General features: G+C 73.5%; 90 protein-coding genes, 1 pseudogene and 1 riboswitch (1 of these 92 only partly in view). Of the genes and pseudogenes, 41 read left to right on the top strand and 50 right to left on the bottom strand.

The features are described from left to right. Both ACZ6RC_RS18595 and ACZ6RC_RS18590 read right to left on the bottom strand, forming a co-directional pair. On the bottom strand, window positions 1-506 hold the 5' portion of the coding sequence (locus ACZ6RC_RS18595) for a DinB family protein (protein ID WP_469584291.1). The gene continues 46 nt to the left of window position 1, outside the view; the window shows 506 of its 552 coding nt (coding positions 1-506); its start codon is at window positions 504-506; the stop codon falls past the left edge of the window. Window positions 507-695: 189 nt separating this feature from the next. Continuing rightward, entirely contained in the window at window positions 696-1169 is a 474-nt protein-coding gene (locus ACZ6RC_RS18590) for a hypothetical protein (protein WP_469584288.1), read from the bottom strand. 382 nt (window positions 1170-1551) lie between these two features. Between ACZ6RC_RS18590 and ACZ6RC_RS18585 the strand changes: the two genes are divergently transcribed. Next, on the top strand, window positions 1552-2703 hold the full coding sequence (locus ACZ6RC_RS18585; protein WP_469584402.1) for an alginate lyase family protein: 1152 nt from the start codon (window positions 1552-1554) through the stop codon (window positions 2701-2703). Between the two features lie 85 nt (window positions 2704-2788). Here the strand turns inward: ACZ6RC_RS18585 and ACZ6RC_RS18580 are convergent, their stop codons facing one another. From ACZ6RC_RS18580 to ACZ6RC_RS18560, 5 genes are all read right to left on the bottom strand, one after another. After that, window positions 2789-3724: an ABC transporter ATP-binding protein gene (locus tag ACZ6RC_RS18580; protein ID WP_469584399.1), complete on the bottom strand. Its 936-nt coding sequence runs from the start codon at window positions 3722-3724 to the stop codon at window positions 2789-2791. 122 nt (window positions 3725-3846) lie between these two features. Beyond that, on the bottom strand, window positions 3847-4857 hold the full coding sequence (locus tag ACZ6RC_RS18575; protein WP_469584285.1) for an ABC transporter ATP-binding protein: 1011 nt from the start codon (window positions 4855-4857) through the stop codon (window positions 3847-3849). Further along, window positions 4857-5843 carry an ABC transporter permease gene (locus ACZ6RC_RS18570; protein WP_391136698.1) on the bottom strand — a complete coding sequence of 329 codons (987 nt, stop codon included), beginning with the start codon at window positions 5841-5843 and terminating at the stop codon, window positions 4857-4859. Before ACZ6RC_RS18570 ends, ACZ6RC_RS18575 begins: the two co-directional genes overlap by 1 nt. Further along, window positions 5840-6802: an ABC transporter permease gene (locus ACZ6RC_RS18565; RefSeq protein WP_469584281.1), complete on the bottom strand. Its 963-nt coding sequence runs from the start codon at window positions 6800-6802 to the stop codon at window positions 5840-5842. Before ACZ6RC_RS18565 ends, ACZ6RC_RS18570 begins: the two co-directional genes overlap by 4 nt. Window positions 6803-6824: 22 nt before the next feature. Then, window positions 6825-8564, bottom strand: coding sequence for an ABC transporter substrate-binding protein (locus tag ACZ6RC_RS18560; RefSeq protein ID WP_469584278.1), 1740 nt, complete (start codon window positions 8562-8564; stop codon window positions 6825-6827). 169 nt (window positions 8565-8733) lie between these two features. On the opposite strand from ACZ6RC_RS18560, the gene ACZ6RC_RS18555 reads away from it, so the two are divergent. Beyond that, window positions 8734-9357: a DUF1707 SHOCT-like domain-containing protein gene (locus ACZ6RC_RS18555; RefSeq protein WP_469584275.1), complete on the top strand. Its 624-nt coding sequence runs from the start codon at window positions 8734-8736 to the stop codon at window positions 9355-9357. 10 nt (window positions 9358-9367) lie between these two features. Here ACZ6RC_RS18555 and ACZ6RC_RS18550 read toward each other — a convergent pair whose 3' ends face one another. The 8 genes from ACZ6RC_RS18550 to ACZ6RC_RS18515 form a co-directional block, all read right to left on the bottom strand. After that, entirely contained in the window at window positions 9368-10078 is a 711-nt protein-coding gene (locus ACZ6RC_RS18550) for a GntR family transcriptional regulator (protein WP_453616564.1), read from the bottom strand. A gap of 46 nt (window positions 10079-10124) precedes the next feature. Beyond that, entirely contained in the window at window positions 10125-11234 is a 1110-nt protein-coding gene (locus tag ACZ6RC_RS18545) for a proline racemase family protein (RefSeq protein ID WP_469584271.1), read from the bottom strand. Beyond that, the gene (locus tag ACZ6RC_RS18540; RefSeq protein WP_469584268.1) at window positions 11231-12235 is read right to left on the bottom strand and encodes a proline racemase family protein; all 1005 of its coding nucleotides are present in this window, start codon (window positions 12233-12235) and stop codon (window positions 11231-11233) included. The genes ACZ6RC_RS18545 and ACZ6RC_RS18540 overlap by 4 nt, the downstream gene beginning before the upstream one ends. Window positions 12236-12255: 20 nt before the next feature. Further along, window positions 12256-13122: a dihydrodipicolinate synthase family protein gene (locus tag ACZ6RC_RS18535; protein WP_469584395.1), complete on the bottom strand. Its 867-nt coding sequence runs from the start codon at window positions 13120-13122 to the stop codon at window positions 12256-12258. 201 nt (window positions 13123-13323) lie between these two features. Beyond that, window positions 13324-14943: an FAD/NAD(P)-dependent oxidoreductase gene (locus ACZ6RC_RS18530; RefSeq protein ID WP_469584265.1), complete on the bottom strand. Its 1620-nt coding sequence runs from the start codon at window positions 14941-14943 to the stop codon at window positions 13324-13326. After that, window positions 14924-15295, bottom strand: a complete 372-nt coding sequence (locus ACZ6RC_RS18525) for a (2Fe-2S)-binding protein (protein WP_469584262.1) — start codon at window positions 15293-15295, stop codon at window positions 14924-14926. The genes ACZ6RC_RS18530 and ACZ6RC_RS18525 overlap by 20 nt, the downstream gene beginning before the upstream one ends. A 76-nt stretch (window positions 15296-15371) precedes the next feature. After that, window positions 15372-16505, bottom strand: a complete 1134-nt coding sequence (locus ACZ6RC_RS18520) for an NAD(P)/FAD-dependent oxidoreductase (RefSeq protein WP_469584259.1) — start codon at window positions 16503-16505, stop codon at window positions 15372-15374. A 168-nt stretch (window positions 16506-16673) separates the two neighbouring features. Further along, on the bottom strand, window positions 16674-19106 hold the full coding sequence (locus tag ACZ6RC_RS18515) for a collagenase (protein WP_469584256.1): 2433 nt from the start codon (window positions 19104-19106) through the stop codon (window positions 16674-16676). 192 nt (window positions 19107-19298) lie between these two features. Between ACZ6RC_RS18515 and ACZ6RC_RS18510 the strand changes: the two genes are divergently transcribed. Beyond that, window positions 19299-20669: an aminopeptidase P family protein gene (locus ACZ6RC_RS18510; RefSeq protein ID WP_469584253.1), complete on the top strand. Its 1371-nt coding sequence runs from the start codon at window positions 19299-19301 to the stop codon at window positions 20667-20669. Between the two features lie 69 nt (window positions 20670-20738). On the opposite strand, the gene ACZ6RC_RS18505 is transcribed toward ACZ6RC_RS18510, so the two are convergent. After that, window positions 20739-21506, bottom strand: coding sequence for a DUF6215 domain-containing protein (locus ACZ6RC_RS18505; RefSeq protein WP_469584250.1), 768 nt, complete (start codon window positions 21504-21506; stop codon window positions 20739-20741). Between the two features lie 290 nt (window positions 21507-21796). Between ACZ6RC_RS18505 and ACZ6RC_RS18500 the strand changes: the two genes are divergently transcribed. Both ACZ6RC_RS18500 and ACZ6RC_RS18495 read left to right on the top strand, forming a co-directional pair. Beyond that, entirely contained in the window at window positions 21797-22282 is a 486-nt protein-coding gene (locus ACZ6RC_RS18500; protein WP_453616587.1) for a cation:proton antiporter regulatory subunit, read from the top strand. A gap of 4 nt (window positions 22283-22286) precedes the next feature. After that, window positions 22287-23597, top strand: a complete 1311-nt coding sequence (locus tag ACZ6RC_RS18495) for a cation:proton antiporter (RefSeq protein WP_391136739.1) — start codon at window positions 22287-22289, stop codon at window positions 23595-23597. Between the two features lie 144 nt (window positions 23598-23741). Here ACZ6RC_RS18495 and ACZ6RC_RS18490 read toward each other — a convergent pair whose 3' ends face one another. The 3 genes from ACZ6RC_RS18490 to ACZ6RC_RS18480 all read right to left on the bottom strand — a co-directional run bounded on the left by ACZ6RC_RS18490 (window position 23742) and on the right by ACZ6RC_RS18480 (window position 26418). After that, a complete protein-coding gene (locus tag ACZ6RC_RS18490; RefSeq protein ID WP_453616588.1) occupies window positions 23742-24212 on the bottom strand; it encodes a hypothetical protein in 471 nt (156 codons plus the stop codon). Between the two features lie 88 nt (window positions 24213-24300). After that, window positions 24301-25620 carry a hypothetical protein gene (locus ACZ6RC_RS18485; RefSeq protein WP_469584245.1) on the bottom strand — a complete coding sequence of 440 codons (1320 nt, stop codon included), beginning with the start codon at window positions 25618-25620 and terminating at the stop codon, window positions 24301-24303. Between the two features lie 159 nt (window positions 25621-25779). Beyond that, complete coding sequence (locus tag ACZ6RC_RS18480) at window positions 25780-26418, bottom strand: class I SAM-dependent methyltransferase (protein WP_469584241.1); 639 nt, start codon at window positions 26416-26418, stop codon at window positions 25780-25782. 145 nt (window positions 26419-26563) lie between these two features. Further along, window positions 26564-26745, top strand: a riboswitch (cobalamin riboswitch). 30 nt (window positions 26746-26775) lie between these two features. Between ACZ6RC_RS18480 and ACZ6RC_RS18475 the strand changes: the two genes are divergently transcribed. The 3 genes from ACZ6RC_RS18475 to ACZ6RC_RS18465 are packed head-to-tail and all read left to right on the top strand — an operon-like array spanning window position 26776 to window position 29770. After that, window positions 26776-27828: an ABC transporter substrate-binding protein gene (locus tag ACZ6RC_RS18475; RefSeq protein ID WP_469584238.1), complete on the top strand. Its 1053-nt coding sequence runs from the start codon at window positions 26776-26778 to the stop codon at window positions 27826-27828. Window positions 27829-27845: 17 nt separating this feature from the next. Then, window positions 27846-28955, top strand: coding sequence for a FecCD family ABC transporter permease (locus ACZ6RC_RS18470; RefSeq protein WP_469584235.1), 1110 nt, complete (start codon window positions 27846-27848; stop codon window positions 28953-28955). Continuing rightward, window positions 28952-29770, top strand: coding sequence for an ABC transporter ATP-binding protein (locus ACZ6RC_RS18465; protein ID WP_453616599.1), 819 nt, complete (start codon window positions 28952-28954; stop codon window positions 29768-29770). The genes ACZ6RC_RS18470 and ACZ6RC_RS18465 overlap by 4 nt, the downstream gene beginning before the upstream one ends. 81 nt (window positions 29771-29851) lie before the next feature. Here the strand turns inward: ACZ6RC_RS18465 and ACZ6RC_RS18460 are convergent, their stop codons facing one another. Next, the gene (locus tag ACZ6RC_RS18460) at window positions 29852-32191 is read right to left on the bottom strand and encodes a hypothetical protein (protein WP_469584231.1); all 2340 of its coding nucleotides are present in this window, start codon (window positions 32189-32191) and stop codon (window positions 29852-29854) included. A 149-nt stretch (window positions 32192-32340) separates the two neighbouring features. Here ACZ6RC_RS18460 and ACZ6RC_RS18455 point away from each other — a divergent pair, with 149 nt between their 5' ends. Next, window positions 32341-33060: a DUF6333 family protein gene (locus ACZ6RC_RS18455; protein WP_469584228.1), complete on the top strand. Its 720-nt coding sequence runs from the start codon at window positions 32341-32343 to the stop codon at window positions 33058-33060. A gap of 31 nt (window positions 33061-33091) precedes the next feature. Here ACZ6RC_RS18455 and ACZ6RC_RS18450 read toward each other — a convergent pair whose 3' ends face one another. Then, on the bottom strand, window positions 33092-33997 hold the full coding sequence (locus ACZ6RC_RS18450; protein WP_469584225.1) for a 5'-nucleotidase C-terminal domain-containing protein: 906 nt from the start codon (window positions 33995-33997) through the stop codon (window positions 33092-33094). A gap of 172 nt (window positions 33998-34169) precedes the next feature. Next, entirely contained in the window at window positions 34170-34757 is a 588-nt protein-coding gene (locus ACZ6RC_RS18445) for a TetR/AcrR family transcriptional regulator (RefSeq protein ID WP_469584221.1), read from the bottom strand. A 163-nt stretch (window positions 34758-34920) separates the two neighbouring features. On the opposite strand from ACZ6RC_RS18445, the gene ACZ6RC_RS18440 reads away from it, so the two are divergent. Continuing rightward, a complete protein-coding gene (locus tag ACZ6RC_RS18440) occupies window positions 34921-35367 on the top strand; it encodes a hypothetical protein (RefSeq protein ID WP_469584218.1) in 447 nt (148 codons plus the stop codon). Window positions 35368-35400: 33 nt separating this feature from the next. Here ACZ6RC_RS18440 and ACZ6RC_RS18435 read toward each other — a convergent pair whose 3' ends face one another. Both ACZ6RC_RS18435 and ACZ6RC_RS18430 read right to left on the bottom strand, forming a co-directional pair. Next, window positions 35401-36303, bottom strand: coding sequence for an RNA polymerase sigma-70 factor (locus tag ACZ6RC_RS18435; RefSeq protein WP_469584216.1), 903 nt, complete (start codon window positions 36301-36303; stop codon window positions 35401-35403). A 125-nt stretch (window positions 36304-36428) separates the two neighbouring features. Beyond that, entirely contained in the window at window positions 36429-37079 is a 651-nt protein-coding gene (locus ACZ6RC_RS18430) for a DUF7691 family protein (protein ID WP_391136773.1), read from the bottom strand. A 196-nt stretch (window positions 37080-37275) separates the two neighbouring features. Here ACZ6RC_RS18430 and ACZ6RC_RS18425 point away from each other — a divergent pair, with 196 nt between their 5' ends. From ACZ6RC_RS18425 to ACZ6RC_RS18415, 3 genes are all read left to right on the top strand, one after another. Further along, window positions 37276-37698, top strand: coding sequence for an SsgA family sporulation/cell division regulator (locus ACZ6RC_RS18425; RefSeq protein ID WP_391136776.1), 423 nt, complete (start codon window positions 37276-37278; stop codon window positions 37696-37698). A gap of 209 nt (window positions 37699-37907) precedes the next feature. Beyond that, a complete protein-coding gene (locus ACZ6RC_RS18420) occupies window positions 37908-44084 on the top strand; it encodes a DNRLRE domain-containing protein (RefSeq protein ID WP_469584212.1) in 6177 nt (2058 codons plus the stop codon). A gap of 124 nt (window positions 44085-44208) precedes the next feature. After that, a complete protein-coding gene (locus ACZ6RC_RS18415) occupies window positions 44209-44595 on the top strand; it encodes a hypothetical protein (RefSeq protein WP_469584209.1) in 387 nt (128 codons plus the stop codon). A 10-nt stretch (window positions 44596-44605) separates the two neighbouring features. On the opposite strand, the gene ACZ6RC_RS18410 is transcribed toward ACZ6RC_RS18415, so the two are convergent. Further along, a complete protein-coding gene (locus ACZ6RC_RS18410) occupies window positions 44606-47041 on the bottom strand; it encodes a SpoIIE family protein phosphatase (RefSeq protein ID WP_469584206.1) in 2436 nt (811 codons plus the stop codon). 239 nt (window positions 47042-47280) lie between these two features. On the opposite strand from ACZ6RC_RS18410, the gene ACZ6RC_RS18405 reads away from it, so the two are divergent. From ACZ6RC_RS18405 to ACZ6RC_RS18395, 3 genes are all read left to right on the top strand, one after another. Next, on the top strand, window positions 47281-47580 hold the full coding sequence (locus ACZ6RC_RS18405) for a hypothetical protein (RefSeq protein ID WP_391136789.1): 300 nt from the start codon (window positions 47281-47283) through the stop codon (window positions 47578-47580). A gap of 217 nt (window positions 47581-47797) precedes the next feature. After that, window positions 47798-48121 carry a hypothetical protein gene (locus ACZ6RC_RS18400; protein ID WP_453616619.1) on the top strand — a complete coding sequence of 108 codons (324 nt, stop codon included), beginning with the start codon at window positions 47798-47800 and terminating at the stop codon, window positions 48119-48121. Then, window positions 48118-48402: a hypothetical protein gene (locus tag ACZ6RC_RS18395; RefSeq protein WP_453616622.1), complete on the top strand. Its 285-nt coding sequence runs from the start codon at window positions 48118-48120 to the stop codon at window positions 48400-48402. Before ACZ6RC_RS18400 ends, ACZ6RC_RS18395 begins: the two co-directional genes overlap by 4 nt. 49 nt (window positions 48403-48451) lie before the next feature. Here the strand turns inward: ACZ6RC_RS18395 and ACZ6RC_RS18390 are convergent, their stop codons facing one another. Then, window positions 48452-49909, bottom strand: a complete 1458-nt coding sequence (locus ACZ6RC_RS18390; protein ID WP_469584391.1) for a helix-turn-helix domain-containing protein — start codon at window positions 49907-49909, stop codon at window positions 48452-48454. A gap of 262 nt (window positions 49910-50171) precedes the next feature. Here ACZ6RC_RS18390 and ACZ6RC_RS18385 point away from each other — a divergent pair, with 262 nt between their 5' ends. Beyond that, on the top strand, window positions 50172-50900 hold the full coding sequence (locus tag ACZ6RC_RS18385) for a DUF4232 domain-containing protein (protein ID WP_469584201.1): 729 nt from the start codon (window positions 50172-50174) through the stop codon (window positions 50898-50900). A 47-nt stretch (window positions 50901-50947) separates the two neighbouring features. Here ACZ6RC_RS18385 and ACZ6RC_RS18380 read toward each other — a convergent pair whose 3' ends face one another. After that, window positions 50948-51520, bottom strand: a complete 573-nt coding sequence (locus tag ACZ6RC_RS18380) for an antibiotic biosynthesis monooxygenase (protein ID WP_391136800.1) — start codon at window positions 51518-51520, stop codon at window positions 50948-50950. Between the two features lie 247 nt (window positions 51521-51767). Here ACZ6RC_RS18380 and ACZ6RC_RS18375 point away from each other — a divergent pair, with 247 nt between their 5' ends. Continuing rightward, entirely contained in the window at window positions 51768-52700 is a 933-nt protein-coding gene (locus tag ACZ6RC_RS18375) for a GNAT family N-acetyltransferase (RefSeq protein ID WP_391136803.1), read from the top strand. Window positions 52701-52826: 126 nt separating this feature from the next. Here ACZ6RC_RS18375 and ACZ6RC_RS18370 read toward each other — a convergent pair whose 3' ends face one another. Beyond that, entirely contained in the window at window positions 52827-54389 is a 1563-nt protein-coding gene (locus ACZ6RC_RS18370; protein WP_469584197.1) for a pectate lyase family protein, read from the bottom strand. Window positions 54390-54813: 424 nt separating this feature from the next. Further along, window positions 54814-55146 (bottom strand): nuclear transport factor 2 family protein, encoded by a 333-nt coding sequence (locus ACZ6RC_RS18365; protein ID WP_391136809.1) that lies wholly within the window; start codon window positions 55144-55146, stop codon window positions 54814-54816. Window positions 55147-55411: 265 nt separating this feature from the next. On the opposite strand from ACZ6RC_RS18365, the gene ACZ6RC_RS18360 reads away from it, so the two are divergent. After that, window positions 55412-58939, top strand: a complete 3528-nt coding sequence (locus ACZ6RC_RS18360) for an AfsR/SARP family transcriptional regulator (RefSeq protein ID WP_469584193.1) — start codon at window positions 55412-55414, stop codon at window positions 58937-58939. Between the two features lie 137 nt (window positions 58940-59076). Here ACZ6RC_RS18360 and ACZ6RC_RS18355 read toward each other — a convergent pair whose 3' ends face one another. Then, the gene (locus ACZ6RC_RS18355; protein WP_391136815.1) at window positions 59077-59262 is read right to left on the bottom strand and encodes a hypothetical protein; all 186 of its coding nucleotides are present in this window, start codon (window positions 59260-59262) and stop codon (window positions 59077-59079) included. Between the two features lie 308 nt (window positions 59263-59570). Here ACZ6RC_RS18355 and ACZ6RC_RS18350 point away from each other — a divergent pair, with 308 nt between their 5' ends. From ACZ6RC_RS18350 to ACZ6RC_RS18280, 15 genes are all read left to right on the top strand, one after another. After that, window positions 59571-61070, top strand: coding sequence for a helix-turn-helix domain-containing protein (locus tag ACZ6RC_RS18350; protein ID WP_469584189.1), 1500 nt, complete (start codon window positions 59571-59573; stop codon window positions 61068-61070). 298 nt (window positions 61071-61368) lie between these two features. Next, the gene (locus ACZ6RC_RS18345; protein ID WP_469584185.1) at window positions 61369-67821 is read left to right on the top strand and encodes an amino acid adenylation domain-containing protein; all 6453 of its coding nucleotides are present in this window, start codon (window positions 61369-61371) and stop codon (window positions 67819-67821) included. Then, window positions 67818-68645 carry a thioesterase II family protein gene (locus ACZ6RC_RS18340; protein WP_469584182.1) on the top strand — a complete coding sequence of 276 codons (828 nt, stop codon included), beginning with the start codon at window positions 67818-67820 and terminating at the stop codon, window positions 68643-68645. Before ACZ6RC_RS18345 ends, ACZ6RC_RS18340 begins: the two co-directional genes overlap by 4 nt. A 193-nt stretch (window positions 68646-68838) precedes the next feature. Beyond that, window positions 68839-69873, top strand: a complete 1035-nt coding sequence (locus ACZ6RC_RS18335) for a TauD/TfdA family dioxygenase (RefSeq protein ID WP_469584179.1) — start codon at window positions 68839-68841, stop codon at window positions 69871-69873. Then, a complete protein-coding gene (locus ACZ6RC_RS18330; RefSeq protein ID WP_469584177.1) occupies window positions 69870-71846 on the top strand; it encodes a non-ribosomal peptide synthetase in 1977 nt (658 codons plus the stop codon). The genes ACZ6RC_RS18335 and ACZ6RC_RS18330 overlap by 4 nt, the downstream gene beginning before the upstream one ends. 10 nt (window positions 71847-71856) lie before the next feature. Further along, window positions 71857-77301: a condensation domain-containing protein gene (locus ACZ6RC_RS18325; RefSeq protein ID WP_469584174.1), complete on the top strand. Its 5445-nt coding sequence runs from the start codon at window positions 71857-71859 to the stop codon at window positions 77299-77301. Window positions 77302-77705: 404 nt separating this feature from the next. Further along, on the top strand, window positions 77706-83831 hold the full coding sequence (locus ACZ6RC_RS18320) for an amino acid adenylation domain-containing protein (protein ID WP_469584171.1): 6126 nt from the start codon (window positions 77706-77708) through the stop codon (window positions 83829-83831). Beyond that, window positions 83828-84034, top strand: coding sequence for an MbtH family protein (locus tag ACZ6RC_RS18315; protein WP_453616652.1), 207 nt, complete (start codon window positions 83828-83830; stop codon window positions 84032-84034). The genes ACZ6RC_RS18320 and ACZ6RC_RS18315 overlap by 4 nt, the downstream gene beginning before the upstream one ends. Before the next feature lie 194 nt (window positions 84035-84228). Further along, complete coding sequence (locus ACZ6RC_RS18310; RefSeq protein ID WP_469584167.1) at window positions 84229-84774, top strand: cobalamin B12-binding domain-containing protein; 546 nt, start codon at window positions 84229-84231, stop codon at window positions 84772-84774. Between the two features lie 65 nt (window positions 84775-84839). After that, window positions 84840-86186 (top strand): methylaspartate mutase, encoded by a 1347-nt coding sequence (locus ACZ6RC_RS18305; protein ID WP_469584388.1) that lies wholly within the window; start codon window positions 84840-84842, stop codon window positions 86184-86186. A 136-nt stretch (window positions 86187-86322) separates the two neighbouring features. Next, window positions 86323-87321: an asparagine synthetase A gene (locus ACZ6RC_RS18300; RefSeq protein WP_469584164.1), complete on the top strand. Its 999-nt coding sequence runs from the start codon at window positions 86323-86325 to the stop codon at window positions 87319-87321. Then, window positions 87318-88637, top strand: a complete 1320-nt coding sequence (locus tag ACZ6RC_RS18295; RefSeq protein ID WP_469584163.1) for a glutamate synthase-related protein — start codon at window positions 87318-87320, stop codon at window positions 88635-88637. The genes ACZ6RC_RS18300 and ACZ6RC_RS18295 overlap by 4 nt, the downstream gene beginning before the upstream one ends. Window positions 88638-88846: 209 nt before the next feature. Continuing rightward, a complete protein-coding gene (locus ACZ6RC_RS18290) occupies window positions 88847-89077 on the top strand; it encodes a hypothetical protein (RefSeq protein ID WP_469584161.1) in 231 nt (76 codons plus the stop codon). Further along, complete coding sequence (locus tag ACZ6RC_RS18285) at window positions 89074-90354, top strand: MFS transporter (protein ID WP_469584158.1); 1281 nt, start codon at window positions 89074-89076, stop codon at window positions 90352-90354. The genes ACZ6RC_RS18290 and ACZ6RC_RS18285 overlap by 4 nt, the downstream gene beginning before the upstream one ends. 29 nt (window positions 90355-90383) lie before the next feature. Further along, complete coding sequence (locus tag ACZ6RC_RS18280) at window positions 90384-91133, top strand: 4'-phosphopantetheinyl transferase family protein (protein ID WP_469584156.1); 750 nt, start codon at window positions 90384-90386, stop codon at window positions 91131-91133. 330 nt (window positions 91134-91463) lie between these two features. Here ACZ6RC_RS18280 and ACZ6RC_RS18275 read toward each other — a convergent pair whose 3' ends face one another. From ACZ6RC_RS18275 to ACZ6RC_RS18245, 7 genes are all read right to left on the bottom strand, one after another. Next, a complete protein-coding gene (locus ACZ6RC_RS18275) occupies window positions 91464-91910 on the bottom strand; it encodes a hypothetical protein (RefSeq protein ID WP_469584153.1) in 447 nt (148 codons plus the stop codon). A 164-nt stretch (window positions 91911-92074) separates the two neighbouring features. After that, window positions 92075-92296: a hypothetical protein gene (locus ACZ6RC_RS18270; protein WP_469584151.1), complete on the bottom strand. Its 222-nt coding sequence runs from the start codon at window positions 92294-92296 to the stop codon at window positions 92075-92077. A gap of 237 nt (window positions 92297-92533) precedes the next feature. After that, entirely contained in the window at window positions 92534-93478 is a 945-nt protein-coding gene (gene ppk2, locus ACZ6RC_RS18265) for a polyphosphate kinase 2 (RefSeq protein WP_391138515.1), read from the bottom strand. A gap of 245 nt (window positions 93479-93723) precedes the next feature. Continuing rightward, entirely contained in the window at window positions 93724-94596 is an 873-nt protein-coding gene (locus ACZ6RC_RS18260) for a restriction endonuclease (RefSeq protein ID WP_469584148.1), read from the bottom strand. Window positions 94597-94896: 300 nt separating this feature from the next. After that, on the bottom strand, window positions 94897-95391 hold the full coding sequence (locus ACZ6RC_RS18255; RefSeq protein ID WP_469584145.1) for a hypothetical protein: 495 nt from the start codon (window positions 95389-95391) through the stop codon (window positions 94897-94899). Between the two features lie 70 nt (window positions 95392-95461). Further along, window positions 95462-95611, bottom strand: coding sequence for a hypothetical protein (locus ACZ6RC_RS18250; protein ID WP_391136874.1), 150 nt, complete (start codon window positions 95609-95611; stop codon window positions 95462-95464). A 76-nt stretch (window positions 95612-95687) separates the two neighbouring features. Beyond that, window positions 95688-95855, bottom strand: a complete 168-nt coding sequence (locus ACZ6RC_RS18245) for a hypothetical protein (RefSeq protein WP_391136877.1) — start codon at window positions 95853-95855, stop codon at window positions 95688-95690. A gap of 202 nt (window positions 95856-96057) precedes the next feature. Here ACZ6RC_RS18245 and ACZ6RC_RS18240 point away from each other — a divergent pair, with 202 nt between their 5' ends. Next, window positions 96058-97869: an NlpC/P60 family protein gene (locus tag ACZ6RC_RS18240; protein WP_469584142.1), complete on the top strand. Its 1812-nt coding sequence runs from the start codon at window positions 96058-96060 to the stop codon at window positions 97867-97869. 43 nt (window positions 97870-97912) lie between these two features. Here ACZ6RC_RS18240 and ACZ6RC_RS18235 read toward each other — a convergent pair whose 3' ends face one another. The 3 genes from ACZ6RC_RS18235 to ACZ6RC_RS18225 all read right to left on the bottom strand — a co-directional run bounded on the left by ACZ6RC_RS18235 (window position 97913) and on the right by ACZ6RC_RS18225 (window position 100241). Further along, window positions 97913-99223 (bottom strand): mannosyltransferase family protein, encoded by a 1311-nt coding sequence (locus ACZ6RC_RS18235; protein ID WP_469584139.1) that lies wholly within the window; start codon window positions 99221-99223, stop codon window positions 97913-97915. Between the two features lie 132 nt (window positions 99224-99355). After that, window positions 99356-99751: a hypothetical protein gene (locus ACZ6RC_RS18230; RefSeq protein WP_391136886.1), complete on the bottom strand. Its 396-nt coding sequence runs from the start codon at window positions 99749-99751 to the stop codon at window positions 99356-99358. Next, a complete protein-coding gene (locus tag ACZ6RC_RS18225) occupies window positions 99744-100241 on the bottom strand; it encodes a SigE family RNA polymerase sigma factor (protein WP_391136889.1) in 498 nt (165 codons plus the stop codon). The genes ACZ6RC_RS18230 and ACZ6RC_RS18225 overlap by 8 nt, the downstream gene beginning before the upstream one ends. Window positions 100242-100505: 264 nt before the next feature. On the opposite strand from ACZ6RC_RS18225, the gene ACZ6RC_RS18220 reads away from it, so the two are divergent. Beyond that, window positions 100506-101516 (top strand): glutathione S-transferase family protein, encoded by a 1011-nt coding sequence (locus ACZ6RC_RS18220; RefSeq protein ID WP_469584135.1) that lies wholly within the window; start codon window positions 100506-100508, stop codon window positions 101514-101516. A gap of 98 nt (window positions 101517-101614) precedes the next feature. On the opposite strand, the gene ACZ6RC_RS18215 is transcribed toward ACZ6RC_RS18220, so the two are convergent. The 4 genes from ACZ6RC_RS18215 to ACZ6RC_RS18200 all read right to left on the bottom strand — a co-directional run bounded on the left by ACZ6RC_RS18215 (window position 101615) and on the right by ACZ6RC_RS18200 (window position 104518). Further along, window positions 101615-102730 (bottom strand): AI-2E family transporter, encoded by a 1116-nt coding sequence (locus ACZ6RC_RS18215; RefSeq protein ID WP_469584132.1) that lies wholly within the window; start codon window positions 102728-102730, stop codon window positions 101615-101617. 81 nt (window positions 102731-102811) lie between these two features. Beyond that, on the bottom strand, window positions 102812-103033 hold the full coding sequence (locus ACZ6RC_RS18210; protein WP_469584129.1) for a helix-turn-helix domain-containing protein: 222 nt from the start codon (window positions 103031-103033) through the stop codon (window positions 102812-102814). Continuing rightward, window positions 103033-103530, bottom strand: coding sequence for a DUF2975 domain-containing protein (locus ACZ6RC_RS18205; protein ID WP_469584126.1), 498 nt, complete (start codon window positions 103528-103530; stop codon window positions 103033-103035). The genes ACZ6RC_RS18210 and ACZ6RC_RS18205 overlap by 1 nt, the downstream gene beginning before the upstream one ends. A gap of 145 nt (window positions 103531-103675) precedes the next feature. Further along, the gene (locus ACZ6RC_RS18200) at window positions 103676-104518 is read right to left on the bottom strand and encodes a glycosyltransferase family 8 protein (RefSeq protein ID WP_469584123.1); all 843 of its coding nucleotides are present in this window, start codon (window positions 104516-104518) and stop codon (window positions 103676-103678) included. Between the two features lie 163 nt (window positions 104519-104681). Between ACZ6RC_RS18200 and ACZ6RC_RS18195 the strand changes: the two genes are divergently transcribed. After that, a complete protein-coding gene (locus ACZ6RC_RS18195; protein ID WP_469584120.1) occupies window positions 104682-105251 on the top strand; it encodes a PadR family transcriptional regulator in 570 nt (189 codons plus the stop codon). Window positions 105252-105340: 89 nt separating this feature from the next. Further along, entirely contained in the window at window positions 105341-107062 is a 1722-nt protein-coding gene (locus tag ACZ6RC_RS18190; protein ID WP_469584117.1) for an acyl-CoA dehydrogenase family protein, read from the top strand. Between the two features lie 113 nt (window positions 107063-107175). On the opposite strand, the gene ACZ6RC_RS18185 is transcribed toward ACZ6RC_RS18190, so the two are convergent. The 5 genes from ACZ6RC_RS18185 to ACZ6RC_RS18165 form a co-directional block, all read right to left on the bottom strand. Beyond that, a complete protein-coding gene (locus tag ACZ6RC_RS18185; protein WP_469584114.1) occupies window positions 107176-108279 on the bottom strand; it encodes a phospholipase D-like domain-containing protein in 1104 nt (367 codons plus the stop codon). A gap of 238 nt (window positions 108280-108517) precedes the next feature. Then, window positions 108518-108784 carry a DUF4235 domain-containing protein gene (locus ACZ6RC_RS18180; RefSeq protein WP_391136917.1) on the bottom strand — a complete coding sequence of 89 codons (267 nt, stop codon included), beginning with the start codon at window positions 108782-108784 and terminating at the stop codon, window positions 108518-108520. Then, a complete protein-coding gene (locus ACZ6RC_RS18175; RefSeq protein ID WP_469584110.1) occupies window positions 108781-109398 on the bottom strand; it encodes a DUF3618 domain-containing protein in 618 nt (205 codons plus the stop codon). The genes ACZ6RC_RS18180 and ACZ6RC_RS18175 overlap by 4 nt, the downstream gene beginning before the upstream one ends. Continuing rightward, a complete protein-coding gene (locus ACZ6RC_RS18170) occupies window positions 109395-109814 on the bottom strand; it encodes a phage holin family protein (protein ID WP_391136922.1) in 420 nt (139 codons plus the stop codon). Before ACZ6RC_RS18170 ends, ACZ6RC_RS18175 begins: the two co-directional genes overlap by 4 nt. A 157-nt stretch (window positions 109815-109971) precedes the next feature. Further along, window positions 109972-111075 carry a YihY/virulence factor BrkB family protein gene (locus tag ACZ6RC_RS18165; protein WP_469584107.1) on the bottom strand — a complete coding sequence of 368 codons (1104 nt, stop codon included), beginning with the start codon at window positions 111073-111075 and terminating at the stop codon, window positions 109972-109974. 129 nt (window positions 111076-111204) lie between these two features. On the opposite strand from ACZ6RC_RS18165, the gene ACZ6RC_RS18160 reads away from it, so the two are divergent. Together ACZ6RC_RS18160 and ACZ6RC_RS18155 are read left to right on the top strand one after the other, a co-directional pair. Then, on the top strand, window positions 111205-111627 hold the full coding sequence (locus ACZ6RC_RS18160; protein ID WP_391136928.1) for a VOC family protein: 423 nt from the start codon (window positions 111205-111207) through the stop codon (window positions 111625-111627). Between the two features lie 158 nt (window positions 111628-111785). Continuing rightward, window positions 111786-113303, top strand: coding sequence for an MFS transporter (locus ACZ6RC_RS18155; RefSeq protein ID WP_469584102.1), 1518 nt, complete (start codon window positions 111786-111788; stop codon window positions 113301-113303). Window positions 113304-113364: 61 nt separating this feature from the next. On the opposite strand, the gene ACZ6RC_RS18150 is transcribed toward ACZ6RC_RS18155, so the two are convergent. Then, on the bottom strand, window positions 113365-114216 hold the full coding sequence (locus tag ACZ6RC_RS18150; RefSeq protein ID WP_453616705.1) for a class II glutamine amidotransferase: 852 nt from the start codon (window positions 114214-114216) through the stop codon (window positions 113365-113367). Between ACZ6RC_RS18150 and ACZ6RC_RS18145 the strand changes: the two are divergent. Next, window positions 114215-114481 (top strand): annotated as a pseudogene (locus ACZ6RC_RS18145) (glycosyltransferase); the annotation flags it as partial. The gene ACZ6RC_RS18150 and the pseudogene ACZ6RC_RS18145 sit on opposite strands and share 2 nt — an antisense overlap. Window positions 114482-115021 lie beyond the last annotated feature (540 nt).

The following is a 115021-nucleotide window of genomic DNA, read 5'->3' as shown; positions in this document are numbered from 1 at the left end:
TGCATCTCATGTTCGGGGCGCATCCCGGTTCGGCCGTCGAGGCCTTCGCGCAGGATGTCGGCGTGCCCGGCATGCCGGTTGGTCTCGCCGAGGACGTGGACCATGACGGCGAACAAATTCGTGTTGGAATAGGGATCCGGCCACCAGGGCACGTGGCCGGGGGCATCGAGGGGAAGCTCGTTGATCGTCGCGTCCGAGTGTTCCCATGTGCGCCGGTAGAACTCGACGATCTGATCGCGCGTCTCGCCCTCAGCCGCCCACAGATCGCTGCCGTCGTGGTCCTGCCACCGGGGCAGCGGTTCCGGGAAAGGGTGGTCGAAGACCTCGCCAAAGTACCTGGCCTCGACGCTGGCCACGTGTTTGACCAGGCCGAGGAGGTTGCTCCCGGTCACTGTCAATGGTCGGCGGGCGTCGTATTCGGACAAGCCGTCGAGCTTCCAAAGCAGCGCCTCGCGGTCCCGCCGCAGTCTCCCGTGCAGGTTGTCCTTCGCGAATTCATCGATCATGCGGCATGAGCCTGTCATGGGCTACTCGCGGCCTCAAGATCCCGTGGGTGGACTGCAACGACCGGAAGAGCCGAAGTCTGGCCATGGCCAGTGCACTGAGCTGCCACAAGAGCCGAGGAACTTGCCACGTGAGACTACGTCTTAGGGTTAGCGCCGAGGTAGGCCCGAAAGTCGCAACCGAGGGTGGAGTTACCGGAGCGGTCCCCGCTCGTCCACGTACACGGTGGGCTCCGACAGGAACACATCGGCGTCCACGGGGCCGTAGGCGATGTTGAAGGTGTCCATCCAGTACGACCAGTCCCGTACCCCTGCCGCGCTGCTGAAACGGTAGTTGAGCTGCCAGCGGACCCACTGTCCGGGTGCCAGGCGAACAGCCGGAGGCCGTCGCGGCCGCGGGGGTATGCCAAACAAGGGCTGCACTCGGGGTTGCACCCTCAGCCGGCCGTCGGCTTCACGCAGCTGGACATCGACCTTGCGCAGGTCTTCCTGCACGCCACAGGGCGCGAAGCCGTCTCCCTCACGCATGCGGACCACGTGCGCGAACCGGGGCGGCAAAGCTGGGACCGGGAAGCCGACCGGAGCCGCGTTCCTGCGGGCGGCAGCCTCTCCGCCTCGGGACTGCTTCGTCCAAGATGTACGTATCCACTGAACGGTGATTTCCACGGCCACCCCTGCTAACCCGACGAAAGCCCCCATTCTAGGTACAGCTCGACCTTGGTGCGGTCCTCCAGCGGCCGACCGCTCGCGGCACTGGCCGTGCCCGCTTCTTCGCTCCCGTCCGCCTCTTCCTGCGGTCCGTGCGGACCGTGGCGCAGCGGCCGGGATCGAGGGCCACCGAACGGAGGCCACCCAGCACCCGCACCCCCACCCGGCCACGTACGTGAACGACCGGCGCGAGACGTTGACGACACTGGTCCAGACCTCTAAGTTCCGGGTCAGCGACACACCCAGTGTTCATACATGTGAAGAAGGAGCTTCTGTGCTTCTCTCTCAGCACCCCCCACACCTCCTCCGCCGCCGAGCCTCCCTCATAGCCGTGCCCGCGCTGCTCCTGGCCCTGCTCGTCACCCTCGGCGGCGGCCCCTCCGGTCGCGCCGAGGCCGCGCCCGTGACGTTCGTCCATCCCGGAGTGCTCGTCTCCCGGGGGCAGTTGGACTTCACGCGGGCACAGGTCCAGGCCGGTGCCCAGCCGTGGAAGGGCGCGTTCGACCGGATGATGGGCAGCGCGTACGCCTCGCTGACGCGGGTGCCGAAGCCGAGGGCCGTCGTCGAGTGCGGCTCGTACTCCAACCCCAACCACGGCTGCACCGACGAGCGTCAGGACGCCCTCGCCGCGTACACGCTCTCCCTCGCCTGGTACGTCACCCGGGACGAGCGGTACGCCCGGAAGGCGATCGAGATCATGGACGCCTGGTCCGGCACCATCCGGGATCACACCAACTCCAACGCCCCGCTGCAGACCGGCTGGGCCGGGTCCACCTGGCCGCGGGCCGCCGAGATCATCCGTTACACCTCCACGGCCTGGGCTCCCGACCGGGTCGAGCGATTCGAGACCATGCTGCGCACCGTGTACCTGCCGGAGGTGGCGGGCGGCTCCCACTCCAACGGCAACTGGGAGCTCAGCATGACCGAGGCCGCGATCGGCATCGCCGTCTTCCTGGAGGACCGCACCGCCTACGACAAGGCCGTGTCGAAGTTCCGCGGCCGGGTGCCGGCCTACCTCTACCTCCGGAGCGACGGCGCTCTGCCGAGGACCGCGCCGGGCAGCGGCCTGGACACCCGGGACGAGATCGTCCGCTACTGGCAGGGGCAGACCACCTTCGTCGACGGGTTGAGCCAGGAGACCTGCCGGGATCTCACCCACACCGGTTACGGCCTCTCCGCCATCCCCCACATCGCCGAGACCAGCCGCATCCAGGGCCAGGACCTCTACCCCGAGATCGCCGACCGGCTGCGGCACGCGCTGGGCCTGCACGCGAAGTACGAGCTCGGCGAGCCCGTCCCCGGGTCGCTGTGCGGCGGCACCCTCAAGGACCACCTCGGTCCCGTCACCGAAGTCGGGTACAACGCGCTGAGCGGCCGGATGGGGTACGCCATGACCAACACCGGGACGCTGACCGAGCGCAAGCGTCCGGCCGGCACCGACAACCTCTTCGTGGCGTGGGAGACCCTGACCCACGCGGGGAACCCGCGCTGAGGAGTCCGCCCTGAGGAGTCCGCGCCGGGTGCCCCGGAGCCGACGCGTCCGGCTCCGGGGCCCCTCGGCCCTCCCGGGGTCCCCGTCAGTCGCCCGGGAAGTGACAGGCCACCTCGCGGGAGGCGGCGATCCGCAGGACCGGCCGCTCCGTCCGGCAGATCTCCGCCGCCTTCGGGCAGCGCGGATGGAAGGCGCAGCCCGGCGGCGGGGCGGCCGGACTCGGCGGGTCCCCGAGCAGCACGATCCGCTCCCGCCGCCGCTCGGCGGCCGGGTCGGGCAGCGGTACGGCCGACAACAGCGCCCGGGTGTAGGGGTGCTGCGGGTCCGCGTACAGGGCGCGCTTCTCCCCGATCTCGACGATCCGGCCGAGGTACATCACGGCGACCCGGTCGCTCACCCGCTTGACGACGGACAGGTCGTGCGCAATGAAGACGTACGCGAGCCCCAGTTCGGCGCGCAGCCGCTCCAGCAGGTTGACGATCTGGGCCTGGACGGAGACGTCGAGGGCGGAGACCGGTTCGTCCGCCACGATCAGCCGGGGGCCGGTCGCGAGCGAGCGGGCGATGCCGATGCGCTGGGCCTGACCGCCGGAGAACTCGTGCGGATAGCGGTCGATGTGCTCGGGGAGCAGCCCGACCAGCTCCATCAGCTCGGCCGCCCTGCGGCGGGCGTCCCGCGCGGGCCTGCCCTGCACCAGCAGGGGGTCGGAGATGATCCGGGCCACCGTCTGGCGGGGGTTGAGGGAGGAGTGCGGGTCCTGGAACACCATCTGGAGGCGGCCGCGCAGCGGACGCAGTGCCCGCGCGGAGAGCCGGCTGATGTCCCGCCCCTCGAACGTGACGCCGCCCGCGGTGGGTTGGAGCAGCCGGACCAGCATCCGGCCCGTGGTGGATTTGCCGCAGCCCGACTCCCCGACCAGGCCGAGGGTCTCCCCCGCCGCGAGGTCGAAGGAGACCCCGTCGACCGCGCGCACGGGCGCCCCCGGGCGCCCGGTCGCCGACCGCCGGCCGGGGAACGTCATGGTGAGGTCGCGTACGGACAGCAGCGTGTCGCCGCCACCGGCCGCGCCTCGGTCGGTGGCCGGATCCGTGCCGGTGGCGGGACCGGGGCCCCGGACGGGCCGGTTCACCGGGGTCAGGGGGGTCATCGGACCACCTCCGGGTGTGTACGGTCGCCGGCGAAGTGGCAGGCCACGTGCCGGCCGGGCTGTTCCCCGTACGTCTCCCACGACGGTCGCAGGTCCCCGCAGGGCGCGGCGGCCTTCGGGCAGCGGGGGGCGAAGGCGCAGCCCGTGGCGGGGGCGAGGAGGGAGGGCGGGGCGCCGGGGATGGCCCGCAGGGGCTCGTCGTCGGCATCGTCGAGCCGGGGCAGCGAGTCGAGCAGGCCCCGGGTGTAGGGGTGGGCGGGAGTGGCGAACAGGGCGTCGACGGCGGCCTGTTCGGCGGCTCGTCCGCCGTACAACACCAGCACCTCGTGGGCGACGCGGGCGACCACTCCGAGGTCGTGGGTGATCATGACGACGCCGAGGCCGCGCTCCTGCTGGAGGCGGGCGATGAGTTCCAGGATCTGCGCCTGCACGGTCACGTCCAGGGCGGTGGTGGGTTCGTCGGCGATCAGCAGCTCGGGTTCGCAGGCCAGCGCCATGGCGATCATCGCGCGCTGGCGCATGCCGCCGGAGAACTGGTGCGGGTACTCCCCCGCCCTGCGGGACGGTTCCGGGATGCCGACCTCGCCCAGCATCTCGACGGCCCGCCGGCGCGCGGCGCCCCGGCCGGTACGGAAATGGACCCGGTGGTGTTCGGCGATCTGTTCGCCGACGGTGTAGTAGGGGTGGAGGCTGGAGAGGGGATCCTGGAAGATCATGGCCATCTTCCGGCCGCGCAGCCGTGAGAGTTCCCTCTCCGGCAGGCCGGTGAGTTCGCGTCCGTCGAGGGTGATGGAGCCGGTGACCTCGGCGCCCCGGTGCAGGCCCATGACGGCGAGGGAGGTGACCGACTTCCCGGAGCCCGACTCCCCGACGATGCCGAGGGTGCGCCCGGCCTCGACGGTGAAGCCGAGCGAGTCGACGGCCCGTACGATGCCGCGCGGGGTGGTGAAGGTGACGCCCAGGTCTCGTACGCGGAGCAGAGCGGGCTCGTGGTGTGGTGCGGCCATCAGTACCTCACCCTCGGGTCGACGACGGCGTACAGGAGGTCGACCGCGAGGTTCGCGACGACGATGAAGAAGGCGGCGAGGAGGGTGACGCCGAGGACGACCGGCTGGTCGGAGCTGACCAGCGCGCCGTAGAACAACCTCCCGATGCCGGGGAGTCCGAAGATGGACTCGGTGATGACGGCGCCGGCGAGCAGCCCGCCGAGGTCCATGCCGAAGAGGGTCAGGATCGGTGTCATGCCGGAGCGCAGGCCGTGCTTGACGACGACGGTCCGTTCGGGCAGGCCTTTGGCGCGGGCGGTGCGGATGTACGGCTCCGCCATCGCCTCGATCATGGAGCCGCGGCTCTGGCGGGCGTACATGGCGGCGTACAGCAGGGCGAGCGCGGTCCAGGGCAGCAGCAGGTTGCCGGCCCAGGCGAGCGGGTCGGCGCTGAACGCCTGGTAGGTGGGGTAGGGCAGCAGGCCCGCCACGCGGATCAGTCCGTAGATGAGCAGGACCGAGGTGAAGTAGACCGGCAGGGAGGCCGCGGCGACGGCGCCGACCATGAGCACCTTGTCGGTGACGGTGTCCTTGCGCAGGGCCGCGGTGACTCCGGCGCCGAGGCCGAGGGCGAGCCACAGCACGGCGGCGCCGACGGCGAGCGAGGCGGAGACCGGCAGGCGGTCCATCAGCAGGTCCCATACGGGCAGGGAGTTCTCGTAGGAGTAGCCCAGGCAGGGGAAGTCGCAGGGGACGGCGTAGGGCCCGCTGCCCAGGGTGCGGCCGGTGAAGATGCCGGTCAGGAAGTCGAGGAACTGGCGCCACACCGGCTGGTCCAGGCCCAGATACGTCCGTACGTCGGCCAGGCGCTCGGCGCTGCACGTCTTGCCGCAGGCGGCCGCGGCCGGGTCGGAGGGCAGGACGTAGAAGATCACGAAGGTGACGGCGGCGATGGCGAGGAGGACGCCCGTGAGGGCGAGCAGCCGGCGCAGGAGGTAGAGGATCACGTGCGGCCGCCCCTCGGGTCGAGGATGTCGCGGAGGGCGTCTCCGAGGAGGGTGAAGGCGAGCACGGCGAGGAAGAGGAAGGTGCTCGGGATGAGGAAGTACAGGGGGTCGGTCTCGTAGAAGGCGACCGACTCGGCGATCATCTGGCCCCAGGAGGGTGTCGGTGGGCGGACGCCCACGCCGAGGTAGCTGAGGGCGGCCTCGGTGCTGATCATGCCGGGGATCAGCAGGGTGGTGTACGCGATGACCGGGCCGGAGACGCCCGGCAGGATGTCGCGGGTCAGGATCCGCCAGGGGCCGGCGCCGCTGACGCGCGCGGCGTCGACGTACTCCCGGTGTCGCAGGGAGAGGGTCTGGCCGCGGACCACCCGGGCGATGCCGGGCCAGCCGAAGAGGCCGATGACGGTGGTCATGAGGACGATGCGGTTGACGTCCTTGGCGACCGAGAGCATCGCGATCATGAAGATGAGCGAGGGGAAGGACATGGTGAGGTCCATCAGCCGGGAGAGGACCGCGTCGGTGCGGCCGCCGAAGTAGCCGGCGGCGATCCCGGCGGCGGTGCCGGCGAGCACGACGATCGCGGTGGCGGCGAAGGCGATGAGGAGGGAGACCTGTGCGCCGTGCACGACACGGGCGAACAGGTCGCGGCCGGTGACGGGTTCGACGCCGAGCCAGTGGTCGGTGCTGATCCCGCCGAGGGGGCCGAGCGGGAGGCCGCCGAGGTAGGGGTCGACGGCGGTCTTGTCGTACTCCTCGGGGGACCAGCCGCCGAGCGCGGAGAGCCAGGGCGCGGTGAGGGCCATGAGGACGAAGAGGAGGACGACGCAGAGGCTGACGCGGACGGCGGGTCTGCGGCGCAGTGCGCGCCGGGCGAGCTGCCAGGGGCTGCTGCCCGGGGGGAGGCTCGTCGTCCCGGGCTCCGCCGCGGGTGCGGCGGGCGGGGGCTGGGTGGCGGTCATGGCGTGGTCTGCCAGTCCCTGCTCAGCCCTGGCTCTTCGCGGGGTCCTTGAGGCCGACGGTGGCGTAGTCGATGGTGCCGGTCCAGACGGGGTGGCCGAACGCGCCCGCGATGTTGGGTCCGACGAGCAGCGGCTTGCGCTCCAGGAGGACGGGGATGGACGGGGACTTCCGCATGAGGGCGGCGTCGAGGTCGATCCAGGCCTGACGGGCCTGACCGGCGTCGGTCATGGCGTTGATCTCGTCGATCCGCTTGCTGGTGGCCGCGTCGCGGAACTGGCTGTAGTTGCCCTGGTTGCCCTTGTCCTTGATGGTGCGTCCGTCGAAGACGAAGGGGATCCAGGTGGCGCCGGAGGGGTAGTCGGGGCACCAGCCGGCGAGGGTCATGTCGGGGGTGGTGGAGAGGTCGCCGATGACGTCGTAGTAGGCGCCGGGGTCGATGGTGTCGATGACGACCTGGACGCCGGCGCGGGCGAGGCCCTGCTGGACGGCTTCGGCCTTGCCCTTGTCGCCGGTGGAGACGGCGAGTGAGACCTTCAGGGTCGGCTTGCCCGCGGCCTTGAGGAGTTCCCGGGCCTTGGCGGGGTCGCCGGCGGGGGCGATCTTCAGGGTGTCGGCCTGCTTGCCGCCGGTGAGGGCGGGGGGCAGGTAGGCGGTGGCGACCTCGTTGAGGGCCGGGCCGCCGCCGGCGGTGATGACGGCTTCCTTGTCGAGGGCGTACTGCATGGCCTCGCGGACCCGGGGGTCGTCGAAGGGGGCGCGGGAGTTGTTCAGGTGGAGCATCTCGGTGCAGCCCTGGGACTCGGCGAGGAGGCGTGCCTTGACTCCCGGCCGGGGCAGCACCTTGGGGGCGCTCTCGGGTCGCATGTCGCTGTACTGGACGGCGGAGGCGTCGGCTCCCTCGCCGGCGATGATCCGGTCGTCGATCTGGCCGCCCTTGAGACCCATGACGACCACGAACCTGTCGGGGTACGCCCTTCTGACGGGGTCGGTGGTGGCGTCCCAGTGCGTGTTGCGGACGAGGACGAGCTTCTTGTCGCGGTCGTACGACTCGATCTTGTACGGGCCCGAGGAGAAGGGCCGGGCGTCATACTGCGTGCCCTTCTCCCGGGCGGGCGGGACGGGCGCGAAGGTGGGGAGGGTGGCGGTGGCCGAGAACTCGGCTACGGGGCGCTTGAGTTCGAAGATCAGGGTGCGGTCGTCGGGCGTCTTCACGGAGTCGAGGTGCTTGCCCTGGAGGGGGCCTTTGTAGCCGTCGGTCCGGGCGAGGTACTGGGCGGCGTAGTCGGGTCCGCCGGTGAGGTCGGGGGCGAAGGAGCGCTCGACGTTGTACTTGATGTCCTGGGCCCTCACGGGCGATCCGTCCTCGTACTTCACGCCCTCCTTGAGGGTGAAGGTCCAGGTGCGGCCGCCGTTGGAGGGGGTGCCGAGGTCGGTGGCGAGGTCGGGGACCAGTTCGGAGCCGGCCTTGCCGGGCGCGGCCTTGAAGGTGACGAGGGTGCGGTAGAGGAGCCGGGTGCCGAAGTCCATGGTCGGCATGACCCAGTTGCGGGCGGGGTCGAGGTGGGCGAAGTCCTGGTTCGAGAGGACCGTGAGGGTGCCGCCCCTGGCCGGTGTGCCGCCGAGGACCTTCCCGTCGTTGCCGGCGGCGGGGTTGGCGCCGCGTCCGCCGGAGCCCTTCTGGGGGTCGGAGCAGCCCGCGGCGCCGAGTGCGAGAGCGACCACCAGTGCGGTGGCGAGGGCGAGTGGGGTGCGCTTGGTCATGGGTCACTCCAGGGAAGGGCCGTGCTCTGGGATGTGACCGGTAACATAGTAATGTGAAATTGTACTGACAACCCTTCGGTGCGACCGTTATCCAGCCGTGTCGAAGTACGGCGCGCAAGCGGGGAGTTGACACGTGCGGCACTTCCTTCGGCCGCCTATCCTTGCCGCCATGACTGCCCAGCTCCCGGATCCCTCTTCGCGCCCTGCCCCGTCAGGTGAGTTGCGCGCCTCGCACGACGAACGGGACGCGGTGGTGGAGCGGTTGCGCGATGCGGCGGCCGAGGGGCGCATCGACCTCGGCGAGCTGGACGCGCGCGTGGAGCGGGCGCTGACGTCCAGGACGCACGCCGAACTGGACGCCCTGACAGCCGACTTGCCGAGCTCCGACTCCTCGGCGAGCCCACTGCCGCTGGTGCTCAAGGGCGGCGTGTTCGGCGCGTCCCGGGGCCCCGGGCGGTGGGACGTTCCCGGGCACGTGACCGCTCACGGAGGAGTGGGGGGTGTGACGCTGGACTTCACCCGCGTGGAGTGCCGTCTCACCGAGGTCGCGGTGGAGGCGTACGGGGAGACGTCCGGCGTCACGATCGTCATCCCCGACTCCTGGGCCGCCGACACCGGCGGCATGGACCCCGGCGTCGGCGGCCTCACGGACACCACCACGCCCGACCGGCTCCCCGGCACTCCGCTGATCCGGCTCACCGGAACCGGCGGCGCGGGAGGAGTGGTCATCCGCCACCCCAACCACCGGGAGCGGCGCAAGCTGCACGGCAACCCGGCGCGGGGCAGGGAGTGACGAACGGAGCCTAGAGCCCCGCGCCGAGGCCGCCCTGGGGGCGGCCCACCGGTTCGTCGCGGCCCTGGGCCCACAGGGAACGGACGTGGCCGAGGTGGCGGAGCATGCAGGCTTCCGCGGCCTCCGCGTCGCCGCTGAGCATCAGGTCGAGGAGTTCGAGGTGCTCCTCCGCCGAGGAGACGAGCTTGCCGGCCTCGTCCAGGCCGGTCAGGCCGTAGAGGCGGGAGCGCTTGCGCAGGTCGCCGACGGTCTCGACCAGACGGTCGTTGCCCGCGAGGGCCAGCAGAGAGAGGTGGAAGCGGCGGTCCGCCTCCAGATAACCGATGAGGTCGTGCTCGCGGGCGCTGGTGACGATCTCCTCCGCGATGGGGCGCAGCGCCTCCAGTTGCGCGGCGTCGGCGATCTTCGTGACCCGGCCGATGGTGGGCACCTCGATCATCGTGCGCAGTTCCGTGTACTGGTCCAGATCGCGTTCGCTGACCTCGGTGATCCGGAAGCCCTTGTTGCGGACGGGCTCGACCAGGCCCTCGCGGGCGAGGTCGAGCATCGCCTCGCGCACCGGCGTGGCCGAGACGCCGAGTTCGCCGGCGAGACCGGGCGCGGAGTAGACGCGGCCGGGGCGCAGTTCTCCCGCTATGAGCGCGGCGCGAAGGGCGTGGCCGACCTGGTCGCGCAGCCGTTCCTGGGCCTTGATGAGACTGTGCTGCTTCAGGTCACCCATTGCTTTTTCCTCCGAGCCTCGCAGAGGAACAGCGTACAATGTCACGTTACGCATCCGGCACCGGTGTTGAGCCTCCTCTCCACGACGCGAGACCGGGACCGAGGGCGTCTCCCGGGTCGCGGACGAAGAGGTGCTCACCGGTGCGGTGGGCCGCGCCGGTGACCTCCGTGACGAGGTCTCCGGAGGCGGCCACGGCCCGCCCGGTGAAGACCGTGCCGCTCACCGACTCGTGCACCAGGTCGTCTCCGGGGCCGAGTCGTCCCTCCTCCGCCAGCAGGGCCAGCCGGGCCGAGGTCCCGGTGGCGCAGGGCGAGCGGGTGACCTGTCCGCCGGAGAGCAGGGTGACACTGCGCTGACGCGGCCCGAAGGGGGTGTCCGGCAGCTCCTCGTAGAGGATGACGCCGTACAGGCCCGAGAGCAGCGGCCCGCCGGGGTGCCAGGTTCCCGGATGGGTCGCCAGCGCGGCCCGTATCTCCCGGCCGGCGCGGACCAGCCCGGGCAGCGCGTCCGGGGAGACCCCGAGGCCCAGGTCCCGCGCGCGTACGGCGGCGTAGCAGGCTCCGGCGTGGGCGAGGTCCGCCTCCGCGAGGCCGAGGGTGGTGGCCACCGGCACCTTGCGGGCGGTCACCCGCGCCGGTGCGGTGCGGAGGGTGACCCCGGTGGTGCGGCCGCGGGTGCGGTGCACGGTGGTGGCCACCCGCCCCGCGGGCGTGTCGATCCGTACCCGCGCGTCTCCGTCGTCCGGGGCGGCAACCCGGCCCGTGTCCACGGCCCACGCGCCGAGCGCCATCGCGCCGTGACCGCAGGCGGTGGCGTAGCCGTCCTTGTGCCAGAACAGCGCGCCGAGGTGGGCCCCGTCGTCGTCCGGTGGGACGACGAAGCCGCCGAACATCCCGGGGTGGCCGCGGGGTTCGCGCACGAGCAGTCGCCGCACGTCGTCCAGCGGGCCCGGGCGGGGCGACGTGCCGGAGCCGCCGGGTCCGACGGCGGTGGCGCAGCGTTCGGCGACGGTGTCGCCCGGCACGGGAGGCAGACCGCTCCGGGCGCCGTCGACGATCCGGAAGGGGTCGCCCGCGGTGTGGTAGTCGACCGTGCGGACGCCGGTCGCCGCGGAGGGCGCCCGGCTCGCGCGGAGGGGAGGCGTCGCGGGTCTCACAGGAGGAAGCCTCCGGGGAAGGGGTCGGTCGGGTCGAGGAAGTACTGGGCGGTGCCGGTGAGCCAGGCCCGCCCGGTGACCGTCGGCACGACGGCGGGGAGGCCGCCGACGGTGGTCCGCTCGACCAGCCGGCCGGTGAACCGCGTGCCGATGAAGGACTCGTTGACGAAGTCGGTGTCGAGGTCCAGCAGGCCGCGGGCGTGCAGCTGCGCCATGCGGGCGCTGGTGCCCGTGCCGCAGGGCGAGCGGTCGAACCAGCCGGGGTGGATCGCCATGGCGTGCCGCGAGTGGCGGGCGTCGGAGCCGGGGGCGGCGAGGTAGACGTGTTTGACGCCGGCGATCGACGGGTTCTCGGGGTGGACGGGCCGGTCGGCCGAGGCGTTGACGGCGTTTATGACGGCGAGGCCAGCGGCGAGCAGGTCGTCCTTGCGGGCGCGGTCGAAGGGCAGCCCGAGCGCGTCGAGTTCGACGAAGGCGTAGAAGTTGCCGCCGTAGGCGAGGTCGTAGGTGACCGTGCCGTATCCGGGGACGTCCGCCTTCAGGTCGAGTCCGGCGCAGAAGGCGGGGACGTTGGTGAGGGTGACGGCGGTGGCCGCCCCGTCCTCGACGCGGACGTCGACGCTCACGAGTCCGGCGGGGGTGTCGAGCCGGACGGTGGTGACCGGCTCGACGACGGGCACCATGCCGGTCTCCACCAGGACGGTGGCCACCCCGATGGTGCCGTGCCCGCACATGGGGAGGAGCCCGGAGACCTCGATGTAGAGCACGCCGAAGTCGGCGTCGGGCCGGGTGGGCGGCTGGAGGACGGCGCCGCTCATGGCGGAGTGGCCGCGCGGCTCGTACATGAGCAGGGTCCGGACGGCGTCCATGTGCGCGAGGAAGTGGAGCCGCTTGTCGGCCATGGTGGCGCCGGGGATCACCCCGACTCCCCCGGTGATCACCCGGGTCGGCATGCCCTCGGTATGCGAGTCGACGGCGTGGTAGATGTGACGCGTGCGCATGGGTGGCCCCTCCGGGTCGGTTAGTGGTGCCCCTCGGCGAGGGCCTTCTCGGTCGCGGCGCGGACGGCGGCCTCGGTCTCCCCGGTGAGGGGGAAGCGGGGCGGGCGGGTGGCGCCCCCGGTGCGGCCGGCGAGGTCCATGGACACCTTGATGGCCTGGACGAACTCGGTCTTGGAGTCCCAGCGGAGCAGGGAGTGCAGGGACTTGTAGAGCGGGAGCGCGGTGGCGAGGTCTCCGGCGACGGCCGCGTGGTAGAGGGTGGTGCAGGAGCGCGGCAGCGCGTTGGGGTAGCCGGCGATCCAGCCGACCGCGCCGGCGAGGGCGAGTTCCAGCAGGACGTCGTCGGCTCCGATGAGGAGGTCGAGACCCGGGGCGAGTTCGGCGATCTCGTAGGCGCGGCGGACGTCTCCGCTGAACTCCTTGACGGCGACGACGGATCCTTCGGCGTGGAGCCGGGCGAGCAGCGGTGGGGTGAGGTCGACCTTGGTGTCGAGGGGGTTGTTGTAGGCGACGACGGGCAGCCCGGCGCGGGCGACCTCGGCGTAATGGGCGCGTACTGCGGGCTCGTCGGCGCGGTAGGCGTTGGGCGGCAGCAGGAGGACGGACCCGGCTCCGGCCTCGGCGGCCTGGTCGGCCCAGCGGCGGGCCTCGGCGCTGCCGTAGGCGGCGACGCCGGGCATGACGCGGTCGCCGTCTCCGCCGGCCGCGTCGACGGCCGTGCGGACGACGCGGGCTCGTTCCTCGTCGGTGAGGGTCTGGTACTCGCCGAGGGAGCCGTTGGGGACCACGCCGTCGCAGCCGTTGGCGATCAGCCAGGCCACGTGCTCGGCGTAGGCGTCGTAGTCGATGGACAGGTCCGCGCGCATCGGGAGGGCGGTGGCGACCATGATTCCGTGCCAGGGGCGGCTGCGGGGCGCGGGGCCGCCGGGGGCCGCGAGCGGGCCGGGTCCGGTCGTGGTGCCGGGGGCGGGGTCGGGGGTCGAGGGGTGCGCGGGGGTGTGCGCCTGGGTCATCAAGAACTCCCTTGAGTGGTGTGTGACATTTTACTAGGAGGCGGGTGGCGGCCCGCAAGGGCCTGAGACGGCGAATCAGCCCTCGACGGAGGGCAGTTCGGCGAGGTGGCGCAGCGGGACCGGGCAGGAGAGGGGACGCCGGTCGACGACGGGCGCGTCTCCGGCGAGGTCCGCGACGGCGGGCCCGCACATGCGTCCCTGGCACCAGCCCATGCCGGCGCGGGTGAGGAGTTTGACGGTACGGGCGTCCCGCGCGCCGAGTGCGGTGACCGCCTCGCGGATCCGGCAGGCCGGCACCTCCTCGCAGCGGCACACCTCGGTGTCGTCGCGCAGCCACTCCCGCCAGCCGGAGCCGGGGCGGTGGGCGGCGGCCATGGCGTCGGCGAAGGCGCGCAGCCGCCGACGGAGGCGCAGCAGGGCGGCGGGGGCGGACGTACCGGCGATCGCGTGCGCCGCGATCTCGCCCTCGACGAGGGCCAGTCGGGCTCCCCCGACGCCGCCGGTCTCTCCGGCGGACCAGATGCCGGGGACGGACGTACGCTGCCGGGCGTCCACCTCCAGGGCGACGGTCCCGTCGGCGCCCGGCCTTGTGGCGCAGCCGAGGCCGGTGGCCAGCTCCAGCTGGGGGACGAGCCCGTGGCCGACGGCGAGCGCGTCGCAGGGGATCGTGCGGGCCGTGCCGGGCAGAGGGCGCCAGTCCCGGTCGAGACGGGCGACCGTGACCGCCTCGACGCGGTCGGTGCCGTGGGCCTCGACGACGGCGTGCCGGGTGAGGAGGCGGATGCCGTGGCGGAGCAGGGCGCCGCCGAACACGGCGCCCTCGGCGAGCTTGCCGGGGTTGCGGAGCAGGTCGGGCGCGCGGCCGGCGTAACCGGTGTAGGCGGCGGCCTCCACGACGGCGGGCACGCGGGCCCCGGCGGCGGCGAGCGAGCCGGCGACGGCGAGCAGCAGCGGCCCGCTTCCGGCGACGACGACCCGCCGGCCCGGCAGGACGAGGCCGCTCTTGAGCATGGCCTGCGCTCCGCCGGCCCCGACCACTCCGGGAAGGGTCCAGCCGGGGAAGGGCAGTTGCCGCTCGTAGGCCCCGGTGGCCAGCAGCACGGCCCGGGCGTGCACGGCGGCGGCCGTCTCGTCCGCCCCCGCGACGGCCCGCAGCGCCCAGTACCCGTTCCTCGCGGACCCTTCCCGTACCACCGTCCAGACGTGGTGGGCCGGGAGGTAGGTGATGCGGCCCGCCGCCTCGTGCGCGCGGAAGGCGGCCTCCCGGGCGGCGAACGCCGCCCAGTCGTGGTGCAACGCCTCGGGCCGCTCCGCGCCGAGACCCGGCGCGGGCCGGCGGTAGTACTGCCCGCCGACCCGCTCCCCCGCGTCCAGAACGGTCACGCGCAGCCCGAACCGGGCGGCGGTGACGGCAGCGGCCATCCCGGCGGGCCCGGCACCGACGACGGCGAGATCGACGAGGGGGAGGCGGGGGGCGGGGGCGTCGGCGGCGGGGAGGGTGGAGGGGCGGGGCGCGGAGGCGTCGACGGGAGGTCGGGCGAAGGACCCGCCGGGCGCGGAAGCCGAGATGCCGGACGTCGTCGTGCGCGTCGGCGGAGGCGCGGACGGGGAGGCGTCGGCCCGCGACCCGCCCGTCGGCCCGGCGTCCGCCGGGGCCGCCGGGGGGCGTCCCGGCTCAGACCGCGAGTTCGGCATGGCCGGTTCCCTTCTGGGTCGTGACGGTGTCGCCGGGGCGGGCGGGGACGAGGCAGGCGCGTTGGTTCGGGCGGTCGTTGACGGTGACGAGGCAGTCGTGGCACATGCCGATGCCGCAGAAGACACCGCGCGGGGCGGCTCCTTCGCGGGTGGTGCGCCAGGTGAGGACGCCGGCGTTCCAGAGGACGGCGGCGATGGACTGGCCCGCCTGGGCGGTCAGTTCACGGCCGTCGAACCGGAGGACGTACGTGGCCTCCGGCGCTCCCCCGACCAGGCCGCGCGGCGACCGTGACCGCCGGGACCACCGGGAGCTGCGCCGGGGCGCGGCGGCATCGGGAGCGGGGTCGGTCATCGGCCGGTCTCCTTCGGGGTGCGGGCGCGGGCGGGGCGGGCGGGCGGGGCCGGCGGCGCGCCCCGGCCGGCTCCGGTCATCGGGGCGTCTCCGGGAAGCGGTCGGGGCGGAAGGGCGCCGGGTCGACGGCCGGTCGGGTCTCCGTCAGGGCGGCCGCGACGAGGTGTCCCGTGGCCGGGGCCAGGCCGATGCCCGCCCCCTCGTGGCCGCAGGCGTGCAGCAGTCCCGGGACGCGGGGGTCGGGACCGATGGCCGGGAGGTGGTCCGGCAGGTAGGGGCGGAAGCCGTGGTAGGCGCGCAGGACGCGCACGTCCGCCAGGACCGGGAAGAGCTCGGCCGCCTGGGTGGCGAGACGGCGCAGGGCCTCCGTCGACAGACCGCGGTCGAAGCCCACCCGCTCGCGGGTCGCCCCGATCAGCACCGGCCCGGAGGGCGTTCCCTCGACCACGGCCGAGGACTGGAGGGCGGCGGAGCCGCTGGCGACGTCCGCGATGTAGTCGGCGGCGTACACCTTGTGCCGCACCACCCGTGGCAGCGGCTCCGTCACCAGGACGAAGCCGCGGCGCGGGAGTACGGGCAGACTCACGCCGGCGAGCTCCGCGACGCGCCCGCCCCAGGTCCCCGCGGCGTTCACCACCCGGGGGGCGAGGAGTTCCGTTCCCGCTCCGGTGCGGACACCGCGTACGGCGCCGTCCTTCAGGAGGATCGCGGTCACCTCCTCGCCCAGGTGCAGGGCGGCTCCGGAGGCGGCGAGCAGGCGGGCGGCGGCCCGGGCGGGCTGGACCTGCGCGTCCTGCGGGTAGTGGAAGGCGCCCGCGAGGCCCGGGGTGAGGTGCGGTTCCAGATGGTGCAGCGCGTCGGCCGGCACCTCCACCGCTTCGACCCCGGCCCCGCGCTGGCCGTCCGCGAAGACGCGGAGCGCCTTGAGGGCCGCCTCGTCGGGGGTGACGACGAGCCCGCCTTTGGGCTCGTACTCGAACTGCCCCGGCAGCGCGGCGGCGAGGTCCCGCCACAGGCGGGCTGAGAACAGCGCGAGGTCCAGCTCGGGGCCCGCCTCCTTGTCGGAGACGAGGAGGTTCCCCTCGCCGGCGCCGGTGGTGCCGCCCGCGACGGGGCCGCGGTCGACGACGGCCACGGAGAGGCCCGAGCGGGCCGCGTAGTACGCACAGGCGGCGCCGACGACGCCGGCACCGATCACGATCACGTCCACGGCAGTAAGATGTCACATTCTTCAGGGGGCGACTAGAACGCCCAGGGGCCGGGGCGTTCCGGACCGGTCGGGGAGGACCGGCCCGGAGCGCCCCTGCGGGGCTCGGCGGCGGAAGGCGGCCCGGAGCCGAGCGGGGGCTTCGGCCGGGCGCCGCTTCGGACGCGGGACTCAGCTGCGCAGCGGTCCCTCGCATGCGTAAGCGGACGTCCCCGCCACGCGGTTGCTCCAGATCTCCACCGGTCCGAAGGAGCAGTTCATGTCGGCCAGGTTGTTGGAGACCGCGCCCGCCCGCTCCAGCAGGAAGTAGTCGACCGTCTCGGACATGTCCTTGAAGTTCTGGTCGTCGCTGCGCCAGTTCTTCAGGTTCGCGGTGATCCGGCCGGTGCAGGTGAACCGCCGCTTGCTCGGGTCGCCGTTCTCGACGCAGACGGGCGTGTTCTGCGTGGCGCTCGTGAAGGAGGCCTTCACGTCGGCGAGAGCCGCGTCGCGAAGCCGGTCGTTCGGCGTGTAGCCGGTGTTGGGGACGAACAGGTCGTCGACCTTGGCGATCTGGGCGTTCAGGAAGCGGTCGTAGTCGCGCTGCGTGTAGGTGTCGGCACCGAGCCGGTGGCGCCAGGCGTCGTAGGCGGCGACGTCGTTGTTGCGCAGGTGCGTGTACATCTCGCGGAGCGCCGAGGGCTTCTCGGTCCAGAGGTACTCGAAGAAGGTTCCGGCGTAGCTGTAGAAGCGGAAGCCGTCGCCTTCGTAGGTGGCGTTCAGGATCTGCTCGACGGTCATCCGGGGGCCGCCGCCGGCCGTGTCGGCGATGATGCTCTTGACCAGGGACTTGCGCACGGCGATGCCGTTGTCGCGGGTGGCTCCGTCGAAGAACTCGGCGGTGCCCTCGTCCATCGCGGTGGTCCGGTCCCCTTCGTACCACGGGCCCTCGCCGAAGAAGCCGGGCACGGCGAACCGGCCGTTGAGGTAGTGCGTGTACTCGTGGCGGAAGAGCTCTTCGAGGGTGAGCGAGGAGTCCTGCGGGACGCGGCGCTGGTACGTGTAGAAGGTGGCGCTGTTCTCGATGTAGATGCCGCCGTTGTTCGTGTCGTAGCCGGTGAGGATCGGGTGGTAGTTCTCGTAGTCGGCGCGGGAGGCGTACAGCACGATGGTGAGGGTGGTGTTGGGGTCGCCGGCGAGCGGCCGGTCGGTGCCCAGGACGCGGTGGAACTGCGCCTTGACCTGCTTGCTCGCGTAGTAGAGCTGGTCGACGGTGGCCCGGTCCAGGCCGGTGCGGACCTTGATGGCGCCGTTGTCGTAGGTGAACGTGTTCGGGAAGATCCGCTTCTCGATGTCCTCCTTGCACACGCCGTACGGTCCGCAGGCCTCGTAGAAGTTGAGCCAGGTGACGAGCTTGGCCCAGGGCTGGCTGCCGTCGCCGAAGGTGGCCCGGGTGGTCGGCAGCAGGGCGCCGAGGTCGGCGACGATCCGGTCCCGGAGTGCGGCGACCTGGCCGAAGCGGCCGTACTCCCCGAGGGCGTCGCGGACGACCCAGGCGTTGGCGGTGTCCTTGAGGTGGGCGTAGCCGGCGAAGGCCTTGAAGACGGCGCGGTAGTCGGCGTCGGCGGTCACGGCCGCGTGGAAGGCGGTGTCGTTATTGCCGGGGTAGACGCCGAGGTAGTTGACGGAGAGCGCGGCGAGCGCGGCGCCCGCCCAGGCCGGGTCGTGGTGGGTGGCCGGGTGGGCCGGGTCCATGGTGGCCAGGACCCGCTTGATCAGACCGGTCTGGTGGGCCCGCAGCCCGGGGGCGCTGCCCGCGTAGAGCGCCTCGCGCAGGGTGCGGGCGTTGGCGGGGGTGACGTCGAAGGTGCGGGCTGCGGCGGCGAAGTCGGCGATGGCGCGGCGCATGGCGTCGACGGTCGGGGCGTCGGTGATGTCGATCTCGGAGCGGCCGTGGTCGTGGTAGGCCACGGCGTGCAGGTAGGTGAACATCTCCTCCAGATGGGAGGAGTTGCGGCCGTCGTGGGCGGCGGCCAGGGCGGATATCCGGCGGGAGACGGCCTGGACGTGGGCGTCGGACATGACCGGGGTCAGGCGGGCGTCCCAGGTCCAGATCAGTCCGCGCAGGCAGCCGTCGGCGAGGACGGCGGGGTCGCCGAGGAAGTCGGCGAACTGCTCCGGGGTGAGGCGGGTGATCCCGTCGAGGGTGCAGGGGACGCCGGCGGCCGTCCGGCCCGTGGCCGCGGCGAGGACCGGTCTCTTCTCCGTACGCGGTGACGGCGCCGCGGCCGTGCCGGTGGCGGCTCCGGGGACGCGGCCGTCGGTGGCGTGGTCGCCGGGGGCGTCGGCGGGCGTCGGGGTCTTCGCCCGCGCCGAGGCGATGTGGTCGACCTCGTCGAAGGGGTTCGCGCCGGGGGCTCCGGAGGTGAACGTGCCCGATGCCGCGGCGGGGGCGGCGCTCGCCGGAGTCGTGGCGGCGGGGACGGCGCTCGCGGAAGTCGTGGCGGCGGCGGGGGCCGGGGCGCGGTCGGTGGAGAGGGTCCACGCCTGGCCCGCGGTGGCGAGCAGGGTCACCGCCACGGCGGTGGCGAGGAGGGACGTACGCGCAGCTCTGTGCTGGGACACCAAGGACTCCTGAAGGGAGGGGAGGTGGGGGATGTGGTGTGCGAGGCGGTGGGGCGGGAGGCCACAACCGCCGTCGTACGTACGGCGTTTGACGGGGATGAACGTGCCGCGGTGTGAGCTGTAACATAGTAATGTGAAATTGCACTAACAAGCCCTGTGCGCCTACCAGTTCGCTTCTTCCCGAGGAGCCCCGTGACCGACGCCTCTCCGCGCCTGCACACCGGCAGCCACGACCCGCAGGTCTCCCCCGGCCTCTCCCGCCTGATGGGCGGCGGCTGGTCCCCCACGCCCCTGCCCGCCTCGGCCCGCGTCGAGGCGTACGACGTCACGCCGGCCCGACGCGCCCTGCTCTCCGCGCGCTTCCCCGGCGAACGGCTGATCGTCCCGGCCGGGGAGCTGAAGGTACGCTCCCACGACTGCGACCACCGCTTCCGGCCGCACAGCGCCTACGCCTGGCTGACCGGACTGACCGGAGAGGACCAGGCCGGACACGTCCTGGTCATGGAACCGGAGGGCCCGCACGGACACGAGCCGGTGCTGTACCTGCGCCCCCGATCTCGGCGCGCCGAGGGCGACGACGCGTTCTACCGCGACCGCCGCTACGGCGAGTTCTGGGTCGGCCGGCGCCCCGACCTCGCGGAGGCGGAGCGGCTGACCGGCCTGCGCTGCGCGCCCCTGGAGACGCTCGGCTCCCCACCCGGCCGCAGGGCCACGGAGGACGCCGAACTGGACGCCGCTCTCTCGGAGTTGCGCCTCGTCAAGGATCCCTGGGAGGTCGACCAGCTCCAGCTCGCGGTCGACCACACCACCGCCGGCTTCGAGGACGTCGTCCGGGCGCTGCCGCACGCGCTGGCGCACCGGCGCGGCGAGCGGTGGATCGAGGGGGTGTTCGGCCTGCGCGCGCGGGCCGAGGGCAACGGCACGGGGTACGAGACCATCGCCGCGTCCGGCGCCCACGCGTGCGTCCTGCACTGGATACGCAACGACGGGCGGCTCGACCGGAACGAGCTGCTGCTGTTGGACGCCGGCGTGGAGACCGACACCCTCTACACCGCGGACATCACCCGTACCCTCCCGCTGTCGGGGCGGTTCTCGCCCGTCCAGCGGCAGGTGTACGAACTGGTCCTGGCGGCCCAGGAGGCCGGCATGGCGGCCCTGCGTCCGGGGGCCGCCTTCCGGGACTTCCACCGGGCCGCGATGCGGGTGATCGCGGAGGGGCTGGCCGAGTGGGGCGTCCTCAAGAACGCCGAAGGCGACCTGCACCGGCGGTACACGCTGTGCGGCAGCGGCCACATGCTCGGGCTCGACGTCCACGACTGCGCGAAGGCGCGGACGGAGACGTATCCGGACGGCGTACTGACGGAGGGGCAGGTCCTCACGGTCGAACCGGGCCTGTACCTCCAGCCGGACGACGAGACCCTGCCGGCGGAGCTGCGCGGCATCGGTGTCCGTATCGAGGACGACCTCGTCGTGACGGCGACGGGCGCCCGCCTGATGTCGGGCGCGCTGCCGCGCACGGTGGCGGGCATCGAGGAGTGGATGGGGAACCTGCTGGAGGGGTGACCGGACATACGACCGGCGGGGCCGGGGGGCCGGGGGCGGGCCGGCGGACCGCGAGGGGCGGGCGTCCTCTTACGGGCGGGGGGCCCACCCCGGCACCGTCGGCAGGACCTTCTCCGCGACCCGGGTCAGTACGGCGTCGCTGGGCACCCCGCCGTCCGAGCGCCACAGGGCCACCTCGAAGGAACCGCCGCTGTCCCGGGCGTCCTGGGCGACGGTGAGGACGCCGACCGGGAGGCCGGGGCCGCTGTCGGCGTCGCTCCCGTCGAGGCGGAAGGTGATCCTCATGGTGTGGTCCCAGAAGAGGACCGCCGGGCGGCCCAGGACCGTGCGCTCCTGCGCGCCCTGCCCCAGCCCGCCGACGGAACCGGCCACCGGCGCACCGTCGTAGGTGGCCGCCAGCGTCACGGTGTACGTCTCGAACTCGACGTGGGCCGACGGGTGGGCGATCGCGTCGGTGCCGAGGAAGTCGAAGGACTCGTCGGCGCCTTCCGCGCTCTTCGCGGTCTCCCCCGGGACGCCGAGCAGCGCGGCCAGGTCGGGACGGTGCAGCGCCTCGCACAGCCGCGCCCCGGTCAGGGGCCGCGGCGCCTTCCCCTGGACCTCCGCCTCCGCCTTGCCCGTCTTCCGCGCCGCCGCCCCGCTCGTCCCGTCCGCCGTCTTCCCGGGCTCCTCGTCCGGGCACGTCGCGATCCGCGCGGCAGGAGTGCCCGCGGTCGACGACGCCCACATGTCCTGGAGGACGACGGCGAGGCCCATGACCGCCACCAACGCCACGGCCATCACGGCCTGTCCCCACGCGCCCGCGCCTCTCGGAAGCGCGTCGATGTCCTCGGCCATGTCCCCCACCTGCCGTGATTCCCCGCTGTGTGCCCGGGGACCCTAACCCGTGATCACCAGGTGGACAAGGGAGTTACGGCCGCACCGGGACCCGTACGCCGCCCCTCACCAAGGCCCCCGCACCATGCTCATGGCGACCCGGACCCGCGCCCGCCACGACCCCGGACCCCCTGGCCGGGTCTGCTCCTATGTGTCGGCGATTCGGGCAATTCGTGGGCCGATAAGGTGGCGGCGAGGCGCGGAGTCGCGCCTTCCACGCCGCTACGATGCCACTGACCTGGGGGTTCCCTGTGCCCGCTCCTCGCCTCAGCACGACTCCGCTACCCGGCATCGGGGTCCGCTACGACCTCACCACCCGCGAGCACCGGCGCCTTTCGGTGATCGCCCATCGCGACGGCGCCCGGACGCTCAACGCGCACCGGCAGGACGATCCGGACGAGTGCGCGCTGTCGGTGAAGCTGACCGGCCGTGAGGCCGAGGTCCTCATCGACGCGCTGATGCCCGCGCACCACAGCCCCAATCTGCTGTCCACCACCGACCTGGGACTGGTGGCGGAACGCACGGAGCTCTCCTCCACCTCACACTGGAACGGGCGGGTCCTGGGCGAGACCCGCATACGGACGGAGACCGGCGCGTCGATCGTGGCCATCCTGCGCCGCTCCGGGGCGATACCGTCACCCGCCCCGGACTTCCGTCTGGCGGGTGGGGACACCTTGATCGTCATCGGCACCCGCGAGGGCGTCGACGCGGCGGCCGCGATCCTGGGCCGGGAGTGACGGCATGCACTCCTCCGCTGTCTTCCTGATCGAGTTCGGCGCCATCATCCTCGGCCTCGGGCTGCTGGGGCGTTTCGCCGCCCGTTTCCAGTTCTCGCCGATACCGCTCTATCTGCTGGCCGGCCTCGCGTTCGGCGAGGGCGGCCTGCTGCCCTTGGGGACGAGCGAGGAGTTCGTCGCGATCGGCGCCGAAATCGGCGTCATCCTGCTGCTGTTGATGCTCGGCCTCGAATACACGGCGAGCGACCTGGTCTCCAACCTCAAGACGCAGTACCCGGCCGGGCTGGTCGACGCCGCCCTCAACGCCCTGCCCGGCGCCGCGATGGCCCTGCTCCTCGGCTGGGGGCCGGTGGCCGCCGTCGTCCTCGCGGGCGTCACCTGGATATCGTCCTCGGGCGTCATCGCCAAGGTGATGGGGGACCTCGGCCGCCTGGGCAACCGCGAGACCCCGGTCATCCTCAGCATCCTGGTCCTCGAGGACCTCGCGATGGCCGTCTACCTCCCCATCATCACCGCCCTGCTCGCCGGTGTGAGCCTCGCCGCCGGGAGCCTCACCCTCGCCATCGCGCTCGGTGTGGCGGGCCTCGTCCTCTTCCTCGCCGTCCGCTACGGCCGGCTCATCTCCCGCTTCGTCTCCAGTGACGACCCGGAGAAGCTGCTCCTCGTCGTCCTGGGCCTGACCCTGCTGGTCGCGGGCATCGCCCAGCAGCTCCAGGTCTCCGCCGCCGTCGGCGCCTTCCTCGTCGGCATCGCCCTCTCCGGCGAGGTCGCCGAGGGAGCGCACAACCTGCTGAGCCCGCTGCGGGACCTGTTCGCCGCGGTGTTCTTCGTCTTCTTCGGCCTGCACACCGACCCCGCGAGCATTCCCCCGGTCATCCTCCCGGCGCTGGCCCTCGCCGTGGTCACGGCCGGCACGAAGATCGCCACCGGCCACTGGGCCGCGCGGCGCGCGGGGATCTCCGCCAAGGGGCGCTGGCGGGCGGGCGGCACGCTGGTGGCCCGGGGCGAGTTCTCCATCGTGATCGCGGGGCTCGCCGTCACGGCGGGCATCGAGCCCGCGCTCGGCCCGCTCGCCACGGCGTACGTCCTCGTCCTGGTCATCCTCGGCCCGCTCACCGCCCGGTACACCGAACCGGTCGCCACCTACCTCACCGGACGCCGGCGCACGAAGACAGCGGCGGACCCCTCCGGACCCGCGCCGTCGACGGAGGGCCAGGACCCGGCGACCCGCCCGGATCCCGACCCGGCCGCCGGCTCCGCCCGGGTCGAGGAGTGGGAGCCCGTGGACGATTCCGGCTCCGTCGGCCGGTCCTGAGCGGCGGGCGCCCGCTTCGGCGAGCGGCGACCGGGTGCCCGAGCGGCTCGGCGATCGAGCGGTTGCGCGCTCACGGCCCGGAACCGCGGACATCGGTCCAGCGGTTCCGGGCCGTGGCGCTGCCAGGGCTCGCCGGCCTGAGGGTCAGCGCAGGACGGACGAGAAGTTGTCGAGCTGGATCCAGGTGACCTTGTTGGTCGCCTGCGGCCCGAAGACCGTGAGGACGCCCTGGGTGTTGGCCTCGACGCGGAGCGCGTTGATGCCCTGGCTGTTGTTGCGGGGGCAGACGCCCCGGGTCAGCTTCGGCGGGCGGATCGTCTCGGGCAGCGTGCCCAGCTGGGCGTCCGCGGTGAACGAGCAGGTGACCGTGCCCCGCAGCTGGAGGAACTCGGTGCCCGCGAGAGTTATGACCCGGGCCTGGAGCGGTGCGGCGGCCTCCGGCACCACACCGGGCGCCGGAACGATGGCCGTCCAGTCGACCAGGAGCCGGCACCCGTCCGACCCGTCGACCGCGGCGGCGGGCGCGGCGGTCAGCAGCGGGGCCGCGACGGCTGCGGCGGGGGCGGCCAGAGCCGCGCCGAGCAGGGAACGGCGGCTGGGAGTAGGGCGGTTCATGCGCGATCCTCCGGATCGGGTAGGGCGGGGCAGCGGCGGGGGGCGGGGCGGCGGACCGTGACGGCCCGGGCCCCGGCGCGGGGCGGCGTCATCGCCAGGCGACCGAGACGCCGTCGAGGTCGATCCAGGTGACGGCGTTGTCGCCGGTGGCGCCGTACGCCCAGAGCGCGCCGTGGACGTCCGCCTCGATCCGGCAGACGCAGCGGCCGTAGTAGTTGTTGCGCGGCACGTTCTGGCGGACCGGACGGGTGGGTCGCAGCCGGTGCGGCAGGGTGGCGACCCTGCTGTCGGCGGTCAGGCCGGGAGAACACGTCAGGGTGCCGCGCATCTGGAGGTAGGTGGTCCCGGCGAGCGCGATCAGCCGCCCGCGCGGGCGCTCGGCGCCCGGGGTGACGCCCGCTTCCAGGGCGAGGTCCTCCCAGTCCGACAGCACCTGGATCCCGTCCACGGCGGGCTTCGTCGGATACCAGCCGATCGTGACGTCGCGCGCGAACTCGCTGCCGGGCGTGGTGTTGCTGAATCCGAAGAGCAGCCGGGTCTCCCGCGTCGCCGGGTCGACCTCGACGGCCAGCCCCTCGGGCTCCCGCCGCGTAAGGCCGTCGGCGCCGGTGACGACCTGCCGGTCGAGCCTGAGCCCCGTCGTCCACGAGTAGGACGTGAGGAAGGTGATGCCCGGGAACTCGCTGGGTACGGTCGGGTCCTCGCCCTTGTCGTACGGCGCCCACTGGTAGACGTACAGGACGTCCCCGAGGCTCGCGAAGCCCTGGAAGGTGAGCTTCGGCTCCAGCGGGTACGGCGACGGCACGGCGGGGGTGACGTCCTCCCCGTCGGGCACGACGAACGTCGGGCCGGCCGGCGTCCAGTCGCCGGTGGCGGCACCGGCCGTGGCGTACCGGGTGAAGTGCCGGTCGCCGCCCTTGTGGTACATCACCGTCAGCAGGCCGTGCACCGGGTCGGTCGAGGGGCCGGTGCCGGAGGTGCTGCCGGGAGCGGTGAACTTCCGCTCCGCCGGGATGGTGGCGCCGTCGAGTACCTCCCCGTCGGCGAACCGGAACCGCGTGATCGCCTTGCCGAAGGTGGTGCCGCCGCCGGTGACGTGGAGCGGCCCGACCTCCGTCCAGACGTAGCTGTCGGCGCCGACCGGCTCCACGCCCATGGCGAGGCCGTGGCCGAAGCCCTTCAGCTGCATCGCCCCCGTGCGCACGCCGGTCCGCCGGTCGATGCGGTTGAGGTACATGTTGCCGGCCGGGGCCGTGGCCGAGCTCTCGACCTGGAGCACGAAGACGTGCCCGTTGACGGTGTCCGTCGCGATCGCCTGCGGCGCCGGGTTCTTCACCAGGTCGACGGTCTGGATCAGTCTGCCGGTCGGACCGGACAGATCGATGCCGTTGGTGTCTGTGTAAGCCATGTTCCCTCCCCTGGGTCCTCCCCGGACCCATGCCCGTCATGATCACACGCGTGTGCGAGTCGAGGGTCCGGGGGGCGCGGCCGCGAAGGGGAGCCATCCCGAGGCAGGGGCGGGATCAGGCGTTGCGGGGCGGGCTGTACGAGGTCAGGCGGTGCGGGATCAGGCGGTGCGGGTGAGCCGCCACACGTTGTCCACCCGCGTGCCCCGGCGGCCGTCGGGCGCGGTGAGGGCGCGTTCCACGCCCTCCAGCGTGTCCACCCGCCAGGGGTGCGGCAGGGCGAGCGCCGCGAGGACGCCGTCGAGGGTGGGGAAGTCCGCGTCGAACGGGTACTCGTGCTTCTCCATCCAGGACGGCCACGCGGCGTGCATGGCGATGAGGAGCGTGCCGCCCGGGGCGACCGCGGCGGCGGCCGACCTGAGCACCCCGTCCTGGTCGAGCGGGACGGGCGACTGCAGGAACTGGGCGCTCACCAGGTCGAAGCCGCCCTCGGGGAAGGTCACTCCGAGGTCGTGCCGCTCGAACGCGGTCCGGTCGGCGCAGCCGGCCTCCGCCGCGTGGGCGGCCGCCCGTTCCAGGGCGGTCGCGGAGATGTCCACGCCGGTCACGCGCCACCCGCGCGAGGCCAGCCACAGGACGTCGCCGCCCTCGCCGCAGCCCAGGTCCAGGGCCGTGCCCGGTGTCAGATCGGCGGCCTCCCGCACGAGGAGCGGGTTCGGTTCGCCGCTCCAGACACGGTCGCTCGTGCGGTAGCGCTCTTCCCAGAACTCGGCGGGATCGGTGGGCTTCGGGGTCGGCATCGAGGCTCCTTCGGGACGACTGCGCGGTGCCGGCGGCACCTGGGTCCAGACTCGCCACGGCCCGCCGGGGCGTCAAAGATGCTTGCCGTTTCGGCAACAAGGGGGCGCGGGGCCGAGAGGGCGTCCTTTTGCGCCGGAGGCGCGGAACCGTAGGATCACCTGGTCATCACCGCGACGGGAGACAGGAAGCCGGTGCGAAACCGGCACGGTCCCGCCACTGTGACCGGGGAGTGCACCCGTCGAGACGCCACTGCGCGCACCGCGTGGGAAGGCTGGGGTGTACGCCGATCCGGGAGTCAGGAAACTGGCCTGTCGCGGGCCCGATCCGAGGAGCGCGGACTCCCCAGGAGGCTTTTCGTGTACCCCAGTACGTCCCGCATGCCCCGCACGCGCAGCATGCCCCGTCGCCGCCCCGTGCGCGCCGCCGCCCTGGCCCTCGCCCTGTCGGGGGTCCTGCTCACCGGCTGCGGCGCCTCCCCTCAGAGCGGCACCGCCCGGGAGGGCGGCGGCGCGAAGCCCGGTGCGTCAGCCGAGGGTTTCCCCCTCACCGTCGAGAACTGCGGCACGCGCACCACGTACGACAAGCCGCCCTCCCGGGTGGTGACCATCCATCAGCACCCGGCCGAGCTGATGCTGGCCCTCGGTCTGAAGGACCGGATCGTCGGCACGGCCTTCCCCGACTCGGCCGTACTGCCCGCCTTCCGCGAGGACTTCGCGGCGATCCCGGAGCTGGCGAAGAAGGAGCCGTCCTTCGAGTCGGTCCTCGACGCGGAACCGGACTTCGTGTACGGCGGCTACGCCAGCGCGTTCGCCGAGAAGGAGGGCCGCTCCCGCAAGGCGTTCGCCGACGCCGGGATCGACACCTACCTCAACCGCGAGTACTGCGGGAAGAAGAAGGTGGCGATGACGGACACGTACGACGAGATCCGCGCCATCGGCTCCCTCTTCGGCGTCGAGGAGCGTGCCGACGCGCTGGTGGCCGACCTTCAGGGGCGCGTGGCGAAGACCGCGGCGACGGTGAAGGGGGCTCCCGCCCTCCCCGTCTTCGTGTACGACAGCGGCGACAAGTCGGCGTTCACCGCAGGAGGCAAGAGCCTCGGCACCGAGGTCATCCGCCTCGCCGGCGGCACCAACGTCTTCGCCGACCTCGACGACGTCTTCGGTGACGTCTCGTGGGAGCAGGTCGTCGCCCGTAAGCCGGAGGTCATCGCCATCTACGACTACGCGGGTGCGGGGAACGTCGAGCAGAAGAAGAAGTTCCTGCTGGCGCAGCCGGCCCTCGCCGACGTGCCGGCCGTGAAGAACAAGCGCTTCGTGGTGCTGCCGCTGACGGCGACGCTGGTCGGTGTCCGCGCGCCGTACGCGGTCGAGGACCTCGCCCGCGGGCTGCACCCCGAGCGCTTCCAGTGACGGCACCGGCGAAAGCCGTGTCCGCCGCTCCCCCCGCCGGCTCCTCCGCCCGTCCCGCGGGCGCCTCCCGCGCGGCCGGTCCGGGCCGCCGCGCCTTCGCCCTCACCCTGGTCGTCCTCGGCGTGCTGCTCCTGGCGTCGATGACGGCGGGCATGGCCATCGGCTCGGTGCCGGTGCCCCCCGGCCAGGTGTGGGGCATCGTGACGCACGCGCTGACCGGAGACGGTTCCGAGCCCGCCTGGTCGCAGGCGCGGGAGACGATCGTGCTCGACGTGCGGGCGCCGCGGGTGCTGCTGGGCGCGGTGACGGGCGCCGGGCTCGCGGCGGTGGGCGCCGCGATGCAGGCGCTGGTACGCAACCCGCTCGCGGAGCCGTACCTGCTGGGCGTCTCCTCGGGCGCCTCCCTGGGCGCCGTCGCGGTGATCGTCTTCGGGGTGAGCCTCTTCGGGCCGGTGTCCCTGTCGGTCGCCGCGTTCGCCGGCGCCCTGCTGACGCTGCTGCTCGTCTACACGACGGCCCGGTCCGGCGGCCGCATCACCTCGGTGCGGCTGGTGCTGTCGGGCGTGGCGTTCGCCTCCGTCCTCACGGCGGTCATGGACGTCCTGCTGCTGACCAGCGACCGGGGCAACGAGGCCCGGGCGGTCCTTGCCTGGACCCTCGGGGGCCTCGGCGGTGTCCAGTGGGCCACCCTGTGGCTGCCCGGCGCGGCGCTCGCGCTCGGCGTCGCGGTCCTGCTGACCCAGGCCCGTTCGCTCAATCTGCTGCTCGCCGGCGAGGAGGCGGCCTCGACGATGGGGCTCGACGTCGCCCGGTTCCGGGCGCGGACCTTCGTCCTGCTCTCGCTGGTCACCGGAGTTCTGGTGGCGGCCGCCGGGCCGATCGGGTTCGTGGGGCTGATGATGCCGCACACCGTGCGGCTCTTCGTCGGCGGCGACCACCGCCGGGTGCTGCCGACGGCCGCGCTGGGCGGGGCGGTGTTCCTGATCTGGGCCGACATCGCGGCGCGTACGGTCGCCGCACCCATGGAGATCCCGGTCGGGGTCCTCACGGCGCTGTGCGGGGGGCCGTTCTTCCTGTGGCTGATGCGGCGGGACGCCCGGCGCACGGCCGACCGGGGAGCGGCATGACGGCCACCGAACTCACCGTCGAGGGCGTCACGCTCACGGCGGGCGCGCACCGGCTCGTCCGGGACGTCTCCCTGACCGCCCGGTCCGGTGAGGTGATCGGCCTCGTCGGGCCCAACGGCAGCGGCAAGTCCAGCCTTCTGCGGGCCGTCTACCGCGTGCTGCGTCCCCGGGCGGGCAGCGTCCGGGTGGACGGCGCCGACGTGTGGTCCGTGCCGGTCCGCCGGCTCGCCCGCACGCTGGCCGCCGTGGTGCAGGAGACGGGCGCGGACTTCGACCTGACCGTGCGGGACGTGGTCGCGATGGGACGCACCCCGCACAAGCGGCTCTTCGACGGCGACACCGGCGAGGACACGCTGATCATCGAGTCCGCGCTGGCGTGGGTGGACGCCGAGGCGCTGGCCGACCGTCCCTTCGACCACCTGTCGGGCGGCGAACGCCAGCGTGTGCTCATCGCCCGCGCGCTGGCCCAGCAGCCCGCCCTGCTGGTCCTCGACGAGCCGACCAACCACCTGGACGTCCGGCACCAGTTGGACGTCCTGGGTCTGGTGCGCCGGCTGCCGGCCACGGTCCTGGTCGCCCTCCACGACCTGAACCTCGCCGCCTTCTACTGCGACCGCCTCTACGTCCTGCGCGACGGCGAGGTCGTGGTCACCGGCCCGCCCGGTGAGGTGCTCACGCCCGCCCTGCTGCGGGAGGTGTACGGGGTGACGGCGGAGGTCGCCGTCCACCCGCGTACGGGCGCGCCCCAGGTGACCTTCCTGCCGGGCGAACCCACGGGCGCCGCCGCCCGCGAGAGCGTGGAGCGCACCCCCTAGAGACGCGGTCCGGCCCGCCTCCGCCGGGAGGCGGGGGCGGGCCGGAGACGGTCCACGGGTGCCGGCGGTGGTGCCGGCGGGCTACTCCCGGTCGGTGGCGCGGCGGCGCCACCAGACCAGCGCGCCTCCCACGGCCGCGAGTGCGGCGGCGAGTCCGGCGATCAGGCCGACGGGGGCGCCGGAGCCGGTGTCGGCGAGGTCACCGTCCGGGTCCTGCGGTGCGGCGGTGCCGCCGGTGCCCGGGGTCGACGGAGCCGGAGCGGACGGTTCCTCGGTCGGCGTGCCGGGATCGCTCGGGGTCGGCGTGGGCGTCGGGGTCGGGTCCTCGCCGCCTCCGCCGGAGGCCTTGGCCGCGGTGTTCCCGCCGAGGAACAGCGTCTCCTCGCTCTCGGCGTCGTCCGTCATCGTCGCGAGGGACGTCCTCGTCGTCCGCGGCAGATGCTTGTGCCTGGCTTGGAAGCGGATCGGGGTGACGTTCTGCTTCGGCGCCTTGGAGAAGTCGACGCCGCCGACGCCCTGCTGGTAGACCTTGCCGCCGTAGGCGAGTTCGAACCACTCGATGCCCTCGGTCAGGGTCTTCTTGTAGCGGTTGTAGACGTCCATCTTGGACCAGTCGGCGTTCTCGCCGCGCAGCGGCCACTTGGCCACGTCGTTGCTGTCGATGATCTTCCGGTAGTCGGTGGGCCGCTGCGCGTCCTGCTGACGGATCCACTCGGCGGCCACCCGGGAGGCGTAGACGCGGCGCAGGTCGGCGTATTTCGGGTCGTTGTTGACCCGCCGTTCGACCTCGCTCATGACCACACGGTTGACGGTGGCCTGGGCCGCCTTCTGCTCGGCCTTGGTCAGGTCGCACTTCTGGGCGCCGGGCGGAGTCCACTTGGTCTCCTGCCACTCGGCCTTGGCGGCGAGCGGGGCGTCCAGGATGTAGATGCCGCCGTCCTGCTCGCGGACCTGGGCGGGCTTCGGTTCGATCCACATCCGGGTGTACGGGAAGCACGGCATGCCTTCGCGGCGCGGCGCGGTGTCCCAGTACTGCCGGGCCTCGGGGCGCTTCTCGGGGTTGAGCGCGGCGGCGAAGTCGTGCTTCATGATCAGGTCGGCCTCCAGCAGGACGCGACCGGCGTCCGTGGCGGCGAACGCGTCGTCCATGACCCGCTCGGGCTCGTCCGGGTTGAGGTTGACCCAGAACTTCTCCGGCGTCAGGGCGAGCCAGGTGAAGAAACTGTCGGAGACGAGCTGTGCCTTCTCCTTGCCGCCGTAGCCGGGGGCGGCGTCCTCGTCCGTCTTCTTCGCGGAGAACGAGTAGTCGAGGCCCTGACCCTTGACGGGCTTGCCGACGTACCGCAGTTCGAGGGTGGTGAAGTCGACGCCGCCGGGCCCGCGGACGCGTCCCTGCGCGGCGCCGAGCTGCCTGGCCCGTTCGATCTGCCGGCGGGCGTCCTCGGGGGTCGGCGCGGAGCGGTTGATCTGGTCGTTCCCGCCGCCCCGGGAGCCGGTCTGCCGGCCGGGGGCAGGGTTCATGTACGGGTCGTAGAGGCTGAACCGGCCGGGGGTGTAGCGGGCGCGGTAGGTGGAGCGGTGTTCGTAGCGCTGGATGCGCGGCTTGCCGTCCTGGCCGTTGCCCACCTCCCTGGACAGCTTGTCGTACATCCTGCGGGTCTCGGGAGACTGCTCCTGCCCGAAGACCGGCCGCAGCTTGGCCTTGGGGTCCTCCTTCAGGACCGCCTTGTCCTTGGGCCGTTGGCCGCCTTCGTGGTTGCCGCCGGACTTGATCTCGACGCGGTCACCGGTCTTGTAGTTGACGGCGTCGTAGCGGCGGTAGCGCTTGTTGCCGTCCTTGTCGGTGTACTCGACGTCCTCTTCGCAGTACCAGTCGGGTCCGGTCAGGCCGAGGTCCTTGACGACCTTCTTGTGGAAGGCGCGCCCCCGGGCGCCTCGGGCCGCCATCTCCAGGTACGACTCCTTGAGCCAGGCGTCGAAGGTGCCGTACTTGTTCGTGCCGCCGGCTCCGTCGAGGAAGCGCTTGTAGGAGGCCCAGACCTTGCGCGGGTCGCCCTCCTTGTAGCCCTCGGGGCCGTGCTCGAGCGCGTCGAGGACCTTCTTCTGCTCGGCGGGTGTGCCGGGGAGGATCACTCCGTCCATGGCCTGGCGCTGGGAGTCGAAGAAGTACTCGTCCCAGTCGGCCTCGGGCCGGATGTCCTTGTCCCACGGGATCTCGTCGACCGGGGTGGGTTCGACGTCCTGGAGGTCGAACAGGTCCTGGCAGAGTTCCTGCTTCTTCTTCCCCGGCGGGTTCGGCGCGGCGTCCGCGACGCTCTGGAGGCCGGGCAGTCCGGTGAGGGACATGACGCCGGCGCAGGCCAGGGCGACCGCCATGCGGGCCACGGCGCGCAAGCGCCGCGGGCGGGTCGGATGGGTCACGTGGTTCTCCTGGGGGGAGCCCAGAAAGGGAGTCGTCAGCGCGCGGCGTCAGGGGCCCCCGTTTGGTCATTGACGCCGCCACGACAAACACCCTAGGGCGCCGTGGCGGGGTCAACTTGGCTGTGCTGTAAGGGGATAGTGTGAGAGTCATGGCCGACACCGACCCGTGGATCCGCCCGCCCGACCACCGCGTCTGGGGCTCCGGTGATGCCACCATCACCCTCGTGCTGCCCCCCTTCCCCGACCGCTCCGACGGCTTCCCGGCGCACGACCCGGCGGCGGCCCGCAGATTCGCGGAGGACTTCGGGACGATCGACGCGGTCCTCGAAGAGCTGACCCCGCTGTCGCCGGTCGACCCGGTGGTCCTGGAGACGCGCACGGACCTGGATGTGGTCAGGGTCGGCTGCTGGGGCAACGTGATCGCGCTCGCCGATCCGGCGCTCGCCGACAACGGCGACGCCCATCCCGTACGGGAACAGGTCCGCGCCCTCGCCGAGCGGTACCCCGGCGCCCGGATCGTCGGTTCGGCGCACGTCGACACCGGGGAGACGCATGCCGAGGACGCCGTCGTCGTCCCCGGCGCGCCGGCGCTGCACTCCGCGGGCTGGTCCGGCGAGGAGCCGTGGACGCTCACCGGGGACGTGTGGGCGGTCCTGGACGCCCTCGGCATCACGCCCGAGGCGGTGGAGGAGGAGGACGTCGAGATCGACGAGGACCCCCGCTTCACCGAATGGGAGGGCGTGAGCCGTCTGGCCCAGGGGCCGTACCGGCCGTGGGGGCGCAAGGAGTTGCGGATGTCGGTGTTCCGGGTCCGGCACACGGAGGCCGCGGCCCGCCGGATGGAGGAGATCTGGCTGCCGGAGGGGTGAGCGGGGCCGGCCGCGGCCCCGCTCCGTCCGCTCAGCGCGCGGTGAAGGTGATCCGCCCCGGGCGCGAGGGCGTGGCCGGGGCGGCGGGGGACGTGGTCGCTTCGAGGTGAGCGACCAGCGCCGCGAGGTCGGTGGTCTCCCCGCCCTCACGGGTGGTGATCTCCGCGAAGACGGTGAAGCCGTTGCCGCCGTCCGCGAGGAGCTCGTCGAGCACGACCTTGTAGACGGCTTCCGGGGTCACCGGCCGGCCGTGGACCCGCACGGTGTCCGCGAGCAGCCGGTCCCCGCCGGAGCGGCTCATGTCGACCGCGTAGGTGAGCTCCTTCGACAGCTGGAGGAAGCGCGGGCTCGCCGCGTTCTCGCCGGTGAACTGCTGGCGCAGCGCCGTGACCAGCCGCGCGCCGGTCACCGGCAGGACGTGGAGGGGGGTCTCGAAGGGGTGGACCTGGTGGGCGTCGGCGTAGGTGACGACGCCCCCGTCGTGGTACACGAGGTCGGCGCGCATGGCGTCGGGGTTCAGCAGGGCCAGGTCCGCCCCGTACCGCCGGCCGGCCGCGGCCTGGCCGTCGGCGATGAGGCTGCCCAGCGGGGTCTCCGGACGGGTCGAGCCCCGGCCCGGCAGATCGTCCGAGATGTGGCCGACGACGCGGCCCGCCACGTCCTCGGAACGGGTCCGCCAGGTCTCGGACAGCGGGGCCGTCCGGGCCGGCCCTCCGGTGGGGACGGCCGGGCTGCGAGGGGCGATACGGCCGAACGGCTCGGCGACCGGGGGGAGAGGGCCCTGCGGAACGCCGAGGGCGAGGAGGGGGACCGGGGGACGGGAGTCCGGGGCGGGGCCCGGCTGCCCGGCGCCGGGCCGCGCGGCGGCGGCCGGGGCGAGGAGCAGCGACAGGACGGCGAGCGCGGACGCGGCGCGCCACAGTGAGGCGTTGATCATGCCGGCCGTTGTAGGTGCGGCGGCCTCGCTCGCGCGACCTGCCACACGGGTTCCGCGCGGATCGGCACGAAACGTCACCCCAGAAACGATCAGCCGGATCGCCCGAATGGTCGCCGGCCCGGCCCGGGAAGCGATCGCCGGACCGCCGCCGGGGGCCGGGCCGCCGGCCCGCTCAGCCGGCCTCGGGGGGACGGACGGCTCCGATGCCCCCGATCAGCGTGTCGAGGCCGCGTTTGATGCGGTCTACCTCCCAACCGCGTTCGGTGCGCTGGAAGTCGAAGAGGCCCGGCGTGAACGCCATGAGGAGCAGGTCGGCGAGGTAGTCGGCGTCCGCCGCGGGGGCGAGTTCCGTGATCAGGCCGGCGATCTGTTCGTGGTGGCGGCGGAACGGGGCGCTGCGGTAGCGCCCGGCCGGGCCGCTCGATTCCGCCAGGAGGAGCAGCTCGCGGTTGTCGTCCACGAGTTCGGCGAGGCCGTGCAGGAAGACGCGCAACCGGTCGTGCGCCGTGGGGGCGTCGCTCGCGCAGTGCCGGGCGAAGGATTCCTGGAAGCGGGTCTCGTTGTCCTCGATCAGTGCGTAGACCAGGCCCGCCCGGTTGCGGAAGCGCCGGTAGACGGTGCCGACCCCGACCCCGGCCTCCTTGGCCACCGCGTCCAGGGACAGGTCGGCGAAGCCGTCCGTCGCGAGACGGCGGCGAGCGGCCGCCAGGATGCGGAGACGGTTGCGGGCGGCGTCGGCACGCTCGGCGGGGGCGGTCATGCGGAGCAGCGTAGCCGACGGAGCGGAGAGCTCTCCGGTTACCCCTTGAGAATCGGAGAGTTCTCCGCTTAGAGTGAGCGCCACACCGAACCGGAGGTCTCTCCGGTTGAGGTGGAAGCCACTCCTCGTCCCGTCTCGGCTCGTTCACCAGGAGATGCCCGTCATGACCACCTCCACCTCCACCTCTGCCTCTCCCGCGCCCGTCCTCAACGGCCAGTTGATCGGCATCACCTACCACGCGATCGCCGCCGTGCGGGACCGGCTCCTCGCGGACGCCGGCCTGACCTTCCATCAGTCCGTGGCGCTCAAGGCCGTCTCCGACGGGCTCGACCGCGCCGGGGCCGTCGACCGCCTGACCGCGACACTGAAGATCAGCGCGCCGGAGGTTCCCGCCCTGCTCGACGCGCTCGACGAGGCCGGACTGATCGACGGCGCCCGCCTGTCCCTCACGGAGGAGGGGGCCCGGCTCCACCGCGGGTTCACGGACGCCGTGGCCGGGCCGGCCCAGCGGCTGTACGGCGACCTTCCGGTGGCCGATCGGGAGATCGCGGCCCGCGCCCTCGCCCATGTCACCGCCCGCGCGAACGCCGAGCTCGCCACCGCGCGATGACCTCCACGCGTCGGCGGCTCGGCGGCCGCGGCCTCAGCGGCTCACGACCGTCTCCTTCTCCAGCCGCGAGAGCTTGTCCGGGTTCCGTACGGCGTAGAACCCGCTGATGAGGCCGTCGTCGATCCGCACCGCCACGACGCTGTCGATCTCCCCGTCGAGCCGCATGATCAGGCCGGGGCCGCCGTTGAGCTGTACCGGCTCGAACGTCACCGCGCCGTCGAGCCGTTCCACGCCCGCGGCCAGGAGGCGGGCGACCTTGTCGCTGCCCACGACCGGCCGGGGCACGGCCTGCTTGACGCCGCCGCCGTCGCCCATGAGGACGACGTCGGGGGCGAGGACGTCGAGCAGGCCCTGCAGGTCGCCCGTCTCGATCGCGCGCCGGAAGGCGCCGAGCGCGGCCCGGGCCTCGGCCGGGGAGGTGACGCCGCGCGGACGGCGGGCGACCACGTGGCTCCGGGCCCGGTGGGCGATCTGGCGCACGGCGGCCGGGGCCTTGTCGACCGCCTCCGCGATCTCGTCGTACCCCAGGTCGAAGACCTCGCGCAGCACGAAGACGGCCCACTCGGTCGGCGTGAGCGTCTCCAGGACGAGCATCATCGCCATCGACACGCTGTCCGCCAGCTCGACGTCCTCCGCCACGTCGGGCGTGGTCAGCAGCGGCTCGGGCAGCCACGGGCCGACGTAGGACTCCTTGCGGCGGCTGAGCGTCCGCATGCGGGTCAGCGCCTGGCGGGTGGTGATCCGCACCAGATACGCGCGTTCGTTGCGCACCGTGCCGAGGTCGACGTCGGACCAGCGCAGCCAGGTCTCCTGGAGGACGTCCTCCGCGTCGGCGGCCGAGCCCAGCATCTCGTAGGCCACCGTGAAGAGGAGGTTGCGATGGGTGACGAACTCCTCGGTGGCGGTATCCGGGCGGGGGTCCTCGCTCCTGACCATGGGTGGCTCCTGTCTCTCCGCGCTCGGCTGTGTCACCCCTGAGACACCGGTCCCCCCGGTTCTGTGACATCGGGCAGCGAGCAGCGGCCGTCGAGGGCGGCACCCCCGCCGGCGCCCGGTCCTCGTCAGCTCAGTTTGAAGAAGAGCGTGTCCTGCGTGTACCAGTCGACCCTCTTCGTGGCCGTCTCCCACTCGCCGTGCTCGAACTCGAGCTTCTCGATCAGCTCCTGGACGTCGTACCGGAAGTCGGGGTCCATCCGGTCCAGGACCGCGCGGTAGGCGTCGGCGGCGGCCTTGGTCTTCGCCAGGGGCAGATGGCCGATGGCGGGATAGCCGTCCACCGAGCACGGGAGGTACGGGAACTCGTCGGGCGGCCCGCCGTAGAGGTACCCGTGGGGCAGGAGGTCGGCGGGCACGCCGAGACGGCGCATCTCGTCGTCGACGAGGCCGAAGAACGTGGAGGGCTTGGAGTAGGTGCCCAGCTGGTAGGGGTCGGAGGCGTTCTGGTCGATGATGTGCTGCAGGGCCGCGTGGTAGGCGTTGCCCGCGCACTCCGCGTCCGAGTCGGTACGACCGGCGAGGAGGTGATCGAGGGCGTCGGGGACGGACAGGCCCCAGTCGACCCCTTCACGGTCGAGGGATTCCTGGTGGGCCCTGGCGTGGCGGCGGATGCTGTCGAGGATGCGCGACTGGTCCGGCGTGAGCTTGCCGTCGCTGCCCAGGAAGGCCAGGACGTCGGCCTTGTCGGCGGTGGAGTACGCGATGTTGTGACTCATGATCACATGATGCCAAGGGGCACGGACAATGCCTCGAACGGGTGTTCAGGGGGCGTGGAGTTGACGGTCCGTACGAGTTCTCGACATCTCCCTTGCCCAAACCTCACACCTTCGGAGCGTGATCACGGTAGGCGGGGTAACCGGAGCAGGATGCGCCGTCGTCCCCGGGCGGCGTCCCCCGACGCTGGAGCCCCCCATGCCCGAAGCCGGTTCGCCCGTTCCGCCGCCCTCCCGTGAGATCAAGTGGAAGGCGACCGCCCATCTGATCGCCGAGTCCTGCCGCCTCCCTCTCAAGGCCACCGTCCGCTACCACTCGCGTTCCCCCTATACCGTCCGGCTCACCCTTCACACCCCAACGGGTGACGTGGTGTGGAACCTTGACCGCGACATGCTCCTCGCCGGCACCGAGACCCCCACCGGCATCGGCGAGGTGCACATCCGTCCCGCCCCCTACGACCAGATCGTGCTGCGCCTGGGCGCTCCCTCCGCCGCCGCCCTGATCGGCTTCGAACGCCGGCAGCTGCTGCGCTGGTTGAGCACCTCGTACGCCTTCGTGCCGGCCGGGACCGAGAGCGACCACATCGACTGGCAGCCCTTCCTCGACGTCCTCGCCGGATGAACCCCACGCTCCGGGGCCCAGGGGCCGGGCCCCGGAGCCGAGCCCCCGAACCAGGCCGGCCCTCTCCCACCACCCCGCGTGATCCCTTAGCTCAAGAGAACCTCTGAAGGTTATGAAGGTTTCCTTCCAGAGGGGACGGCGCGCGCGGTGATCCGTAAATCTGTCTGCCGTACGAACTGACGTGGCACAGACAAGATGTGGGAGGGATTGTGCCCAACAGACCCCCGTGGTCGAGTACGCGCAGATCGACCAGGCAGAGGCTCCGCCTCGTCGCAGGTGCGGTCGCCGCCGTCCTGGCCGCCGAGACGGCCGTGGTCGTCGCCACCACCGGCCAGGCCGTCGCTCTCGGTTCTCCGCGGACCACCGCCCCCGCGGCCGGCTTAGCCGCCGCCCCGACAGGACCCGCCGAGGCCCGGGACGAGGCCTCCGCCCGGCTGATGGCCCGGCTGCAGAAGCGCCGGATCGAGGTCCTCTCGGCACGCACCGAGACCTCGGCGACGTACGTGCTGCCGGACGGACAGATGCAGACGGCCGTCTACGCGGCTCCGGTCCGCGTCAAGCGCGGCGACACCTGGCAGGACATCGACACCACGCTGACGGACACCGGTGCCGACCTGAAGCCCCTGACCGCGACGGCGGACGTCGCCGTCTCCGACGGCGGCGACACCGCGCTCGCCTCCGTGACCCGCAGCGGGCGCGGCTTCGCGATGGGCTGGGAGGAGAAACTGCCCGCGCCGAAGCTGAAGGGGGACACCGCCGCCTACGACCTCGGCGGCGGCGAGACCCTGAGCGTCACCGCGCTCCCGCAGGGCTTCTCCCAGAACGTCCACCTGGCCAAGGCGCCCACGGGTCCGGCGACGTACCGGATCCCCGTCCAGGCGAAGGGCCTGAAGCTCTCCAAGGCCCCCAGCGGACGGCTCCTGCTCAAGGACCCCGCGGGCAAGCTGGTCGCCGAGGCCCCCGCGCCCATGATGTGGGACTCCTCCAAGGACCCGCGCTCGGGCGAGTCCCGGCACCTGGCGAAGGTGCCGGTGACGATCGAGACGGCGAAGGACGGGAAGCAGACCCTCGTCCTGACGCCCGACCCGGCGTACTTCGCGAAGGACCTGACCTACCCCGTCACGGTCGACCCGACCTCCACCCTGACCGCCTCCACCGACACCTGGGTGGCCACCAACTTCCCGGATTCCCAGGTGTCCTCGCCCGAGCTGAAGTCGGGCACGTACGACGGCGGTACGACGAAGGCCCGCGCCTATCTGAAGTTCGACGTGTCGGCCCTCAAGGGCAAGCGCGTCAACGACACCAATCTGGGCCTCTACTCCTACTACGCGTCCACCTGCCAGACCACCGGTTCCGGCACCCAGGTGCGGCGCGTCACCGGTGGCTGGGACTCTTCCGCGATCACCTGGGGCGCCCAGCCGGCGACGACCGACGCCGGCGCGGTCACCAGCACCGCCGCGAAGGGCTACAACTCCAGCTGCCCGGCCGGCACCGTCGACTTCGACATCGACGCGATCGTGCAGGCGTGGGCCGACGGGCAGCCCAACCACGGGCTGCAGGTCCGCGGCACCGACGAGAGCGACTCCCTGACCTGGCGGCGCTTCCGCTCCGCGAACCACGCCGGCGGCGACCACGCCCAGGAGCCGCACCTGACGGTCACCTACGACTCCTTCCCGGGCACGCCGACCGCCTCGGCGATATCTCCGTCCGCGGTCAACGCCTACAACGGCATCCGGTACGTGACCTCGCTGACCCCGACCCTCTCCGCGAAGGTCACCGACCCCGACGGCGCCACGGTCCGGGCCCAGTTCGAGATCACCCCGGACCCGGCGTACAACGAGACGACGTACACCTACACCGGCACCAGCGCCGCCGTGGCGTCCGGATCGAACGCGACCCTGACGATCCCCACCGCCGACAAGCTGCCCTCGGGGCCGAAGCTGCGCTACCGCGTGCGCGGCTACGACGGGACGTTCTACGGCCCGTGGAGCGCGTACCAGCGGTTCGGCGTGAACACCGGGAAGCCGGCCGCGCCCACCATCAGCTGCGGGACGTACGACAAGGACACCTGGACCGCCCGAGCGAGCGGCCCGGTCACCTGCACCCTGGACACCGCGGCCACCGACGGCCAGGGCTTCCTCTGGGGTCTGGACGACGCCAACCTGCCGAACCGCGTGGACGACACCGTCGACGGCACCGGCGGCGACCCGCTGACCGTCACCATCGACCCGGCCGACGGCTGGCACACCCTGCGCGCCAAGACCGTCGACTCCGGCGGCAACCTCTCCCCCGACGTCACCGCCTACGCCTTCGGCGTGGGCGCGGACGGCGCCGCCCTCCTCTCCCCGGCCGACGGTGACGACACGGCGCGCCGCATCGCCCTGCAGGCCAAGGGCAAGAGCGAGTACACCGGTGTGACGTACCAGTACCGGCGCGGCGAGACCGACGCCTGGAAGACCGTGCCGGCCGCCCAGGTCACCACGACCTCCGGCGGGGCCGTCAGCTGGCCCGCTCAGGTCACCTCGGGCACCGCCCCTCCGCTGGTGTGGGACGCGGCGACCTCCCTGGCCGAGGACGGCGTCCTCGAACTGCGAGCGGTCTTCCACGCGGGCACCTCCGCGTACCACTCCCAGGTCGTCGAGGTCACCCTCGACCGGCAGGCGGGCAACGCGCCGAGCCTGGAGGTCGGCCCCGGTGCCGTCAACGCCCAGACCGGCGACTTCACCTACGGCGACACCGACGCGGAGGCCTTCGGGCTCTCCGTCGAGCGTTCGCTCTCCTCGCGCCGTCCGGTGGCCCAGGACGTCCAGGAGGGCCAGGCCGGCATCTTCGGCCCCAACTGGTCCTCCGGCGTGAGCGCCGAGGAGGCGGGCACCGACTGGACGGTGGTGCGCAGGACCTCGGCCACCTCGGTCGAGATCCTGGACGCCGAAAGCGTCGCCACCGCCTTCACCGCGACCAGCGGCGGCGGCTGGAAGGCCGAGTCGGGCTCCGAGGACCTGACCCTCGCGGGCTCCCTGACCGGCACGTTCACGCTGAAGGACACCAGCGGCACGGTGAGCGTCTTCCGCAAGGTCGACGCCGCGGCGGCCTCCTGGACGCTGGCGACCACCGCCCTGTCGGTGGACGACTCGACCACCACCGTCGTCTCCGAGAAGGTCGCGGCCGGCGGCACGGTCCAGTCCCGCCCCAAGTATCTGATCGGCGCCACCCCGGCGGTCGACGTGGCCACCTGCCAGGCGACGCCCGCCACCGCCGGCTGCCGCGTCCTGGAGTACGTGTACGCGTCCTCCACCACGGCCACGGCGACCGCGTTCGGCTCGTACACCGGGCAGGTCGCGCAGATCAGGCTGTGGGCTACCTCGCCCGGCGCGGGCGCGGCCACGGCCGAGACCGTCGCGCAGTACGCGTACGACGCCTCCGGGCGCCTGCGCGAGGTCTGGGACCCGCGGACCAGCCCCGTCCTGAAGACCGCGTACGGCTACGACGGCGCGGGCCGGCTCACCACGCTCACCGAGCCCGGCGAGCTGCCGTGGACCCTGACGTACGGCAAGGCCGGCACCGCCGTCACGGCGGGCGAGGGCATGCTCCTGTCCGCGGCGCGGCCGACCCTGAAGCAGGGCAGCGCCACCGAGACCGACGGCGGCAAGGCCGTCACCACGGTCGTCTACCAGGTGCCGGTGTCCGGCGCGAACGCGCCGCACCAGATGAACGCGGCCGCGGTCGCCGTCTGGGGCCAGAGCGACGCCCCGGTCGAGGCCACCGCCGTCTTCCCCGCGGACCAGGTCCCCGCCTCCCACGTCGGCACCTCGCTGACCGCGGACGCGTACCGGCGGGCGACGATCGTGTACGCCGACGCGTCGGGCCGTGAGGTCAACACCGCCCATCCGGGCGGCCACATCGACGCCGTCGACTACAACCAGTACGGCTCCGAGGAGCGCTCCCTGACCGCCGGCAACCGGGCCCTCGCGCTCGGCGCCACCGACGCGGCCAAGGCTGAGCTGACCCGGCTCGGCATCATCGACGCGACCGCCGCCGAGCGCGCCGAGCAGCTCTCCACCCGGACCGTGTACAGCGCGGACGGGCGCCGAGAGACCGAGGAGTACGGTCCGCTGCACCTGGTCACCCTGGAGCGCCCCCTGACCGGGGGCACATCCGAGGGCACGCTGCCCGCGGGCAGCGAGGTCCCGGCGCGCACCCACACCGTCAACACCTACGACGAGGGCCGGCCCGCCGACGCGGCGGTGCAGGACCTGGTGACCACCGCGGTCACCGGCGCGGCCGTGCAGGGGTACGCCACCGACGCCGACCGCCGCACCACGGCGACCGGCTACGACTGGGCCTCCGGCCGGCCGACGCGCAGCGTCGTCGACCCGGGCGGCCTGGCGATCACCACGACCACGGCGTACGACGACGCGGGCCGCAAGACCCGGGAGACGTCGGGCCGTTCGCAGGGCACCGACGCGCTGACCACCCTGACCGAGTACTGGTCGGCGACCGGCACCGGCGCCTGCGCGGGCAAGCCCGCCTGGGCCGGTCTGGTGTGCCGCACCCGCCCGGCCGGGGCGATCACCGGCGGCGGCTCCCACCCGGCGGAACTGGCCACCAAGACCTACGGCTACGACCGTTGGGGCACGGTCGCCACGGTCGACGAGACCGCCGGCGGCGTCACCCGCACCACCACGATCACCACCGACGCGGCGGGCCGACAGACCCGGTCCACGGTCACCGGCGGCACGGGGACCGCGCTGCCGGAGGCCACGACCGTCTACCACCCGCAGACGGGCGAGGTCGCCTCGCAGAGCGCCGCCGGTGCCACCGTGGCGTACGGCTACGACGCGCTCGGCCGCCGGATCAGCACCACCGACGGCAGCGGCAACACCGTCACCACGGCGTACGACTCCCTCGACCGGCCGGTCCGGGTCACCGACTCGGCGCCGTCCACCACCACCTACTCCTACGACACCGCGGTGGAGCCGCGCGGTCTGGCCACGAAGGTGACCGACTCGGTCGCCGGGGCCTTCGCCGGTACCTACGACGCGGACGGCGAACTCGCCACCGAGACGCTGCCCGGCGCGATCGCCCTGACCGTGGACCGCGACCCGGCGGGCAACACCACCGCCCGCCGGTACGCGTCCGCGGACGGCACGGCCCTGCTCTCCGACACCACCCGGCACACCGCGCACGGGCAGCAGGCCGGGCACGACCAGTCCGACGGCACCGCCACCGACACCGGGTACGCCTATGACGCGGCGGGCCGGCTGGTGACCGCGAAGGACACCGCGGACGCCCAGTGCACCCGCAGGTCCTACACGTTCGACGCCAACAGCAACCGCACCGGCCTGACCACGGCCGACTGCTCCGAGGGAGGGACCGGCTCCACCAACGTCTCGCACACGTACGACAGCGCCGACCGGATCGTCGACGCCGGCTACGCCTACGACGCGTTCGGCCGCACCACCGCCACCCCGGCCGGTGCCCGGCTGACGTACTACGCCAACGACCTCGTCCACAGCGAGACCGTCGGCGACCGCCGCCAGACCTGGAACCTCGACGCCACCGGCCGCCTGGCCGCGTGGACGGTGGAGGCCAAGGGCACCGACGGCACCTGGACCCGGACCGAGTCCAAGACGCACCACTACGGCACCGGGGACAACCCGACCTGGACCGCCGAGGACGCCCAGGGCAGCACCGTCACCCGTTATGTCAACGGCCTCAGCGGGCAGTTGACCGCGACGACGGACAAGACCGGCGGGCTCGTCCTGCAGCTGCTCAACCTGCACGGCGACGTCTCCGTCCAGCTTCCGGCGGACACCGCCCAGGCGCCCGTGGTGCTGCGCACCGACGAGTACGGCAACCCCACCGAGGGCGCGGCCGCCGCGCGCTACGGCTGGGTCGGCGGCCACCAGCGCTCCTCGGAGACGCTGAGCGGCTCCACGCTGATGGGCGTCCGCCTCTACTCCCCGGCCACCGGCCGCTTCCTGCAGGCCGACCCGGTCCCGGGCGGTTCGCTCAGCGCCTACGCGTACCCGGGCGATCCGGTGAACTCGCAGGACCTGGACGGCCAGCGCTGGAAGAAGAAGAAGGTCTGGAACGTCAAGAAGAAGAAGGCCAAGAAGCTGGCCCGGTCCCTCAAGGCGGGCGCGCGTCTGGTGTCGGCCTTCGGCCGGATCGGCATGACCATGCCGGCGTTCTGGGCCAAGATCGCGGGCCTCGCGCTGGAGGCCATCGGCGGTGCCATGCGGTGGTTCGCCACCGAGATCCAGCTCAAGAACGCGATGCCCAAGAGCAAGGGCGTCAAGATCACGATCGGGATCTGGAAGAAATCCGGGTTCTGGTCCTGGGTGATGTACCCGAAGATCAAGGTCAACCGCTGGAAGAAGTAGCGGTGTGAGGGGAGGGAGCCCGGCCGCGGCGACGCGGTGGGGTTCCCTCCCCGCTCTTCGGTCCCGCACGGAGCGGTGGGGCTGCTCCCCCCCCCGCTCGGTGCCCCGCGCGACCTTCCGTCGCGTGGCTCTCCTTCGTACGACCGGCTTCGGCCGGCTTCCCGGAAGCGAGGACGTCTCAGTGATCGTGTTCCAGGCCGCCCTTCTCCTGCTCCTCGCCGCCCAGGCCGTCCTGGTCGTGCGGCACGGCCGTGGCCGGTGGCTCGAGTCGGCCGTCGGCGCCGGGTTCGTCCTGGCCTTCCTCCTCCTGCCGGCCCCCGATGACCTGCCGCTGCTCGAGACCGCGCTCCGCGTGTACGTCGCCGTCGGCATCGCCCCGCTCGTGGAGACGGCCCTCCGCAAGGCCGGCACGAAGCGCAAGACCCTCGACGACACCCGCTCCCCCCGCTTCTGGGTGGCCGCGGTGGCCTGCGTCCTGCTCGCGGCGCTGGTGGCACGCGTCCCGGTGTAGCGGACACGCCCTAGGGGGGCGGCAGGGGCTGTTCGGCCCAGATCGTCTTGCCGGTGGCGGTGTAGCGGGTGCCCCAGTGCTGGGTCATCTGCGCGATGAGGAAGAGGCCCCGCCCGCCCTCGTCGTCGTTGCCGGCGCGGCGCAGGTGGGGCGAGGTGTGGCCGGTGTCGGAGACCTCGCAGATCAGGGTGCGGTCGCGGATCAGCCGGAGCTGGACGGGGCCCGAGGCGTAACGGATGGCGTTGGTGACCAGCTCGCTGACGACCAGTTCGGTGGTGAACGAGAGTTCGCCGTCCAGGCCCCACGCGTCGACCTGTCCGGTGGCCAGGGCGCGGGCCCGGCCCACCACCGCGGGTTCGTCGGACAGGTCCCAGGCGGCGACCTCGTGGCTGTCCAGGACCCGGGTGCGGACGAGGAGGATCGCGGCGTCGTCGTCAACCGGTCCCGGCAGCAGCGTGTCGACGATCCGCTCGCACAGGTCGTCCAGCGGCGGCGGGTCCCCGGCGGGAGAGGGCGGGCGCTCGGCGAGGACACCGTGCAGGGCCTCGAGTTCGGCGTCGCGGTCCCGGCCCCTGCCCTGGACGAGCCCGTCGGTGTACAGAGCGATGACGCTGCCCTCGGGGAGGGTGTGGTCGGCGCTCTCGAACGGCAGACCGCCGAGGCCCAGCGGCGGCCCGGCGGGCAGGTCGAGCTGGGTGACGGCCCCCGTGACGGGGTCGACGACGGAGGGCAGCGGATGGCCCGCCCGGGCCATGCTGCACTTCCCGGTGACCGGGTCGTACACGGCGTACAGGCAGGTCACGCCCAGGGCCGCGTCGTCGGTCTCGGCCTCGACCGAGGCCTGTTCGTGGGCGTCGTGGGTGATGAGCTCGTCGAGGCGGGTGAGGAGTTCGTCGGGCGGCAGGTCGAGCCGGGCGAGCGCGCGCACGCTGGTACGGATGCGGCCCATGGTGGCGGCGGCGCGTACGCCGTGGCCGACGACGTCGCCGACGACCAACCCGACGCGGGTGCCCGACAGGGCGATGACGTCGTACCAGTCGCCGCCCACTCCGGCGCCGGTGTCGGCCGGCAGGTAGCGGTGGGCGACGTCGACGCCGGTGAGCCGGGGCAGGTGCCGGGGCAGCAGGCTGCGCTGGAGGGTGAGGGCGGCGGCGTGCTCCCGGGTGAAGCGGCGGGCGTTGTCGATGCTGACGGCCGCCCGGGCGACCAGTTCCTCGGCCACGATCAGATCCCCGGTCTCGAACGCGTCGGGGTGGCTGTCGCGGCTGAACGTGACGACGCCGAGCGGCGCGGCCTCGGTCAGCAGCGGTACGGCCAGCCGCGAGTGCGTGCCGCCCGCCCGCGCCGACCGTTCGAGGACGGGGCTCTCGTCGGCGAGGCAGCGGGCCTGGAGCGAGTCGGCCGCGTGCACGATCGTCCGGAACCGGCCGGGCGGACCGGGTGAGCCGGACGGCCCGGGGGGACCAGGGGGACCGGGTGAGCCTTCCCAGACGCGGACGACCCGCTTGGCGTTCGCCGTCCCCGGCACCGGCTGTTCGCCCCTGAGGACGACGTCGATGAGGTCGACGGTGACACTGTCGGAGAACTGCGGGACCGCGACCGTCGCGAGTTCCTGGGCCGTACGGGTCATGTCCAGCGAGGTGCCGACCCGTGCGCCGGCCCGGACGAGAAGGTCCAGACGCTGCTGGGCGAGGTAACGGTCCGTGATGTCCACGGTCTCCTCGCACACGCCCAGGGGGGTGCCGTTCGAGTCCTCGAGCCGGTAGTAGGAACAGGACCAGACGTGGTCGTGCTCGGGGTCGGACGGCGGGCGGCCGCTGTAGTGGAGCTCGATCACGGGCTCGCCGGTGTCGAGCACCCGCCGCATCGTCTCCTCCAGCGTGTCCGGATAGCCCGCGGAGAGGATCTCCCCCTCGGTGACCATCTCGTCCGGGCCGAGTCCGGCGTACTGCGAGTTGCCCATCTCGCGGTAGAGGGCGCGGTTGGTCCAGACGACCAGCAGGTCGAGGTCGTAGATGGCCAGGCCGACGGGCGATTCGGTCGCCAAGCCCCGGAGCATCGACTGGAGCGCCTCCCAGCGTTCCGTCTCGTCCGCGTCCGCCATGAAGAGCAGCCGGGAGGGACCGGCCCCGGTGTGGGAGAGCGGAAGGCTGGCGGTCGCGACCCGGATGTGGTGGCCGTCCCGGTGGCGCATGCGGAACAGCTCGTGCCGGGCCCGCGCCCCTCCGGGCGGCGAGGTGACGGAGCCGTCCCGGCCGGCCCGGTCGGCCACGAAGGTGCGCAGGGGGCGGCCCACCGCCTCCTGCGGAGGGTAGCCGAGCAGCGCGTAGGCAGCCGGTCCCCAGCCCACGATCGTGCCGTCGGCGTCCAGGACGGCAGTCGCCGCTTTCGTCACGTCGAGGGGGCCACGGAAGTCGGCGTCCTCGGCCGCGTACACCGCGCTCATGGCACCTGCCTTCCTGCGTACCCTCATAGTCGGTCGGGGGTTCCCACGGCACAACCGCGCTCGGGCCGCACGGGCGGCGCCCCCGGGCCGGTGCGGCCCCCTCCCGCGGCCCGTCCCGGGCCGCGTGTACCGGCGGTCGACTGGTCCCCCTGACGGGATGGGGGGACGCTGGGAGTACGGGCGCCGGGTGTGAAGGCGCGCCGAACGGAGCGTCCGCCCGGCCGGGAAAGGCCGTCATCATGCGCATGTTGTTGAAGGTGCAGATGGACACCCAGCTCTCCAACGAGGCCATCAAGTCGGGCACGCTGCAGAAGACGATGGAGAAGGCGATGGAGGTGATCCGCCCCGAGGCCGCCTACTTCACGACCGAGAACGGCTCCCGGACGGCGTACCTCTTCTTCGACCTGGCCGACTCCTCGGACATGCCGAGGACCGCGGAGTCCTTCTTCATGGAGCTGGGCGCGAAGATCACGTACACGCCGGTCATGAACCGTGAGGACCTGGGCAAGGGACTGGCCGCCCTGGAGATCCCGCGCTGAGCCGATCGGGCTCCGGCCGACGCGAGACCCCCGCGTCACCCCCGTCACCCGCGTCTCGGCAACCCCCTCCACCCCCTCTGCTCCGTTCGCCTGCCCGAACCGGGAGGGAGGGGGCCGCCGAGGCGCACTCGTACGCAACGGAAGCGGTCGGGCCTCTCCCCGCACGGTCCCGCCGTCAGTACCGTGGTGACCGTACGAGAGTGAGGAGGCCCCCACCATGAGCGCCCTGCCGCACCAGACGCCGTCGCCGGCGTACGCCAGTCCGTACCGGATCGAGGCGCACGAGGGCCCGCAGACCCTCGCCGAGCTGCGCGCCGCCCTGGCCGTCATCGACTCCGCCGAGCTGACCGCGTTCAACGCCCGGCTGGACGCCGCGCGCTTCGGGCGCGAGCAGACGGCCGTGATCACCGAGGCCCGCCACCTGGTCGCCCTGCGGACCCGGCCCGAGGTGCCGACCGCGGTCCGGGCGTCCCTCGCGGGCGAGACCGACCTCATGCACGTCGACGACCTCTGGGCCGAGCTCGACAAGGGCGCCGCGTGACCCACTGGCACGTGTTGGTGCCCCGACGCCTCTATCCCGAGTTCGCCCACCTCTCCCCCGGCGGTCGCCGTGCCGTGCACGACGCCCTCGCGCTCCTCGCCGCGGATCCGCGGTGCCCGGCCTCGACCGCGGAGCCGATCCGGACCCTGGAGCTGCGCCGCATCACCACCGAGCCGGCCGTGGACACCGGCACGACGATCACCATCCTGTACCGCGTCCACGAACCGGAGGACGAGAAACCGGGACGCGTCGAACTGATCTTCATGCTGGCCGGGCCCTGAGCCCCGCCGGGGCCCGGGCCCCCCGGGGTGTGGCCGCCGGGCGGCACCGTCAGCCGCGCTGGTAGGGCCCCCAGGCGCTCTCCCCCGGAGCCTGCTGCCAGGTCGGCAGCCCCGTGGCCGAGCTGGTGGTGAAGGGGCGCCCCCCATCGTCCAGGCGGAGGACGCCGTTCCGGCCGCCGCTGCTCCATTCCAGCTCCAGGTACCACCGGACGTGCCGGGACCGCGTGTGGGCGGTGATCCTCAGGATCTGGGGGTCACTCGCCGAGACCGTGTACGGGAAGTCCGATGCCGGAACGAAGCGGTCGCCCCGGTACCCGGCCACCGGGACGGGGCGCGGCCGCGGCGCGTCCAGGTTGACGTCCATGCTCTGCAGGCGCGCCTCCCCTCCGCAACCGACGCCCATCACGTAGGCGTTGCCCGGCAGCGGCTCGGAGACGGCGACCGTGCGCACGTGCAGGGCCTTGAGGATGACGGTCTCGTCGCCGAGCCCCTGGAGTGCCACGTCGATCACCATCTCGCCCCCCGGGACTCCGGACAGCGAGGTGACCCAGCCCCGCGCGTCCTGCTCCGTCGGCGGCGGCGGCATCTTCCCGGGCTCCCGGTCCACCACGTAGACCTGGCTGCACGGGTCCTTCCAGACGTACGGGTTCACGTCCGCCGCCAGGGGAACGCGCGGCCGCTGCCGGCCGGGGGCGGAGTCGCCGTCGGCTCCCGCGCCGCTTCCGCCCGGCGGGGTACGCGTCGCCCGGCCGGCGTCCGGGGCCGCGGGGGCCGGGGCGGTGCCGGTGGGGGAAGGCATACCGGCCGTGGGGGCGGAGGCGGACGGGGTGCCGAAGGTACGGCCGGGGCTCGTGGGGGCCGTGGGGTTGCCGGCCGGGCCGTGGGCGAGGGGGAGGTCCCGCTCGCCGGGCCAGAGGGCGAAGGCTCCGAGCCCGGCGACGAGGACCGTGGCCACCGCCGCGCCCAGGGGCAGCAGGAGGCGGCGCGGCCGCCGGGCCGGGAGGCGCGGACGGGTGCGGTCGGGGGCGACCTCCGGGGCCCGGTCGTCCAGGCCGGGTCCGGGGGAAGCGTCCGACGCCGTCCCGGGCTCCGGGGCCGGGTCCGGGTCCGGGTCCGAGGCCGAGCGAGGACCCGCTTCCGGGGCCGGGGCGGCCTCGGGGGCCGGGGCGGCCTCGGGGGCCGGGGCGGCCTCGGGGTGCGGCTCGGCCTCCCGGGCCGGGGAGGCCGTCGCGGAAAGCGGCTCCGTACCGGTCGCGTTCTTCGCGCGGCGGCGGGCTTCGTCCGCGACGATCCAGCGACGGTGGAGTCGCAACAGCTCCTCGCGGCTCGCGCCGCACAGCCGGGCGATCTTCTCCACGGGGGCGAACTCCGTCGGCACGGCGTCGCTGTTGCAGTACCGGTGCACGGTGGACGGGCTCATGTGCGCCTGTCTGGCCAGGCTGCCGTAGCTCAGCCCGGACCGTTCCTTCCACTCCCGCAGAAGGTCCGCGACGCCCTCGCTGTCCATCCCCACCCGACCGGTCCCTTCCCTGGACGCTGCTTCACCGTGCCGTTCGCCATGCCGTTCGCCATGCATTCGTGTTCCAGGCACGCATCCCAGGGATCGTACGTTTCCGCAGGTCAACCCCGTTGCGAACGTTCGGGCTTCCGACATTGTCCCTGTTGGCTGGTGCGAACGCGAAGGCGGCCCGCAAGGTGAGTGCAGCGCCGCTCGAACCGGCGCCTCCACTGATCGACCGTCACCACCACGCACCCAACGGGGGAACACCATGCGTACGTTCGACATCCGCCGCACCACCATCGCCGGCGCCCTTCTGGCCGCCGCTCTCACCACCTCCGCCTGCGGAGCTGCGGAGACCGGCAAGACTCCCTCGGCCGGCGCCTCCGGAAAGACCTCCACCGCCACCGTGGCGCCCACCGCCCCGACCTCGCCCGGCCCGTCGGCCTCGGACGGCACGAGCGCGGGCGGCACGGCCACGGGCGGCTCCACGACCCCGGGCTCCGGAACGGGCGGGACCAAGGGGCGGCAGACCTCCGACAGCAGCGCCGGGCAGCAGGGAGGCGGGGCCGAGGCGGTCACCTGCACCGGCGGCACCACCCGGGTCACGGTCAAGCGGCCGGCCCGCCCCATCAACCACCTGCTGCTCACCACCACCAACAGCGGCTCCGCGCCCTGTGACCTCTACGGCGCGCCGCTGCTGCGCTTCGACCAGGAGCAGTCCGCCACCGCGATCGACGAAGCGACCCGCCCGCAGAGCGTGATCCGGCTGGCCCCGGGCGAGTCCGCGTACGCCTCCGTGGTGTTGACGGGCGAGCGCGCAGGCAGCGAGGCCCACGGTCGCACCGCCACGCGGCTCGAGGTGCACTTCGCCGGGCGTGAGACGGCCGGTTCCGTGGGACCGTCCGCCATGCTCGAGCTCCCTTCGGGCACCTACAAGACGGACGACGCCAAGGTCATGTACTGGACGACCAGCTTCGAGGACGCGCTGTCGTACTGACCGTCGCGTACCGACCGCCGCGAACCGACGGTGCGGCTGGGAGGGTCTCACCGGCCGAGCCAGCCCCTCAGCATCCTGCTGACGGCCGGCATCGCCACGTACGTCATCAGCACGTTGAAGACACACGCGACGACCGCGCTGCTGAGCACCACCGGCAGCGCGGCCAGTCGCGGCATCAGGAAGTAGCTCCCCAGGAGGGAGATGGGGTAGATCGCCAGGGTGGCGCTGATCGCCATCTTCCACCGCGGGGGCGCCGGGAGGGTCGAGCCCGGCTTGGCGAACCAGGTCTCCATTCCGGTCAGTTCGCGCCGGGCGATCTCGGTGTGGTGGTGTCCCTGGCAGTCGTCGAACCAGGCCGCCCGCTCCGGCGAGTCCTGCCAGGCGCGGCAGGCCGCCGCGTCGCGGAAGCGGTGGACCAGGAACCAGGGGGCGTCGCCGCCGGTGGAGCGGAAGAGGCCGTAGCCGAGATGGCCGGGGAACTTCGCCGCGCTGTCCAGGATGCCCTGCGCCCACCGCTCGAACGGGGCTTCGTACCCGGGCTCCACCCGGCGGGCTATCAGCAGGGTCACCTCGCCGGTGTCGGCGGGGACGGTGGTGTGCTCAAGGCTCACCGCAGTCACTCGTACTCCTCGTGATCGCGCCGCGCCGCCGCCCACTCTACGCGGCGCGGCGGGCGGGGAGCGGCGGGGCACCGTCACGGTCCTGGGGAGGGGCCGGCGCGCCCGGTCACGGGCTTTCCGTCCGGCCGATTCCGTCCGGCCGTCTCCGTCCGGTCGCTTCCGGGCGAAACGGGGTGGAGCCGCCGCCGGTCGGGGCGTTAGGTTCTGCGGGCGATCGTTCCTGACCCCGAGCCGCGAAGGCCTCTCCGTGACCTTGATCCGTCCTGCCCGTCCCGACGAGCTTCCCGCCCTGCTGGAGTATCCCGGCGACGCCGAGCGCAACGCGGCGACGCGCGCCTACCTCGCCCAGTTGCTCGACACGGGGTGCACCCGACCCGAGTGGTGCCTGGTCGCCGAGGACGGTACGGGGCGGGCGGTCGGCAGCGTGGTGCTGTGGACCCTGCCGGGGCAGGAGGTGCCGTACGCGTTCGTCCTGTTCGAGGCACCGGGCGACGAGCAGGCGACGGGATCGGCTCTTCTGGACGCGGCGGCGGCGCACGCGCGGGCCTGCGGGGCGGAGGAGTTGGAGCATGTGGTCGACTCCCCCGCGCAGGCTCCGCAGTGGCAGCGCGATCCGGAGCGTCGGGGCGAGCTGCTGCGGGGCGCCGGCTTCCGGGTGATCCGGGACGGACGGCGGTTCCGTCGCGGGACCGCCGGTGAGCTGCCGGCCGACGACGCCCGGCTGACGTTCCGCTCCCTCGCCGAGCTCGGCCCCGGGCCGTTCGTCTCCCTCCTGGCGGAGCTGCTGGCCGAGACCGCCGACGCCCGGCTGGCCGCCGACGTCGAACGGTTCGGCGCGCGGCGCGCGGCCGAGCAGCTCTTCGAGGAGACGGCCGAGCTGCGGCACGAGCCGTCGTGGTGGGAGATCGGCTACGACGCCGACGGCAGCCCGGCCGTGATCAGCCTGCCGGCGGAGAACCCGAGTGTCGCCGTGATCGGCTTCGTCGGGGTCGCGCCCGCGCACCGCGGCAAGGGCTATGCCGCCTCGGCCGTGGCGCGCGGCACGCGGATCCTCGCGGCGCACGGCGCCGAGGAGATCCGCGGCGACTGCGACGCGGCCAACACGGCCATGGCCAAGGCCTTCACCCGGGCGGGGTACGAGAACTTCGCCGACCGCCTGGAGTTCAGCCGCGCTCTCTGACCGGCCGGCCGGCCCGCGGACGGGTCGTTGCCTCCGCCCGGCCGGACCCGCTGGTCCGGCCGGGCGGGAGCCGTTCCCGAGGGCGGAGGCCGGTGCGTAGGGCGGCCTCCGCCCTCGGGGGCCAGGTCAGGCGTAGGTCTCGTACTCGGCGACCTGCGGGGTGCCCGTCGAGCCGGTGATCTCGAAGGTCAGCTTCCTGAGCGAGGTGCGGGGGAAGGTGATCGCTCCCGCTCCCGTGCCGGAGGCCAGGACGGTGCCGGTGTCGCCGTCGAGGAGCCGCCAGGTTCCGATCCGGCCCGCGGAGCCGGAGGCCTCGCGGAGTGCGATCCGGGAGACGGAGGTGGCCGCGGGCCACTTGATCGAGACGGAGCCGGTCGCGCCGGCCGGGGACCAGTAGGTGGCCGGGGCACCGTCACGGACGTTGCCGAAGCTCGTCCCGGCCGCCTTGCTGGAGCCGTCGGCGCCGGCCCCGAGGCTGAGGTTGGTGCCGCCGGGCGGGGTCGGGTCCGGGGTGGGGGTGGTCGGGTCCGGGGTCGGGGTGGTCGGGTCCGGCGTGGGGGTGGTCGGGGACGGGGTCTGGGGGGAGCAGGAGCCGTCGGACACCTGGAGTCCCTTGCCGGCGCCCGCCGTGCGGCTCACCACGTCCGGTACGCAGGCGGCCGCGTCGAGGGTGTAGGCGTACGGAACGGCGACCGTGGTGGTGGACTGCGGGTTCGGGCCGGCGGGCTTGTTGTCCGTGCCGGGGGCCGACCAGGTCACGTTGTCGAAGACGTTGCCGCTGACCTGCCAGTAGCCGGCGGCGTCGGTGTAGAAGGTGCCGAGGACGTCCTTGGAGTCCTCGAAGTAGTTGTTGTCGACCTTGGCCCGGGCCCCGGCGCGGGAGTTGATGCCGGATTCGTTCAGCCTGGCGTAGTGGTTGTTGTAGAGGTGCGCGATGCCGCCGCGCAGCAGGGGCGCGCGGGAGTCGATGTTCTCGTACAGGTTGTGGTGGTACGTGATGTAGCCGTTGGAGAGGTCGCTCTCGCTGGACCCGATGAGGCCGCCGCGGCCGGAGTTGCGCAGGGTGCTGTAGGACAGGGTCACGTACTGCGTGCCGTCCTTCATGTCGAAGAGGCCGTCGAAGCCCTCGGACTCGCCGCCGGACGCCTCCAGGGTGACGTGGTCGACCCAGACGTTGCGGACATCGCTCTCCATGCCGATGGCGTCGCCGCCGTTGGAGATGGGCGACCCCGACTTCTTGACGTTCCGGACGGTCACGTTCTGGATGATGACGTTGCGGGACTCCCGGATGTGGATGCCGAGCTGGTCGAAGACGGCCCCGGCGCCCACCCCGACGATCGTGACGTTGCTGATCTGCTTGAGCTCGATCACGCCCGCGGCGGTGGAGCAACTGCTCCCGGACACCTTGGCGGTGTTGCCGTGGTTGATGGTGCCCTCGACCTCGATGACGATCGGGGTGCTGCTCGCGGCCCGGCCGCACAGGGCCGCGTGGATCGCGGTCCCGGTCGTCGCCCGCACCGTCTGCCCTCCCGCGCCGCCGGTGGTGCCGCCGTTCTGGGTCGCGTAGCCGGTGGCGCCGCCGGTCACGGCTGCGGATGCCTCGGGCATCACCAGCACCACACCGGCGGCGGCCGCCACGGCCATCGTGGCCAGCGCCGCGTTGAGCCGTCGTGCGACGGGTCGTCTCATCCTGATCTCCCCTTCGTCTTCCACGTGTGAGCGTTCGATCAGAAAGCGCTTTCTGCCCGGCGACGATAGGGCGGCGAACGCCGGTCGGCAAGGCTCTTGCAGGGTCTGCCGCAATCGCTTTCTACGCGCGGCCCGCCCCATCTGATGCCATGTCACACGATCGGGGACAGGTCTCTTTCGTACGCACTTGAGGGCCTGCGGACCGGGCAGGCGAGGGGCAGCGTCGGCAGAACGACGGCGCACCCGGCGGGCCGCCGGGTGCGGGCGGGCGAAGGCCAGAAGCGGTCCGGCGAAGGCCGGGTGCGGGCCAGGGAGGTACACGTGACCGTCCCGCCGGGCTGTCGCCTGCCGGCGGGACGGGAAGGGAGGCGCTGTGGGTACGCGTCTTCGGGCGGCGAGCGGCCTGGCGGCGCGCGGGGCCGTGTCAGCGGGTCGTCGGAATGCGCGGGTGGGCGGCGTAGCGGCGGCGGCTGCGCAGCATGCCCTCGTCGGAGAGGGTGAACACATCGACGAAGTCGACCTGTTGCGGGGAGAGGCGGCCGATCGCGACGACACAGTCGCCGGAGGCCACGATCCGTTCGATGTGATGGCGGCAGCCCGGGGCCGGGTTCTCCAGCCGCGCGTCCTCGTGGAGGAGTGACGAAAAGCCGTCCAGGTCCCCGGTGTCGAGGTAGTGGTAGGCCAGCCGCACGTGGTCGACTCCGGAGTCGGTGATCAGACTGCTGGGCGGCAGCCGCCTCGCCTGACGACTGTTCATGACACGTCCTTTCGTACGTCCGCCTCCTGCCAGGCGGCGGCAGGTTCCACCGTGCTCCGCCGCCGCAACCCCGCACTATCGCGGGCCTATCACCGCCACGAGATCTCCACACCGTTTACAACTGGGGTGCCCAGCGGCAAAACTGACCTCCGCACACGCGTCTTTCGGGTCGTTTTCGCTGCTTGTCTGTTGGGTTGGGGCGTGTTCCTTGCGGGGAGAAACAGTGGACGTACCGCCCGGCGGGAGACCTTTCGCTCCTGAGACCGTGGCCTTCCGGATCCTCGGACCGCTCCATGTGCACAGTCCGAACGGGCAGGTGCGCATTCCGCCCGGGCGTCAGGAAGTCATCCTGGCCGCCCTCCTGCTGGAGGCGAACCGGGTCGTCAGCACCGACTATCTGGTGGATCTCATCTGGGAGGACGAGCCGCCGGACACCGCCCGGACGCAGGTGCAGATCTGTGTCTCCCGCCTGCGGAAGCTGTTCGGCAAGGAGGAGGTGGCCGCGGCCATCACCACCCGGCCGCCCGGTTACGTCCTCAAGACGGAGGACGGCTCGGTCGACGCGGTCCTGTTCGGCCGGTGGATCGCCGACGCCCGGCTGCGCGGCAAGCAGCCCGGCGGCGCGGCCGAGGCGGTGGAACTGCTGCGGGGCGCGGGCGCCTTGTGGCAGGGGGACTGCCTGAGCGGGATCTCCAGCGAGACGCTGCGCAGCAAGGCCCGACAGTTGGACGAGGAGCGGTTGACGGCCGCCGAGAACCGGATCGATCTGGAGCTGGAGTTAGGGCGGCACCATCAGCTGGTCGGGGAGATCCAGCTGCTGGTCCACGAGCATCCCCTACGGGAGCGGCTGCGCGGCCGGCTGATGCTGGCGCTGTACCGCTCGGGGCGCCAGGCCGAGGCCCTGGACGTCTACCGCGTCGGCAGACAGCTCCTGGTGGACGAGCTGGGGCTCGAACCGGGCGAGGAGCTGCGGCACCTGGAGTCGGCGATCCTCGCCGGCGAGGTCCCGCCGCCCCGGCTCGCGGGGCCGGGCGCGGCCGGCCGGGCCCGTCCCGCGACGAACCCGGGACCGGGCCCGTCTTCCGACCGGGCCGCCGCCGACGGGACCGTCCCACGGGAGGGGTCGGCGGGCGCGGGAAGCCGGATCCAGGGCTCCGGCGTCTCGGCACCGGCCGTCGCAGTCGCGGCTCCGGGCTCCGCGGGCGGGTTCGCGCGCGGCTCGGGGCCGGGCTTCGTGCTCGGATCCGGGTCGGGGTTCGGCTTTACGCTCGGGTCCGGGTCCGGGGACGGGTCGGGTTCCGGATTCGGGTCGGGTTCCGTCGGGTCCGGGCGGGGCGGGGGGCTCGACGCGGCCGACCGTACGGGTGCCGGTGCCGACGTTCGTACGGAAACCGGTACGGGCCACGGCACCGGGGCCGTCGCCGCGCCGGCCGGTCATGGCGGCCCGGGTGGGCCGGGTTCCGACGGCGAGGTCGCACGCCTGACCGGCGCTCCCGCGGCCTCCTCCGTACGCGAGCCCGGAAGGGATCCCGTAAGAGAGCCCGTAAGAGAGCCCGTAAGAGAGCCCGTACGGGATTCCGTACGGGAGTCGGCCCCGCGTCACTCGGCCACCGGCGTCGCTGCCGGGGCTCCGGTGCCGGCGTCCCCCGCCGACGTGCCGCGCCAGCTCCCCGCCGACACGGCCGACTTCGTCGGGCACCAGGGGCGGATCGCGGTCATCGAGAAGACGCTCCTGGGCACCGGCGAGCGCCGGGCCGTCGGCCTCGTCGTCATCGTGGGCAAGCCGGGCACCGGCAAGTCCACCCTGGCCACGCACATCGCCCACCAGGCGGGCGAGAAGCACTTCACCGACGGGCAGCTCTACTGCGACCTGCGCGGCACCAGCGGTGCCCCGGCGACCGCGGCCGAGGTCCTCGGCCGGTTCCTCCGCGCCCTCGGCATCCCCGGTCCCGTCATCCCCGACTCCCTGGACGAGCGGGCGGAGATGTACCGCACGCTGCTCGGGTCCCGCCGGGTGCTGGTCGTCCTGGACGACGCCGCGTCCGAGAGCCAGGTCCGTCCCCTGCTGCCGGGCGCCGGGAGCTGCGCGGTGCTGGTCACCAGTCGGGTCCGGATGACCGGGCTGCCCGGCGCACACCGCGTGGAGCTGGACGTCCTCGGCACGGAAGAGGCCATGGAGCTCCTCGTCCGGGTGATCGGCGAGGAGCGGGTGGAGGGCGAACGGGTCGCGGCCGAGGCGCTCATCCGGACCGTGGGCGGGCTGCCGCTGGCCCTGCGGATCGTCGCGGCCCGGCTGGCGGCCCGTCCGCACTGGACCCTCGCCTCGATGGTGCACCGGCTGGCCAACGAGCGGCACCGGCTGGACGAGTTGACGCACGGCGAGATGACGATGCGGGCGAGCCTGTCGCTGACCCACGACGGGCTGGGCTCCGACGACCGCCGGCTCCTGCGGCTGCTCAGCCTCGCCCGCGGGCCGAGCCTGCCCGGCTGGCTGGCCGGCGCCCTCCTCGACGACCGCCGTCCCTACCCCTCGGACCTGCTGGAACCGCTCGTCGACGTCCAGATGCTGGACGTGGTGGGGATGGAGTCCACCGGAGGGTTCCGGTACCGCTTCCACGAGATCATCCGGGTGTTCGCCCGGGAGCAGCTCACCGCGCACGACGATCCGGCCACCCAGTCGGCGGCGCTGCGGCGGATGATGGGCGGCTGGATGGCGCTGGCCGAAGAGGCCCACCGGCGGATCTACGGCGGCGACTTCACCGTGCTGCACGGTTCGGCGCCGCGCTGGCTCCCGCCCGCGGACCATGTGGACGAGCTGCTCGCCGATCCCCTGGAGTGGCTGGACAGCGAGCACGCGAACCTGGTGCAGGCGGTGGAGCACGCGGCGGCCGAGCAGCTCGACGAGGTGTGCTGGGACCTGACGACCACCCTGGTCACGCTCTTCGAGACGCGCGGCTATCTCGACCACTGGGAGCGCACGCACCAGGTGGCCCTGGGCGCCGCCCGGTCCGCTGGGAACAAGCGGGGCAGCGCCGCCGTCCTGGCGTCGCTGGGCTCGCTCTATCTCAGCCGCAGCCAGCACGAGGAGTCCCGGGCGGCGCTGACCACGGCGCTCGGGCTCTTCACGGAGATCGAGGACCGGCAGGGACTCGCCCTGTGTCATCGCGACCTGGCGTTGCTGGAACGTTTCCGCGGCCGTGAGCACCAGGCCTTGGAGCTGTACGACCGTGCCCTGCGGGATTTCGACCTCGCCGGTGACGTGGTGGGCCGGGCGATCGTGCTCACCCAGAGCGCGCAGATCTGGATGCTGCGGGGGCAGAGTGCGGCGGCGCAGAGCCGGCTGGACGAAGCCCTGGGCATCTACCGGTCGGTCGGGTACACCGGCGGTCAGGCCAGGACCCTGCGCAGGGCGGGGCAGTTGCAGCAGCGGCAGGGCGAACTGAGCCGGGCGGTGGGGACGTTCACGGAGGTCCTCGAGCTGTGCCGGGACAGCGGGGACGTGATCGGGGAAGGGCATCTGCTGCGCGATCTCGGCCTGGCGCACGCCGGGATGGGGCAGACGGCGGCGGCTCGGGACTGCCTCGACCGTGCGCTGACCATCCGGGAGCAGATCATGGACCAGGGCGGAGCGGCCATGGTCCGGCTGGACCTCGCGCGGCTGCTCGAAGCGGACGACGGCCCGGGTGACCGGAGCCGGTCGCGAGAACTGCTGCACAGTGCGGTGCGGGCGTTCCAGGACCGCCGGATGGAACCGGAACTCGCGGAGGCACAGCGGCTGCTGGCTCGCGGCTGAGCGGCGGGGCGGGGCGTCGCGGGGCGGATCAACGGTGGGGCGGTAGGGCCGGTGGGGCGCTAGGGCCAGGTGCGGCGGCTGGGCCGTGGGGGCGGGTGCGGGCGGTCAGGGGCCGGGCGGGGTGGACCGCCGGCCGGTCAGTCCCAGGGGTTGTTGTCGCTGGAGGGGGTCGGGGTCGGCGTGGTCTGCTGCGTCGAGGAGGAGCCGGTGGTCCCGCCCGTCGGGGTGCCCTCGTCGGCCAGGGCCGCCTGGGCGCCGAGCAGAGCGGCACCCGCGAGGGCGACGGTGACGACGGCGGCGCGGAGGGCGTGGGCGAGAGCCATGGTTTTTCCCTTCGGTAGGGGCGTCCCGCCGGGCTGCGGGGCGTCTCCTTCTTCGTGGGCACCACGCTAGGAACGGCCGGAATCCCCGGACCGGCCCCGCTCCTATCACGCAGCTATCACGCCGCCACGCCGGGCATCCGGGGATAGCCGGGGTGGTGGGTCGACCGCTCCCCCGTGATAGCGGTGCCGCGGCCCGGGTCGACCGCGCGGTGCCGGTGAGCGGCTCGGTGGACGGCAGGGCGATGGGGGCGCGATAGCCGGCTCCCGAGGATGGGACCTGTCACTCCTCACACCCCCCAGGAGCACGCATGAACTCCGCCCTCACGGCCGGTTCCGTCCAGGACACGCAGGTCGGCGCGCTGATACGTGCGCACCGGTTGCGGACAGGCCTGACGCAGCGGGAACTCGCCGACCTGTCGACCATCAGCGTCCGGGCGATCCGCGACCTGGAGCACGGCCGGGCGAGACGGCCCCGCACGGACACCGTGCGGCTGATGGCGGACGCGCTGCGCCTCGGGCCGCGGGCCCGGGCCGCCCTGGAGGAGGCCGCCCAGCTCGGCAGGGCCGTCGGCGTCACCGCGGGCCCCCCGGCGCCGCCGGACGCCCCCCAGCCGCTGCTCGGCCGGAGCACGGAGACGGAGACCCTGGTCCGGGAACTCTCGCCGGACGGCGCCGAGCGTCTCACCCATCTGGTGGGGCTCCCCGGCGTCGGCAAGACCCGGGTGGCGCTGGCGGTGGCCTCGGCGCTGCACGGTTCCGGGATGCCGGTCCTGTGGCACGCCTTTCCCGGTGCGGCCCGCGAGTACGTACCCACCGCTCCGGGGCCCTGGACGGAACTCACCGAGCGGTGGGTGTCCGGGCTGTACGGGGACGAGCCCGGCCGCGACCCGCGTACGGGGGCGGCGGCGGGGCGCCCCGCCGAGGGGCCGGCGGGCCTGGGCGGTGAAGGTCCGGTCATGCTCGGGGAGGGTCCGGTGCTGCTGGTGCTGGACGGGGCGCCGGCCGGAGCGCCGCGGTTCGACCGGCTGACCCGGCTGCTGCACGAGGTGCCGGGGCTGCGTCTTCTGGTGACCTCGGACGAACCCTGGCAGGCCCCTGGCGAGCGGCTCTTCCTGCTGTGCCCCCTGCCCGCGCCCCCCGTCGCCGAGGGCGGCGCGCGCGGTGCCGGGGAGGCGGGCGGCGGGGGCGTGAGCGGTGGCTCCGGGCAGCCCGGGCGGCCGGGGGGACTCGGTGAGGAGCGGGAGCCCGCCGTACGGATGTTCCTGGATCAGGTACGGAGGGTCCGGCCCGGACCGGCGGCCTCGGCCGTCGCCGACAGGGAGCGGGCGGTGCGGATCTGCCGCCTTCTGGACGGGCACCCGGGCGCGCTGTCCGCCGCCGCGTCCTGGCTGGTCGTCTCCGACCTGGCGGCGCTGTGCGACACGTTGGAAGCGGACCCGGCGGCGTTCCTGGACCATCTCGGGGGACGGGACGACCGTCTGCGCGCATCGCTGGGGGACCGTGTCGACCGGTTGCCGGCCGAGCAGCGCGCCCTGCTGACGGCGCTGTGCACCACCACGTCGGCCCAGGGCGTCGGTGCGGGTGCCGGTGCGGGAGTCGCCGACGCGGGTGTGGCGCTCCCCGCGCTGGCGGCGCTGACCGGTCGCAGCCTGCCCGAGTGCGGTCGGCTGCTGCGCGAGCTGCTCCTGTCGGGCCTGGTGCGGGCGGCCCACGAGGAGGGCGCCTCCCGTTTCCGGGTGCCCCCGCTCGTACGCGCGCTGCTGCCCGCTGCGGCAGTGTCCGCGCCGCAGGCAACTGCCGCCGTCTGAACTGCTCCTGAAGCACCGGAAGAACTGCCGCCCCGGACCGGGCGGCGCGGATTGGATGGGCGTACGCCGGAAGGGCCGGCCACCCGGCCGGAACCGGCGGCCTGATTCGGTCACGGCGGCCGGGTTCGGTCACGGCGGCCGGGTTCGGTCCGGGGCCAGGCCCGACTCGGCGGCCGGGCTCGGCCCGGAGCCAGGCTCGGTCCCGGCAACAGCGTCGGGTCCCGGCCGCGTTCCTTCGTACCGCCTCTCGTCGTACCGACCTCCGTCGTGCCCACCCCGTCCCCCGAGGAGCGCCCGCATGTCCCCCAAGGCGTCTGTACGGCTGCCCCTGTCGGCGGCCCAGCGCGACATCTGGCTGGCCCACGCGCTGGACCCCTCCGGCCGCCGCTACAACGTCGGCGAGTACCGGGAGATGCGGGGGCCGGTCGATCCGGAGCTGGTCAGGGCCGCCTTCCGGCAACTGGTCGTGGAGACCGACGCCCTGCGGATCCGGGGCATCGGCGCCGACGAGGACGGCCCCTGGCAGGAGCTGCACGCCGAGCCCGGCGACCAGGAACTGACGCAGGTGGACGTGAGGGGCGCCGACGATCCGGCCGCCGCCGCGCGGGCCTGGATGGAGGCCGAACTGGCCCGGCCCTTCGATCTGGCCTCGGACTGGCTGACCCGCCACGCGCTGGTGAAGGCCGGTGAGGAGCTGTGGTTCTACTTCCACGGCTTCCACCATCTGGTGATCGACGGAGCGGGTCTCGCCCTGCTCGACGCCCGGCTGGTCGAGCTGTACGCACAGGCCGAGGCCGGGGAGCCGTGGGGCCCGAGCCCCTTCGGTTCGCTCGCCGAGCTGCTGGCCGAGGACACCGCCTACCGGGCGTCCGAGGACGCCGTGGCGGACCGGGCGTACTGGCGGGAGCGACTGGCCGGCATGGCGCCGTCCCCGCGGATCGGCGGCGGCCGCTCCGAGCCCGTCCCCGAGGGGTCCCTGCCGTTCGTCCGGCGGACGGTGACGCTGCCCGCTCCGTACGCCCAGCGGCTCCGGGAGACCGCCCGCGCCCACCGGGCGCCGTGGACGATGATGGTGATCGCGCTGGTCGCCGCGTATGTGCGACGGGCCTCGGGGAGCGGCGAGGACGAGTTGACGCTCGCCCTGCCGGTGACCGCCCGGACCACCGAACCGGCCCGGCGCACCCCGGGTATGGCGTCCAACATCATCCCGCTGCGGCTGCCCGTGCCGGCCACGGCGACGCTGGCCGATCTGCTGAAGTCCGTCGTGAGCGAGACCCGGCAGGGCCTGCGCCGGCAGCGGACCCGGTTCGAGGAGATGGGCGGCGCAGCGGAGCCCGGCCGGTCGGCCGCCACGCCCGCGCGCACCGAAGGGGTCGGCATGACGGGCAGGCCTTCCGCCTCCCCGCAGGTGAACATCATGGCGTTCGCGCCCGGCATGCGGTTCTTCGGTGTGCCCACCACCCAGCACAATCTGGGGAACGGGCCGGTGGAGGACCTGGCGGTGGCGGTCTACGACCTGGGCCCCGAGGACGGGCTGCGGATCGACTTCGACGCGTCGCCGGAGACCTGCGACACGGCCACGGTGGCCGCGCACCAGGACCGCTTCGTCCGCTTCGTCGGCACCGTACTGGCCACCCCGGAACGCCCCCTGGCCGAGGTGGAGTTGCTGGACCTGGACGAGTCCCGGCAGGTGCTGGGCGAGTGGGCGGGGGTACGGGACTTCGAGGCGGATGACAGGCCGCTAACCGAGCGGTTCGAGGAACAGGCCCGGTCACGCCCGGGCGCCACGGCGGTGATCTTCGGCGAGGACCGGCTCTCCTACGCTCAGCTCGACGCTGGCGCCAACCGGCTGGCCCACCACCTGCGTACGACCACCGGCCTCGGCCGCGGAGACCTGGCCGGCATCCTCCTGGACCGCTCCCCCGACTTGGCCGTCGCCATCCTCGCCGTGCTGAAGACCGGCGCCGCATACGCCCTGCTCGACCCCGAGTTCCCCGACGAACGCCTCACCGGCACCGCCACCGACGCCGGCCTCACCACCCTCGTGACGACCGCCGGGTACGCCGAGCGGGTGTCGGGGCGGTGGTCGACCGTACGCACCGACGCGGAGGGGGTGGAGATCGCCGCGAGGCCCGCGTCGGGGCTCGGGGTGACGCTGACGGTGGACGACCCGGCGTGCGTGATGTTCACGTCCGGATCGACCGGGCGCCCCAAGGGGATCCTCTCCACCCACCGCAATCTCACCTCCACCCTCACCCACCAGACCCACTGCGCCTTCGGCCCCGACGAAGTCTTCCTCCAGTGCTCCCCCGTCTCCTGGGACGCCTTCTCCCTCGAATTCTGGGGCGCCCTCCTCCACGGCGGAACCACCGTCCTCCACCCCGGACAACGACCCGAACCCGCCCTCATCGCCGACCTCGCCCCCCGCCACCGCGTCACGATGCTCCAGCTCTCCTCCAGCCTCTTCAACTACCTCACCGACGAACACCCCGACACCTTCACCACCACCCACACCGTCCACACCGGCGGCGAACCCGCCTCCCCGACGCACATCCGGGCCCTCCAGGACGCCTGGCCGCACATCACCGTGGTCAATGGCTACGGTCCGGCCGAGTCCATGGGGTTCACGACCACCCACACCGTCCCCCGAAGCGGGGGCGAGGTGCCGCCGACCGTCTCCATCGGGCGTCCGCTGGTCAACAAGCAGGCCTACGTCCTCGACGACCACCTCCGACCCGTGCCCCCCGGCACCACCGGCGAGCTCTACCTCGCCGGACACGGCATCGCCCACGGCTACCTCGCCCAACCCACCACCACCGCCACCCGCTTCATCCCCCACCCCTACGGACCCCCCGGCACCCGCCTCTACCGCACCGGCGACCACGCCCACTGGGACACCCACGGCAACCTCCACTACACCGGCCGCACCGACACACAGATCAAGATCCGCGGCTTCCGCATCGAACCCACCGAGATCGAGACCCTCCTCACCACCCACCCCCACCTCACCCAAGCCACCGTGACGTACGGGGAAGGGCGGCTGACCGCGTACGTGACGGCCGGGCCGGACGGGCTCGTGCCGGAGCCGGCCGCCGTCCGGGCGTGGCTGCGGGAGCGGCTGCCCGACCACATGGTCCCGGCGTTCGTCGTACCGCTCGACCGCCTCCCCCTCACCCCCAACGGCAAGATCGACAAGCGGGCGTTGCCGGAGCCCACCGCTCCGGACGCGTCGGATCGGGGGCGGCCGCCGCGCACCCCGTTGGAGGAGATCGTCTGCGCCGAGTTCGCCGAGGTCCTGGGCCTGGCCGGGGCTCCGTCGGCGGACGCCGACTTCTTCGAGCTCGGCGGGCATTCGCTGCTCGCCGCCCGGCTGGCGAACCGGCTCGCCTCGGCCCTGGACGCCCGGCTGGGTCTGCGTGAGGTCTTCGGCCACTCCACCCCGGCCCGGCTGGCCGCGCACCTCGCCGACCGGACCGGGAAGCGCGCCGCGCTGCCGCCGCGAACCGCCCCGGGCCGGCGGCCGGAGCGGCTGCCGCTCTCCTTCGCGCAGCAGCGTTTGTGGCTGGTGAACGGGCTGGAGGCGGGCGGTACGGCGTACAACGTGCCGATGGCGGTCCGGCTCGACGGGCCGCTGGACGTGACCGCGCTGCGCGCCGCGTTCCGCGACCTGGCGGAGCGTCACGAACCGCTGCGGACCCGGATCGCCGTCACGGACGGCGAGCCCCACCAGGTGGTGGATCCGGCCGGAGACGTGTCGTTCACGGTCCGCGAGGTCGCCCCGGAGGAGGTGGACGCGGCGGTGCGGGCGGCGGCCGGGCACGTCTTCGACCTGGCGGCCGAGGCGCCGCTGCGGGTGACCGTACTGCGTACCGGACCCGCGTCGGCCGTCCTGCTGGTGCTGCTCCACCACATCGCCACGGACGGGCAGTCCTTGAGCCCGCTGTTCGCGGACCTGTCCGAGGCCTATGCGGCCCAGCGGTCCGGCCGGCAGCCGGACTGGCCGCCGCTGCCGCTCGCGTACGCCGACCACGCGCTGTGGGAGCGGTCCGCGTCCGCAGGACCCGTGCTGGACGAGCAACTGGCGTACTGGCGTGAGGCCCTGGCCGGGCTGCCGGAGGAGCTGGGGCTGGTCCACGACCGGCCACGGCCTCCGGTGGCCGGGCAGCGCGGCGGGGCCGTGGAGGTCGACTTCGGTCCCGAACTGGGCCGTCAGGTGTCGGAGTTGGCCCGGAGGGAGCGGTGCACGCCGTTCATGGTCGTGCAGGCGGCGCTCGCGGCCACGCTGACCCGGCTCGGCGCGGGCACCGACATCCCGCTCGGGTCGCCCGTGGCGGGGCGTTCGGAGGAGCATCTGACCGGTCTTGTGGGGTTCTTCGTGAACACGCTGGTGCTGCGTACGGACACCTCGGGCGATCCGGAGTTCCGGGAGCTGCTGCGCCGCGTGCGGACGACGGACCTCGACGCGTTCGCGCACCAGGACGTGCCCTTCGATCTCGTCCTGGAGGCCGTCAACCCGGTGCGTTCGCTGGCCCGGCATCCGCTGTTCCAGGTGTGCCTTGCGGTGGAGCGCGGCCCGGCGCCGGCCCCGGACTTCCCGGGGGTGCGGGCGGGCGCGGCCGAGCCGGTGGTGACCGGCGCGGTCAAGTTCGACCTGGAGTTCCTGCTGCGCACCGGTGCGGCGGACGGCGGCCCCGGCGCGGACGGTCTGGCGGGCACGGTGCTCTTCAGCGCGGACGTCTTCGAGCGGGCGACGGTCGAGCGGATGGTCGGCGTGCTGCACCGCGTCCTGGAGCAGGCCGTGTCGGCTCCTCGCCTCCGGGTGTCCGAGCTGGAGCCGATGGCGGACCGTGAACTGCTCCAGGTGCTGGGCGAGTGGGCGGGGATACGGGACGTCGAGGCGGACGACAGGCCGCTGACCGAGCGCTTCGAGGAACAGGCCCGGTCACGCCCGGACGCGACCGCGGTGATCTTCGGCGAGGACCGGCTTTCTTACGGTCAGCTCGACGCCCGCGCCAACCGGCTGGCCCACCACCTGCGTACGACCACCGGCCTGGGCCGCGGAGACCTGGCCGGCATCCTCCTCGACCGCTCCCCCGACCTGGCCGTCGCCATCCTCGCCGTGCTGAAGACCGGCGCCGCATACGCCCTGCTCGACCCCGAGTTCCCCGACGAACGCCTCACCGGCACCGCCACCGACGCCGGCCTCACCACCCTCGTGACGACGGGCGGGCAGAACGGACGGCTGGCCGGTCCGTGGGCGGCGGTCGCGCTGGACGAGACGGATATGTCCGGGCAGCCGCGGACCGGTCTGCCGGTGCGGCCCGGACCGCAGGACCCGGCGTGCGTGATGTTCACGTCCGGATCGACCGGGCGCCCCAAGGGGATCCTCTCCACGCACCGCAACCTCACCTCCACCCTCACCCACCAGACCCACTGCGCCTTCGGCCCCGACGAAGTCTTCCTCCAGTGCTCCCCCGTCTCCTGGGACGCCTTCTCCCTCGAATTCTGGGGCGCCCTCCTCCACGGCGGAACCACCGTCCTCCAACCCGGACAACGACCCGAACCCGCCCTCATCGCCGACCTCGCCCCCCGCCACCGCGTCACGATGCTCCAACTCTCCTCCAGCCTCTTCAACTACCTCACCGACGAACACCCCGACACCTTCACCACCACCCACACCGTCCACACCGGCGGCGAACCCGCCTCCCCGACGCACACGCGACGGCTGCACGAGCGCTTCCCCGAACTGCGGATCGTCAACGGCTACGGTCCGGCCGAATCGATGGGCTTCACGACCACGTACACCCTGGACCCGGCCCCGGCGGCTCCCGCGCTGCCCTCGGTGCCCATCGGGCGTCCGCTGGTCAACAAGCAGGCCTACGTCCTCGACAACCACCTCCGACCCGTACCCCCCGGCACCACCGGCGAGCTCTACCTCGCCGGACACGGCATCGCCCACGGCTACCTCGCCCAACCCACCACCACCGCCACCCGCTTCATCCCCCACCCCTACGGACCCCCCGGCACCCGCCTCTACCGCACCGGCGACCACGCCCACTGGGACACCCACGGCAACCTCCACTACACAGGCCGCACCGACACACAGATCAAAATCCGCGGCTTCCGCATCGAACCCACCGAAATCGAAACCCTCCTCACCACCCACCCCCACCTCACCCAAGCCACCGTGACCACCCGACCGGACCGCCACGGCACCGCGCAGCTGATCGCCTACGTCGTCGCCTCCGACCCGGCGACCGGGCAGCCGTCGTCGGCGGAGGTACGGCTGTGGCTGCGGGAACGGCTGCCCGACCACATGGTCCCGGCCTTCGTCGTACCGCTCGACCGCCTCCCCCTCACCCCCAACGGCAAGATCGACAAACGCGCCCTGCCCGCACCGCACGCCGGCGCCGGTGCCGGCGGGGAGGGGCGGGAACCGAGTACGGCGCTGGAGCGGACCCTGTGCACGGCGTTCGCCGAGGCGCTCGGCACGTCCGCGCCCGTCTCCCTCGACGACGACTTCTTCGACCTCGGCGGGCACTCGCTGCTCGCCGCCCGGCTCACCAACCGCCTGGGCTCCGCGCTCGACCTGCGCCTCACCCTCCGCGACGTGTTCCAGAACCCCACGCCCGCCCGGCTGGCCGCGTACCTCGATGACCGGTCCGCGCGGGCGGCGACGACCACCCCGAAGCCGCGCCGCGCCAGGCCCGCCCTGCGCCGCCGCACCGACCAGGAACGGATCACCTCATGACCGACCGGACCGCGCCCCTCCCCCACGCCGACGACATCGTCTGGGACCTGCCCGGCGAGGCCCCGCAGCGGACCGCGCTGCTCGTGCTGCCGCACGCGGGCGGCAACGCCCACGCCTACGCCGAGTGGCGGGCCCATCTGCCGCAGGACGTACGGCTCTTGATCGGACAGTACCCGGGCCGGGGCGCCCGCTTCGCCGAGGACCTGCCCCGGACCATCGCCGACCTGGCCGGCCCGGTGGCGGCGGCGCTCCCCGCCGACCTGGGCGAGGATCTGGTGGTCCTCGGGCACAGCATGGGCTCGCTCGTCGCCTTCGAGGTGGCCCGGCTGCTCACCGCCGCCGGCCGGGCGCCGCGCGCCCTGGTGGCCTCGGCCTGCCGGGCGCCGTTCCTGGAGAACCCCAGCGCCGTGTACCCCGAGCGGCTCGACGACGACCAGCTCGTCGCCGCGATCAAGGAGCGGGGCGGGACGGACGACGGCATCCTCGACGAGCCCGAGCTGCGCGAGATCATCATCCCGTCCATCCGAGCCGACTTCGCCATCGACGACGTGTACCGCTGCCCCGTCGAGGACGCCCGGGTCTCCTGCCCGGTCACCGTGATCGGCGGGGACGCCGATCCGGTGGTGCCGGTGGCGGCGCTCGACCGGTGGGCCGAGATCACCGAGGCCGGCTTCGCCGCGCACGTCCTGCCCGGCGGCCACTTCTACTTCCAGCAGCAGCTCCCGGGCTTCTTCGCCCTGCTCGGCGGTGTCCTGGACGGTGGCGAACGGACCGCCGCGAGCGCCCCGCCCGTCGCGGCGGCGCTCGCGACCACCGCCGTGTGACGCCGTTTCCGCCTCCGCCGCGCCGCCCGACCGGGGCCCGTTCCCGGGCCCGGCCCGTACTCCCTCCGTACCCGCTTCCGCGCCCGTCCCGCACGCCGTCGGCGTCCCTTCCCGCCTCCGACCGGCTACCGACCGGCTTCCGCTCCGCCTCCGATCCGCTTCCGTGCTCTTCCCGCAGCAGAGGACTGTTCCGATGACGACTTACGCCGATGCCCCCGCCTCCACCGACCCGACCGTGATCCGCGAGCCCGGCAAGCCGGCCGTCCTGGTCACCCCCGGCCACTCGGACATCGCCGCCGCGGCGGCCTGGCTGACCGCCCACCGAGCCGCGATCCAGGCGGAGTTGCGGCGCTCCGGCGCGGTACTGCTGCGCGGCCTGCCGGTCACCGACGCGGCCACCTTCGCCACCGCTCGTGACGCGCTGATCGAACAGCGCGCCGGCTACAAGGAGAAGGCCACCCCGCGCACCGACTTCGGCGAGGGCGTCTTCTCGTCCACCGATCTGCCCGCCGCCCAGCCGATCCGGCTGCACAACGAGAACAGCTACACGCTGGACTTCCCCGGCGTCCTGCTGTTCGGCTGCGTGACCGCCCCCGAGGAGGGCGGGGCCACCACCGTCGGCGACATGCGCGAGGCCCTGCGGCTGCTGCCGGCGGAGCTGCGCGCCCGCTTCGAGCGGGCCGGCTGGCTGCTCGTACGCAACTACTCCGAACTGGCCGGGCTGCCCTGGTACAAGACCTTCGCCACCGAGGACAAGGCGGTCACCGAGGCGTACTGCGACGAGAACACCATCGGCTACGAGTGGCCGGACGACGACTCCCTCGTCACCCGGCAGCGCCGCTCGGCGATCGTCACGCACCCCGTGACCGGGGAGCGGGTGTGGTTCAACCACTTCGCCTTCTGGAACAGCCGCACCCTCGACCCGGACGTCCGCGACGTGCTCGTCGAGACGTACGGCGAGGACGGCCTGCCGTTCAACACCTACCTCGGCGACGGGACCCGGCTCACGGACGCCGAGGTCGACACCGTCAACGAGGTCTACGACCGGGTGACGCGCCGGGAGACCTGGCAGCGCGGCGACCTGATGCTCGTCGACAACATCCTGTGCGCCCACGGCCGCGAGGCGTTCAAGGGCGACCGGAAGATCCTCGTCGCCATGGGCGAGCCGGTCGCGCTCGCCGACTGCTCTCCCGCCACCCAGCCGTCCACCACCGTCTTCGGGAAGTGACCACCGCCATGACCGCCGTCCTGCCCGAGCGCGCCCGCACCCCCCTCGGCCCCGCCTTCCCCCCTGCCACCGCCGACACCGGCGCCGACAGCGCCGCCGTGCGGCCGGCTCCCGCCGACCTGCTGGACCGGCTGGCCGCCGTCCCCGGCGGCCGTGCCGCCGTGGTCGCGGCCGACCGCGAGCTGACCTTCGACGAGCTGCGCGCCGACGCCATGCGGATCGCGGGCCGGCTGGCCGCGCTCGGCGTCGGCCCCGAGAGCGTGGTGGCGCTCTGCCTGCCGCGCGGTGCGGGACTGGTGTCCGCGCTGATCGGTACGCTCACCGCGGGCGCCGCCTATCTCCCGGTCGACCCGAGGCTTCCCGCCGACCGGCGCCGCTATCTGGTCGAGGACTCCGGCGCCGACGCCGTCGTCACCCTGGGCGGCGGCCCGGACGGCACGCCGCAGTCGCCCGGCGTCCCGCACCTGGACCTGGCGGAGCTGCTCGCCGACGGCACCGCCTCCACCGCCACCTCGTCCGCCCCCGCGTACCGGCCGGCGCCGGTGACCGGGAACACCCTGGCGTACGTCATCTACACCTCCGGTTCGACCGGCCGCCCCAAGGGGGTCGAGATCGGCCGGGAGGCCGCCTCCCGGCTGCTCGCGGAGCTGGAGGACGCGGGCATCGCCGTGACCGAGGGCGGCAGGGTCGGCTGGAACGCCTCCCCCTCGTTCGACGCCTCCGTGCAGCAGTGGACCCGTGTCTGCCGCGGCGACACGCTGGTGATGATCGACGACGAGACGCGCGCCGACCCGGCGCTGCTCGCCGCGCTGGTGGCGGACGAGGCCCTCACCGACCTGGACCTCACCCCCTCGCACGCCGACCCGCTGCTGGAACTCCTCGGCGCCGGCGGGGACCCGGGCCCCGGCGCCGGCCCCCTGACGCTGCTGATCGGCGGGGAGGCGATCAGCCCGGCCCTGTGGTCGCGGATCTCGGCCCTCGCCGCGACCGGCGCGGTCCGCGCCGTCAACCTCTACGGACCCACCGAGTGCACCGTGGACGCCACCGCCGGCTGGATCGAGACCGCGGCCGGGGAGGCCGCGGCCCCGCACATCGGCGCCGTCCTGCCGGGTCTGCGGATGCGCGTCCTGGACGAGAAGCTCCAGCCGGTCGGCGAGGACGGTGTCGGCGAGCTGTACCTCGCGGGACCGCGCGTGGGGCGTGGATACCGCCGTCGCCCCGGTCTGACCGCCGAGCGGTTCACCGCCGACCTCGGCCCCGACGCCGAGCCGGGCGGGCGCATGTACCGCACCGGAGACCTGGTGCGGGTCCTTCCCGGCGGCCGGCTCGGCTACCTGGGCCGGGCGGACGGCCAGGTGAAGCTGCGCGGCTTCCGCATCGAACTCCCCGAGATCGAGGCGGCGGTGACCGCCCACGGGTCGATCGCCGAGGCCGCCGTCGTCCTGCGCGAGGACGTGCACGGCGCGCCCGGCCTCGTCGCCTACTACCGGGCCACCGGGCCCGTCACCGAGGCCGCCCTCAAGGAGCGGCTCGCCGCCTCCCTGCCCGCGTACATGGTGCCCGCCGTCCTCGTCCCCCTGGAGCGCTTCCCGACGACCGTCAACGGCAAGCTGGACCGGACGGCGCTGCCCGAACCGCCGCAGGCGGCCGCCCCGAGGCCCGCGGGGCCGGACTCCCCGACCGGCTCCGGATCCGGGCCCGCCGGGCCGGGAGCGACGTCGGCCGGCGACGGACTGTCCGCCTCCGAGGCGTTGATCGCCGGGGTGTGGACGGCCGTGCTCGGCGCCGAGGCCATCGGCCCCGAGGACAACTTCTTCAAGCTGGGCGGCCATTCGCTGCTCGCGATCAAGCTCGTGTCGCGGGTACGGGCCGAGCTGGGCGTGGCCCTGCCGGTGAAGGCCGTCTACGCCAACCCGCGGCTGCGGGACCTCGCCGCCCACATCGACGGGCTCGTCGCAGCCCACGACGCCTGAGGACATGACCGTGACCCCGTTGTCGTTCGCCCAGCGCCGCCTGTGGTTCCTCGGGCGGCTGGAAGGCCCATCCGCCACCTACAACGCCCCGGTGGTGCTGCACCTGGACGGGACGCCCGATCCGGCGGTGCTCGGCGCGGCCCTCGCCGATCTGGTCGAGCGGCACGAGGTGCTGCGCACCGTCCTGCCGGCCGGCCCGGACGCCGCGCCCCGGCAGGAGGTCCGGGGCGCGGGCGCGGTCCCGCCGCCCGAGGTCGTCCGGTGCCCGGCCGCCGAACGGGAGGCGCGGGTGGCGGCGTTCGTCCGCGAGCCGATCGACGTGACCCGCGAACTCCCCCTGCGGGTCGCCCTGTTCACCTCGGAGGGGCCGACCGAGGGGCCGGGCGCCGGACGTCCGGAGGCGCGGGGCGGAGACGGCTCCGTCCTGGTGCTGCTGATCCACCACATCGCCACGGACGGCTGGTCCGTACGCCCCCTGCTGCGTGACCTCGACACCGCCTACCGCGCCCGGCTCGCGGGCCGGGCGCCCGCGTGGGAGCCCCTGCCGGTCCGGTACGCCGACTACGCCCTGTGGCAGCGGGAACTCCTCGGTGACCCCGACGACCCCGAGAGCCTGGCGGCGGAGCAGCTGGACCACTGGAAGCGGCACCTCGACGGGGCCCCCGAAGTGGCGGCCCTGCCCGCGGACCGGCCTCGCCCGGCCGAGCCCTCCGGGCGCGGCGGCACGCTCACGGTCCGGGTCCCGGCCGGCACCCACCGGGCCCTCCTCGCCCTCGCCCGGCGGCACCGGGCGACCCTGCCGATGGCGGTACGGGCGGCGCTCGCGGTCGCCCTCTCGGCGGCCGGGACCGGGCAGGACCTGGTGATCGGCACCCCGGTCGCCGGGCGGCCCGAGGAGGACCTGTACGAACTCGTCGGGTTCTTCGTCAACACCCTGGCGCTGCGGACGGACCTCTCCGGCGATCCGAGCGCCGCCGCCCTGCTGGAGCGGGTCCGGGACGCCGACCTGGCCGCGTACGAGCACCAGGACCTGCCGTTCGAGCTGCTGGTGGAGCGGCTCGCGCCGGAGCGGTCCCTCGGCCATCACCCGCTCTTCCAGGTGATGCTGACCGTCGACGGCGCCGAGGGCGCCGGCCCGGTCCCGCTCGGGCCGCACCTCACCGGTCGGCCGGGCACCGCCGACCTGGGGGCCGCCAAGTTCGACCTCACCTTCTCCTGCGCCCAGGGCACGGCTCCGGACGGCTCCCCTGACGGGCTCGACCTCGCGCTGGGTTACGCCGTCGACCTGTTCGACGCGTCGACCGCGCGGCTTCTCCTGGACCTGTTCGTCCGGGCTCTGGAGGCCTTCGCCCGGGACGCCGACCGGCCGCTCGGCGCGCTGTCGCTGACCACCGCCGAGGAGCGGGCCGGGCTGGCGGCCCGGCACGAGGCCCTGGCCGTGGCGCGGTCGGCGACTGCGGCGGCGGCCGAGCGGCCCGGGACGCAGGCGGCGCGTCCGGGGCGCCGGGACGTGGGCGGCCCACGGGAGGAGATCCTGTGCGGGCTGTTCGCCGAGGTGCTGGGCCGCGCGCAGGCGGGGCCCGACGACAACTTCTTCCGGACGGGCGGGCACTCGATGCTCGCGGGCCGGCTGGTCAATCGGGTCCGGTCCGTCCTGGGGCTCGAACTGGGCATACGGGACCTGTTCCTGGCGCCCACCCCGGCCGCCCTGCACCGCCGGCTCACGGAGGCGGCCCGCTCCAGGAGCGCCTCCACCGACGGAACCGAAGACGGGACCGGGGCCGGGGTCGCCGCCAGGTCCGCGCCGCGTCCGGTGCCGGAGGGTGAGTGTCCGGCCCGGCTGCCGCTGTCGGCGGCGCAGCGGGCGCTCTGGCTCCTGGCCCGTATCGAAGGCCCCTCGGCCACCTACAACGCCCCCGTCGTGCTGCGCCTGGACGGGGAGCCCGACGCCGGGGCGCTGGGCGCGGCGCTCGCCGACCTGATCGCGCGGCACCCGGTGCTGCGCACCGCCTACCCCCACGTGGACGGCGAGCCGTACCAGCTCGTCAGGGAGGACTTCTCCCTCGGCCTGGAGACCGTGCGGTGCGCCGACGCGGCCGCACTCGACGCCGCCGTCACCGGGTTCGGGCGTACGCCGCTCGACGTGACCGACGGGGTGCCGCTGCGGGCCCGGCTGTTCACCACCGGCCCGGGGAGCGCGGACGGAGCCGGCGGCGCCTGCGCGCTGGTCCTGCTCGTCCACCACATCGCCGTGGACGGCTGGTCCCTGGAACCGCTCCTGCACGACCTGGACGTGGCCTACACCGCCCGCCTGGGCGGCCGCGGACCCGGGTGGGAGCCGCTGCCCCTCACCTACGCGGACTACGCGCTGTGGCAGCGCGACCTCCTCTCCGACCCGGAAGGCCTGCTGGGCCACTGGCGGGCCGCGCTGGCCGGACTGCCTGAGCGGACCGCGCTGCCGTACGACCGGCCCCGGCCCGCCGAGCCCGGCGGCCGCGGCGGGACCGTCGGCGCCCGGCTCGAACCCGGGACGTGGAGCGGGCTGACCGCGCTCGCCCGGGACCGGGGGGCCAGCCTCTTCATGGTGGCGCGGGCCGCCCTCGCCGCCGCGCTCGCCGCGACAGGTGCGGGAGAGGACCTGGCGATCGGCACCCCGGTCGCCGGCCGCTCGGACGAGGCGCTGCACGACCTGGTCGGCTGCTTCGTCAACTCCCTGGTGCTGCGCGCCGACACGTCCGGTGATCCGACGGCGGCGGCCCTGGTGGACCGGGTACGGGACGTCGACCTGGCCGCCTTCGACCACCAGGACCTGCCGTTCGACGTCCTGGTGGAGCGGCTGACCGGCGCGTCCGGACGGGCCCTCGGCGAACACCCCTTCTTCCAGGTCATGCTGACGGTCGCCTCCCCCGGTGCAGGCGACGACGTGGCCCGGCTCGGCCCGCTCACCGCCCGGGCCGGCACCGTCGACCTGGGGGCGGCCAAGTTCGACCTCAGCGTCCACTGCGCCCCGGAGCCCGACGGCGGCCTGCGGCTGCTCCTCGGGTACGCCGAGGACGTCTTCGAACAGGACACGGCCCGACTGCTCCTGGACGTGTACGCCCGTACGCTCACCGCCTTCGCCACCGACCCCGCCCGGCCCCTGAGCACGCTCGGCCTCCTCACCGGGGCCGAGGCGGCCGGACTCGCCGTCCGCCGGGAGCGGCTCGCCAAGGCGGCACGGGTCGCCGCCGAGGCCGCGGCCGCACGAGCGGCCTCGCGGGAGCGGGCCGACGGCCACGGCGCCGGGAGCCGGCATCCCCGGGTGGAGCTGCTGTGCGGCCTGTTCGCGGAGATCCTCGGCCGGGTCGAGGTGCGCGCCGACGACAACTTCTTCCGTACCGGCGGCCATTCGATGCTCGCGAGCAAGCTGGTCAACCGGGCCCGGGAGGTGCTGGGCGTGCGGATCGGCATCCGGGACCTGTTCCTCGCCCCGACCCCCGAGGCGCTGCACCACCGCCTTCCCGCGGGCCACCCGGGTGCCGACGCTCCCGAGGCCGGCATGGAAGGCGGCGATGACCGGCCGCCGCTCCGCCCGGCGGCCGACCGTCCGGAGCGGATCCCGCTGTCGTACGCCCAGCGCCGCCTGTGGTTCACCGACCAGCTGGAGGGGCCCTCCGCGACCTACAACATCGCCCTGGTCCGGCGGGTCGACCGGCCGCTCGATCCGGCCGCCCTCGCCGCCGCGCTCGCCGATGTCGCCGAGCGGCACGAGGTCCTGCGCACGGTGTACCGGGCCGAGGGCGGGGAGCCCTTCCAGGTGGTCCTCGACGGGGCCCGCCCGCCGCTCGAGCTCGGCTTCCCCGCCGACCCGGCGGCGGCCGTGGACGCGGCGGCCGGTCATGTCTTCGACTTGGCGCACGACCTGCCGTTCCGCGCCTGGCTGTTCCTGCCGTCCGACGGCTCCGGCCGGCAGACCCTCGTCCTGCTGCTCCACCACATCGCCGCCGACGGCTGGTCGACGCGGCGCCTCCTCGCCGACCTCGGCACGGCCTACACGGCGCGGGCCTCCGGTGCGGCCCCCTCCTGGGCCTCGCTGCCCGTCCAGTACGCCGACTTCACCCTCTGGCAGCGGGACCTGCTCGTCTCCGGCCCGGAGGCCCGGCTGGGCTTCTGGGAGCGCGCCCTGGCCGGGCTCCCGCCGCTGATCGACCTGCCCACCGACCGGCACCGGCCCCCGGTGCCCTCCGGGCGGGGCGCGGTCACCGGCTTCACCGTCCCGGCGTCCGTGCGCGGCGGCCTGGAACGGATCGCCCGGGACACCGGCAGCACCCTCTTCATGGTGGTCCACGCGGCGCTCGCGGCCGTCCTCGCCCGCTGCGGGGCCGGTCCCGACGTGGCGGTGGGCACGGTGGTCGCGGGCCGGGACGACCAGGCGCTCGACGAGCTAGTCGGGTTCTTCGTCAACACCCTGGTCCTGCGCACCGACACATCCGGCGACCCCTGCTTCGCGGATCTGCTCGTACGGGTCCGGGAGGCCGACCTGGCGGCGTACGCGCACCAGGAGGTGCCCTTCGACCTGGTCGTCGAACACCTCAACCCGCACCGGTCGTCGGCGCACCACCCGCTGGTGCAGGTGATGCTCCGGGTCGACCAGGACGCGGACCCGGCTGGTGCGAGCGGGGCGGGCCCGGCGGGTGCCCCGGGCGGTCCGCTCGCCGGCGAGGCGCTGCCGTTCGGGGCGCACACCGCCAAGGCGGATCTGACCTTCGCCCTGACCGGCAGCGCGGACCACGGAGGTCTGGACGGAGTACTGGAGTACGCCACCGACCTGTACGGCGCGGCCGGCGCGGAGCGGCTGGCGGGTCTCCTCCAGCACGCGCTGGCGCTCTTCGCGGCGGACCCGGCGGCCCGCCTCGGCGTCCTCCCGGAGGGGCCCGGGCGGCCGGGCCGTGGACCGTACGCCACCGTGGCGGGCTACCGCGTCGACCTGGGGCACGTACGGCAGGTCCTCGAAGGCCTGCCCGGCGTCACGGACGCCGAGGTGTCCCTCGCGGAGGGCAGGCTGGTGGCCCGGGTGACGGGCTCGGTCACGGAGGCCGAGGCGCAGTCGTGGGCGGCGGACCGGCTGCCGGAGTACGCGGTGCCGGTGGTGACCGCCACCGGGCAGGAACCGCCGGCGCCGCCGACGCCGGGGGGTCCGCTGCCCCGGCTGGTGGAGCTGTTCAGCGAGGTCCTCGACGGCAAGGAGATGTCCGCGGACGCGAACTTCTTCCGCTCGGGCGGGCACTCCCTGCTCGCGGTGCGCCTACTGAACCGGGTCCGCGCGGAGCTGGGCCGCGAACTGACGCTCCGGGACGTCTTCCGCCATCCCACCCCCGTCGCCCTGGCCGCCCTGCTCGCGGCCGCCCCCGGCCCTCCGTCGGTCCCCGCCCTGCGCCGCCGCACCCGCGCGGGCACGCGCGTACCGCAGCGCTGACGGGACCTTCAGCGGCCGGTGGCGACCCCCGTCGGCCGGACGCCGACGCGGCGAGCGTGGGTGCCGGTCATCGCGACCACGGGGAATTGCCAGACACCCCCCTAGAGCCCGCCCGTCCTCGGGCGGGCTCTCGGCGTGCCCGTACGCGTGCCGTCCCGACGCCGGCTCCTCGCACGGCACGCGGAGGGATGCCCTTCGGTGCACGGAGCGGACGCGCACCCGTCGGGTCGTCCGGAGTCCCGCCCGCCGTGCCCCGGGGGGGCAGTTCCGGGCGGCAGTGGAGGGGGCGGGAGCTGCCGCGGGGACTGCCCGCCGCGGGGTGGTCGCGCTCGTAGCGTGGTGGGCGGAGTCGGGAGGAGGTCCCGATCCCGGACCCCTCTCACCCCTCACCTGGAGGCCACGCGATGCCCTCGACCGCTCCCCCCGCCTCTGCCGCCTCCGGGTCCGGCCCCCTGGACCGGTTCGACGCGCAGGTCGCCGCCGGTCCCGAGCGGGTCGCGCTGGTGCACGGTGAGCGCCGGATGACGTACGGGCAGCTGGCCCTGGCCGTGGCCCTGCGCGCGGACCGGGCGCAGGGTCCGGCGGAGGCCGAGGGCGGGGCCGAGACCGGCATCGGTCGGGCCGTCGCGCTCCTGGCGGCGCTCCGTTCGGTCCGCGACGAGGCCGCCGAGGCGCCGGAGCTGCGGGAGTTGCTGCCGGCCCTGTCCGCCGGTGCGGCCGTGGACCTCGGTGCGGTCGGGCCGGCGGCCGGGGACCGCGTACCCCTGTCGTTCGCGCAGCGTCGGCTCTGGTTCCTCCACCGCCTGGAGGGTCCGGCCGCGACCTACAACCTGCCGCTGGTGGTCCGTCTGGACTCCGTCCCCGACCGGGACGCGCTGGCGGCGGCGCTAGGCGACGTGGTGGAACGCCACGAGGTGCTGCGCACGCTGTACCCGGCGGACGACGCCGGTGAGCCGCGCCAGCTCGTCCTCGACCGGCCGCGCCCGACGCTCACGGTGCGTGCCTGCCGGCCCGCCGACGTGTCCGCCGAGGTCGCCCGCTTCACCTCCGGCACCTTCGACCTGGCAGCCGAACTCCCGCTGCGAGCCGCCCTGTTCCTGCCGGACGGCGACGGCGCGGAGGACGGGGGCGGCGCCGTGCTGGTTCTGCTCGCGCACCACATCGCGACCGACGGCTGGTCGGTGGGCCCGCTGCTGCGGGACCTCGGCGTCGCCTACGACGCGCGCCTCGTCGGGCACGAGCCCGGCTGGGAGCCCCTGCCGGTGCAGTACGCCGACTACACCCTGTGGCAGCAGGAGCTGCTCGCCGACGACACGGAGCTCGCCGCCTACTGGCGGGGCGCCCTCGCCGGTGTGCCTCCCCTGCTCGACCTGCCCGCCGACCGGCCGCGGCCCGCCGCCCCGAGCGGCCGGGCCGGCACGCTCACCGCCGAGCTGGACGGCGAGACGCACGCGCGGCTGGCGGCCCGGGCCGCCGGCGCGGACGCCAGTCTGCTGATGGTGGCCCAGGCGGCCCTCGCCACCGCTCTGGACGCCTGCGGCGCCGGACCCGACGTGGCGATCGGCACCCCGGTGGCCGGGCGCTCCGACGAGGCCCTCGACGAGCTGGTCGGCTTCTTCGTGAACTCCCTTGTGCTGCGCACCGACGTCTCCGGGGAGGCGGGACCGGCCGAACTGGTGGCCCGGGCCCGGGAGGCCGCGCTGGGGGCGTACGCCCATCAGGAGTTGCCCTTCGACCGGCTGGTGGAGCTGCTCAACCCGCGCCGGGCGCCCGGCGCCAACCCGCTGTTCCAGGTGACCCTCGCCGTCCAGGAAGAGGCGGCGGGGGCGGACGCGCGGGCGGTGCGGATCGGGGACACCCTCGGCGGCCGGTACGAGGAGACCGGTCTGGACGCCGCCAAGTTCGACCTCGCCGTCACGGTCGTCGCCCGCCCCGGGCACGGCGGGCTTGAGCTGTGGTGGAGCTACGCCGAGGACCTGTTCGACGCCGCCACGGCCCGGCTGCTGCTCGACGCCTACGTCCGGGCGCTGGGCCGTTTCGCCGACGGCGGCGACGTGCCGGTGCGTTCCGTACCCCTGCTGTCGGCGGCCGAGCGGGAGTCGCTGGCCGCCCGCCCGTCGCGGACCACGGTCCTGGCGGGGCCGGACGGAGCGGAGGAGTCCGACGGGGGCCGGGGGCCCGGGGCCGCGCCGGGGGCCGTCGGGGAGACCACGGCCGATCCGGCCGTCGTGACCGCGCTGTGCGGGATCTTCGCCGAGATCACCGGCCGGGAGGAGGTCGGCCCGGACGCCAACTTCTTCGCCGTCGGCGGCCACTCGATGGCGGGCGTACGGCTGATGAACCGCGTGCGCGCCGTCCTCGGGGCGGACCTCCGGCTGCGGGACCTGTTCCTCGCGCCGACCCCCGCCCGGCTGGCCGTCCGCCTCGCCGCCGCGTCGGCCGGCGCACCGGACGCACCGGGTACGGCGGGTGCGGCGGTCGCGGCCGGGGGCCGTCCCCCGCTGGCCGCCGTGCCCCGCGCACAGCGGCCGGAGCGGCTGCCCCTCTCGTACGCACAGCGCCGGCTGTGGTTCGTCGACCAGCTGGAGGGACCCGGCCGTTCGTACAACATCCCGTTCGTGCTGCGGCCCGACCGGCCCCTGGACGCCGGAGTTCTGGCCCGGGCGCTCGCCGACACGGCCGAACGGCACGAGGTGCTGCGCACGGTGTATCCGGCGGTGGACGGTCAGCCGTACCAGGAGGTGCGGGAGAACGTCCGACCGGTGCTCGACGTCGTGACGACGGACGCCGGGGGGCTGGCGGCCGCCGTGGACGCGGCGGCGGGATACGTGTTCGACCTCGCCCGGGAGATTCCGTTCCGGGCCTGGCTGATCGAGACCACCCCGGAGCCGGGACACGCGGAAGGACGACGGACCGCAGCACCGGGGAACGCGTCCCGAGACGCCGGGGCGGGGAAAGCACAGCAGGACGCCGAGCCGGGGGCGCAGACCCTCGTGGTGCTCGTGCACCACATCGCCGCCGACGGCTGGTCGGCGCGGCCCCTGCTGGACGGTCTCGCCGCCGCGTACGCGGCCCGGCTCGGCGGCGCGGCCCCCGCCTGGGATCCGCTGCCGGTGCAGTACGCCGACTACACCCTGTGGGAGCAGCGGATGCTGGCCGGCCCCGAGGCGGCGGAGCAGACCGCGTTCTGGCGGGACCGGCTGGCCGGTGCGCCGCCCGTCCTGGAGCTGACGCCGGCCCGGACCCGCCCGGCGGAGGCCACGCACCGGGGCGGTGCCACGCCGGTCCCCGGCCTGGACGCGGAGGTCCACGCCCGGCTGGAGGCGCTGGCCCTGGAGCACGGCGCGACGATGCTGATGGTGGTGCAGGCGGCCCTCGCCGCCGTCCTGACCCGGCACGGCGCGGGCACCGATCTGCCGCTGGGCACGGTGGTCGCGGGCCGGGACGACCAGGCGCTCGACGAGCTGATCGGGTTCTTCGTCAACACGCTGGTGCTGCGGACCGACACCTCGGGTGATCCGTCCTTCACCGAGCTGCTGCGGCGGGTGCGGGAGACGGATCTGGCGGCCTTCGCCCACCAGCAGCTCCCCTTCGACCTGGTGGTGGAGGAGCTGAACCCGGTGCGCTCCACCGCCCACCACCCGCTGGTGCAGGTGATGGTGCAGGTGCATCCGGCCGAGCGGACCGCCCCGGCGGACTCGCCGCTGGCCGGCACGGCGCTGGGCGCCGCGTCGGGGCTCACCAAGTTCGACCTGACGCTGGCGCTGCGGGAGACCCGGGACACGGACGGAGACCCGGCCGGCCTGGCGGGGGTCCTGGAGTACGCCGCGGACCTCTTCGACGCGGCCACGGCGGCCCAGTTGGCGGCGCACGTGGCACGGCTGCTGCGGGTGGTGGCGGCAGAGCCGGGGACGCGGATCGGGGACGTACCGCTGCTGTCGGCGCGGGAGACGGACCGGCTGGCGGCCTACAACGCCACGGCGGTGCCCCGGGTGCAACCCGGTCTGGTGCACGAGCGGTTCGAGGAGCAGGCGCGCCGCACACCGCGGGCGATCGCGGTGCGGTACGAGGACGAGACGCTGACCTTCGCCGAGCTGAACGCCCGGGCGAACGCCCTGGCGCACCGGCTGATCGAGGCCGGGACGAGGCCGCACGGCGCGGTCGGGCTGCTCCTCGACCGCACCCCGCACCTGCTGGTGGCGGCGCTGGCGGCCCTGAAGTGCGGGGCGGCGTACGTCCCGCTGGACCCCCGGCTGCCGGAGACCCGCATCGCCATGATCATGGAGGACTCGGGGGCGCGGGTGCTCGTCACCCAGGAGATGTACGCCGACGGCGCTCCGGTGGCGGGGCAGCTGGCGGCGGGGGTACGAGTGCTGTCGGCGGACACGCCGGTGCCGGACCGCCGCCGCGGCGACCCGCGGGTGCCGGTGGGCGAGGACGCCCTGATGTACGTGATGTTCACGTCGGGGTCGACCGGCCGGCCGAAGGGCGTCGGGGTCACCCACCGCAATGTGGTGGAGCTGGTCACGGACCGCTGCTGGAACCACCGCAACCACCGTCGGATGCTGGTGCATTCGGCGATCGGGTTCGACGCCTCCACGTACGAGTTGTGGGTGCCGCTGCTGAACGGCGGCGAGCTGGTCTTCGCGCCCGGCTCGGGCACGGACCTCGCCGAGCTCGACCACGCGATCCGGGCCCACGGGGTGACCGCGGCCTATTTCACGATGGGGCTGTTCCACATCATGGCCGACGAGGGTCTCGACACCCTGAAGCTGCTTGACGAGGTGTGGACCGGTGGGGACGTGGCCTCCCCCGCCGCGTTGCAGCGGGTCCTGGACCACTGCCCGGACACGGTGCTGGTGCACAGCTACGGTCCGACGGAGACCACGTTCGCCTCGCACCACCAGCGGCTTGACCGCGACTGCCGCGTCCTGCCCGGCGTGTTCCTGGGGGCCGCGCTGGACAACACGCGGGTGCACGTCCTTGACGAGCGGCTGCGGCCCGTGCCGGTGGGGGTCGCCGGGGAGATGTACCTGGCGGGGGTGCAGGTGGCGCGCGGCTATCTGGGCCGGCCGGGGCTGACCGCGGAGCGGTTCGTGGCCGACCCGTTCGCCGCGGACGGCAGCCGGATGTACCGCACCGGTGACCTGGTGCACTGGACGGCCGACGGCGAACTGCGTTTCGTGGGGCGGGCGGACGGGCAGATCAAGCTGCGCGGGTTCCGGATCGAGCCCGGGGAGATCGAGGAGACGCTGGCCCGCCATCCGGGCGTGGGGCGCGTCGCCGTGGTCGTCCTCGACGACGGCCCGGGCGGCAAGCGCCTGGTGGCGTACGCGGTGCCGCGCGCCGGCCACTCCCTCACCGCGGAGGAGCTGCTGCGCTGGGCGGGCGGTGAGCTGCCCGAGCACATGGTGCCGGCGGCGGCGGTCCTGCTGGACGAGATCCCCCTGACCGTGAACGGCAAGCCGGACCGGAAGGCGCTGCCGGCGCCCGCACCGGCGGCGGCCCCGTCCGGGCGTCCGCCGCGCACCCCGCGCGAGGAGGTGCTGTGCGGACTCTTCGAGGACGTCCTCGGGATCCGCGGGGTCGGGATCGACGACAACTTCTTCACGCTGGGCGGGCATTCGCTGCTCGGGGTCCGGCTGGTGAGCCGGATGCGGACGGCGCTCGGCCTGGAGCTGGGCGTCCGGGACCTGTTCCGTACGCCGACGGTGGCCGGGCTGCTCGCCGACGAGCCCTCGGGCTTCGACCCGATGGGGGTGCTGCTGCCGCTCCAGCCGGGCGGCACCCGGCGGCCGCTGTTCGCGATCCATCCCGGTACCGGCGTGGGATGGTCGTACGTGGGTCTGGCCCGGCATCTCGGCCCGGACCAGCCGCTGTACGCGATCCAGGCGCGGGCACTCTCGGAGCTCGGGCACAGCCCGGAGTCCGTGGAGGCGATGGTCGAGGACTATCTGGCGCACATCCGGCGCGTCCAGCCGCACGGCCCGTACCGCTTCCTCGGCTGGTCGTTCGGCGGAACCGTCGCTCACGCGCTCGCGGTACGGCTGGCCGGACTCGGCGAGCGGACCGAGCTGCTGGCCATGATGGACGTCCACCTGCTGCCCACGGAGCCGGAGCGCCGGCGGATGACCCCCGCGCAGAAGCGGGAGATGCTGGTCGGCGACGCCGCCGACGAGCCCGCGGACGCCCCCTTCGACGTGGAGGGCCTGATCGGGCTCGTCCGCGAGACCGACCCCGTCCTGGGCGGATTCTCGGACGGCGAGATCCGCTCGGTGATCGGCGCCTCCATCGACCATGCAGAAATCATGAACCTTTATGCGCCGCGCCCGGTGACGACGGACATGCTTTTCTTCGCGGCGCAGGGAGAAGGCGCCCCCGAGAACATTCTTTCCGACTCCTGGATCCCTTATGTGGACGGGGTCGTGGAGAAGCACACCATTCCCGTCATCCACACGCGGATGGGCGAACCGGAACCCCTTGAAATGATCGGCCGTATCCTTTCCGAGAAAATGAGGAGTCTGTCATGACGAATCCCTTCGACGACACCGAGGGCAGCTTCCACGTGGTGGTCAACGCCGAGGGCCAGCATGCCCTGTGGCCGGTGTTCATCGAGGTTCCCGCAGGCTGGGACAGTGTGTGGGGGGCCGGCCCGAGGGACGAGGCGCTGGCGTACGTCGAGGCGAACTGGACCGACATCCGGCCCAAGAGCCTGCTCGCCCAGTACGCCTGACGGGAATATCGGAGTACCTGCACGACCGAGAGCCGCGGTCCGGATCATGTCCGGACCGCGGCTCGATGCTTTTCTCCGAGCTTTCCGCCCGCCCTCGGCAACCGGAGCTCTCCGGTCGCCGGCGGCTTAGGTTTCCGCCCTTTCTGCCGCCGCAACTTCCTCTTTCCCTCCTTGGCCGTTCCTATATTGGGGGCATGCGACGACGGAGTGTGAAGGTACTGCTGACCGGTACGGCGTCGGATTCCCATACCTGGAATCTCGTCTACCTTCGGCTGTTCTTGGAGGAGCAGGGCCATGAGGTGACCGGCCTGGGACCCTGCGTCCCCGACGAGCTGCTCGTGGCGGCCTGCGCGGAGCCCCGGCCCGACCTGGTCGTCATCAGCAGCGTCAACGGCCACGGCTACCGCGACGGCCTCTCCGCCGTCCGCGCCCTGCGGGCCGCCGGAGTTCGGGTCCCGGTGGTCGTCGGAGGCAAGCTGGGCGTCGCCGGGCGGGCCGACGAGGAGCGGCGGAACATGCTGCTTGAGGCCGGCTGCTCCGCCGTGTTCGACGACGGCGACGTCCAGGCCCTGCGTGCGTTCACGGCCGCGCTCGTCCCCGCCGACCCGGCCGACGACGACGCGGCACCCGTGGCCGCACTCCCCGCCGTTCCGGTCTCCGCGGAGCGGGTGCCGGTGGCGTCCGAGCGGGTGCCGGTCGTGCCCGAGCGGGTGCCGGTGGCGTCGGGGGCCGTGGCGTGAGGACGGCCGGGGGGCTGCTCGCGGTCCCGGTGGACGACCACCGGGACGACCCCCTCCCCCTCCCCTTGCCCCGGGCGCCCCTTCCTCCGGGCCCGCCCGGCCCGCTCTCCTTCGGCGGGTTCGTCGCCCGGGCGGCCGCGGCCGGCCGGCTCGTGGTCCAGCCGCGGATGGGTTTCGACACCCCGGAGCGGATGCGGGCCGGACTGGCCGCCACCCGGGCCGCCGCGGCGGTCACGGTCGGCACCCTCACCATCGACAGTTACACCCGGGTCGGCGACCACGCGGCGGCCCGCGCGGCCCTCGCGGAGGGCGCCCCCCTCAACGGGTACCCGATCGCCGCCCACCCCGCCGAACGCACCCGCGCCATGCTCGACGGGATCCTCGGCCCCGCCTTCCCCGTCCAGGTGCGCCACGGCTCCTCGCGGCCGGAGGCCATCGTCCGGGCCCTCGCCGCCGCCGGCCTGGACGCGACCGAGGGCGGCCCCGTCTCCTACTGCCTCCCCTACGGCCGTACGCCATTGGCCCGGTCCGTGGACAACTGGGCGCGGGCCTGCGAACTCCTCGCGGCCCTGGCGCCCGCGCCACGCGTGCCGCACCTGGAGAGCTTCGGCGGCTGCATGCTCGGACAGCTCTGCCCGCCCGGACTCCTGGTGGCGCTCAGCGTGCTGGAGGCGCTGTTCTTCACCCGGCACGGCATCCGCAGCGTCTCGCTCAGCTACGCCCAGCAGACCGACCCCGTGCAGGACGCCGGGGCCGTCCGGGCCCTCCACCGGCTGGCCGCCGAACTGCTGCCCCCGGACACCGACCGGCACGTCGTCCTCTACACCTACATGGGGGTCTTCCCCCGGACCGCACACGGCGCGACCCGGCTCCTGGAGGACTCCGCGCGGCTCGCCGTCCACGCCGGGGCGCAGCGGCTGATCGTCAAGACGGCGGCCGAGGCGCACCGCATCCCGACCGTACGGGAGAACGTCCGCGCCCTGGAGACGGCCGCGGCGAGCGCCGAGCTCGCGGCGCCGGCGGATGCCACGGTCGCCGCGGCGCTCGAGGCCGACAGCGAGGTGTACCGGGAGGCCCGGGCCTTCGTGGACGCCGTCCTCGACCTCGGCACCGACCTCGGCCGGGCGCTGCGCACCGCCTTCGCGCGCGGGGTCCTGGACGTGCCGTACTGCCTGCACCCCGACAACGCGGGCCGCTCCCGCAGCTTCGTCGACCCCGGTGGCCGGCTGCGCTGGGCGGAGACCGGGTCGATGCCCGTACCGCCGTACGCGGCCCCCGGCGGCCGCACTCCGCTGACCTCCGACGGGCTGCTGGCCGCACTGCACGGTGTCGCGGCCCGCTACGACACCGCGTCACCGCCCGGGCCTGCGCCGACTGCCGCGCCCCCGCCCGACCTCGCCCCACCCGCCTGACCGGCAGACCGTCTGACCGTCTGACCGTCTGACCGTCTGACCGGCTGACCGGACGGCGTCGGCTCGCTCGCCCGGTCCTCTTCCTCCCGCCTGACCTTGCCCCTGCCGCCTCCCCGACCCTCTGGAGTAGACCGACATGGAACACGCCCGCACCCCCGCTCCCGCCCCTCCCTCCCTCGGCGAGCACCTGGCGTCGCCGCGTCTGCGGTCCGCGATGCTGGTCCAGCAGGAAGCGCTGTACGCGGCGCGGGAGTTCCTGCGCGGCGAGGGCTTCACCGAGCTGCTCCCCCCGCTGATCGGGCCGGTCACCGACCCCGGCGGCCGGGGCGCCAAGGCGCTCGACGTGGACTACTACGGCCGCCCGTACAAGCTGATGACCAGCGCGATCCTGTACAAGCAGGCCTCGCTGCGCGGCTTCCCGCGGCTGTTCTACATCGCCCCGAACGTGCGGGTGGAGCCGCCTGAGACCGCCGGCACGGGCCGGCACCTGGTGGAGTTCCACCAGATCGACGTGGAGATGGCCGGGGCGAGCCGGGAGGAGGCGCAGGAGATCGCCGCCGGGCTGCTGGCCCGGGTCGTGGAGCACGTCTGGACGGCCGTTCCCGACGTCCTGCGTGAACTGGGGCGCGACGAGGGGGCGTTCGCCGAGCTGCGGGCCGGGAAGTTCGAGGCGTGCACGCACGAGGAGGCGGTGGCGCGGCTGGCCGCGCTCGGCCACGCCCAGAGTCCGGACGGGGAGATCGACTGGGAGGCCGAGCGGATCCTCTCCGAGGAGGCGGGCTGCCCCTTCTTCGTCAACGACTACCCGAAGGGTTCGCGCGGTTTCTACGACCGGGAGGATCCCGAACGGCCCGGTGTGCTGCGCAACTTCGACCTCATCGCGCACGGCGGTTTCGGCGAGCTGGTGAGCGGCAGCGAGCGGGAGGCCGACTATCCGACGATCGTCACCCGAATGCGGGAGAGCGGCGAGAACCCGGCCAAGTACGCCTGGTACCTCGACCTGGCGCGCGAGGGGCTCTCGCCCAGCGCCGGCTTCGGCATGGGCCTCCAGCGGCTGGTCCGTTTCCTGACCGGTCTGGACGCCCTGTGGCAGGTCAGCGCCTACCCGAAGCTGCCGGGGGTGATCGCGCCGTGAACACCCCCTCCCTGACGGCCGGCGGCTTCCCCGAGGAGGCGGTCCGGGCACGGGCGCGCCGGGGCGCGGCGGAGGTCTTCCCGCCGGCCGGTGCGTACGGGTCGGCGCTGTTCGGCGCCCACCCCGCCGGGGCCGCGTCGACCGCGACCGGCCCGTCCGGGGCCGCCGTCCCGCCCGCCGTCCTCGACGAGCTGGACGCGCTGCGCCTGGCACCGCCGGTCTTCATGCCCCGACGGCTGGAGAAGCTCATCGAACTCGGCCGGGAGCCCGGCCACGGAGACGTGGACCTGCGCACCGGCATCGGCGGCTTCGCCTCCCGACTCCCCGTGTATCTCTCGGCGTTCGGCTCGACACGGGCCGGAAGCGGTGATCTGGCGGTGGCGGCGGCCCGGCAGGCGGGACGGCTCGGCATCCCGATGGTCATCGGCGAGAACATGGTGCCGGTGCACGGCTACCGCTCGGTGCTGCTGGCCCGGGTGGAGGCGTACACGGAAGCCGCGGCCGACGGTGCCGGCGGCGTCGTGGTGCAGCAGTCCACCGAGGACGCCGACTCCGAGGTGTGGAACCTCCTCTACAGCGACCCGGCCTCGCGGGCCCTGCGCGACTCGGGGCGGCTCGGCTTCGAGCTGAAGATCGGCCAGGGCGCGAAGCCGGGGCTCGGCGGGATGACCGTGGTCGGCGCGGCGGAGGCCGAACGGCTGGCGGCCTCAGGGAAGTTCGCCCTCGGCGAGGAGCTGGGGCCGGACGGGGTGCGACTGCGCTGCGCGACCCCGGGCACGTTCACCGAGGAGATCGTCCGTCAGCAACTGCGCTTCATGCGGAACAACTTCCCGCTCGCCCGTACGTGGGTGAAGTTCCACCCGGGCCGTGACATCGCCACCGCCGCCGCGACGGCGTGGGCGGCCGGGGCGGACGCGGTCACGGTGGACGGCGCCGAGGGCGGCACCGGCTGGGCGCCCCGGGTGTTCCTGGAAGGCGTAGGGCTGCCCCTGGCCGCCTGTCTGGACGCGATCGACCGCCCCGAGGGGGCGAGCCTGCTGGCCTCCGGGCGGATGTGGGAGGGCGGGCGCGCGGTCCGCGCGCTGGCCCTGGGCGCCACCGCGGTGGGGCTCGGCCGGGCGGCCCTGCTCGCCGTGGACGAGGACCGGGAACACGGCCTGTCCCGGCTGGCGGAGGCGCTCGCGCTGGAAGTCCGCCTGCTGGTCAGCGCCTTGGGGCAGTACAGCCCCTCGGCCCTGAGCCGGGCCGACCTCTGGCCCCCCGCCCCCGCCACCCTCGCCACCCCGCCCGCGGTCCCCACCGGACCCCGCCCATGACCGCCCGACCGGACGGGCGGAGCCGGCCACGGGCGGGAGCGTCCCTCCGGGCCCGGCGCTCGCTCGGTGGAGCGCCGGAAAGCGGTCGGCGCCGGGCGCGACACCACGGGCCACCGACCAGGCCCGCCGCCCCCCGGCCGCTGCCCGCGTGTCCGGGCGCCGGGTTCGCCGTACGGGCCCGGTTCCTCCCGGACGGAGTACTGCCCGGCGTGACGGTGGCCCCCGGGGCCCCCGCCGTCGCGGCCCGGGCCGCCGGGGAGGCCGCGGCCCGGCGGCTCGCCCGTACCGGCCGGGCGCATCTCGGCGGACGCCTGGAGCTCCGGGTGCTCGGCACCCCGACCGGGCCGGCCACCCTCGCCCACGCCGCCGAGCGGGCCGGCGTACGGGCCGTCACCGCCGCCTTCCCCCACCCACCCGCCACCCGAAGGACCCCCTCATGACCACCACGTCGCCCGCCCCCGCCTCCACGGCTCCCCCCGCCGCGCCGGGGCCGGCCGCCGCCGTGCCCTGGGGCCGGGTCGGCGCGCTCGTCGGCGGCCAGGCGGCGGTCCAGCTCGGCAGCTTCGGACTGCTCATCGCGATGAACTGGACGGCCGTGCAGATCGGCGGCACCAAGGCCGTCACCCTGCTGATGCTGGCGGCGACCGTGCCCCGCGCCCTGATGCTGATCTTCGGCGGGGCGGTCGCCGACGCCCTCGGGCCCCGGTTCGTCCTCCTGCGCACCACCAGCGCCCGTGCCGCCCTGCTCGCGTTCGGCGCGGTCGTCACCGCTACCACCCACCAGTTGTGGCCGCTGGTGACGATCGCCCTGGTGGAGGGCATGCTGCTCGGGCTGGCCGGGCCCGCCTCCGGGATGCTGCTGCCGCGGTTCGCGAGCGGCGGGCAGCTCGCGCGCGCCAACTCGGCGTACGCGATGGTCCTCCGGGTCGCCCCGATCCTCGGCGCCCCGGCCGGCGCGTGGCTGATCACCGTCGGCGAGCTGTGGGTGGCCATGGCGGCCGCCGCCGCCACCGGCGTGATCTGGCTCGGCTGCCTGCTCCACGTCACTCGCGGCTTCACCCGGCCGGCCAGGAGCCGGGGCGGCCCGTCCCTGCTGCGACGGTCCGGGGACGGCTTCCGGCTGCTGACCCGGCATCCGCGGCTGCGCTGGATGTTCGTCGCCTCCCTCTGCCTGGACATGGCGTTCAGCTGGCCGGCGGAGGTGGCGTTGCCGCTGCTCGTGCACCAGCGCGGCTGGGGCGTCGGAGCGGTGGCCATGGTGCTGGCGGCCTTCAGCGTCGGGGCGCTGGGCTCCAGTGCGCTCGGGGCCGCCTTCGCCCACCGCATCCCGGTGTTCGTCCGGCTGGTCGTGACCGGGGCCGGCCTGGCGGTCGGCATCACGGTGATGGCGCTGATGGCGACTCCGCTGTCGCTGACCCTGGTGGCCGCCGCGGTCGGTCTGCTCTCCGGGCTGAACGGCCCGGCGATCGTGACGCTCTATCAGGAGGCGGCGCCGACCGACCGGATGGGGGCGGCGATGTCCACGCTCTCCCTCGCCGGGATCGGCACCGCCCCGCTGTCGATCGCGCTGTTCAGCTCCCTCTCGCTGGTGCTGGGCGTGCAGCAGACGTGGCTGCTGTGCGGGGCGATCGCCGCCGTGTCGCCGGTCGCGGCCTTCCTCGCGCTGCGGCAGCGGCCCGAGCCGGCCGCCGAGAGCCCGGTTCCCGCCCCCGCGTGATCCGCCCACCCGAACTGGAGGCATCCGATATGGCCGCACTCACCACCGGACGGCTGCTGGTCCCCCGCCGGCTGTCCGGCGCGGGCCCCGCCACCGCCGCCCTGACCCCGGCGGGGCCGGGGCTGTGGCTGGTGGACACCACCGAGTACCGGGCGCACGCCGCCCGGCACGCGCCCGGCACGCTGGACTCCGTGGAGCTGGCGCGCGCCGCCGAGTTCGTACGGGCCGCCGACCGGGACGGGTACGTGTGTGCGCACGTCGCGCTGCGCCGGCTCCTGGGCGCGTACCTCGGCATGGCGGCCCGTGAGGTGGTCGTCGAGCGCGCCCCGTGCGCGCACTGCGACGAGCCGCACGGCCGCCCCGTCCTGCCCGGCGGCACCCTGCACTTCTCCCTCTCGCACTGCGAGGGTCTGAGCCTGCTCGCCTTCGCGTCGACGCCGGTGGGCGTGGACGTGGAGCAGGTGCCCGACGCGGCGGCGATCGCCGAGACGGCCGACGTGCTGCACCCGCGGGAGGCCGCCGAACTCGCCGTGCTGCCCGCCGCCGAGCGGCCGCCGGCCTTCACCCGGGTGTGGACCCGGAAGGAGGCGTACCTCAAGGGCACGGGTGTCGGTCTCTCGGCCGACCCGGCCGCCGACTACGTCGGTGCCGGCCCGGTCCCGACTGCGCCGCCGGGCTGGACCCTCAGCGACGTCCTCGCCCCGGAGGGCCATCACGCCGCCCTGGCGCTCGCCGACCCCGCCCCGGATCCTGCTCCGGACCCCAGCCCGCCGGGATGACCCCGGATACGGAAGTCCCGTGACGCGTCGAGGGGGTGTCTGCCGGACACATCCGAGGCCCCGCGCCGATGGGCGCGGGGCCTCGACGCGCGTGCGGACGCCGTCCGACCCAGGGGTGGTCCTGCACGGTGCGCGGTGCACGGTGCGCGGCGGGCTGCGGGCTGCGGGCTGCGGGCTGCGGGCTGCGGGGGGCGTGTACGACGACGGCCGGTGCGTCCGGGAGGGGTTCCTCCCGGACGCACCGGCCGTTTCGCGTGTCGTGGGGTTCTCGTCAGTCTGCGGGTGCCGTCACCCGCCCCGGATCGCCCGGGGTCCGGGCCGGCCCGTGGGTCACGGGCCGTCGGTCGCCGCGGGTCCTTCGTTCTCCGGTTCCCCGTTTCCGGGGCCGTCCGGAGAGGCGTCGATCCAGGCGGTGAGCTGTTCCGGTGTGGTGGCCGGGTCCGCGACCAGGGTGGCGAGGGTGTCCTCCTGGAAGGTCGCGGTGGTCACGGCCGGACAGCGGTGGCAGGCGGAGACTCCGGTCTGCTGCCACCACTGGCACCGGCCGCGCAGGTGGCACCGTGGGACGGACCGCTCCTCGCGGGCCGCCGGCAGAGTCCGTACGCGCTCCACGAGCGTGCAGTCGTTGCCCCGCCGGTGCGCGCAGGCCGACACGCAGTGCGAGGCGAACCTCAGCACCCGGGTCGGCTCGATGCCCGCCGGGACGGCGCCGAGCGCCTCGGCGGCCGGAATCGGCCGCTCCAGGTACACGACCTGCCCGTCCTCGCCGGAACGCACCCCGAGTACCTGTGACTCGGGGCGGTCCGCGGCACCGCTCGGACACCAGGTGAGCGGGGCCTGATCGGGCCCGCTCCCGTCCTGTCGGCCGGACTCCGCGCCGGCGGGCTCCGCCGCGGCGGGCCGGCCGTCGCGCGGCGCGACTCCCACGGTGCCCACCGCCGTCAGCTCTCGACCGACTCGGCGACCTTCTGGCCGACCGGGTCGCCGAGCGTGCCCGCCTGGGCCGCCTCCAGCTCCACCGCCTTCGCCAGGTGGACGTGCAGCTCCTGGACGGAGCCGATCCGCTCGGCCGAGGCGGCGCTCGCCGGCGCCGCCGCGCCGACGGCGATCCCCGCGGCGATCACCACCGCCGCGCCACCCGCTGCCAGCCGGTTCTTCTTCATGGGCACTCCCGGTGCGAAAGGCGCAGCCACGGCTGTTCCGGAGCTGTCCGCCGACCTCCGACGGTAGGACCCCGGATGCCCCCAAGGCGGCAGTCGGCAGCGGCAGTTCGCGACGGTACGGAGCCGGGCGGGTGCGCGGCGCGGTACGGGTACGGCGCTGCATTTCCAGCGGTACGGGTACGGCGGTACGGCTACGGTGATGCGGGCCGCTCGTACCGGCGGCTCGGCCGCGGCGGGTCAGGTCACACGGCCGCCGGACGCGGGGTGCTCCCCCGGCCCTTCACGGCGCGGGGCCAGCGGCGTGGGCGAGAGGGCGGAGGTCTCCTCACCGGCTTCGAGGAGGGTGTCCGCCGCGCCGACGATGAGCGGGTCGGGCTCGCCCACGGCCTCGCGGTCCTTGCTCCCGTAGTCCACGCGCCACAACAGGCTCCGCATGGCCTCCAGGCGCCCCCTCCGCTTGTCGTTGCTCTTGACCACGGTCCACGGGGCGTGCGCGGTGTCCGTCGCCCTGAACATGTCGACCTTGGCCGCGGTGTAGTCGTCCCAGCGGTCGAGGGAGGCGAGGTCGGTCGGGGAGAGCTTCCACTGCCGCACCGGGTCCACCTGCCGGATCGCGAACCGGGTGCGCTGTTCGGAGCGCGAGACCGAGAACCAGAACTTCACGAGGTGGATGCCGTCGTCGACCAGCATGCGCTCGAACTGCGGGCACTGGCGGAGGAAGAGGTCGTACTCCTCGTCCGTGCAGAAGCCCATGACGCGCTCGACGCCCGCGCGGTTGTACCAGGAGCGGTCGAAGAACACGATCTCGCCGGGGCCGGGGAGGTGGGCGATGTACCGCTGGAAGTACCACTGGCCCGCCTCCCGCTCGGTCGGCTTGTCGAGCGCGATGATCCGGGCCCCGCGGGGGTTGAGCCGCTCGGTGAACCGCTGGATCGTGCCGCCCTTGCCGGCGGCGTCCCGGCCCTCGCACACCACGACCAGCCGGGCGCCGGTGTCCTTGGCCCAGCGCTGCAGCTTGAGCATCTCGATCTGCAGGATCCGCTTGGCCCGCTCGTACTCGCCCCGTCGCACCTTGCGGTCGTAGGGGTAGTTCTCCTGCCAGGTCCGGATCGGGTCGCCCGCGGCGCTGAGCAGTACGGGCTGTTCGGGGTGGGTGTGGTCCACGCTCAGGCCCCGGAGCAGGTCCCCCCGCCCGTCCTGATCCCGTCCGTCCTGATCCCGTCCGTCCTGATCCCGTCCGTCCTGATCCTGCGCGTCCTGGTCCTGTCCGCCGTGATCCTGCGCGTCCTGGTCGTGCCCTTCCCGGGCGCCGTCCCGGTCGTCGTCAGGCCGGCCGTCCCCCGGGACTTCCCGTTCGCCTTCGCTGTTCGTCCCCGTCACGTCGCTCACCTCGTCGTCCTCTCGTCCAGTCTGCCCCAGCGGCCCGGTCATCGCGTGCCCGACGGGGCCGTGGCCTCCCAGGGCGCGGGTCCGGTGCCGTCGCTCCAGGCGACGAGGTCCTCGTGGTCGAAGCAGAGGATCCCGCACTGTTCGGCGTACTCCGCGGCCGGCTGGGTGAAGCCGCCGGTGGTGACGACGGCGGCGACGGACGCCTCGTGGACGGCGAAGCAGGTGCCGCCGAACCGCTGGACGTCCTGGGAACCGACCTTGTTGATCGGCCCGTAGCGCTTGCACTGTATGACGACGCGCCGGCCGTCGGGGGTCGTGGCGATCACGTCGGCGCCGAGATCCCCTGCTCCGCCGACGACCTCGACGTCCCCGCAGCCGTCGCGGGCGCAGAGCGCGGCGACGGCCTGCTCGAAGGTGTCGGGGTCCATGGCCGCGTAGTCCTCCGCCCCGAGCCGGACGGTCTCCTCCACGACGACATCGGACGGGACGTCCTCCACCACCACGCCGGCGGGGACCTCGTCCGACACGAAGGCCGGTGCGCCCTCCGGCGCGCCGGGTATCGGCTCGCCCGCGTACCGGATTTCGGGCTCGCGGGTCTCCTGCACCGGGAGCACGGGGTCGACGAGGCCCGGTCCGGGGGCGCCGGGGCGCATCGCGCGGCGGCGCGGGTGGCGGCGCCCGGGCCCGCGGCGGGTCCGGGCGCGCCAGAGCAGGGGCGCCGTCAGGACGAGTCCGGCGACGGCGAGGCCCGCGGGGACCGGGTGCTGCTGGGCCGTCCGGGCGAGGAGCCGCAGGGCGAGGCCCGTGGCGCACAGGCCGATGGCGAGCAGGCCGAAGAAGAGGAGCAGTTGCCGCATGCTGAAGGCCGGCCTCCGCGGGGCGCGCCGGACGCGCTTGGTGGGCGAGGTCATGGACGGCTCCTGCCGCCGACGGCGGCCATGTCAAGATCACTCATGGGAGCCGTCTGCCCCGCGTCCCCGGTTTTCAACGGCCGGGGCGGTCGCCCGTCGGCGCTTCGTCCGGAAGGCGTCGTCGCGGCCGCTCTCGCGGGGGTCACGGCGGCCGTCTCTCGGGAGCGCCGTCTCGACGTACGTGCCCGCAGGGCCTTTGTCGCGGCCGTGCTCGCAGACCGTACGGCGGCCGTCCTCGGGAGCGTCGCGTCTCGGCGTACGTTTCCCCGCGGGGTGTTTGTCGCGGGCTCGGGCGCGCGGCTATCCAGCCGCCATGTCGGGGCCGGGCAGGAGCGTGTCGTCCAATCGGCAGCCCAGCTCCCGGAGTCCGCGGGCGATGGCCGTCGCGCGGCGGCGGAGTTCGGCGACCTCGGCGGGCTCGGCGGCCGCTCCGTCCCGTCCCTCGCCGGGCGTCACGCCTTCCACGGGGGACGGCGGAGGCGGCGTCGCGGCGGTCACCGCGTCCCACGCCTCACGGGCGACGGCGTCCGCCACCCGGTCGTCGATGGGGGCCCCGGCGCGGGGAGCCGGGCTTTCCGTGCCCGTGGCGGCGTCGGCCGTACCGCCACGACCGCCCGCGGACGGGACGGCCGGTCCTTGTTCTCCGGCCCCGGCGGGCACTCCCGGCCGGCCGGGGTCATCGGGTCGCCCCGACATCCCGGTGCGCCGCAGATACTCCTCCACGGCCATGCGCGCCTCGCGGGCGTCGGCCGACTCGGTGGGCTGGTGCGGATGGCCTGGCTCCGACGTCGTCATGGTCGGCAACCTAACGGCGGGCCGCACCCCGGTGGCCGCGCCACGCCAGGGACACGGCCCCGGTGGGGCGTCAGCTGTTGTGCCTGGCCAGGCTGTAGACGAGGACGAACGCGGCGACCGCCATCACGGCGATGTGGAGCCAGGCCGGAGCGGCGGTGGCGTCGGCGGCGGCCGTCAGCACCGTCGAGGCGTCGGTAGGGGTCGGGGTGAACGAGGTCATCGTTGCCTCCTGCTGGATGTCGACAGGTCGTCGACAGGACGGAACCCGCCCGCCCCGGGGGGCGGGCGGGGTCGGATCAGTGCCGGGAGCGCCGCCCGTTGGCGATCCCGGCGACGTGCAGGGCCAGGGCCGCCAGCCCGAGCAGCATGACGTTCGCCGAGGTGAACACCTCGTTGGTGGTGATCTCGGCGACGTTGATCAGAAACGCGATGATGAACAGCACCGCTGCGGCTATGCCCAACATGTTCCGACTCCCTTGTCCTGTCATGGTCAGAGGTGTCGTGTACCCCCGTATCCGCGCCGCAGCCCCCACACGCCCGGGGTTGTGACGGGACGACCGTCCGAACTGCTCCCACGCCCCGGGGCGGTGGGGCGTCCACGGCGAGCGGAGATACAGTCACCGCACGTCAGACGCTGTTCCTGCCCAGGGGGGTACCCATATGTCCATGTCGACTCCGATACCGAGCCGCAGAGCGGCGCTCGCGGCGCTGACCGGGGCGGCGGTGGGCGCGTCCCTGCCGTTCGCACCGACCGCCTTCGCCGCACCGACCGCCCCGAACGCACCGACCGCCCCCGCCGTCCCGGCGACGACCGGCTCCGCCGTGTCCGGTGCCCCCGGTGGCCGGCTGCCGATGGTCGCCGATCCGTGCGACCCCTGGCACTTCGGCGCCCACCCGGCCGGTGCGCTGACCACCCGGCACGTCGGCGGGTCTCCCCCGCTGCTCGAGGTCTCGGACGACAAGGGCGTTCTCGCCACCTTGACCACCGGGGCCGCGACCGTCACGCTGCGCGGGCCGCGGCGCTGGTTCACGGAGCAGAAGAAGCCCTTCGCCGACGAGTTCGACCGGACCCTGCCGGCCGGGAAGACCGGCTGGGGCTCCTCCCCCGGCGGCGGCACCTGGGCGACGTACAACGGGCCCGACACGCAGTACTTCCTGGAGGCCGGCCGGGCGGTCGTCCTCCTCGACCGTGCGGAGGCCGGCTCCAGCCGGCATGCGCTGCTCCCCGACAAGGCGGTCGGCGACATCTCCGCGGCCGCCCGCTTCTCCTTCGACAAGGTGCCCGGTGGTGCCCCCGCGTCCCTCGCGCTCACCTTCGCGGTCACGGACGTGAGCAACCACTACCGGGCCCGGCTGATCGTCACCCCGGCGGGCGAGGTCCAGCTCGCCCTGGAGAAGGCGCTCGCCAACGACGCGACCACCCTCGGCGCGGCCGTCACGGTCGGCACCGGCTTCGCGGCCTACGACCACTGGTGGGTACGGGTGGAGAAGACGGGATCCCTGCTGCGCGCCCGCGCCTGGCGGCACGGTTCCGACGAGCCGCGGGAGATCTGGCACCACAGCCTGCGCGACCCCGAGAAGGACCCCGCGAAGGTCTTCGACACGGGCACCGTCGGCGTCCGCGCCCAGGCCGCGTCCGGGGCCGCGGTGACGCTGCAGGCGCGGGTCTACGACTTCCGGGTCGACGCGGCGGAGTGGGCCGACCCGCCGGTCGTCTCCCACGACACCTGGGTGCGGGTCCTGCCGGAACCGTTCGACGGCACCTGGACGCCCGCCCTGGAGCAGCGCGTCCGCGCCTGGGCCGGTGACACGTCCCCCGACGCCCTCGCGTACGCCTCCATGTACCGGCCCTTCGCCCCCGATGTCACCGATCCCGCGCTCCCGGGGGCGCGGGTGCTCGGCCAGTCCGGGTACAGCAAGCCCGACGCACAGGGGCTGCGCGTCATCGGCGCCGACTTCCACGAGTACATGGGGCGCGACTGGACCTTCCCGGCGAGCGGCGAGACGGTGGCGTCGGACCCGGAGTTCGCGGGCTGTCTCGACTGCTCCGGCTTCGTGCGGATGGTGTACGGCCACCACCTCGGCATCCCGATGGTCGCCCATCGCGGCTTCGACGGCCGCACCCTGCCGCGCACGTCCAGGGACCAGTCCGCCCACGGTCCCGGAGTCGTGGTGGCCAAGGGCACGACCGCCGCGCCGTCGCTGGCCGCCCTGCGGATCGGGGACGTGGTCTTCTTCGACGCGACCGCCCCGGACCCGGCGGACCCCGAGGCCGCCGAGGGGGTCGTCGACCACACCGGCATCTACCTCGGCCAGGACCGGCACGGCGATCTGCGGTTCGTCTCCAGCCGCAAGACGCCGAACGGTCCGACCCTCGCCGACCTCGGCGGCAGGTCGATCCTCAACGGCCGGAAGACGGAGGACGGGAAGAAGGGGGAGCTGTACACGGACTCGCTCCGGGTCGTCCGCAGGTTCTGACACCCGGGCCGGGTTTCGACCCCGCCGCCGGGCCGGCCGTTTTCTAGCCGGCCCAGCGGCCCGTCATGAAGGCCATCGCGAAGACCGCGGCCAACGGCACGGTCAGGGTCAGATAGACGCTCGCGAACCGCGGCCTGCGGCCGGCCCAGTGGGCGAGGCCGATCCACAGGGGCCACCACAGGAGGGTGGCGCGCGGGATCGAGGTGTACCAGTAGGAGGTGCCGAGGGCCCAGAGGCTGAGGGCGATGTAGAGGGCTTCGGGCCAGCGGCGCCGGTGGGCCAGGAAGCCGAAGAGGGCCAGACCGACGACCATCGCGACGAGTTCCGCCTGGAACATGAAGGCGTACGGCGTGGTCTGGCCGTGGTCGAAGGCGGAGTCCCAGGTGTGGGACCAGGCCGTCCAGGGGGCGTGGAAATCGCGGTACCAACCGCGTTCCTGGGCGTGCTTCCAGGCCATCCAGTCGCCCGTGTGGGCGTGCAGGTACAGGGTGTAGAGGGCGGGCGGGACGGCGGGGAGGGCCGTCCAGGGCAGCCGCCGCCAGTGGCTCCGGTCGGCGCGGGCCGCCAGGAGGAAGTGCAGGGCGATCGCGGTGGCGAGGAAGAGGCCGCTCACCCGGACCGTGGTGGCCAGTGCGGTCAGCACCGAGGCGAGGGCCCAGGCATGGCGCCGGGCGGCGAGCCAGGCGGGCAGCGCCAGGGCGAGGAACAGGGCCTCCGTGTAGCCGACGGCCAGGAAGATCCCGCAGGGCGAGACCAGCAGGAAGAGGACGGCACGGCGGGCCCCCGCCGTGCCGGGCAGATGGTGGCGGGCGATGCGCGCCAGGGACAGGACGGCGACCGCCCCGGCGCCGAGCGAGATCAGCAGCCCGGCCGCCGTCCAGTGCGGGACCACGAGGTGCACGGCCCGCAGGAGCAGGGGGAAGCCGGGGAAGAACGCCTCGCGGTTGTCTCCCCCGGTACCGCCGCCTGCCCCGGCGGAGTCCCCGGAGGCCGGGCCGGGGTCGGGGAAGTAGCCGTCCTGGGCGATGTGGAGGAAGTGCCCCCAGTCCCAGTGCTCGAAGGGAGTGAGCACACCGGCGGCCTCGTGGGCCTCCCCGGCGGCGGGGAAGAGCCACCGGGAGCAGTACGCCATGATCCACAGGCCCGCCCGGGTGGCCAGGTAGAGGCAGAGCACCTCCGCGTCGTCGCGCCGGAGCCGCAGCGCCCGCCGGACGCGCCTCGCGCGCCCCGGGACTCCGCCCGCGGCCGTGTGCTCGGGGCCGCCGGCCGTCGCGGTGCACGGCGCGGTGCGAGGAGGGGCGGCGAGGGGCGCCGCGGGGGCGGGCCGGCGTATCTCGGGGGGCGAAACGGGCATGCGGCGCTCTCTCGGGTGGTGGTGGGCGTGCTCGACCGCCCCGGGAGCCGTGCGTGAGCGGCGCGGGGCGGAGGGGAGCCGGATCGGGTCCCGGCGGAGGGGGCCGGGTCAGGGCTGGGTGGACGTGCCGGGTCAGGGCTGGGTGGACGTGGCTCCGCCGCGGGGCGGCTCGGTGACGGTCCCGAAGGGGCCGTCGGTACCCAGGGACGTCGGGGTGGAGGAGGGCGGCGTGGTGTTCGAGGGGGCGGTGGTGGCCGAGGGGGACAGACGGCTGGTCGGTGCGGGGAGCGGGGGCGAGGGGCTGGTGGCCGGGGGCTGGGGCGACGGGCCGCCGCTCACCAGGACGGCCGCGGCCACGCCGCCGCCGAGGGCGAGGCAGACGGCGGCGGTGAGACCGGCGACGTGGCGCCGTCTCGCCTGCCTGCCGCGCTCGGCGATCCGCGCGAACGGCGGGGCGTCGGCGCGGGCCTGTCCGGAGCTCGCCGCCTGCTGGAACAGTCGCCGCAGCGGGTCGTGGGGATCAGGCACCGGGGGCCTCCTCAATGCGTGGGTCCTGCAGCCGGTCGGCGAGTGCGGTCCGCGCGCGGACCAGGTGCGTCTTGACGGTGCTGGGTGACATGCCGGTCTCCGCGGCGATCTGCTCCACCGTGAGGTCGCACAGGTAGTGCAGGGTCACGGCGCGGCGCTGACGGTCCGGCAGCCCCCGCAGTGCCTCCACGAGAACGACCTCCTCGGGGCCCGGACCCGCGACGTCGGGCGGCGCGCCGGTCCGTCTCCAGGCTTCGGCGGAGCGCCTCCCGAACCGCCAGCGGCTCACCGCGAGGCGCCAGGCGACCGTTCTGATCCAGGCCTCCGGCTGCCCGTTCCGGTCCAGCTGCCGTCGCCTGGCCCAGGCCTTGACGAAGGCCTCCTGCACCACGTCCTGCGCCTCGTGCAGGTCCCCGAGCATCACGTACAGGTGCCCGGTCAGACGTGCGACCGTCTGGGCGTAGAACTCTTCGAACTCCTCGACGGTCAACAGCCACTCCTGGATCTCTCTCGCTTCACTCCGCATACGCCCGGCGCCCCGCGTCCGGTCGACACGGGAGGCGAGTTCGTGGGGTGACGCTCGTCACGCCGGGGGCGTCGTACCGATCCTGCCGGGCGCGCGGCGGCGGGCATCGCGCCCAGGGCGTGTCGGCGCGCGGCGGGCGAAGGGCCACGGCGGCGGGCCGGGCGGGCCCGGGAGCGGCGTTCGAGTGGTCCGGGCGTCGCGCGGGAGCTTCCCGGGTAGGCGGACGGTGTGAGTTACGTGAACCCCGGCGGGGGCTACTCCCGGGACAGCCGGTACCTCGACGCCCGGATCACCGCCGACGGCAGGGACGGCTTCGCGGTGGAGCCTGGCCGCTACCGGCTGGTGGTCAGCCGGGCCTGCCCCTGGGCGAGCCGGGCGGTGATCGTGCGGCGGCTCCTCGGTCTGGAGGAGGCGCTCTCGATGGGGATCGCCGGGCCGACGCACGACGAGCGGAGCTGGACCTTCGACCTGGATCCCGGCGGCCGCGATCCCGTGCTGGGCATCGAGCGGCTCCGGGAGGCGTACCTCGCGCGGGATCCGGAGTACGACCGGGGCGTCACGGTGCCGGCGATCGTGGACGTGCCGAGCGGCAAGGTCGTGACGAACGACGTTCCGCGGATCACCCTCGACATGGAGCTGGAGTGGCGGGCGTTCCACCGCGAGGGGGCTCCGTCGCTCTACCCGGAGGAGCTGCGCGCGGAAATCGACGCGGTGAACGACGTCGTCTACCGCGAGGTGAACAACGGCGTCTACCGCGCCGGGTTCGCCGGCTCCCAGGAGGCGTACACCACCGCGTACGACCGGTTGTTCGCCCGGCTCGACTGGCTGTCGGAGCGCCTCGAAGGATCCCGTTACCTGGTGGGCGACACCCTCACGGAAGCGGACGTACGCCTGTTCACCTCGCTCGTCCGCTTCGACGCCGTCTACCACGGTCATTTCAAGTGCAACCGCCACAAGCTCTCCGAGATGCCGGTGCTGTGGGCCTACGCCCGGGACCTCTTCCAGACGCCCGGATTCGGCGACACGGTCGACTTCGAGGACATCAAGCGGCACTACTACGTGGTGCAGAGCGACATCAATCCCACCGGGGTCGTACCGGCCGGCCCGGACCTGTCGGGCTGGGTCGCGCCGCACGACCGGGCGGAGCTGGGCGGCCGGCCGTTCGGCGACGGGACCCCGCCCGGGCCGGTGGCCGCCGCCGAAGCCGTACCGGCGGGGCACACACCGCTGCGTTCCTGACCCGAGCCGCTCCCGCCGGCCCGGGAGTTCCCGGGTGCGGCCGCGACGCGAGGTCAGGACTCGTACCCGCGGTGAGGACGCGAGGTCAGGACCCGCGGTTAGGACGCGACGGGCGTGCCGGCGGGCGCCGCGTCGGTCTCCGGCTCTCGGGGCGGGTCGCCGAGCTGGTCGCGGAGGTAGTTCCAGACCACGGCGATCAGCGCCGCCGCCGGTACGGCGAGCAGGCTGCCCACGATGCCCGCCAGGCTGCCGCCCAGGGTCACCGCAAGGAGGACCACCGCCGCGTGGAGGCCGAGGCCCCGGCTCTGGATCATGGGCTGGAAGACGTTGCCCTCGAGCTGCTGCACCACGACGATGATGGCGAGGACGATCAGCGCGTCCGTCGGCCCGTTGGACACCAGGGCGATGAGGACCGCGACGAAACCGGCGAAGAGGGCGCCCACGATGGGGACGAACGCCGACACGAAGGTCAGCACCGCCAGCGGCAGCACCAGCGGCACGCCCAGGATCCACAGGCCGAGGCCGATGAAGACGGCGTCGAGGAGTCCGACCAGCGCCTGGGAGCGGACGAACGCCCCCAGGGTCTCCCAGCCGCGTTCGGCGACGATCGGGACGTCGGTGGACAGCCGGCCGGGGAGCTGGCGGGTCAGCCAGGGCAGGAAGCGCGGGCCGTCCTTGAGGAAGAAGAACATCAGGAAGAGCGCCAGGACGGCCGTCACCAGACCGTTGATGACGGTGCCCACGCCGGTGACGACGGCGGAGACCATGCTGCCGACGCTGTCCTGGATCCGGGCGATCGCGGAGTCGAAGGCGCCGGTGATCTGGTCGTCGCCGATGTTCAGCGGCGGCCCCGCGGCCCACTCGCGCAGTCTCTGGATGCCCTCGACGACGCCGTCGGTCAACTCGCCCGACTGGGATGCCACCGGTACGGCGATCAGCGCCACGATGCCGGCGGCGACCAGGAGGAAGAGCACCGTCACCACGGACGCGGCGAGGGCGGGGGGCCAGCCGCGGCGGCGCAGGACCCGGGCCAGGGGCCAGGTCAGGGTGGTCAGGAAGAGGGCCACTATGAGCGGCCAGACGACCGACCACATCCGGCCGAGGAGCCAGAGGGCCACCCCGGCCATCACCAGGACCAGCAGCGACTCGGCCGAGACGCGCGCCGTCGTGCGGAGCGCACCGGCGACTTTTCCAGAGTTCAACGTGGCAGACATGAGGGCCACCCTATTGATACTCCCGCCGTGGCTCGATGTCGCCGTTGGTCGAGGGCACGGTCCCGGGCCGCTGACGACCCGTCAGTCGCCCGGAGCGGGCTCCGCCTCCCAGCGCAGCAGATCGCCCGGCTGGCATGCGAGCACCTCGCAGAGCGCGGCGAGCGTCGCGAAGCGGACCGCCTTCGCGCGGCCGTTCTTCAGCACCGCGAGGTTGGCCGGCGTGATGCCGACGCGTTCGGCCAGCTCCCCCACGGACATCTTCCGTCTGGCCAGCATGACGTCGATGTCGACGACGATCGGCATCAGATCACCTCGTCCAGCTCGGCCCGCATCTTTGTCGCCTCGACGTCGAGGGCGACGGCCTGGGCGAGCAGCATCCGCAGGACGAGCACGATGAGCGCGAGACCGAGGACGGCGAGGCCGGCCCCGCCGACGAGAAGGACGATGCCCGGCGCGACGGCCTCGCCGGGGGCGAGGACCGTCCCGAGCGCGAAGACCAGGACCGCGGCCGCGACGAAGGCGCCGATCACGATGTGGACGTAGCGGAAGGCCGCATGGGAGAAGACGGTGCCGCGTCTCACCATCGTCACGAGCCGCCACACGCAGACCAGGACGACCTCCGCCGTCACGAATCCGAGGACGATGATCACGAGGAGCGGGGTGCGCAGATACGCGTACTCCGGCTTGAGCCCCTCCATGTCGGCGGCAAGCAGCGGCACCATCACCGCCTGGACGAACACCGATCCGGCGAACAGCGCCACGAGTACGGCGCGCAACGCGAGCACGGTCAGTCTTCCCATGATCTCTCCCTCGATCGAGCTACGATGGAAATCTATCGAGAAACGATAGGTGAGGGCAAGTGCGGGAGAGACGCCGTCGTCCGCGGGATTCAGTCCGCGGGATTCAGTCGGCGGGATTCAGTCGGCGGGGTTCAGTCGGCAGGGTTCAGCCGAGGCCGTCGGGCGGCCAGCCCGTGCGGCGCAGGTACTCCCCGTACAGCGCCTGGCAGCGGGTCGCGTGGGAGCCGCCGAGCCAGGGCTTGCCGGGGCCGAGGAAGTGGATGATCCTCGGGCGGGCCCCGTACTCCTCGTCCAGGACCTCGTCCTCGGCGGGGCAGTTCCACTCCTGGGGGAACTCCGCCCACCGTCCGCCGGCGACGGCGTTGAGCGCCTCCTGGTCCGCGAAGCGCATGGCGGGGTGCGCGCGGGCGTAGGCGAGGGCGCGCTCGCGGACGCGCTGGGCCTTCCAGCGGTCGAGGTCGATGACCATCACACCGGCGTTGAAGTACCTGGCGCGGGCGTCGAACCCGAGCTCCCGGTGGTCCGGCACGCCGTACGGGGACGAGACGTACGGGATGCCCTTGTCCTGGGCGGCCGCGAAGGGGTGCCCGCCGAGGCCGACCCGCCAGAGCGGCGAGGTGTCCCCCAGGACCAGCACGTCGGCGTCGAGGTAGATCATCCGCCGGTAGACGGGCGGCAGCAGCTCGGGCAGGAACCAGCGTCCGTAGACGTTGCGGTTGAGGTGCGGCACGAACTCGTGGTCGGAGAGCGGCAGTCCGTCCAGCTCGTCCAGGGACGGCAGCCGCAGGAAGTCGACGCTCGCCCCGTCGCTCCAGGCGGCGGCGAGACGGTCCCGTGAGCGCTCGGATATCCCGAGGTCGAGGACGACGAACTCCAGCTTCGCGCCCGCCGCGTGGAGATCGGCGTGGTGCTCGATGAGCGAGCGCCCCACGACCGCCAGCGGCAGGGCGTACGCCTCGTCGACCGCGAACCCCACACAGCTCCGCACACCCCGCTCCACCCGGACCTCCCCCGTCGCTGGAGTCCTCGCCCCGGGCGTCGCCCGCCAAACGCCGTCCGGGACGTCGATTCGGTCGCCCCGAGGGGTGAGGCGCGTCTCATCGGTGCGGTCGCGCTTGTGTATGCAACTCGTTGCATACGAGGATCGGGGCATGGCACTCGAACACGCGATCCTCGTGTCGCTGCTGGAGCAGCCGGGCTCCGGCTATGAGCTGGCCCGGCGGTTCGAGCGGTCCATCGGGTACTTCTGGACCGCCACGCACCAGCAGATCTACCGCGTGCTCAAGCGCATGGAGACCGACGGCTGGGTGGACGTCCGCGAGGTGTCCCAGCAGGGCCGCCCGGACAAGAAGGAGTACTCCGTCGCCCCGCGCGGGCGGGAGGCCCTGTCCGAGTGGCTGCACGAGCCGATCGAGCCGGAGAGTGTCCGCCACGACCTCGCCGTGAAGATCCGCGGCGCCGCCTTCGACGATCCGGCCGCGCTGATCCACGAGGTCGAACGGCACCACCGGGCCCACACCGACCGGCTGGCGCGCTATCTCGCGGGCGAGCTGCGCGACTTCACCGGAGCCCAGGCGCCCCGGCCCGCCGGCCCGCCCGACGCGGGGCGCGAGCTCCAGCACGTGGTGCTGCGCGGCGGCATCGCGTACGAGCGGATGACGCTCGCTTGGCTCGACGACGTCCTCGCCACCCTGCGCGGCCTCGGCCGGACCGGGCACTGAACGCCCGGAACCCCGCCGCGCCGCACCCCCAGCCCTTCTTCTCTCCCCTTCGTTACCGACTCGACCCGACGCCGGAAAGGCGGACACCCATGGCCGACCCGCTGCTGTTCAACCCGCGTACGTACGACCCGGCCCACTTCGATCCCGAGACGCGCCGGCTGCTGCGCGCCACCGTCGACTGGTTCGAGGACCGCGGCAAGCGCCGGCTGATCGAGGACTACCGCTCCCGCGCCTGGCTGGGCGACTTCCTCGCGTTCGCGGCCAAGGAGGGGTTGTTCGCCACCTTCCTCACCCCCGCCTCCGCCGCCGACGGCGCGGAGGACAAGCGCTGGGACACCGCCCGGATCGCCGCCCTCAACGAGATCTTCGGCTTCTACGGGCTCGACTACTGGTACGCCTGGCAGGTCACCATTCTCGGCCTGGGCCCGGTCTGGCAGAGCGACAACGCCGCTGCCCGCGCCCGGGCGGCCGAACTCCTCGGCCAGGGCGAGGTGTTCGCCTTCGGCCTCTCCGAGAAGAGCCACGGCGCGGACATCTACTCCACGGACATGCTGCTGGAGCCGGACGGGCAGGGCGGCTTCCGCGCCACCGGCTCGAAGTACTACATCGGCAACGGCAACGCCGCCGGTCTTGTCTCCGTCTTCGGCCGCCGCACGGACGTCGAAGGCCCGGACGGTTACGTCTTCTTCGCCGCCGACAGCCGCCACCCGGACTACCACCTGGTGAAGAACGTCGTCGACTCCTCGAAGTACGTGAGCGAGTTCCGGCTGGAGGGCTACCCGGTCGCCGCCGAGGACGTCCTGCACACCGGACGCGCCGCCTTCGACGCCGCCCTCAACACCGTCAACGTCGGCAAGTTCAACCTCTGCACCGCCTCGATCGGCATCTGCGAGCACGCGATGTACGAGGCCGTCACTCACGCCCACCAGCGCATCCTCTACGGCCGCCCCGTCACCGCGTTCCCGCACGTACGCCGCGAGCTGACCGACGCGTACGTCCGTCTCGTCGGCATGAAGCTGTTCAGCGACCGCGCCGTCGACTACTTCCGCTCCGCGGGCCCCGACGACCGCCGCTACCTCCTCTTCAACCCGATGACGAAGATGAAGGTGACCACCGAGGGCGAGAAGGTCATCGACCTCATGTGGGACGTCATCGCCGCCAAGGGCTTCGAGAAGGACAACTACTTCGCCCAGGCCGCGATCGAGATCCGTGGACTGCCCAAGCTGGAGGGCACCGTCCACGTCAACCTCGCGCTGATCCTCAAGTTCATGCGCAACCACCTGCTGGACCCGGCCGAGTACGCGCCCGTGCCGACCCGGCTGGACGCGGCCGACGACGCCTTCCTCTTCCGGCAGGGGCCGGCCCGGAGCCTGGGCTCCGTACGCTTCCACGACTGGCGCGCCGCCTACGACGCGTACGCCGAGGTGCCGAACGTGGCCCGCTTCCGCGAGCAGGCGGACGCCCTGTGCGCGTTCGTCACCACCGCCGCCCCCGACGAGGAGCAGAGCCGCGACCTGGACCTGCTGCTCGCGGTCGGCCAGCTGTTCGCGCTCGTCGTGCACGGCCAGCTGATCCTGGAGCAGGCGCGCCTGACCGGTCTCGACGCGGACGTGCTGGACGAACTGTTCGCCGTCCTCGTCCGGGACTTCTCCGCGCACGCCGTCGAGCTGCACGGCAAGGACTCCGCCACGGCCGCGCAGCAGAGCTGGGCCCTGGAGGCCGTCCGGCGTCCCGTCGTCGACGAGGCCCGTTCGGGCCGCGTGTGGGAGCGGGTGGAGGCGCTGGCCGGGGCGTACGAGATGGCGCCGTGACGGGTGACTCCGTGACGGCGTGACGGCCGGGGGGACGCGCCGTTCGCGGTGGTCGGTGGCGCCGACGACCGCGAGCGGCGCCGCCGGCCGCCGGCCGGCCCCGTCCGTGGGGGCTACTGCAGGACCGCTTCGGCCCGCATGGCGAGGAAGTTCGCCTTGTACGCGTCGTGCGTGGCGGCGCCGGGCACCCGGATCAGGGCCTCGTCGTTGTCGCGCAGCGAGGAGACGTCCAGATTGTGCGAGCCGGTGAAGGTCCACTTCGTGTCGGGGTGGCCCGCGTAGTTGCCCTCGACGAGCAGGTACTTCGAGTGGACGAAGTACCCGTCGGCGTCGAGGCGGTAGGGCTTGATCCGCGGGTGGCCCTGGAGGGTGGCGAGGTCGTTGGAGTCCTTGTAGACCACCTCGATCCAGCAGTCCTGGTTCGCGAGCGAGCGGAGCTTGGCGGCGATCGCGTCGCGGTGCAGGGCCCAGGCGGCGATCCGCACGACGGTCTTGTGGGAGGCGCTGCCGACCGTGGTGTTGCCGGTGCAGGAGACGTTGTCGAGGAAGCCGAGGACGATGTCGCCGCTCTTCTGCGGGAAGAGGTAGTACTTGAGGTCGCCGGCCTCGCCCTGCCGGTAGTAGTCGTCCGTCTTGACCATGGCGGCGAGGTCGTTGAAGTAGCCGGTGTAGGCCGTGTAAAGCGCCGTGTTGCCGACGACGGTGTAGGCGTTGTTCCACTGGCGGGCGGTGGCCGAGACGGTCTGGTTGGCGGAGCTCTGGACGACCACGTCCTCGGCGACTCCCGCGTCGCCGACGCGGGAGAAGGTGAAGAACTTGTTGTGGTTGTACGGGTTGGTGCCGCCCTGGGCGATGCAGGCGCCGCCTTCGGTGCACACCCGGACCCACGAGCGCTGCGTACGGTCGGTCCCGAGGGCGTTGACCAGCTTCTGGGCCGGTGCCGGGGCGGGGGCCTCGACCGACTTGTGGTCGAGGACGACGCGGACGTTGACGCCACGGTTGTGCGCCGCCACAAGGGCGTCGGTGTACTCCTGGTCCTGCATCACATAGAGGGCCGCCCGCAGGGTGCGGCCGCTCTGGGTGTCGTCGATCGCCCTGATGATGTGGTCCTTGACGGCATCCTGTTCGGCGGCCGTCCCCTTCGGGTTGTTGAAGACCGCGCCGGTGGTGAGCGGCGGGGCGTCCTCGGCGGCGGCGGGCGCGACGGCCGAGAGCATCAGGGTGAGGGCGACCGAGACGGTCGCCCAGAGGCGCTGACGGATGATTCCTCCTCAGGTGACTGGTGGCATGAGCCTGCCATGCACCTGCGGAGCGTTCGCGGGAGGGTCCTGCCGTGAGGAGGGGCCGACCCGGACGAGAAAACAACCGCGGCGGCGAGCCGGAAAGCCGGGCCTGTCCGGCCCTTCTTTCCGGCTCGCCGCCGCTTCGTCCGCCGTGCCCCGGCGCGGCCCGTCGTCAGCCGGGCCAGGTGCCGGTCAGCTTACGGGTGGCCTGGGCGCCCGACCGGTCGACGGCCGCCTTGACGACCGCGAAGACGGCGCCCTGGATCGCCGCGGCGAGCAGGATCTCCCGCCAGGAACGCTCCTCGTCCGTGGCGTCCGGGGCGTCGTCCTCGTGGGCGATCATCTTCCAGGTCTGCTTGAACAGCGCGCCGGCCAGCATGCCGCTGATCGTGCCGAGGGTCAGACCGACCGGCTTGTAGGCGATTTTGGAGGCTTTCACCAGCACCTTCCCTTCCGTGAACGGCGTGCCGCGCGAGCGCGGCGCGCGAGGAGCAGGATGCCCAGGACGCTCGCGCCCGCTCCGGCGAGCAGCGCGGTGCGGTTCTCCCGGGCGATCCGTGCCGTACCGCCGGCCTTCTCCCGGACCGGCTGCGGGGTCTTCTCCTGGACGAGCCGGCCCGCCTGCCCGGTCTTGTCGCGGAGCCCGTCCGCGGCGTGCCCTGCCTTCTCGCGGATCCCTTCCGCGGCCCGGCCGGCCTTGTCCTGTGCCGGTTCGACGGCCTGCCCCTTCACCCGGTGGACGGCGTGCGCCGCCTTCTCCCGCACCTGTGTGGTGACCTCGGCGGCCTTCTGCCCCGCCTCCGCTCTGACGTCGGCGGCCTTCTCCCGTACCTGCGCTGCCTTCAGTTCGGCCTCCGCCTTCACGTCCGCGGCCTTCTCCTTCGCCCGGGACTTGACGTCCGCCTTGGCGGCCAGCGCCTCGACGGTCACGCCCAGCTCCTCACGGGTCCGTTCGACCTGGGCCCGGAGCTCCTCGGGCGTGGTGGCGGCATCCTCGCCGGACCGTTCGGCGTGCGGGTTCCCCGCGCTGTCGTGTCGCTTGTCGGAAGTCATCGGTGTGCCTTCTTCTTGATCTCGGCGACGTCTTCCTTGACCGAGGCGACGGCCCGCTCGGGTGTCGCCGGGGTCGCCTTGTCGATCTGCTGCTTGCCCGTCGCGGCCAGCACCGCGGCGATCACGGCCATCACACCGGCGATGATCAGCGCGGACGCCCACACCGGCAGGGCCAGCGCCAGCGCCGCGATGACGGCCGCGGTCAGGGCCTGGAGCGCCAGGAAGCCGAACAGCCCGGCGCCGCCGAACAGCCCGCCGCCGACGCCGAACCGCTTGCCCTTCTGTCTCATCTCCGCCTGGGCGAGCCGCATCTCGTCGCGGACGAGCTGCGACAGCTGCTGGGAGGCGCGCTGGACCAGCTCGCCCACCGGCTCGTCCGAACCGCTCGTATGGCGTTGGCGTTCGACGGTGGCCATGTCTGTTCACCTGTCCTTCTTCGCCGTCGTCGGGTCCTGCCCTGTCACGTCATGTGCCTGCGGCTTCCCCTCCCTCCCGGTCTCACACCCGCCCGGGGGGCTCGTTCCGGCGGCTCCGTCCGGACCCGTCGCCGCCGCGGTGCCGAGGCCCCCGGACTCACTCGGCCCCTCCCATCCGCCGCTTGTCCTGCTCGTCCCAGGCGCGGGTGTCGCGCGGCTCGACGTACGGCTCCTCCTCCTCCGGATGGCCGCCGACGATGGCGCGCTCACGGGCCATCTCGGCGTCGAACTCCAGGCCGAGGAGGATCGCGAGGTTGGTGATCCAGAGCCACAGCAGGAAGATGATCATTCCGGCGACGGTGCCGTACGTCTTGTTGTACGAGCCGAAGTTCGCGACGTAGAAGGCGAACCCGGCGGAGGCGACCATCCAGATGAGCAGCGCGAGGACGCTGCCGGGGGTGATCCACCTGAAGCCCCGGATCTTCGCGTTCGGCGTCGCCCAGAAGAGGAGCGCGATCATCATCGTGACCAGGATCAGCAGCACCGGCCACTTGGCGATCGACCAGACGGTCAGGGCGGTGTCCCCGATGCCGAGCGCGCCGCCGACCTGGCGGGCCAGCTCGCCGGTGAAGACGACGATCAGCGCGCTGACGACCGCGAGGAGCATCAGCGCGATGGTGACCACGAGACGGACCGGGAGGACCTTCCAGACCGGCCGGCCCTCGGGGATGTCGTAGACGGCGTTGGAGGCGCGGATGAAGGCGGCGACATAGCCCGACGCCGACCACACGGCCAGGACGAGACCGACGATCGCCATCAGGGAGCCGATGCCCGCGTTGCCCTGGAGCTGCTCCACCGCGTTGGTGATGACGTCGCGGGCGGCGCCGGGGGTCAGCTTGGCCATGTTGTCCAGCACGCTGTCCGTCGCCGACTTGCCGGCGATTCCCAGCAGCGAGACCAGCACCAGCAGCGCGGGGAAGAGGGACAGCACGCTGTAGTAGGTCAGCGCCGCCGCCCGGTCCGAGAGTTCGTCGTCCTGGAACTCCTTGACGACGCGGCGCAGGATCGCCGTCCAGGACTTCTTCGGCATATCGACCAGCGTGTCCGGGGCGTCCCGCTCCACCGACGCGTCCGGTCCGAAGCTCTCCCCGTCGTGGCCCTTGCCGTCGCCCGCCTTCCCTTCGGCGGGCGCGTCGGGGCGCTTCCCTCGCTTCCGGGCGTCCGAAGCGTGCCGGTTCCTGAAGTCGCTGAGCCGTGTCATGCGCTGCGAGTACCCACACGGCGTGCATGCATGGCCGCCATGTGGGGGCTTCGGGGCGGACGCCCGTTCGGGAGGGGCGGGCGGTCGTACGGGCGGCGTGGAGGGGCGGGAGCGGGGCAGACGTGGTATATGACCGTAGCCAAGACGTGTGTGCTCGTACTCGACTGCGCGGAGCCCGAGCGGCTCGCGGAGTTCTACGCCTCCCTCCTCGGCGCCGACGTGGAAGCCGGCGGGGACCCCGACTTCGTGGTGCTCACCGGCGCCGGCGGGACGCTGCTCGCGATCCGCCGCGACCACGGTTACGCACCACCCAGCTGGCCGCGTCCGGACGACTCCCAACAGGCGCACGTGCGCGTCCTGGTCGCCCCGGAGGACCTGGACGAGGCCGAACGCGAGGCGGTGTCCCTCGGCGCGCGGCCGGTGACGGCGACCTCCCAGCCGTTCGTGCCCACCGCGCGGGAGGGGCGCCGGTTGGAGGAGCGCACCTTCGCCGACCCGGCCGGCCACTCCTTCACGCTCGCCCCCGCCGCACCCGACGCGGGCGTGCGCTGACCGCAGGCCGCACGACGGCGACGCCATGGGGCACCCCATGGCGTCGCCGTCGTGTTGTGGCGCCCAGGGCTCCGCCACATGCTGGATCCAGCGACGGGTGGGCATGGTCCGCCCGGTCGAGGGCACACGGGTGGGGTTCGTTCGAGGGAGAGGGAACCATGACAGCGCAGTCGTCACCGGCCTCTGTGCCCGCCCCGTCGGAGTCCACCATCACCACGGCCGTGCCGTCCCGTCTGGACCGCCTGCCGTGGAGCCGATGGCACTGGATGATCGTGATCGGGCTCGGCACCGTCTGGATCCTGGACGGTCTGGAGGTCACGATCGTCGGCAATGTCGCCGGCCGCCTCGCCGAGGAGGGCAGCGGCCTCGACATCACCTCCGCGCAGGTCACCGGCATCGCCGCCGCCCTGTACGTCGCGGGCGCGTGTCTCGGCGCCCTGTTCTTCGGCTGGCTCACCGACCGTTACGGCCGCAAGAAGCTGTTCATGGTGACGCTGGCCGTCTATCTCGCCGCGACCGCCCTGACGGCGCTGTCGTTCGAGAGCTGGTGGTTCTTCCTCTTCCGGTTCCTCACCGGCTTCGGCATCGGCGGCGAGTACGCGGCCATCAACTCCGCGATCGACGAGCTGATCCCGTCCCAGTACCGCGGCCGCGTCGACCTCATCATCAACGGAAGCTACTGGCTGGGAGCGATCGGCGGCGCCCTGCTGTCCATCGTCATGCTGGACACCGACATCTTCCCCAAGGACCTGGGCTGGCGGCTCAGCTTCGCCCTCGGCGTCGTCCTCGGCCTCGTCATCCTGCTGGTGCGACGGCACGTCCCGGAGAGTCCACGGTGGCAGTTCATCCACGGCCGGGGCGACGACGCCGAGGAGCTGGTCAGCGCGGTCGAGCGGGAGATCGAGGAGGAGAAGGGCGAGCCGTTGCCGCCGCCGGACCGTGAGATCACGATCCACCAGCGCAAGAGCATCGGCTTCGGCCTGATCGCCAAGACGGTCTTCGGGCGCTACCCCCGCCGCGCCGTCCTCGGCCTCTCGCTCTTCATCGGCCAGGCGTTCCTCTACAACGCCATCACCTTCGGCTTCGGCGCCATCCTCACCACCTTCTTCGACGTCCCCACCGGCCAGACCGGCTACTACTTCGCCGTCATCGCCGCGGGCAACTTCGTCGGCCCCCTGCTGCTCGGCAAGCTCTTCGACACCCTCGGCCGCCGCATCATGATCTCGTCGACATATCTGCTCTCCGGCATCCTGCTGTTCGGCACCGCCTGGCTCTTCGACCGCGGTTCGCTGACGGCCACGACGATGACGGCCTGCTGGTGCGTGGTGCTCTTCTTCGCGTCGGCGGGCGCCTCCAGCGCGTACCTCACCGTCTCCGAGGTGTTCCCCATGGAGACGCGCGCCATGGCCATCGCCTTCTTCTACGCCCTCGGCACCGCCGCCGGCGGTATCAGCGGCCCGCTGATCTTCGCCGAGCTCACCGAGTCGGGGGTGGTCGGGGACACCGTGATGGCGTTCCAGATCGGCGCCGGGCTGATGTGCGCGGCGGGTATCGTCGCGGTGTTCCTGGCGGTGAACGCCGAACGGCGCTCGCTGGAGGACATCGCCGAGCCGCTGTCGACGGTTCGGTCGGACGCGGGAACCGACGGCGTCACCGGACCCCGTACCGCCCTCTGACGCCACGGGGTGCCCGCACCGGCCGGTGCGGGCACCCCGCGAGGCCGCGCTGTCGGCGTGGTCAGCGCACCGCCACGGTTTCCTCGCTCAGCGGGACGAAGGGCTGGAGGAAGTCCCCGCTCCCCCGCACCAGACCGTAGGTGGCCTCCGGGACCTCGATCCAGGCGCCCGGCAGCCCGCTGAGCGGTTCGGAGACCACGAGGCGGCTGTCGTCGGAGAGTTCGTCCAGGAACGTCAGGTCGGGGTGGAGACCGCGCAGGGTCTCCACCTCGGCGCTGTAGTAGAGGGAACGCGAGCGCCGTTCACTCGAATAGCGGAAGACCCAGATCCCTTCGCCGTCGGTCACGGCGATCGTCATCTGGAGCGGGTTGTCGACCCCGTGCTCCCGGCCCAGGCTCTCCACATGGCCGGCCATCCGCGCGACCGCCGCCGGCGGGTCCTGGTCCAGGCCGTAGGTGAGGGCCAGGAAGAACATGACCTCGGAGTCGGTCGACCCCTCGATGTCGGCGAAGAGCGACGGATCGATGCGCAGGCACAGATCCCGCCGCAGCCGGTGGAAGTCGTTGATCGCGCCGTTGTGCATCCACAGCCAGCGCCCGTGGCGGAAGGGATGGCTGTTGGTCTGCTGGATCGCGGAACCCGTGGACGCCCGGATGTGGGCGAAGAAGAGGTGGGAGCGGATGTGCGACGAGATCTCGCGCAGATTGCGGTTGTTCCACGCGGGCCCGGTGTCGCGCACCACCGCCGGCGTGGGCAGACCGGGGGTGTACCAGCCGATCCCGAAGCCGTCGCCGTTCGTCGTCTCCACGCCCATGCGCGAGTGCAGGCTCTGGTCGATCAGTGAATGTGCCGGACGGTACAGGACGGAATCCAGGAGCACCGGGGTCCCTGAGTAGGCGAGCCATCGGCACATGCTGTGCGCTCCTTCCCTACCTCCCCCGGCACGTGGGCCCCTCCATCATCACGCGTCGTCAGGGGTGACCGCCAGACGGCACGCCGGAGCGAGCGGCTCCGCATCCCGGCCGGGACCTGCCATACTCCTCACGATGCGTGTCGCACTGATCACAGCGGGCTCCCACGGCGATGTGGCGCCCTTCGCCGGCCTCGGTCACGGGCTGGCCGAGGCCGGTCACGACGTCACCCTGGTGACGCACGAGTCCTTCGCGGACCTGGTGGGCAGGGCCGGTCTCGGCTTCCACGGCCTGCCCGTCGATCCCCGGGCCGAACTGCGGTCGGAACACGGTCGTCGGCTGCTGTCCAGCAGGAGCGGGCCCGGGAAGCTGGCGTGGGTCCTGGCCATGGCGCGGCGGCTGGTCGGCGACATGGCGCAGGGCATGCTGGAGGCGGCCCGGGCGAGCGACGTACTGCTGCTCTCCGGCTCCGTCGCCCCGCTGGGCCAGGCCATCGCCGAGGGGCTGCGGCTGCCGAGCCGGGGCATGTGCCTCCAACCCCTCGCGCCGACCCGCGCGTTCCCTCCGCCCGTCGTGGGCACCCGGTCCTGCGGTGGCACCGGCAACCGGTGGGCCGGGCGGGCGGTCAACGCCGCCCTGGACCTGGTCTTCGACGAGGCGGCCCGCGCCCTGGAGGCGGAACTCGGTGTACCGCACCGTCGTGGGGGGGGGCGGCCCCGGGGCCCCCCCCCCGCCCCCCGGGCCCGGGCCCCCCCCCCCCCCCCCCCCCGCCCCCCCCCCCCCCCCCCCCCCCCCCCCCCCCCACCC

It is taken from the genome of Streptomyces sp. NPDC048353, from assembly GCF_055587165.1.
The sequence above is the reverse complement of the archived record's forward strand: the minus strand, read 5'-3'. Positions and strand labels throughout refer to the sequence as shown.

Excerpts from the sequence above, each read along its gene's own strand:
- ACZ6RC_RS18580 (WP_469584399.1), bottom strand. The coding sequence starts at position 3,724 with ATGACGTTCCCCGGCCGGCGGTCGGCGACCGGGCGCCCGGGGGCGCCC.
- ACZ6RC_RS18575 (WP_469584285.1), bottom strand. The coding sequence starts at position 4,857 with ATGGCCGCACCACACCACGAGCCCGCTCTGCTCCGCGTACGAGACCTG.
- ACZ6RC_RS18565 (WP_469584281.1), bottom strand. The coding sequence starts at position 6,802 with ATGACCGCCACCCAGCCCCCGCCCGCCGCACCCGCGGCGGAGCCCGGG.
- ACZ6RC_RS18560 (WP_469584278.1), bottom strand. The coding sequence starts at position 8,564 with ATGACCAAGCGCACCCCACTCGCCCTCGCCACCGCACTGGTGGTCGCT.
- ACZ6RC_RS18555 (WP_469584275.1), top strand. The coding sequence starts at position 8,734 with ATGACTGCCCAGCTCCCGGATCCCTCTTCGCGCCCTGCCCCGTCAGGT.
- ACZ6RC_RS18550 (WP_453616564.1), bottom strand. The coding sequence starts at position 10,078 with ATGGGTGACCTGAAGCAGCACAGTCTCATCAAGGCCCAGGAACGGCTG.
- ACZ6RC_RS18540 (WP_469584268.1), bottom strand. The coding sequence starts at position 12,235 with ATGCGCACGCGTCACATCTACCACGCCGTCGACTCGCATACCGAGGGC.
- ACZ6RC_RS18535 (WP_469584395.1), bottom strand. The coding sequence starts at position 13,122 with ATGGTCGCCACCGCCCTCCCGATGCGCGCGGACCTGTCCATCGACTAC.
- ACZ6RC_RS18530 (WP_469584265.1), bottom strand. The coding sequence starts at position 14,943 with ATGCCGAACTCGCGGTCTGAGCCGGGACGCCCCCCGGCGGCCCCGGCG.
- ACZ6RC_RS18525 (WP_469584262.1), bottom strand. The coding sequence starts at position 15,295 with ATGACCGACCCCGCTCCCGATGCCGCCGCGCCCCGGCGCAGCTCCCGG.
- ACZ6RC_RS18505 (WP_469584250.1), bottom strand. The coding sequence starts at position 21,506 with ATGGCCGAGGACATCGACGCGCTTCCGAGAGGCGCGGGCGCGTGGGGA.
- ACZ6RC_RS18495 (WP_391136739.1), top strand. The coding sequence starts at position 22,287 with ATGCACTCCTCCGCTGTCTTCCTGATCGAGTTCGGCGCCATCATCCTC.
- ACZ6RC_RS18490 (WP_453616588.1), bottom strand. The coding sequence starts at position 24,212 with ATGAACCGCCCTACTCCCAGCCGCCGTTCCCTGCTCGGCGCGGCTCTG.
- ACZ6RC_RS18485 (WP_469584245.1), bottom strand. The coding sequence starts at position 25,620 with ATGGCTTACACAGACACCAACGGCATCGATCTGTCCGGTCCGACCGGC.
- ACZ6RC_RS18480 (WP_469584241.1), bottom strand. The coding sequence starts at position 26,418 with ATGCCGACCCCGAAGCCCACCGATCCCGCCGAGTTCTGGGAAGAGCGC.
- ACZ6RC_RS18465 (WP_453616599.1), top strand. The coding sequence starts at position 28,952 with ATGACGGCCACCGAACTCACCGTCGAGGGCGTCACGCTCACGGCGGGC.
- ACZ6RC_RS18455 (WP_469584228.1), top strand. The coding sequence starts at position 32,341 with ATGGCCGACACCGACCCGTGGATCCGCCCGCCCGACCACCGCGTCTGG.
- ACZ6RC_RS18450 (WP_469584225.1), bottom strand. The coding sequence starts at position 33,997 with ATGATCAACGCCTCACTGTGGCGCGCCGCGTCCGCGCTCGCCGTCCTG.
- ACZ6RC_RS18445 (WP_469584221.1), bottom strand. The coding sequence starts at position 34,757 with ATGACCGCCCCCGCCGAGCGTGCCGACGCCGCCCGCAACCGTCTCCGC.
- ACZ6RC_RS18440 (WP_469584218.1), top strand. The coding sequence starts at position 34,921 with ATGACCACCTCCACCTCCACCTCTGCCTCTCCCGCGCCCGTCCTCAAC.
- ACZ6RC_RS18435 (WP_469584216.1), bottom strand. The coding sequence starts at position 36,303 with ATGGTCAGGAGCGAGGACCCCCGCCCGGATACCGCCACCGAGGAGTTC.
- ACZ6RC_RS18430 (WP_391136773.1), bottom strand. The coding sequence starts at position 37,079 with ATGAGTCACAACATCGCGTACTCCACCGCCGACAAGGCCGACGTCCTG.
- ACZ6RC_RS18425 (WP_391136776.1), top strand. The coding sequence starts at position 37,276 with ATGCCCGAAGCCGGTTCGCCCGTTCCGCCGCCCTCCCGTGAGATCAAG.
- ACZ6RC_RS18410 (WP_469584206.1), bottom strand. The coding sequence starts at position 47,041 with ATGAGCGCGGTGTACGCGGCCGAGGACGCCGACTTCCGTGGCCCCCTC.
- ACZ6RC_RS18405 (WP_391136789.1), top strand. The coding sequence starts at position 47,281 with ATGCGCATGTTGTTGAAGGTGCAGATGGACACCCAGCTCTCCAACGAG.
- ACZ6RC_RS18400 (WP_453616619.1), top strand. The coding sequence starts at position 47,798 with ATGAGCGCCCTGCCGCACCAGACGCCGTCGCCGGCGTACGCCAGTCCG.
- ACZ6RC_RS18390 (WP_469584391.1), bottom strand. The coding sequence starts at position 49,909 with ATGGACAGCGAGGGCGTCGCGGACCTTCTGCGGGAGTGGAAGGAACGG.
- ACZ6RC_RS18385 (WP_469584201.1), top strand. The coding sequence starts at position 50,172 with ATGCGTACGTTCGACATCCGCCGCACCACCATCGCCGGCGCCCTTCTG.
- ACZ6RC_RS18370 (WP_469584197.1), bottom strand. The coding sequence starts at position 54,389 with ATGAGACGACCCGTCGCACGACGGCTCAACGCGGCGCTGGCCACGATG.
- ACZ6RC_RS18365 (WP_391136809.1), bottom strand. The coding sequence starts at position 55,146 with ATGAACAGTCGTCAGGCGAGGCGGCTGCCGCCCAGCAGTCTGATCACC.
- ACZ6RC_RS18355 (WP_391136815.1), bottom strand. The coding sequence starts at position 59,262 with ATGGCTCTCGCCCACGCCCTCCGCGCCGCCGTCGTCACCGTCGCCCTC.
- ACZ6RC_RS18350 (WP_469584189.1), top strand. The coding sequence starts at position 59,571 with ATGAACTCCGCCCTCACGGCCGGTTCCGTCCAGGACACGCAGGTCGGC.
- ACZ6RC_RS18345 (WP_469584185.1), top strand. The coding sequence starts at position 61,369 with ATGTCCCCCAAGGCGTCTGTACGGCTGCCCCTGTCGGCGGCCCAGCGC.
- ACZ6RC_RS18340 (WP_469584182.1), top strand. The coding sequence starts at position 67,818 with ATGACCGACCGGACCGCGCCCCTCCCCCACGCCGACGACATCGTCTGG.
- ACZ6RC_RS18335 (WP_469584179.1), top strand. The coding sequence starts at position 68,839 with ATGACGACTTACGCCGATGCCCCCGCCTCCACCGACCCGACCGTGATC.
- ACZ6RC_RS18320 (WP_469584171.1), top strand. The coding sequence starts at position 77,706 with ATGCCCTCGACCGCTCCCCCCGCCTCTGCCGCCTCCGGGTCCGGCCCC.
- ACZ6RC_RS18315 (WP_453616652.1), top strand. The coding sequence starts at position 83,828 with ATGACGAATCCCTTCGACGACACCGAGGGCAGCTTCCACGTGGTGGTC.
- ACZ6RC_RS18310 (WP_469584167.1), top strand. The coding sequence starts at position 84,229 with ATGCGACGACGGAGTGTGAAGGTACTGCTGACCGGTACGGCGTCGGAT.
- ACZ6RC_RS18300 (WP_469584164.1), top strand. The coding sequence starts at position 86,323 with ATGGAACACGCCCGCACCCCCGCTCCCGCCCCTCCCTCCCTCGGCGAG.
- ACZ6RC_RS18285 (WP_469584158.1), top strand. The coding sequence starts at position 89,074 with ATGACCACCACGTCGCCCGCCCCCGCCTCCACGGCTCCCCCCGCCGCG.
- ACZ6RC_RS18280 (WP_469584156.1), top strand. The coding sequence starts at position 90,384 with ATGGCCGCACTCACCACCGGACGGCTGCTGGTCCCCCGCCGGCTGTCC.
- ACZ6RC_RS18270 (WP_469584151.1), bottom strand. The coding sequence starts at position 92,296 with ATGAAGAAGAACCGGCTGGCAGCGGGTGGCGCGGCGGTGGTGATCGCC.
- ACZ6RC_RS18260 (WP_469584148.1), bottom strand. The coding sequence starts at position 94,596 with ATGACCTCGCCCACCAAGCGCGTCCGGCGCGCCCCGCGGAGGCCGGCC.
- ACZ6RC_RS18255 (WP_469584145.1), bottom strand. The coding sequence starts at position 95,391 with ATGACGACGTCGGAGCCAGGCCATCCGCACCAGCCCACCGAGTCGGCC.
- ACZ6RC_RS18250 (WP_391136874.1), bottom strand. The coding sequence starts at position 95,611 with ATGACCTCGTTCACCCCGACCCCTACCGACGCCTCGACGGTGCTGACG.
- ACZ6RC_RS18245 (WP_391136877.1), bottom strand. The coding sequence starts at position 95,855 with ATGTTGGGCATAGCCGCAGCGGTGCTGTTCATCATCGCGTTTCTGATC.
- ACZ6RC_RS18240 (WP_469584142.1), top strand. The coding sequence starts at position 96,058 with ATGTCGACTCCGATACCGAGCCGCAGAGCGGCGCTCGCGGCGCTGACC.
- ACZ6RC_RS18235 (WP_469584139.1), bottom strand. The coding sequence starts at position 99,223 with ATGCCCGTTTCGCCCCCCGAGATACGCCGGCCCGCCCCCGCGGCGCCC.
- ACZ6RC_RS18215 (WP_469584132.1), bottom strand. The coding sequence starts at position 102,730 with ATGTCTGCCACGTTGAACTCTGGAAAAGTCGCCGGTGCGCTCCGCACG.
- ACZ6RC_RS18210 (WP_469584129.1), bottom strand. The coding sequence starts at position 103,033 with ATGCCGATCGTCGTCGACATCGACGTCATGCTGGCCAGACGGAAGATG.
- ACZ6RC_RS18205 (WP_469584126.1), bottom strand. The coding sequence starts at position 103,530 with ATGGGAAGACTGACCGTGCTCGCGTTGCGCGCCGTACTCGTGGCGCTG.
- ACZ6RC_RS18195 (WP_469584120.1), top strand. The coding sequence starts at position 104,682 with ATGGCACTCGAACACGCGATCCTCGTGTCGCTGCTGGAGCAGCCGGGC.
- ACZ6RC_RS18190 (WP_469584117.1), top strand. The coding sequence starts at position 105,341 with ATGGCCGACCCGCTGCTGTTCAACCCGCGTACGTACGACCCGGCCCAC.
- ACZ6RC_RS18185 (WP_469584114.1), bottom strand. The coding sequence starts at position 108,279 with ATGCTCTCGGCCGTCGCGCCCGCCGCCGCCGAGGACGCCCCGCCGCTC.
- ACZ6RC_RS18175 (WP_469584110.1), bottom strand. The coding sequence starts at position 109,398 with ATGACTTCCGACAAGCGACACGACAGCGCGGGGAACCCGCACGCCGAA.
- ACZ6RC_RS18170 (WP_391136922.1), bottom strand. The coding sequence starts at position 109,814 with ATGGCCACCGTCGAACGCCAACGCCATACGAGCGGTTCGGACGAGCCG.
- ACZ6RC_RS18165 (WP_469584107.1), bottom strand. The coding sequence starts at position 111,075 with ATGACACGGCTCAGCGACTTCAGGAACCGGCACGCTTCGGACGCCCGG.
- ACZ6RC_RS18160 (WP_391136928.1), top strand. The coding sequence starts at position 111,205 with ATGACCGTAGCCAAGACGTGTGTGCTCGTACTCGACTGCGCGGAGCCC.
- ACZ6RC_RS18155 (WP_469584102.1), top strand. The coding sequence starts at position 111,786 with ATGACAGCGCAGTCGTCACCGGCCTCTGTGCCCGCCCCGTCGGAGTCC.
- ACZ6RC_RS18150 (WP_453616705.1), bottom strand. The coding sequence starts at position 114,216 with ATGTGCCGATGGCTCGCCTACTCAGGGACCCCGGTGCTCCTGGATTCC.